This window comes from Flavobacterium sp. GSP27, assembly GCF_003970395.1.
In the GTDB taxonomy this organism is placed as follows: domain Bacteria; phylum Bacteroidota; class Bacteroidia; order Flavobacteriales; family Flavobacteriaceae; genus Flavobacterium.
In genome coordinates this window covers 1-115343 of the sequence record NZ_RYDP01000003.1, presented here as the reverse complement: position 1 = coordinate 115343, position 115343 = coordinate 1, and the positions used below count along the sequence as shown (strand labels likewise).

104 protein-coding genes, 1 rRNA gene and 3 pseudogenes (1 of these 108 running past the window's edge) are annotated in these 115343 nt (G+C 34.5%); 53 read left to right on the top strand and 55 right to left on the bottom strand.

All coding sequences use genetic code 11. The features are described from left to right. The 3 genes from EKM05_RS04045 to EKM05_RS04035 form a co-directional block, all read left to right on the top strand. A protein-coding gene (locus tag EKM05_RS04045; RefSeq protein ID WP_126553639.1) for an ion transporter crosses the window boundary here: on the top strand, nt 1-657 show its 3' portion. It extends 174 nt beyond the left edge of the window; 657 of the gene's 831 nt are visible here — the last part of the coding sequence; the start codon falls outside the window, past its left edge; it ends in the stop codon at nt 655-657. A gap of 158 nt (nt 658-815) precedes the next feature. Then, nucleotides 816-1733: a tRNA (adenosine(37)-N6)-dimethylallyltransferase MiaA gene (gene miaA / locus EKM05_RS04040; protein WP_126462916.1), complete on the top strand. Its 918-nt coding sequence runs from the start codon at nt 816-818 to the stop codon at nt 1731-1733. Between the two features lie 191 nt (nt 1734-1924). Beyond that, nucleotides 1925-2665, top strand: coding sequence for an acyl-[acyl-carrier-protein] thioesterase (locus tag EKM05_RS04035; RefSeq protein WP_126462918.1), 741 nt, complete (start codon nt 1925-1927; stop codon nt 2663-2665). 48 nt (nt 2666-2713) lie between these two features. Here the strand turns inward: EKM05_RS04035 and EKM05_RS04030 are convergent, their stop codons facing one another. The 12 genes from EKM05_RS04030 to EKM05_RS03975 all read right to left on the bottom strand — a co-directional run bounded on the left by EKM05_RS04030 (nt 2714) and on the right by EKM05_RS03975 (nt 14697). Next, a complete protein-coding gene (locus tag EKM05_RS04030) occupies nt 2714-3430 on the bottom strand; it encodes a response regulator transcription factor (RefSeq protein ID WP_126452426.1) in 717 nt (238 codons plus the stop codon). A gap of 3 nt (nt 3431-3433) precedes the next feature. Further along, entirely contained in the window at nt 3434-5017 is a 1584-nt protein-coding gene (locus EKM05_RS04025) for a sensor histidine kinase KdpD (protein WP_126553637.1), read from the bottom strand. A gap of 71 nt (nt 5018-5088) precedes the next feature. Then, entirely contained in the window at nt 5089-5673 is a 585-nt protein-coding gene (coaE, locus tag EKM05_RS04020) for a dephospho-CoA kinase (protein WP_126553635.1), read from the bottom strand. A 1-nt stretch (nt 5674) separates the two neighbouring features. Next, a complete protein-coding gene (locus EKM05_RS04015; RefSeq protein ID WP_126452432.1) occupies nt 5675-6676 on the bottom strand; it encodes a glycosyltransferase family 2 protein in 1002 nt (333 codons plus the stop codon). A gap of 128 nt (nt 6677-6804) precedes the next feature. Next, the gene (gene fabV / locus EKM05_RS04010) at nt 6805-7995 is read right to left on the bottom strand and encodes an enoyl-ACP reductase FabV (RefSeq protein WP_126515037.1); all 1191 of its coding nucleotides are present in this window, start codon (nt 7993-7995) and stop codon (nt 6805-6807) included. Between the two features lie 109 nt (nt 7996-8104). Next, nucleotides 8105-9757 (bottom strand): DNA repair protein RecN, encoded by a 1653-nt coding sequence (gene recN, locus EKM05_RS04005; RefSeq protein WP_126553633.1) that lies wholly within the window; start codon nt 9755-9757, stop codon nt 8105-8107. 51 nt (nt 9758-9808) lie between these two features. Continuing rightward, nucleotides 9809-10693 (bottom strand): DUF4835 family protein, encoded by an 885-nt coding sequence (locus tag EKM05_RS04000; RefSeq protein WP_126452438.1) that lies wholly within the window; start codon nt 10691-10693, stop codon nt 9809-9811. A 69-nt stretch (nt 10694-10762) separates the two neighbouring features. After that, on the bottom strand, nt 10763-11980 hold the full coding sequence (gene coaBC / locus EKM05_RS03995) for a bifunctional phosphopantothenoylcysteine decarboxylase/phosphopantothenate--cysteine ligase CoaBC (RefSeq protein ID WP_126452440.1): 1218 nt from the start codon (nt 11978-11980) through the stop codon (nt 10763-10765). 8 nt (nt 11981-11988) lie between these two features. Beyond that, nucleotides 11989-12306: a DNA-directed RNA polymerase subunit omega gene (locus tag EKM05_RS03990; protein WP_026709525.1), complete on the bottom strand. Its 318-nt coding sequence runs from the start codon at nt 12304-12306 to the stop codon at nt 11989-11991. Nucleotides 12307-12314: 8 nt separating this feature from the next. After that, nucleotides 12315-13115, bottom strand: coding sequence for an outer membrane protein assembly factor BamD (locus tag EKM05_RS03985; protein WP_126553631.1), 801 nt, complete (start codon nt 13113-13115; stop codon nt 12315-12317). 175 nt (nt 13116-13290) lie between these two features. Beyond that, on the bottom strand, nt 13291-14172 hold the full coding sequence (gene dapA, locus EKM05_RS03980; protein WP_126462933.1) for a 4-hydroxy-tetrahydrodipicolinate synthase: 882 nt from the start codon (nt 14170-14172) through the stop codon (nt 13291-13293). A gap of 6 nt (nt 14173-14178) precedes the next feature. Beyond that, entirely contained in the window at nt 14179-14697 is a 519-nt protein-coding gene (locus EKM05_RS03975; RefSeq protein ID WP_126452446.1) for a hypothetical protein, read from the bottom strand. A 47-nt stretch (nt 14698-14744) separates the two neighbouring features. Between EKM05_RS03975 and EKM05_RS03970 the strand changes: the two genes are divergently transcribed. After that, entirely contained in the window at nt 14745-15554 is an 810-nt protein-coding gene (locus EKM05_RS03970) for a 5'-nucleotidase C-terminal domain-containing protein (protein ID WP_126553629.1), read from the top strand. Nucleotides 15555-15693: 139 nt separating this feature from the next. After that, a complete protein-coding gene (locus tag EKM05_RS03965) occupies nt 15694-16605 on the top strand; it encodes a bifunctional UDP-sugar hydrolase/5'-nucleotidase (RefSeq protein WP_126553627.1) in 912 nt (303 codons plus the stop codon). 268 nt (nt 16606-16873) lie between these two features. Here EKM05_RS03965 and ligA read toward each other — a convergent pair whose 3' ends face one another. The 6 genes from ligA to rpsF all read right to left on the bottom strand — a co-directional run bounded on the left by ligA (nt 16874) and on the right by rpsF (nt 23963). Next, nucleotides 16874-18892, bottom strand: a complete 2019-nt coding sequence (gene ligA, locus EKM05_RS03960) for an NAD-dependent DNA ligase LigA (RefSeq protein WP_126553814.1) — start codon at nt 18890-18892, stop codon at nt 16874-16876. Between the two features lie 73 nt (nt 18893-18965). Continuing rightward, the gene (locus EKM05_RS03955; RefSeq protein WP_126553625.1) at nt 18966-19439 is read right to left on the bottom strand and encodes a DUF6495 family protein; all 474 of its coding nucleotides are present in this window, start codon (nt 19437-19439) and stop codon (nt 18966-18968) included. A gap of 110 nt (nt 19440-19549) precedes the next feature. Further along, a complete protein-coding gene (locus EKM05_RS03950) occupies nt 19550-22714 on the bottom strand; it encodes a TonB-dependent receptor domain-containing protein (RefSeq protein ID WP_126553623.1) in 3165 nt (1054 codons plus the stop codon). Between the two features lie 95 nt (nt 22715-22809). Continuing rightward, nucleotides 22810-23253, bottom strand: coding sequence for a 50S ribosomal protein L9 (rplI, locus tag EKM05_RS03945; RefSeq protein ID WP_126462941.1), 444 nt, complete (start codon nt 23251-23253; stop codon nt 22810-22812). Nucleotides 23254-23319: 66 nt separating this feature from the next. Further along, nucleotides 23320-23616, bottom strand: a complete 297-nt coding sequence (rpsR, locus tag EKM05_RS03940; protein ID WP_007138295.1) for a 30S ribosomal protein S18 — start codon at nt 23614-23616, stop codon at nt 23320-23322. 5 nt (nt 23617-23621) lie between these two features. Continuing rightward, entirely contained in the window at nt 23622-23963 is a 342-nt protein-coding gene (gene rpsF / locus EKM05_RS03935) for a 30S ribosomal protein S6 (RefSeq protein ID WP_035671622.1), read from the bottom strand. Nucleotides 23964-24129: 166 nt separating this feature from the next. Here rpsF and EKM05_RS03930 point away from each other — a divergent pair, with 166 nt between their 5' ends. After that, entirely contained in the window at nt 24130-24825 is a 696-nt protein-coding gene (locus EKM05_RS03930) for a LytTR family DNA-binding domain-containing protein (RefSeq protein ID WP_126553621.1), read from the top strand. Nucleotides 24826-24835: 10 nt separating this feature from the next. Here EKM05_RS03930 and priA read toward each other — a convergent pair whose 3' ends face one another. The 4 genes from priA to nadC form a co-directional block, all read right to left on the bottom strand. Beyond that, a complete protein-coding gene (priA, locus tag EKM05_RS03925) occupies nt 24836-27316 on the bottom strand; it encodes a primosomal protein N' (RefSeq protein ID WP_126553619.1) in 2481 nt (826 codons plus the stop codon). Nucleotides 27317-27393: 77 nt separating this feature from the next. Next, complete coding sequence (locus EKM05_RS03920) at nt 27394-27822, bottom strand: DUF2147 domain-containing protein (RefSeq protein ID WP_126553617.1); 429 nt, start codon at nt 27820-27822, stop codon at nt 27394-27396. A gap of 101 nt (nt 27823-27923) precedes the next feature. After that, on the bottom strand, nt 27924-28832 hold the full coding sequence (locus EKM05_RS03915; RefSeq protein WP_126462949.1) for a YihY/virulence factor BrkB family protein: 909 nt from the start codon (nt 28830-28832) through the stop codon (nt 27924-27926). After that, nucleotides 28829-29686 (bottom strand): carboxylating nicotinate-nucleotide diphosphorylase, encoded by an 858-nt coding sequence (nadC, locus tag EKM05_RS03910; RefSeq protein WP_126553615.1) that lies wholly within the window; start codon nt 29684-29686, stop codon nt 28829-28831. Before nadC ends, EKM05_RS03915 begins: the two co-directional genes overlap by 4 nt. Before the next feature lie 286 nt (nt 29687-29972). Here nadC and EKM05_RS03905 point away from each other — a divergent pair, with 286 nt between their 5' ends. From EKM05_RS03905 to rlmH, 3 genes and pseudogenes are all read left to right on the top strand, one after another. Continuing rightward, nucleotides 29973-30407 (top strand): hypothetical protein, encoded by a 435-nt coding sequence (locus EKM05_RS03905; protein WP_126553613.1) that lies wholly within the window; start codon nt 29973-29975, stop codon nt 30405-30407. Between the two features lie 108 nt (nt 30408-30515). Further along, nucleotides 30516-30938 (top strand): annotated as a pseudogene (locus EKM05_RS03900) (CIA30 family protein). 211 nt (nt 30939-31149) lie between these two features. Then, nucleotides 31150-31623: a 23S rRNA (pseudouridine(1915)-N(3))-methyltransferase RlmH gene (gene rlmH, locus EKM05_RS03895; protein ID WP_126462955.1), complete on the top strand. Its 474-nt coding sequence runs from the start codon at nt 31150-31152 to the stop codon at nt 31621-31623. Nucleotides 31624-32278: 655 nt separating this feature from the next. On the opposite strand, the gene folP is transcribed toward rlmH, so the two are convergent. Continuing rightward, a complete protein-coding gene (gene folP, locus EKM05_RS03885) occupies nt 32279-33103 on the bottom strand; it encodes a dihydropteroate synthase (RefSeq protein WP_126553611.1) in 825 nt (274 codons plus the stop codon). Nucleotides 33104-33212: 109 nt separating this feature from the next. Between folP and EKM05_RS03880 the strand changes: the two genes are divergently transcribed. The 5 genes and pseudogenes from EKM05_RS03880 (at nt 33213) to tpiA (ending at nt 37246) form a co-directional block, all read left to right on the top strand. Next, nucleotides 33213-33758, top strand: coding sequence for a DUF1599 domain-containing protein (locus EKM05_RS03880; RefSeq protein ID WP_126553609.1), 546 nt, complete (start codon nt 33213-33215; stop codon nt 33756-33758). A gap of 104 nt (nt 33759-33862) precedes the next feature. Continuing rightward, nucleotides 33863-34963, top strand: a complete 1101-nt coding sequence (locus EKM05_RS03875) for a BT_3928 family protein (protein ID WP_126553607.1) — start codon at nt 33863-33865, stop codon at nt 34961-34963. A gap of 72 nt (nt 34964-35035) precedes the next feature. Next, nucleotides 35036-35647: pseudogene (locus tag EKM05_RS03870) on the top strand (ABC transporter permease); the annotation flags it as partial. A gap of 264 nt (nt 35648-35911) precedes the next feature. Beyond that, on the top strand, nt 35912-36406 hold the full coding sequence (locus EKM05_RS03865; protein WP_126553605.1) for a TlpA disulfide reductase family protein: 495 nt from the start codon (nt 35912-35914) through the stop codon (nt 36404-36406). Between the two features lie 87 nt (nt 36407-36493). Continuing rightward, complete coding sequence (gene tpiA, locus EKM05_RS03860; protein WP_126462964.1) at nt 36494-37246, top strand: triose-phosphate isomerase; 753 nt, start codon at nt 36494-36496, stop codon at nt 37244-37246. A 51-nt stretch (nt 37247-37297) separates the two neighbouring features. Here tpiA and EKM05_RS03855 read toward each other — a convergent pair whose 3' ends face one another. Then, nucleotides 37298-38521, bottom strand: coding sequence for a porin (locus EKM05_RS03855; protein ID WP_126553603.1), 1224 nt, complete (start codon nt 38519-38521; stop codon nt 37298-37300). A gap of 95 nt (nt 38522-38616) precedes the next feature. Between EKM05_RS03855 and prmA the strand changes: the two genes are divergently transcribed. The 4 genes from prmA to EKM05_RS03835 all read left to right on the top strand — a co-directional run bounded on the left by prmA (nt 38617) and on the right by EKM05_RS03835 (nt 41814). Beyond that, entirely contained in the window at nt 38617-39450 is an 834-nt protein-coding gene (prmA, locus tag EKM05_RS03850) for a 50S ribosomal protein L11 methyltransferase (protein ID WP_126462968.1), read from the top strand. Nucleotides 39451-39495: 45 nt separating this feature from the next. Then, entirely contained in the window at nt 39496-39771 is a 276-nt protein-coding gene (locus tag EKM05_RS03845; protein ID WP_126553601.1) for an ATP-dependent Clp protease adaptor ClpS, read from the top strand. A 92-nt stretch (nt 39772-39863) separates the two neighbouring features. Further along, the gene (locus EKM05_RS03840; protein ID WP_126553599.1) at nt 39864-41135 is read left to right on the top strand and encodes a sterol desaturase family protein; all 1272 of its coding nucleotides are present in this window, start codon (nt 39864-39866) and stop codon (nt 41133-41135) included. A gap of 7 nt (nt 41136-41142) precedes the next feature. Beyond that, nucleotides 41143-41814 (top strand): lysoplasmalogenase, encoded by a 672-nt coding sequence (locus tag EKM05_RS03835; RefSeq protein WP_126553597.1) that lies wholly within the window; start codon nt 41143-41145, stop codon nt 41812-41814. 44 nt (nt 41815-41858) lie between these two features. Here EKM05_RS03835 and EKM05_RS03830 read toward each other — a convergent pair whose 3' ends face one another. After that, the gene (locus EKM05_RS03830) at nt 41859-42275 is read right to left on the bottom strand and encodes a DUF6691 family protein (protein WP_126553595.1); all 417 of its coding nucleotides are present in this window, start codon (nt 42273-42275) and stop codon (nt 41859-41861) included. Nucleotides 42276-42312: 37 nt separating this feature from the next. Further along, entirely contained in the window at nt 42313-42873 is a 561-nt protein-coding gene (locus tag EKM05_RS03825) for a YeeE/YedE family protein (protein ID WP_126452492.1), read from the bottom strand. Between the two features lie 192 nt (nt 42874-43065). Here EKM05_RS03825 and EKM05_RS03820 point away from each other — a divergent pair, with 192 nt between their 5' ends. From EKM05_RS03820 to EKM05_RS03805, 4 genes are all read left to right on the top strand, one after another. Next, nucleotides 43066-43518, top strand: a complete 453-nt coding sequence (locus EKM05_RS03820) for a 2-dehydro-3-deoxyphosphooctonate aldolase (protein ID WP_126553593.1) — start codon at nt 43066-43068, stop codon at nt 43516-43518. 196 nt (nt 43519-43714) lie between these two features. Then, entirely contained in the window at nt 43715-44533 is an 819-nt protein-coding gene (kdsA, locus tag EKM05_RS03815) for a 3-deoxy-8-phosphooctulonate synthase (RefSeq protein WP_126462979.1), read from the top strand. Between the two features lie 18 nt (nt 44534-44551). After that, nucleotides 44552-45394: a hypothetical protein gene (locus tag EKM05_RS03810; RefSeq protein WP_126553591.1), complete on the top strand. Its 843-nt coding sequence runs from the start codon at nt 44552-44554 to the stop codon at nt 45392-45394. A gap of 863 nt (nt 45395-46257) precedes the next feature. Next, nucleotides 46258-47349, top strand: coding sequence for a PAS domain-containing sensor histidine kinase (locus tag EKM05_RS03805; RefSeq protein ID WP_126462983.1), 1092 nt, complete (start codon nt 46258-46260; stop codon nt 47347-47349). A 28-nt stretch (nt 47350-47377) separates the two neighbouring features. On the opposite strand, the gene EKM05_RS03800 is transcribed toward EKM05_RS03805, so the two are convergent. The 10 genes from EKM05_RS03800 to corA all read right to left on the bottom strand — a co-directional run bounded on the left by EKM05_RS03800 (nt 47378) and on the right by corA (nt 64978). After that, a complete protein-coding gene (locus EKM05_RS03800) occupies nt 47378-48757 on the bottom strand; it encodes a M28 family peptidase (protein ID WP_126553589.1) in 1380 nt (459 codons plus the stop codon). A gap of 140 nt (nt 48758-48897) precedes the next feature. After that, entirely contained in the window at nt 48898-50994 is a 2097-nt protein-coding gene (locus EKM05_RS03795; RefSeq protein ID WP_126553587.1) for a glycoside hydrolase family 97 protein, read from the bottom strand. Between the two features lie 142 nt (nt 50995-51136). Continuing rightward, nucleotides 51137-53437 (bottom strand): beta-glucosidase BglX, encoded by a 2301-nt coding sequence (gene bglX / locus EKM05_RS03790; protein ID WP_126553585.1) that lies wholly within the window; start codon nt 53435-53437, stop codon nt 51137-51139. After that, nucleotides 53427-53687, bottom strand: a complete 261-nt coding sequence (locus EKM05_RS14565) for a hypothetical protein (RefSeq protein ID WP_233579310.1) — start codon at nt 53685-53687, stop codon at nt 53427-53429. The genes bglX and EKM05_RS14565 overlap by 11 nt, the downstream gene beginning before the upstream one ends. Nucleotides 53688-53690: 3 nt before the next feature. Beyond that, nucleotides 53691-55079, bottom strand: a complete 1389-nt coding sequence (locus EKM05_RS03780) for a glucoamylase family protein (protein ID WP_126462991.1) — start codon at nt 55077-55079, stop codon at nt 53691-53693. Nucleotides 55080-55152: 73 nt separating this feature from the next. Continuing rightward, on the bottom strand, nt 55153-56055 hold the full coding sequence (locus EKM05_RS03775; protein ID WP_126462993.1) for a LamG-like jellyroll fold domain-containing protein: 903 nt from the start codon (nt 56053-56055) through the stop codon (nt 55153-55155). Between the two features lie 17 nt (nt 56056-56072). Further along, complete coding sequence (locus EKM05_RS03770) at nt 56073-57527, bottom strand: RagB/SusD family nutrient uptake outer membrane protein (RefSeq protein WP_126553583.1); 1455 nt, start codon at nt 57525-57527, stop codon at nt 56073-56075. A gap of 4 nt (nt 57528-57531) precedes the next feature. Next, nucleotides 57532-60540, bottom strand: a complete 3009-nt coding sequence (locus EKM05_RS03765; RefSeq protein WP_126553581.1) for a SusC/RagA family TonB-linked outer membrane protein — start codon at nt 60538-60540, stop codon at nt 57532-57534. A 239-nt stretch (nt 60541-60779) separates the two neighbouring features. Then, nucleotides 60780-63524, bottom strand: coding sequence for a histidine kinase (locus EKM05_RS03760; RefSeq protein WP_126553579.1), 2745 nt, complete (start codon nt 63522-63524; stop codon nt 60780-60782). A gap of 383 nt (nt 63525-63907) precedes the next feature. Further along, nucleotides 63908-64978, bottom strand: coding sequence for a magnesium/cobalt transporter CorA (corA, locus tag EKM05_RS03755; RefSeq protein ID WP_126553577.1), 1071 nt, complete (start codon nt 64976-64978; stop codon nt 63908-63910). Nucleotides 64979-65308: 330 nt separating this feature from the next. Here corA and EKM05_RS03750 point away from each other — a divergent pair, with 330 nt between their 5' ends. Next, a complete protein-coding gene (locus EKM05_RS03750; protein WP_197037198.1) occupies nt 65309-67870 on the top strand; it encodes a zinc-dependent metalloprotease in 2562 nt (853 codons plus the stop codon). 172 nt (nt 67871-68042) lie between these two features. On the opposite strand, the pseudogene EKM05_RS03745 reads toward EKM05_RS03750, so the two are convergent. Next, nucleotides 68043-68245, bottom strand: a pseudogene (locus tag EKM05_RS03745) (rhodopsin); the annotation flags it as partial. Between the two features lie 160 nt (nt 68246-68405). Here EKM05_RS03745 and EKM05_RS14790 point away from each other — a divergent pair. Next, nucleotides 68406-68828, top strand: a complete 423-nt coding sequence (locus tag EKM05_RS14790; RefSeq protein ID WP_126463003.1) for a Brp/Blh family beta-carotene 15,15'-dioxygenase — start codon at nt 68406-68408, stop codon at nt 68826-68828. Nucleotides 68829-68872: 44 nt separating this feature from the next. Here the strand turns inward: EKM05_RS14790 and dnaK are convergent, their stop codons facing one another. Next, a complete protein-coding gene (dnaK, locus tag EKM05_RS03735) occupies nt 68873-70759 on the bottom strand; it encodes a molecular chaperone DnaK (RefSeq protein WP_126452530.1) in 1887 nt (628 codons plus the stop codon). Between the two features lie 381 nt (nt 70760-71140). Between dnaK and EKM05_RS03730 the strand changes: the two genes are divergently transcribed. From EKM05_RS03730 to EKM05_RS03715, 4 genes are all read left to right on the top strand, one after another. Next, nucleotides 71141-71317, top strand: coding sequence for a histone H1 (locus tag EKM05_RS03730; protein ID WP_126452532.1), 177 nt, complete (start codon nt 71141-71143; stop codon nt 71315-71317). Between the two features lie 239 nt (nt 71318-71556). Further along, the gene (locus EKM05_RS03725; RefSeq protein WP_126463004.1) at nt 71557-71994 is read left to right on the top strand and encodes a thioesterase family protein; all 438 of its coding nucleotides are present in this window, start codon (nt 71557-71559) and stop codon (nt 71992-71994) included. Between the two features lie 181 nt (nt 71995-72175). Further along, the gene (locus EKM05_RS03720) at nt 72176-72754 is read left to right on the top strand and encodes a cytochrome b/b6 domain-containing protein (protein WP_126553575.1); all 579 of its coding nucleotides are present in this window, start codon (nt 72176-72178) and stop codon (nt 72752-72754) included. Nucleotides 72755-72975: 221 nt separating this feature from the next. Next, the gene (locus tag EKM05_RS03715) at nt 72976-73656 is read left to right on the top strand and encodes a haloacid dehalogenase type II (protein ID WP_126553573.1); all 681 of its coding nucleotides are present in this window, start codon (nt 72976-72978) and stop codon (nt 73654-73656) included. A gap of 127 nt (nt 73657-73783) precedes the next feature. Here the strand turns inward: EKM05_RS03715 and EKM05_RS03710 are convergent, their stop codons facing one another. From EKM05_RS03710 to EKM05_RS03700, 3 genes are all read right to left on the bottom strand, one after another. After that, a complete protein-coding gene (locus EKM05_RS03710; RefSeq protein WP_126553571.1) occupies nt 73784-74269 on the bottom strand; it encodes a hypothetical protein in 486 nt (161 codons plus the stop codon). 245 nt (nt 74270-74514) lie between these two features. After that, nucleotides 74515-76095 carry an NADP-dependent glyceraldehyde-3-phosphate dehydrogenase gene (locus EKM05_RS03705; RefSeq protein ID WP_126553569.1) on the bottom strand — a complete coding sequence of 527 codons (1581 nt, stop codon included), beginning with the start codon at nt 76093-76095 and terminating at the stop codon, nt 74515-74517. 233 nt (nt 76096-76328) lie between these two features. Next, nucleotides 76329-76640: a rhodanese-like domain-containing protein gene (locus EKM05_RS03700; protein ID WP_126463014.1), complete on the bottom strand. Its 312-nt coding sequence runs from the start codon at nt 76638-76640 to the stop codon at nt 76329-76331. Between the two features lie 272 nt (nt 76641-76912). Here EKM05_RS03700 and EKM05_RS03695 point away from each other — a divergent pair, with 272 nt between their 5' ends. The 15 genes from EKM05_RS03695 to trpA all read left to right on the top strand — a co-directional run bounded on the left by EKM05_RS03695 (nt 76913) and on the right by trpA (nt 90467). Then, nucleotides 76913-77539: a Crp/Fnr family transcriptional regulator gene (locus EKM05_RS03695; protein WP_126463016.1), complete on the top strand. Its 627-nt coding sequence runs from the start codon at nt 76913-76915 to the stop codon at nt 77537-77539. Nucleotides 77540-77607: 68 nt separating this feature from the next. Continuing rightward, a complete protein-coding gene (locus tag EKM05_RS03690) occupies nt 77608-78396 on the top strand; it encodes a sulfite exporter TauE/SafE family protein (RefSeq protein ID WP_126463018.1) in 789 nt (262 codons plus the stop codon). Between the two features lie 80 nt (nt 78397-78476). Then, nucleotides 78477-79892: a rhodanese-like domain-containing protein gene (locus EKM05_RS03685; protein ID WP_126553567.1), complete on the top strand. Its 1416-nt coding sequence runs from the start codon at nt 78477-78479 to the stop codon at nt 79890-79892. 59 nt (nt 79893-79951) lie between these two features. Continuing rightward, nucleotides 79952-80788, top strand: coding sequence for a methyltransferase domain-containing protein (locus EKM05_RS03680; RefSeq protein WP_126553565.1), 837 nt, complete (start codon nt 79952-79954; stop codon nt 80786-80788). Nucleotides 80789-81001: 213 nt separating this feature from the next. After that, nucleotides 81002-81457 carry a MarR family winged helix-turn-helix transcriptional regulator gene (locus EKM05_RS03675; RefSeq protein ID WP_126463024.1) on the top strand — a complete coding sequence of 152 codons (456 nt, stop codon included), beginning with the start codon at nt 81002-81004 and terminating at the stop codon, nt 81455-81457. 14 nt (nt 81458-81471) lie between these two features. Next, nucleotides 81472-82104 carry an NAD(P)H-dependent oxidoreductase gene (locus EKM05_RS03670; protein ID WP_126553562.1) on the top strand — a complete coding sequence of 211 codons (633 nt, stop codon included), beginning with the start codon at nt 81472-81474 and terminating at the stop codon, nt 82102-82104. 35 nt (nt 82105-82139) lie between these two features. Further along, complete coding sequence (locus EKM05_RS03665; protein ID WP_126553561.1) at nt 82140-82709, top strand: YceI family protein; 570 nt, start codon at nt 82140-82142, stop codon at nt 82707-82709. 348 nt (nt 82710-83057) lie between these two features. After that, entirely contained in the window at nt 83058-84458 is a 1401-nt protein-coding gene (locus EKM05_RS03660) for an anthranilate synthase component I family protein (protein WP_126463030.1), read from the top strand. Nucleotides 84459-84613: 155 nt separating this feature from the next. Then, a complete protein-coding gene (locus tag EKM05_RS03655) occupies nt 84614-85180 on the top strand; it encodes an aminodeoxychorismate/anthranilate synthase component II (protein ID WP_126553559.1) in 567 nt (188 codons plus the stop codon). A gap of 81 nt (nt 85181-85261) precedes the next feature. Then, the gene (trpD, locus tag EKM05_RS03650; RefSeq protein WP_126553557.1) at nt 85262-86254 is read left to right on the top strand and encodes an anthranilate phosphoribosyltransferase; all 993 of its coding nucleotides are present in this window, start codon (nt 85262-85264) and stop codon (nt 86252-86254) included. Nucleotides 86255-86341: 87 nt separating this feature from the next. Then, nucleotides 86342-87121, top strand: coding sequence for an indole-3-glycerol phosphate synthase TrpC (gene trpC, locus EKM05_RS03645; RefSeq protein ID WP_126553555.1), 780 nt, complete (start codon nt 86342-86344; stop codon nt 87119-87121). Nucleotides 87122-87178: 57 nt separating this feature from the next. Then, nucleotides 87179-87880 (top strand): phosphoribosylanthranilate isomerase, encoded by a 702-nt coding sequence (locus EKM05_RS03640; protein WP_370275724.1) that lies wholly within the window; start codon nt 87179-87181, stop codon nt 87878-87880. 4 nt (nt 87881-87884) lie between these two features. After that, complete coding sequence (gene trpB / locus EKM05_RS03635; protein ID WP_126463038.1) at nt 87885-89066, top strand: tryptophan synthase subunit beta; 1182 nt, start codon at nt 87885-87887, stop codon at nt 89064-89066. A 258-nt stretch (nt 89067-89324) separates the two neighbouring features. Next, nucleotides 89325-89645, top strand: coding sequence for a gamma-glutamylcyclotransferase family protein (locus EKM05_RS03630; RefSeq protein ID WP_126463040.1), 321 nt, complete (start codon nt 89325-89327; stop codon nt 89643-89645). A 60-nt stretch (nt 89646-89705) separates the two neighbouring features. Further along, nucleotides 89706-90467 carry a tryptophan synthase subunit alpha gene (gene trpA, locus EKM05_RS03625; RefSeq protein WP_126553553.1) on the top strand — a complete coding sequence of 254 codons (762 nt, stop codon included), beginning with the start codon at nt 89706-89708 and terminating at the stop codon, nt 90465-90467. Between the two features lie 563 nt (nt 90468-91030). Here trpA and EKM05_RS03620 read toward each other — a convergent pair. Continuing rightward, entirely contained in the window at nt 91031-93679 is a 2649-nt protein-coding gene (locus EKM05_RS03620) for a TonB-dependent receptor (RefSeq protein ID WP_126553551.1), read from the bottom strand. Nucleotides 93680-93976: 297 nt separating this feature from the next. On the opposite strand from EKM05_RS03620, the gene ychF reads away from it, so the two are divergent. From ychF to EKM05_RS03585, 7 genes are all read left to right on the top strand, one after another. After that, a complete protein-coding gene (gene ychF, locus EKM05_RS03615) occupies nt 93977-95071 on the top strand; it encodes a redox-regulated ATPase YchF (protein WP_126463046.1) in 1095 nt (364 codons plus the stop codon). Between the two features lie 370 nt (nt 95072-95441). After that, nucleotides 95442-95963 carry an NADPH-dependent FMN reductase gene (locus EKM05_RS03610; protein ID WP_126553549.1) on the top strand — a complete coding sequence of 174 codons (522 nt, stop codon included), beginning with the start codon at nt 95442-95444 and terminating at the stop codon, nt 95961-95963. 156 nt (nt 95964-96119) lie between these two features. Further along, nucleotides 96120-97982, top strand: coding sequence for a DNA topoisomerase IV subunit B (locus EKM05_RS03605; RefSeq protein ID WP_126463051.1), 1863 nt, complete (start codon nt 96120-96122; stop codon nt 97980-97982). A gap of 11 nt (nt 97983-97993) precedes the next feature. Continuing rightward, entirely contained in the window at nt 97994-98179 is a 186-nt protein-coding gene (locus EKM05_RS03600) for a hypothetical protein (protein WP_126553547.1), read from the top strand. A 50-nt stretch (nt 98180-98229) separates the two neighbouring features. Continuing rightward, nucleotides 98230-98679 (top strand): DUF1016 N-terminal domain-containing protein, encoded by a 450-nt coding sequence (locus EKM05_RS03595; protein ID WP_126553545.1) that lies wholly within the window; start codon nt 98230-98232, stop codon nt 98677-98679. 77 nt (nt 98680-98756) lie between these two features. Continuing rightward, a complete protein-coding gene (locus tag EKM05_RS14560) occupies nt 98757-98897 on the top strand; it encodes a PDDEXK nuclease domain-containing protein (RefSeq protein WP_231507362.1) in 141 nt (46 codons plus the stop codon). A 32-nt stretch (nt 98898-98929) separates the two neighbouring features. Further along, nucleotides 98930-101620, top strand: coding sequence for a DNA gyrase/topoisomerase IV subunit A (locus EKM05_RS03585; RefSeq protein WP_126463056.1), 2691 nt, complete (start codon nt 98930-98932; stop codon nt 101618-101620). 40 nt (nt 101621-101660) lie between these two features. Here EKM05_RS03585 and EKM05_RS03580 read toward each other — a convergent pair whose 3' ends face one another. From EKM05_RS03580 to EKM05_RS03550, 7 genes are all read right to left on the bottom strand, one after another. After that, nucleotides 101661-102431, bottom strand: coding sequence for a TerC family protein (locus EKM05_RS03580; RefSeq protein ID WP_126463058.1), 771 nt, complete (start codon nt 102429-102431; stop codon nt 101661-101663). A 33-nt stretch (nt 102432-102464) separates the two neighbouring features. After that, a complete protein-coding gene (locus tag EKM05_RS03575; protein ID WP_126553543.1) occupies nt 102465-102839 on the bottom strand; it encodes a DNA topoisomerase IV in 375 nt (124 codons plus the stop codon). A gap of 171 nt (nt 102840-103010) precedes the next feature. Then, nucleotides 103011-103583: a pentapeptide repeat-containing protein gene (locus EKM05_RS03570; protein WP_126553541.1), complete on the bottom strand. Its 573-nt coding sequence runs from the start codon at nt 103581-103583 to the stop codon at nt 103011-103013. Beyond that, complete coding sequence (locus EKM05_RS03565) at nt 103583-103804, bottom strand: DUF6095 family protein (protein ID WP_126463064.1); 222 nt, start codon at nt 103802-103804, stop codon at nt 103583-103585. The genes EKM05_RS03570 and EKM05_RS03565 overlap by 1 nt, the downstream gene beginning before the upstream one ends. Nucleotides 103805-103860: 56 nt before the next feature. Beyond that, entirely contained in the window at nt 103861-104673 is an 813-nt protein-coding gene (gene murQ / locus EKM05_RS03560) for an N-acetylmuramic acid 6-phosphate etherase (protein ID WP_126553539.1), read from the bottom strand. A 155-nt stretch (nt 104674-104828) separates the two neighbouring features. Then, nucleotides 104829-105497: a ZIP family metal transporter gene (locus EKM05_RS03555; RefSeq protein WP_126463068.1), complete on the bottom strand. Its 669-nt coding sequence runs from the start codon at nt 105495-105497 to the stop codon at nt 104829-104831. Nucleotides 105498-105585: 88 nt separating this feature from the next. After that, a complete protein-coding gene (locus EKM05_RS03550) occupies nt 105586-106350 on the bottom strand; it encodes a class I SAM-dependent methyltransferase (RefSeq protein ID WP_126463070.1) in 765 nt (254 codons plus the stop codon). 95 nt (nt 106351-106445) lie between these two features. On the opposite strand from EKM05_RS03550, the gene EKM05_RS03545 reads away from it, so the two are divergent. Together EKM05_RS03545 and EKM05_RS03540 are read left to right on the top strand one after the other, a co-directional pair. Next, nucleotides 106446-107621 carry a class I SAM-dependent RNA methyltransferase gene (locus EKM05_RS03545; RefSeq protein ID WP_126553537.1) on the top strand — a complete coding sequence of 392 codons (1176 nt, stop codon included), beginning with the start codon at nt 106446-106448 and terminating at the stop codon, nt 107619-107621. A gap of 56 nt (nt 107622-107677) precedes the next feature. Continuing rightward, entirely contained in the window at nt 107678-107914 is a 237-nt protein-coding gene (locus EKM05_RS03540; RefSeq protein WP_126452597.1) for a hypothetical protein, read from the top strand. Nucleotides 107915-108011: 97 nt separating this feature from the next. On the opposite strand, the gene EKM05_RS03535 is transcribed toward EKM05_RS03540, so the two are convergent. The 4 genes from EKM05_RS03535 to EKM05_RS03520 form a co-directional block, all read right to left on the bottom strand. Further along, on the bottom strand, nt 108012-108833 hold the full coding sequence (locus EKM05_RS03535) for a DUF6048 family protein (RefSeq protein WP_126553535.1): 822 nt from the start codon (nt 108831-108833) through the stop codon (nt 108012-108014). Continuing rightward, on the bottom strand, nt 108805-109326 hold the full coding sequence (locus EKM05_RS03530) for a DUF6452 family protein (protein ID WP_126463076.1): 522 nt from the start codon (nt 109324-109326) through the stop codon (nt 108805-108807). The genes EKM05_RS03535 and EKM05_RS03530 overlap by 29 nt, the downstream gene beginning before the upstream one ends. A gap of 81 nt (nt 109327-109407) precedes the next feature. After that, complete coding sequence (gene rlmD / locus EKM05_RS03525; protein WP_126553533.1) at nt 109408-110823, bottom strand: 23S rRNA (uracil(1939)-C(5))-methyltransferase RlmD; 1416 nt, start codon at nt 110821-110823, stop codon at nt 109408-109410. Between the two features lie 614 nt (nt 110824-111437). After that, the gene (locus EKM05_RS03520; protein WP_126553531.1) at nt 111438-113597 is read right to left on the bottom strand and encodes a TonB-dependent receptor; all 2160 of its coding nucleotides are present in this window, start codon (nt 113595-113597) and stop codon (nt 111438-111440) included. A gap of 532 nt (nt 113598-114129) precedes the next feature. Here EKM05_RS03520 and EKM05_RS03515 point away from each other — a divergent pair. Further along, a complete protein-coding gene (locus EKM05_RS03515) occupies nt 114130-114480 on the top strand; it encodes a hypothetical protein (RefSeq protein WP_126553528.1) in 351 nt (116 codons plus the stop codon). Between the two features lie 54 nt (nt 114481-114534). Here the strand turns inward: EKM05_RS03515 and EKM05_RS14555 are convergent, their stop codons facing one another. Next, complete coding sequence (locus EKM05_RS14555; protein WP_231507363.1) at nt 114535-114630, bottom strand: DUF4372 domain-containing protein; 96 nt, start codon at nt 114628-114630, stop codon at nt 114535-114537. A gap of 392 nt (nt 114631-115022) precedes the next feature. Next, a 5S ribosomal RNA gene (gene rrf / locus EKM05_RS03505) occupies nt 115023-115132 on the bottom strand. Nucleotides 115133-115343: the final 211 nt, after the last annotated feature.

Here is a 115343-nt window from a genome sequence, read left to right as displayed (position 1 = left end):
CAAGAACTCATTATCCTAGAGTGGGTCATTACGATTTTCTTTACCTTAGAATACATTCTTCGAATTATATCTATAAAAAAACCTGTCAAATACGTTCTCAGTTTCTATGGAATCATTGATTTGATTGCCACTTTACCTATGTATTTGTCCTTGTTTTATTTTGGAACAAGCGTTTTAACTGTGGTAAGGGCTTTGAGATTACTGCGATTGTTCAAAATATTGAAACATCCAAAATTCTCCAGTCAATCCACTCACCTAAAAGAAGCGCTAATTGCCAGTAGAGGAAAAATATTAATTTTTATCTATTTCATGTTGATCAGCAGCATCCTGATAGGCTCCGTTATGTATGTGGTAGAGGGTAAAGAAAGCGGCTTTACCAGCATTCCCACCAGCATTTATTGGACCATTGTAACACTCACAACCGTTGGCTACGGTGACATATCGCCCATCACACCATTAGGCCAAGCTATAGCATCAGTAGTAATGATCATGGGATATGGAATAATAGCCGTTCCTACGGGTATCGTTTCAGCTGAATTTGCAAACAGCAACCGTAAAAAACCAAGAGCCGAAAGAATTAATCCATGCACCGTTTGCGGAACTGACGGTCATGAATATAATGCAAAATACTGCTACCATTGTGGCACCGAATTATAATTTATTAATTTGAAGCAATTCCAGCTGTACACTGCAACTCCTCGTTATTCCAGTTGTTTTTCTAAGGCTTAAAAGGAGCTTCCTCCGGTCGCTCTTTTACACCAAGAAAAAAAACTGCAATACCTCTGGGGTTTCCGTTTCCATCTGGGCTAAAAACTATGAAATACCTAATCACCATTATCGGACCCACAGCGATAGGAAAAACTTCCTTGAGCATCATTTTGGCTAATTATTTTAAATGCGATATCCTGTCATGTGACAGCCGACAGTTTTTCAAGGAAATGACCATCGGAACCGCAGTTCCAAACCAAGCCGAGCTAGCAACAGCTACCCATCATTTCATCCAAAACAAATCCATATTCGAGAATTATACCGTAGGTGATTTCGAGAAAGAAGCCATTGCAAAACTGGACGAATTATTTCTGACCAATGATTATGCTATACTAGTTGGTGGTTCGGGATTATATGTAGACGCAATCCTAAAAGGTTTTGATGAATTTCCAGAAATAGACCCTACAGTTCGCTCAGCAATAACACTGAATTATGAAAAACTGGGAATTGGGTATTTGCAACAAAAACTCGAAGTTTTAGATCCTAATTATTACAAAACTTTGACTGTCGAGAATTCTCAAACCTTACAAAATCCACAACGTATGATGCGTTTCGTAGAAGTATGTATTGGTGCCGGAAAACCATATTCTTCTTTTTTAAATCAAAAGCAAAACAGTCGCAACTTCACTCCTATTTTAATTGGTTTAGAAGCCGACAGAAAGGGTATCTATAACCGAATTAATCAACGTGTAGATGCCATGATGAACGAGGGTTTATTAGCGGAAGCAAAAACGTTATTCCAGAATAAAGAATTGAACGCCTTGCAAACAGTGGGTTACAGAGAACTATTCCGTTATTTTGACAGGGAAATTTCATTAGAATTTGCCATTGAAGAAATAAAGAAAAATACCCGCCGATTCTCAAAACGTCAACTCACTTGGTTCAAAAAAAATGAAAACACCAAATGGTTTGATTTTGAAACTCCTTATGAAACGATTGTGAAGTACATCAATTCAAAAAAATAAAAATATCATTATTTGACGACGATCAAAAAAATTTAACCACTAATTCGCTAATAAAAAACCTATACTTCGAATATAATTAGCGGTCATTATTATTATTTATAAAATGTTTTGTTTTAACAATCCCTATAAACAAAAGAAGTACAACAAAAAAGCCTTTTTAAACCCATTACTAATAATTACAATCTATAAATATGCCCATTTCACCTAACTTCACATCTATTCTTAGCAAAGACTGGGAAATCAATTTTACACAATGTGCTCCAAACGGGTTTTTAAAATACACTGATTTGTGTTCTATATTACAATTAACAGCAGCTGCACATTCAGAAATTGGTGGAATCAGTTTTACGGACATGCAGGAATTTAATCAAGCGTGGGTTTTGAGCAGAATGCGTGTTGAAGTTACTAAATTACCTAAATCCGGAGATGTCGTAACGGTAAAAACCTGGATCAATTCCTTAGAGAATTCCCGTTCAGTACGGGCGCTGGAAATGCATGTAAATGGAGAAAAAATTGTGGGCTCAGAGACTTTCTGGGCTGTATTCAATACTAAAAAAAGACGGCCGGAAGCATTGGCGTTGCCGTTCGAGCATTTTGAAGTATATCCAGAAAAAAAAGCTACTCATGAAGGTTTTTCTAAAATTAATTTCAATCAGGAGAAAGAAATAGTTTTTGAAAAAACCATTTTCTTATCGGATTTAGACATTGTAAATCATGTTAATAATGTCAAATATCTGGAATGGTGTTTGGATCTGGTTGATGAAAAACTAATCCTGAATCAGGAAATTATTAGTTTCGAAATGAATTTCCTAAAAGAATTATCTCTAAAGGATAACGTAATTATTCATGAAACTATTTCTAAAAATGAAACTATTTTTAGTATTACAAAAGAAGAAAAAACCAATTTCGCTTTGCAATTAAACTGGAAATAAATATTTTTAAAATAAAAAAAGCCTCAATTTCTTGAGGCTTATAGCTACTTATTCTGCTACTTTATTTTTTACAACTAATCTAAATCCTTCTCCGTGGATATTCAAAATTTCAACATCTTCATCCAGTTTAAGGTATTTCCTCAGTTTTGCTATATAAACATCCATACTTCTGGATGTAAAGTAATTATCATCTCTCCATATTTTTGTCAAGGCTAATTCTCTTGGCATCAAATCATTTTCATGAAGAATCAACATCTTCAACAAATCATTTTCTTTTGGAGATAATTTAATTGGCTCTTCAGTATTAAAAGTTAAAAAACGAAGTTTTGAATTTAAATAAAACTTCCCAATATTAAATTCAAATTGTACTTGTTCTGCTCTGGTATCTGATGATTTTCTTTGAATTATCGCTTTGATTTTCATCAACAATACTTCTGAATCAAAAGGTTTATTTAAGTAATCATCCGCACCCGCTTTGTAGCCTTTCAACACATCCTCTTTCATCGATTTTGCAGTTAAAAAGATAATTGGAACTTCGTTGTTTTTTTCTCTGATTTCTTTTGCTAAAGTATAACCATCTTTGTAAGGCATCATTACATCCAGAATACACAAATCATAAGTATCTTTTTTAAATTTTTCGAAACCTTCCATTCCATTTTTGGCTAAAGTGACGTCAAAATCATTTAGCATTAAATAATCTTTCAAAACCGCACCAAAATTCAGGTCATCTTCCACTAAAAGTATTTTCTTATTTACATTTTCCATATTCTAATTTATTAATGGTAATTTTATTATGAAGGTACTCCCTTTTCCCTTTTCACTTTCTACATATACTTGACCGTTGTGGTCATCTACAATTCTTTTTACATACGCTAAACCTAATCCATGCCCTTTGACATTATGAATGTCGCCGGTATGTTCTCTATAAAATTTTTCAAAAATTCTTTTTTGAGCTATTTTACTCATTCCTAAACCGTTATCTTTAACTTTGATAATAACCATATCTTTTACATTTTCAGTAAAAATGTCTATTTCTGGCACATTAGGTGAATATTTTATAGCATTTTCTAAAATATTGACAATCACATTGGTAAAATGAACATCGTTGAGTAATACGGTAGTTCTTAAAGCGCCAAAGTGACTTCTAATGGTTCCTTCTCTATCTTCTAAAATTAGATTTACATGTTCAATAGCATCATTTATAATGTCATGTACATTGAGCGTCTCTTTGATAATGTCCAGTTCTTTTTTTTCTAGTTTAGAAATTCTTAATACATTCTCTACCTGGGCGTGCATGCGTTTATTCTCGTCTTTAATCATCTGAAGGTATCGTAAAACCTTCTCCTTATCATCTATTATTTTTGGATTTCGTATCGCATCTAATGCTAAATTAATTGTGGCTATTGGAGTTTTAAACTCGTGCGTCATGTTATTAATAAAATCATTTTTAATTTCAGAAATTTGACGTTGCCGGATCAATTGATTCAATGCACTTGAATACGCAATCAAAATAATTAGAGTAAAAACAATTGAAAGTACGGTAATACTTACGAGTTCCGACAATAAAAATTTCTTTTTAAGCGGAAATGTAACCAACAAATCATACTTACTGCTTCCTTCATTATCAATAAATACCGGAATAGAATAGGTAGCATCTTTATCATATTTAAACTCGCTTGATTTGATTTTAGTGGCTAAATTATTGCTGTAAATACCAAATTCAAATTTTGTTTCAATACCGTGTTCTTCTAATTCTTTCTTGATTAATTTTTGTAAAACACTGCTCGAAACACGTTCCTCAAGCGGCATTGCTGACAATACATCTTTTGCTGAAATTTTAAAAAGAGCATTGTCTAAAATATCTAAATTTCCTTCTTTTTCAATTCTAATATCTGGAATCAAACTTTGATTCCCACCTAATTTGTCAATAGAATTATTGTTATACACTTCTGTAACGCGTTTAGAACTAAAATTCTTGAATTTTTCACTATCAAATTTCTTATCAAAGAACGTAGGAGAAATATTGTAATTCTCAGAAATTATACTGTTTGAGTATATAATAGTTTCGTTTGTTCTTGGATTTTTCTGAACGTAATAAAACTCTAATATATCGTCCTTTTCAGGAACTTTTCCGGTACTATCCTTGTAATGATTTATTTTGTCATAAAAATTATACTCTTCTTGTTTTTGAAGATTATTCGCCACATTACCAATAACTTGCTTAACATGAAACTTAAATTGCTCATCATTATTTTTAAACGAGGTATTGAACCAATATACCTGAACTAAAATTATCCCTATTAAGGACAAGCTCATTAATAAAACAAGTAATCTAAAAAAAAGTTTATTCATCAAAACAAATTTAGTATTTTAACAATATATTAAATAATAGATTAACCAAACATTAACAACTATGCTTGTTTTTATACAATCTTTAATATTTTAAGAATTTCATTTGCCTCCTGCTTTGCTGTTTCAAGAGAAACATTATGAATAACAAAATCACTTTTGTCAATTCTCTGTTTATCAGTCCATTGTGAATTTATTCGTTTCAAAACAAGATCTCGGTTTGATTTATCTCTGGCAATTACCCTTTGAATTCTCAATTCTAACGGTACTGTAACCGTTATAATAAAATCACATTCTTTATCACGCCCACTTTCAAATAAAATAGCCGCTTCATAGATAATAAACGGCGCCGTCTCTTGTTGTAAAATCCATTGATCAAAATGTTTTTTTACTGCCGGATGAATAATAGCATTGAGTTTTTCTAATTTTTCAGGTTCCTCAAATACGATTTTAGCTAATTTTTCTCTATTTAACAGGTTAATTTCAAAAACAGAACTCCCAAATTCGTTTTTTATGGCTTTTAAAATCACAGCAGATTCCATCATTTTTCTGGCCTCCGCATCCGCAATATAAACGGGAATCCCAAATGATTCAAAATATTTTGCAAGGGTAGTTTTGCCACTTCCTATGCCTCCGGTTAAACCAATGATTTTTGTCATCTTACACTTTAAAAAATAATTCTGGAAAAGCCTCTTGTGGTTTTTGCCTTAAAATAATAACTTTATAATAGGATTTTATGAAACCTAAACCGTAACCATAAAACTGTTTCCAAACCGCTATTAATGATAAATAACCTATTTTAAGGCTCTTATTCTGGTAAGAAGAGACCAAGAACAATACCAAAAAGTAAATAAAATACAACTGAAGCAGATAATCAAAATTAAAAATTAACAACAATACAATTGAAAAGAAAAATCCAATGATGAAAACCGAAGGAAAGAAAAAAGTAAGCTTATTGTATTTTGGATACCAACTGTTAAGAATTGGTCGTGCTTTTCCAAATTTATTTACCTGAGTTGAAAACTTATCCCAGTCGATTCTTCGTTTGTGATATACAAATGCTTGTGGGAAAAGTGTGGTTTCAAAACCTAAGTTCCACAAACGAATTGACAAATCAGGATCTTCTCCTGGATGAATATTTCCAAAACCTTTGGATGCTTCAAAAGCTTTGCGAGACAGCCCCATGTTAAAACTTCGGGGCTGAAATTTATCGATTTTTTCAGAACCTCCTCTAATTCCTCCTGTGGTTAAAAAAGAAGTCATTGCAAAATTAATTGCTTTTTGGATGTCTGAAAAACTATCTAAAGCCTTGTCCGGTCCTCCAAAACAGTCTACATAATTTTGCTTTAAAGCCGTATCAACTTCAGACAAGTACTGCTCAGGTATAATACAATCCGAATCAAAAATAATAAAGTAATCCCCTCTGGCTTTTTTCATTCCATAATTTCTGGAATCGCCAGGTCCTGAATTCTCTTTGTAATAATAGGAAATATCAAGTCTGTCTCCATATTTTTGAGCAACATCCTGACACACTAAAGCAGAACCGTCTTCTACGATTACAATTTCAAATATCTCTTTATAGGTTGTATGAGACAAACTTTCTAAAAGTTCATCTACTTCGTCCGGGCGATTGTAAACTGGGATTATTAAGGAAAATAACATAAATCAAAATGAGGTATTAGTAGTCTGTTTTTAGGTCTTTAAAATTTTAACAAATATAATGGTTATCCATAAAAAAACCATCAACTATTAATTGATGGTTTTATAAATACTATTTTAAGGTACAATAATTAAGAAATACTTTTAATGTTTATCACTTCGTTTGTATCCGCTTTGTAATCTACACCATCCACGTCAAAACCAAATAAATTATAAAAATCTTTTCTGTATCCTACTAAATCTCCTATTTCGGATAAATTTTCAGTTACAGCCTCCATCCACAATTTAGCTACTTTTTCCTGAACATCAGGACGCATCTCTAAATCATCAATCCTAATTCTTCCTTTTTCGTCAACAGGAACTTCATTGCCGGTAAACAATCGTTCTTGATACAAACGCTGAATTTGCTCAATACATCCTTCGTGTATACCTTCTTCCTTCATTATTTGATATAATAAAGAAATATACAATGGAATAACCGGAATTGCAGAACTTGCTTGTGTAACCAATGCCTTATTTACAGAAACAAATGCTTTTCCATCAATAGCTGCTAAACTGTCCGTGATTGCAAATGCAGTCGATTCAAGATGATCTTTGGCACGACCAATTGTACCTTTTCTATACACTGCCTCAGTCAATGATGGCCCAATATAGGAATAAGCAACAGTTGTAGCGCCTTGAGCTAATAGATTTTGAGCTTTTAGAGCATCAATCCACATCTCCCAATCTTCCCCGCCCATAACGGCGACTGTGTTTTCTATATCATCACCAGTGCAAGGCTCAATTGAAATTTCAGAAACTTTACCAGAATGAAAATCAACTGTTTTATTGGTAAAAGTACCACCAATTGGTTTCAAAACAGAACGATGCAATATTCCTGTTACAGGATGCATACGAACGGGAGAAGCTAAACTGTAGATTATTAAGTCCACTTGACCTAAATCAGCTTTTATAAGATCTAATGTTTGTTGCTTTACTTGATTCGAAAAAGCATCTCCATTGATACTTTTTGCATACAAACCTGCTTTATGCGCTTCATTTTCAAAAGCTGCAGAATTGTACCAACCTGGTGAAGCTGTTTTTCCTTCAGAAGGAGCTTTTTCAAAAAATACACCAATAGTTGCTGCATTAGAACCAAAAGCACTTGTAATTCTGGAAGCCAAACCAAAACCGGTTGAAGCACCAATTACTAATACATTTTTAGCACCGTCAATTGCGCCTTTTGATTGTATGTATTCTATTTGATTTTTTACATTTTGCTCGCATCCTTTTGGGTGTGATGTCGTACAAATAAATCCTCTCATTCTAGGTTCTATAATCATAATTCTATTGTTTATTTGGTTAAACGTTTAATCGGTAATAGATTAAACACATAACTAAGTTTATCTTTATTTATTTATCTTTTTAAGTTGACAAATATAAGGCATTTCTTTAGTTCAACAAGGCTTTGGCATGATTTAAGGCTGAGTCGGAAACGATTGTTCCAGATAACATTTGCGCGATTTCAACCACTCTTTCTTCTCTACTTAATAATTTCAATTCAGATTGCGTATCCTCGCCAACAGTCGATTTAAATACTTTGAAATGAGCATTCCCTTTTGCCGCAATTTGGGGTAAATGCGTGATAGCAAAAATTTGCATTTGCTGACTCATTTCCTTCATAATTTCCCCCATTCTTATGGCTATTTCTCCGGAAACACCAGTGTCAATTTCATCAAAAATTAATGTTGGTAATTTTGAATAGTGTGCCAATATCGCCTTAACAGCAAGCATAATCCTTGACATTTCTCCACCAGAAGCTACTTTTTTTAACAAACCAAAATCCGTCCCTTTATTGGCCGAAAATAAAAACTGAAGCTCATCTTTTCCGTTTTGAAAATAGGTTTCAGTTGATTTTACATCCATTTTAAAGCGCACATTAGGCATCCCTAAAGTTTCTAAAATCGCAATCAACTTTTGGGATAAAACTGGAATCGAATTCAATCTATTCGTATGAATTGTAGTTGAAAAAACATCTAATTCAACGGTTTTTTGCTTTAGAGAAAGCGTCAGTGCAGCGATCTCTTCTTCCATATTTCCTAATTCTAATACTGAATTTTCAATATTCATCTGAATTTGAAGTAGTTCATCCACAGATGACACCTGATGTTTCTTTTGCAAGGTAAAAATTACCTGAAGCTTTTGACTAATTAAATCCAATTGTTCCGGATCATTAATCAATTTTTCAGAACAACGATTCATTTCTTCCAAAACATCCTCAAATTCAATCGTTACGCTTGTAATTCTTTCTAAGAAAGATTGGTAATCCGATGAAAAAACAGCAATTTTTTGTAATGAAACCTTAATTTCATTCAAATTATACATCACACCCATTTGTTCTTCATTGGCTATAGCCAAAGATTTATCAATAGATTCCTTGATAATTTCAACATTATTTAATTTTTCAAAATTAGCCTCAAGAGATTCTTGTTCACCTGATTTTAATTGCGCTGCTACCAATTCTTCCAATAAAAAAGTATTGTATTCCTGCTCTTTCTTAGATTCGCTTTGTCTTTTCAGTAACGAATTTAATTTGGATCTATCCGATTTATATTTTTTTAAAAGCGACTGATACTCCAGAATTATATTTTTATTTGTGGCAATAGCATCTATAATTTCAAACTGTACATTTTCATCCGAAAGTTCTTGAGTTTGTTGTTGCGAATGAATATCAATCAAGAATAAGCTCAATTCCTGCAATTCCTGAAGATTTACGGGGCTGTCATTAACAAACGCTCTTGATTTTCCTGAAGGCAGGATTTCGCGTCTAATTATAGTGTCATTTTCATAGTCTAAATCATTTATTTCAAAAAAAGGAAGCAAATTATACTTAGAAATTTCAAAATGAGCCTCAATAATACACTTTTCTTCTTTGTTTTTTAGAGAAGTCAAATCGGCTCTTTTTCCTAAAACCAGCCCCAATGCACCTAAAATTATTGATTTTCCTGCACCAGTTTCTCCAGTGATTGTTGAGAAACCTTTTGAAAAATCGATTGTCAATTTTTCTATTAAAGCATAGTTTTTTATCGAAAGTGACGTTATCATTTATTTGTTTTTTTATTGGAACCGGGGATTAAATTAAAATCTGGCCGCTAATTAATAGTGTATCAGTGCCCATTTGCTAGAATTCAAAGGAGAAATTTTATTTAGATTATCAACTAAATCTGAAATTGTGATACTAGGACCACCTGAAAATACAGCTACAATTTCATCTGATTTAGCATCAAAAAAGACACGGGTTAAAAACGCATTAGGTCTTGAAGCATTTAACTTAGCTAAATCAATTAAAGATCCTTTTATTTTTTCTTTAGCCTCTTTTAAATCCTGATTCATCAAATCTAATCCGGAATGGTACTCAAACATCGTTTGTCGAACTTGTTTGAATGCCGGGGATAAAATATCATTTATCAAAAAATAACGGTTTTGATTTCCATCGGCCTGACTCCATCCTTTTGATCCTCCTTGTTGTGCTACATTCAAAATATTCTGAGCAGTTTCAAAATAAGGATTTCCGGATTCCATCACAAAAGTATCCGCATCCATTCCTAAAATGACATAACTGTAAAAAGAAAGAACCGAAACTAAATTAGAATCAAAACTGGTAGGGTTAAAAATTAAATTTTCAAACTCAGTATACCGAAAACTAAAATCTTTGTCGTTATAATTTAAAACTGGTGAAGTGTACGATGAATTAAAAACCGGACGGGATGATTGTACCTGGATGGTGGCTATAAATTGATCGGAATTATTAGCAGAAACAGTAATATAAATTGAGCAATTAATTTTTTCATTTTGCTTCACTGTTTGACCGGTCCAATCTGTTTTGTTTACAAACTCACTGATCGAGGTTTGCAAGGTTTTAAAAACTTGTTGATTGGTAACACTCAATCGCTGTGCATCAACCGTTACAGTACAATTCAGTTGTTGTGCTTGGACACCTCCAAAAATAAAAAGCAGCAAAAAAGTAAATATTTTATTCATCTGTAGATTTCTGTTTTTTTATCTGTCACCATAAATCACAACCGTTATTACCTCATAGAGTGTCATGTACTACCTTAGTTTTTCAAAATGCGCTATTACTTTATTTAGTATATCATCCGCAACAGCCTCTTTCGATTTTAATTCCATTGGTTCAAGATTAAAAAACTGGTCTATAAAAGTAACTTTATTCGTTGGTTTTCCAAAACCGGCACCCTGATCTTGAAGGGAATTCAAAACGATCAAATCTAAGTTTTTTTTCTGAATTTTCAGCTTTGCATTTTCGATTTCATTTTCTGTTTCTAAAGCAAAACCAATCAGAAACTGATTTTTCTTCAGCGTTCCCAAAGAAGCTAAAATATCCTTGGTTTTCTCGAGTTCAATTACAAAATTATCAGCTGCCTTTTTAATTTTTTGTTTAGCTACATTCTTGGGCTTATAATCCGCAACTGCTGCTGCTGCAATGGCGACATCTACATCACCGTACCTCTGGTGGCAGGCTAGATACATCTCTTCGGCAGAGACTACATTAATAACTTCAATCAAGGGATTTGAAACTGTAAAAAGCGTTGGTCCACTTACTAAAAATACTGAAGCACCTAGATTAGCAGCGCTAATTGCTATATCAAAACCCATTTTACCTGAAGAATGATTTCCTATAAAACGCACGGGATCGATTGCTTCATAAGTAGGACCAGCAGTAATTAATATTTTTTTTCCTTTAAGAGGTAATTTATTGTTTAAATCCGCCTCAATAAAAGCCACTATATTCTCTGGTTCCGCCATTCTGCCTTCTCCGGACAATCCACTTGCCAATTCGCCTGTTTCGGCAGGAATTATTGTATTACCAAATTGTGTCAAAGAGGAAAAATTAGCAATAGTTGAAGGATGTTTGTACATATCTAAATCCATTGCAGGAGCAAAATACACGGGACATTTTGCGGATAAATAGGCTGCAATCAATAGATTATCACAAATACCATTTGTCATTTTAGACAATGTATTTGCTGTAGCTGGCGCAATAATCATCAAATCAGCCCAAAGTGCCAATTCAACATGATTGTTCCATTTTTCATCTTCATTGTCTTGGTTATAAAAACTAGAATAAACCGGATTTTTGGATAACGTAGATAATGTAAGAGGGGTTACAAAATCCTTAGAAGCAGGTGTCATTATCACTTGGACATGTGCACCTGCTTTTATGAAAAGTCGTACTAATGAAGCGGTTTTATAGGCTGCAATTCCACCAGAAATTCCTAGTAAAATTTTCTTACCGTTTAAAACTGACATAGCATTTATTATTTATTAGAGTCTCTGTGGTAAATTTTACCATCTAACCATTCTTGAACTGCTAAAGCGTGTGGTTTAGGCAGTTTTTCGTAAAATTTTGAAACCTCAATTTGTTCTTTGTTTTCAAAAACTTCTTCAAGACTGTCATTATATGTTGCAAACTCTTCTAATTTCTCTGTCAATTCTTTTTTAATTTCTGAATTGATTTGGTTTGCTCTTTTAGCCATAATGGTTATTGCTTCATACACATTACCAGTAGGTTCTTCAATAACAGTTTTATTATATGTTATTGTATTTACTGGAGCATTCGTCTTTTTTAAATCCATGACTTTATTTATTTAGTAAATTTTTGTAAATCTTTTTCTATTTGAGCTAACATTTGGTTCGCTACTTTTATATATTTCGTTTCAGCATTAAATTTTATCAAATTTGCTTGCGCTGTTTTTGCAACATTCAAACGTTCTTCCATTTTTGCAGGAACACTATTTATTGCCAGTTGGTAAGCTGAATCTAATTTAAAAAACAATGCGTCCTCTTTTAGTGGTGTTCCTGGATAATCTGCAACAAAATTATCTAAAGCAATTATCGCTGATTTAAAATCAGAAATCGTATGGTATCCTTTAGCATTTTCAAAGACTTTTTTTTGTATTTTCTCGCTAAGCATTTTAACGGAAGCATTGGCATCAGCCAGATATTCTGAGTTTGGATAACTATCAATAAACAGTTGTAATTTATCCAATGCTTTGTTCGTGTCCGTTTGATCTAGACTATAAGAAGGAGAAAGCATCGAGTAACTTTTTGCCCCTAAATAAGCTGCTTCTTGTATTTTTTCACTTTTAGGATATCCTGAAACAAAGCTTTCAAATTGATATCCTGCTAAATAATATTGCTTTGTCTTGTAATAGGATTGCGCAAACATATAAAACAATTTTTCTGCTTGAGGCTTTCCTCTGTATGCTGGGCCAATCTGCTCAAAAATACGAATTGCTTTAGAAAATTTTCCTGTATCGTATAATTTAGTCGCCATTTCAAACTTGACAGCTACATCTTCGGTTTTTAGTGCTCTTTGGTATTCGTTACAAGAACTAAAAAAAACTACAAGAAGCAATAGAGATATTATTTTTTTACTCAACATTTAATATTGTTTTTTAGATTTCGTGAATCTTTGATTTCATTTTTTTACTTTTTTCATGATTCCTTTGGCTGAAACAACCTAGCAAATCATACCGAAGTTTCGGTGGCAAATTTAGTTATTAATTTAGCGACTTCAAAATATATTTTTTGTTTAAAAAAATGCTACTTTTTCATCCTTATTTATTCATTTTTTTTACAAACTGATCAATTCTATTTGCTAGTGAATCATCTACTTTTACCAGTGGCAAACGCACTGTATTTTCAGAAATCCCTAGTGACAGAAAGACTTGTTTAATTCCTGCTGGATTTCCCTGCTCAAAAATCATGTCAATACAATCTGATAAAAGATACTGTGTTTTGAACGCTTCATCTGTCTTTCTGTTTAAGCCCAATCGAATCATTTCAGAAAATTCTTTAGGGAAACCTTGACCAATAACTGATATCACACCTGCTCCACCTGCTAAAACCATTGGTAAAGCTATCATATCATCACCAGAAATTACAAGAAAATCTTTTGGTTTGTTTTTCAATAATTGCATTGCCTGAACAAGATCTCCTGCTGCTTCCTTTATGGCTACGATATTTTCGAAATCATTTGCCAAACGCAAAACAGTCGAAGGCAACATATTACTTGCCGTTCTTCCCGGAACATTATATAAAATCACTGGAATGGGAGAGGCTTCAGCAACAGCCTTGAAATGCTGGTAAATCCCTTCCTGAGTAGGTTTGTTATAGTACGGAGAAACGGAAAGTATTGCCGTAAACGCAGTTAAATCTCTTGTTTTTAACTCTTCAACAACTTTTAAGGTATTATTACCTCCTACTCCAAGCACTAAGGGCAAAGTGCCATTATTAGCTTCGATTACAGTACGGATGACCAATTCTTTTTCCTCTGGAGACAAAGTTGCATTTTCTGCAGTGGTACCCAATACTACCAAATATTCAATTCCTCCATCGATAGAAAAATGTACAATTCTTTTTAAAGCTTCGGTATCTATTGAAAAATCTTGTTTAAAAGGAGTTACAAGAGCAACACCTGTTCCTATTAATAATTGCATATTATTTTATATTTTGTTTAATAATTTTAAATATTTGAATAACTCACTTGAAAAAATACGGTAACTATTAACCTCTGTTTTAATCATGAAATGATTTAATCTTTGGTCTATGGATGAAAAACCAACCTTGAATTGTGCTTTTGAATTATGGGTAACTTGCAATAAAATTGCTTTTTCTATATCGTAATAGCTTATTAATAAATCGAATTTTTCATTGCTAAAAGCATTAACCTCCGTGGATGCAATTTGTCCTTTCCAATTGAGATCTCGAGCACTAAATATAGGATATTTTTTTTCGCTAATTTGTTTTAATTTATCGTTATAAACAATAATTTTGATGTTTTCAGGCAAAATTCCATAGGATAAAATTTCCTTTACCAGCAATTCAGTCTCAGCAAAACCAGTAGTATCAACGACTAAACCAATTGTTTGCACACCAGCCACAGATCCATTACTTTTTAAATTCTGAAAGCTGTTTTTTAATGTTTTTTTTACAAAAAAATTCTTTATATAATTTAAAAACATAGTACTTTTACTTGATTACAAAATTAATTAATTAAGTTGCATTTAAAATGGTAAATCTAAAAAAGTATAACGACGTTTCTAAACTTTTTGTTATATTCTTAACATTTTTATTTGTTGCTTCGTGCAGCAAACAAAATTACTATGTTACTAAAATTGAAGGAAAACGAATTCCTGTCACTGAAAAAGAAAATCAAGTCTCTACTACAGACCCCATAGGAAAACAAGCCCTGCAAATTGAAAATTTCATCAAACCGTATCGGGAACACATCAATAAAGATTTAGATAGTGTCCTTGCGTATTGTCCGGAAACATTAGACAAGAGTTCTGGAAAATGGCAAACTACAATTGGTAATCTGATGGCCGATGTCACGTTAAAACGAGGTAATGTTGTGTTTCAAGCTAGAGAAAAAAAGAATATCGACATTTGTTTGCTGAATAGCGGAGGGATTCGCTCTATACTTCCAAAAGGGAATGTCACCGCCCGAACGGCTTTTGAAATTATGCCTTTTGAAAACAGTCTGGTCGTTATTGCGCTAAAAGGAGAACAAATCCTTGAAATCGTTTCCTATCTTATTGCTGAAAAAAAACCGCATCCATTAGCTGGATTAACCTTTACTATTGACAAAAACAATCTTCCAAAAAATATATTGGTTCAAGGAAACCCTGTTCAGCAAGAAACTATTTATTATGTAGGAACCAATGATTATTTATCAAATGGTGGTGACAATATGAATTTCTTTAAAAAAGGAGTTCAAAAATTTGATTTAGAGTACAAACTACGAAATATACTGATTGATTATTTTAAAGAAGTGGATACTATTCCTGTGATAAATGATGTTCGGATTACGGTTGAATAAAAAAGGGTAATAAACAATCCAAAGTAATTTTGAAAACATAAAGCATAGCCCCGATTAAAGTGAAAATCCTTTTTTATCGTTTTTTAACGATAAAAAAGATTGCAACGAAAAGCGGGAAATAGCTCCAAAAAAATATAAAATGAAAAGAAGAGAATTTATTGAGAAAACAGCTGCTGGATCAGCTTTATTAGGTTTAGGTGTATCCTTGAGCAGTTTTGAGTGGTCTAAAACCAAACAACTAACAATTTTACACACCAATGATGTACACAGTTATATTGATCCTTTCCCAGCAGATCATCCCAGAAATGCTAATATGGGTGGTGTGGCCCGAAGAGCCGCTTTGATTGAAACGATTCGGAAAGAAAATCCAAATGTATTATTGCTGGATGCAGGCGATATTTTTCAGGGAACCCCTTATTTTAATTATTACGGAGGTGAATTAGAATTCAAATTGATGAGCATGATGGAATACGACGCTTCTGCAATAGGGAATCATGATTTTGACAATGGTGTAGAAGGTTTGCATGCGCAAATGCCACACGCTAAATTTGAGTTCCTATCTGCCAATTATGATTTTAAAAACACAGTGATGGATGGTTTTGTAAAACCCTATAAAATATTCAACAAAAACGGAATAAAAGTAGGTGTTTTTGGACTCGGGATAGAGCTTGCTGGCTTAGTAGACAAGGCAATGTATAAGGAAACGGTGTACAATGATCCGATTGAAACGGCTCAAGATATGGTTCGGATTTTAAAGAAAGAACAGCAATGTGATATCATAATTTGTTTGTCTCATTTAGGGTATAAATACAGAGACGAACCTGGCAAAATATCTGATTTAAAATTGGCCGAGCTGACTCAGGATATAGATTTGATTATTGGTGGACATACCCATACTTTTCTGGACAAACCAACGGTTATAAAAAATCTTGTAGGCAAAGACGTTTTAGTAAACCAGGTAGGTTGCTACGGTATAAATTTGGGACGAATTGATTTTTATTTGGATAACAATAAAGCAAAAGCTTTTGAAGGAAAATCGATCATAGTGTAACTGTAATCGATTTTTTCGATGAAATTAAACCATTTTATACCAATTATTTTTTTAACAAAACCAACCGTTATTCTGTTCATTGTTTATTTTTAAGTCCGGATTTAAACTTTGGGCATTAATTCCAAATTTATAAAAACAGATTAGCGTGCTATAAATAAGACCAATTGTTTAATAACATAGAACATTACTATGTAAAAACACCTTTACAAGAATTTCAAACAATACATCAAAAAACAGACAATTAATATTCTGGCAAAAAAATATATTTTTAATCAGTCTCTGCAGTAGAACTATGAATTAAATTGATAAAATCATCTTCGGAAATTATTGGGACATTTAGTTTATTGGCTTTATCTAATTTAGCAGGCCCCATATTGTCTCCAGCTACAACATAATCCGTTTTTGCTGAAATAGAATTCCCTATTTTGCCTCCATTATCTTCAATTGCTTTTTTCAAATCGTCTCTGGAAAATTTCTCAAAAACTCCTGAAACTACAAAAGTCTTTCCTGAAAGTTTATCCGTGGCATTTGGATTTATTTTTTCAAAAATTTCAAATTGTACGCCATGTTTTTTTAATCTCTCAATGATACTTCTATTTTCTTGATTTTCGAAAAAATCAATTACGCTTTGTGCAATTCGGTCTCCAATTTCATCCACTAAAATCAAATCCATCAAAGTCGCCTGACCCAAGGTATCAATGTTTTTATAATGTTTAGCCAATTTCTTCGCTACTGTTTCTCCTACAAAGCGAATTCCAAGTGCGAACAAAACGCGTTCGAAAGGAATATTTTTCGAATTAGCAACACCATTCACTAAATTTTCAGCCGATTTTTGTGCCATTCGCTCCAATGGTAAAATCTGATCTACCGTCAATTCATACAAATCGGCATAATTATGCACTAATCCATTATTAAAAAGTAAAGCTATCGTTTCTCCGCCAAGACCTTCAATATCCATGGCTTTTCTAGAAATAAAATGCTGAATTCTTCCAATGATCTGCGGTGGGCAACCATAAAAATTTGGACAATAATGATTGGCTTCACCTTCACTTCTCACTAATTTTGTATTGCATTCCGGGCAATGCGTGATGTATTTTGTAGGCTCCGAGACATCGGATCGTTTTGTTAAATCGACTGCTATAATTTTGGGAATAATCTCTCCTCCTTTTTCTACAAAAACAGTATCTCCTTCACGAATATCTAGCTTTTCTATTTGATCTGCATTGTGTAAAGAAGCCCTTTTTACAATGGTTCCAGCTAATTGAACGGGTTCAAGGTTAGCCACGGGAGTTATAGAACCAGTGCGTCCTACCTGATACGAAATAGAATTTAATTTTGTTGAAACTTGTTCTGATTTGAATTTATAAGCGATGGCCCAACGAGGCGATTTAGCAGTAAAACCCAGTTCCTCTTGATAATGAAAAGAATTTATTTTAACTACTACGCCATCCGTTTCATAAGGAAGAGTATGTCTATGAGTGTCCCAATGATTAATGAATTCAAAAACTTCTTCTAGATTATGAGCTAATTTTGCTTCTTTGGGTGCTTTAAAACCCCAATTTCTTGCCGTTTCTAATCCTTCAAATTGCGATTTAAAAGGCAAATTATTGCCAATTAAAAAATACAACAAACAATCCAAAGGTCGTTTTGCCACTTCAGCACTATCTTGCAATTTTAGACTTCCTGAAGCCGTATTTCGAGGATTTGAATAGGGAGTTTCTCCAATTTCTATTAGTTCCTGATTCATTTTTTCGAAACCGGCAAAGGGCAAAATGATTTCACCGCGAATATCAAATGTCGCAGGGAAATTTCCTTTCAACTTAAGCGGAATTGATTTTATGGTTTTAATATTATTAGTCACATCGTCCCCTTGAAAACCATCGCCACGCGTAACAGCACGTTTTAATTTTCCGTTTTCATACGTAATACTGATAGAAGCTCCATCGTATTTTAGTTCACAAGTATATTCTAATGGAACATCTCCTAAAACCTTCTGAACACGTTTTTCCCAATCGATTAATTCTTCTTTGGAATAGGAATTATCCAAAGAATACATTCTATATTCATGCGGAACGGTTTGGAAGTTTTTTGTTATTGTTCCCCCAACTCGTTGCGAAGGTGAATTCTCATCAAAATATTCCGGATACTGGCCTTCAAGTTCTTGTAGTTTTTTTAATTTCAAATCAAAGTCATAATCAGAAATTATTGCATTATCTAACACATAATAATTATAGTTGTGCTGATTTAATTCCTCCCTTAATTTTTGAATTGTATTCTGAATATCCATAGAAAATAAATTGGCCATTTTAGTTTTGAAAAAGTGTACTAAAATAACCAATTAAAAATAAATAGCAATACAATTACGATGCTATAATAGTATTTATTTGTTGGTACAATAGACCATCACTCAAAAACGAACCTTGCTGTATTAATTCAAAAATTGAAGAATTTCGTTCTTCTGTAAACTCTTTTTTACCCACTTTCATTTCAATAGTATCCGTAAACATATTATCGCTAAGCCATTGCAATCCTTGTTTGGTCAAGAAATCAGTTTCTGGAACTAAAGATTTCAAGACAATTGATTGCACATGAGTATCAAAACAATGAAAAAGGAAAATATGATTTTTAGAAAAATGTTCTAAGTAGGTTGCTTTTGAAAGTACTCCTTCCCAAACCAAATCAGAAAACACATCTAATTCTTGTTCGGCAACTTCCGGTTTTTCTGCTTTTATTTTATCCCACTCGGCTTTATCGATAGTCTGCGTTGCTAAAAAAGTACTGAATTCCTGATTCAATTTCTCAAATTGTTCTTTTGTTAATCTTGAGTATTTCATTATTGCGTTTTAATATTTAACTTTTGTTTTTTAGCTGTTTTTTGAATTTATAAAACAAAAAAAGCCCTCTCAAACGAGAGGGCAAATTTAATCTATATTTTTATCTTTTTTTAGAAAATATATCTAATTCCAAACTGTGCCTGCCATCTTGATAATAAACTTGCATCATAGTTGAAGGTTTTGGTTTGAGTACCGTTAAAAGTATAGGTTGGTATTTTTGTAGTTTTATCAACAGATACTCCAATTGGCTGTACACTTGTTGGTACTTGAACCAATCCCCAATCCGAATTAATCAAATTACCCAAGTTCAGTACATCAATACTAAATTGAATGGTATTCGTTTTATTAGAAGCTGAAGAAATTTTAAAATTATAATCTTGCATTATTTTAAAATCCCATTTTCCTCTCCATGGAGACAGCGCACCATAACGCGCTGCGTACTGACCTCTTCTATCACTCAAATAGTTATCCTGCTTGATAAAGGCATCAAATGCGGCACCTTGACTAACTCCTCCTGTAAATAGCATAGTACTTATTTCGGCTGAAGTTGGTATATAAATTAAATCATTTCCAGTTGCCCCATCATTGTTAATATCTCCACCATACGTATAATTAAAACGGCCTCCTTGTGCGTATTCAAAGAAAGTCGATACAGTAGTGGCCCATTTGTCATTAGTACCATACTTCCATTTTTTTGAAGCTACGCCTATAAAACGGTGCGTATCGCCATACTTAGAATCAGATAAAACTGCATCATTCACATTTCCTAATGCTGGATTAAATCTAAAAGCATCACCCGTAATTTCTGCTTCAATAGAATTAACATCCTGTGACTTCAAATAGTTGTAAGCTAAACTTGCGAACAATCCATTGTCAAAAGTCTTTTGTACTTTGACAGAAGAGTTGAATGCACTTCCTTTATTGGTATTCGTCAATACATATCCATTAGTTCTCGCCGGAAAACCATAATCTGTCCAAGTACCATAATCCGCACTACCGTATATTGCTCTATTATCAACACCTGTCAATTGACTTGTTGGTCTTTTTAATCCCCAATTTTGTATATGAACCCCATTTAAATCTTTATTATAAGACATGTCTATGGTTACAATATAATCATTTTCGAATTTGTGATCAAATCCTAAACTCGTTCTCCAAACCTGTGGAAATTTAAAATCTTCGTCTACTACTTGATAGAAAAATGGGTCTATACCACCTACTTGATTTCCAATCCATACAAAAGGAAGCTTACCGGTAAAGATTCCAGTACCACCGCGTAACTGTTGTTTTTTATCTCCATTAATATCCCAATTGAAGCCAACTCTTGGCGACCAAAGTAAATTATTATTAGGTAATTTAGTTGAATCAAAATTCTTTACACTTCCATCAGCTGGGTTGTAATAATCAATATTTGGCAAATATCCTTCTGAATTATCTGTGTCAATAAATTTTTGAGCTAATTCAGATGTATTGAAATACAATGGTTTATCAGCTCTTAATCCATAGATTAATTTAAAATTATCACTGATATTCCATTCATCCTGAACGTAAAAAGCTAATTGTCCTACTGTCGTTTCAGCTAAATTCCAACCCCCATCAACACCGTCTTTCAATGCATTTTTTGTATCAAAAGTTGTTTGTGCGTTTTTTATTGCAGTGCTGTAATAACCATTTGCAATATTCGCATCAAAACCTGCCATATTTGTACTTCCAAAAACATCAAAACCATACCCTTTTAGGTTAAATGAATTTTTGAAAATGAACTTTTCGAATGAGAAGCCTACTGTATAGGTATGATTTCCTCTGACAATATTTAAATTATCAGTAATTTGAATTACTTTTTGATCTAATTTATTATTGATAGAGAAAGGCTCATGACCTGCTATAATGTAAGGCGAACCATCTTTAGTAATTGTAATTACAGGCGCAGGAGTAGAAAAAGGATTTCTAAAATCATTAAAATGAGTATAACCTGCTTGTAATTTATTAGAAACCGTCTCACTAAATTTAGAATTTAATTCTACTAAAAAAGAGCTAATTTGGTTGTTAATTTGATACCCTGAATTTTCAAATTGTAACGTATTTACATCAATTCCTCTACGAATAATAGCGGTAGGATGTGCAGGCTTATCTTTTGAAGCATCTAAAAAATTATAAATAACAGCTAGTTTATGGTTGTCATTAATATTCCAATCCAACTTTACAATTCCTTTACTTGAATTAGAATTATGTGTAAATCCTTGATAAGCTCCCGTATTATAACCTAGCTTTCCTAACTCAGTAGATACATGCATTAAATCAGTTTCTAATACTCTGGATTCATTCACTCCAGTAGTTCCATTTCCATCATTAGCAACAAAATTTGATCCTGAATCGCTTCTTTTATCAATTTCAAAATTGGTAAAGAAAAACAATTTGTTTTTAACAATTGGACCACCAAGACTAAAACCGGTTTGTGTTTGCTCTAATGAGGGCACAAATATTTTTTCTCCTTTAATTTTATTACCTGTCATATCCTGATTTCTATAAAAACTATAGGCGGTACCATGGAATTCATTTGACCCTGATTTAGTGACTGCATTTACAGAAGCTCCAGTAAAACCAGATAATGTAACATCATAAGGAGCAGTGGCAACTTGAATTTGTTCGATTGCATCCAATGAAATAGGCTGAGAGCCAGTTTGTCCACCCGGAGTTGCTGCATCTAATCCAAAAGGATTATTAAAAACTGCACCATTAAGCGAGTAACTATTGTATTGATCGTTTCTACCTCCAAAAGAGCCTCCACTTGCTGTTGGTTCTAAACGGGTAAAATCATCAGCTGATCTAGAAATTGAAGGCAGCGCTGATAATTCTCTTCTACCGATAGTGGTTTCTGCACCAGTTCTTCCACTTTGAAAAACTCTATTTTTAGAACTAACTACTTTTACTTCCGCTAATTTCTGACTTTCATCTTTCAAGACAACATCTAAACTGAATACTTTACCTAAATCAAGGTAAACATCATTATATTCTTCACTTCTATATCCTACATAGGATACGACAATTTTGTAAGGACCACCAATTCTCATATTCAACATACTGATTCTTCCATCCGCATTAGATAACGCAGAATACTTAGAACCTGTTGGAATATGTATTGCCTGAACCGTCGCTCCAGGAAGCGTCTCATTGCCTGAACCTCGCACAATCCCTTTGATGCTAGAAGTTGTAGTTTGCCCAATGACAGCACTGAAACTACATAAAATTAATAATAAAGTAATGATTTTTTTCATTTGTGTAAATGTGTTATTTTGGGTGCAAAAATAAACAAAAAAAAAATCACTCCTAAGAGTGATTTTAATAATTTATTAACAATATGTTAACAAATTTATGCTTTTTCAGCAACAATTTCATAATCCAATTCAACTATTACATCTCTGTGCAAACGAACGTTGGCAGTATATTTACCAGTACGTTTAACAATTCCGCTTGTGATGAATTTTCTATCAATTTGTTGTCCACCTTTAGCTAAAGCTTCAGCGATATCAATATTCGTGATTGAACCGAATAATTTTTCACCACCTGCTTTTGCAAAGATTTTAATTTCGATAGCTTTCAATGCTTCAGCCAATGTTTTTGCATCATTAACTACTTTAGCTTCTTTATGAGCTCTTTGTTTTAGGTTTTCAGCTAATACTTTCTTTGCAGAAGATGTTGCTAAATGAGCGTGTCCTTGTGGAATTAGAAAATTACGTCCGTATCCGTTTTTTACAGAAACGATATCATCTTTAAATCCTAAATTTTGAACGTCTTGTCTTAAAATAAGTTCCATGTTGTTGTCCTTTTATATAGAAGTTAGGTTTCGTATTTCAGAAAACCAACAACTGTTAATTTTTTATTATTTTAGTAAATCAGCCACATATGGCATTAATGCTAAGTGACGTGCTCTTTTTACAGCAACAGACACTTTTCTTTGGTACTTCAATGAAGTTCCTGTTAAACGACGAGGAAGTATTTTTCCTTGCTCATTAACAAATTTCAATAAGAAATCAGCATCTTTATAATCAATATATTTGATACCTGATTTTTTGAAACGACAATACTTTTTAGTTTTGTTTGTTTCTATATTTAAAGGCGTAAGATATCTGATATCTCCGTCTTTTTTTCCTGAAGCCGATTGTTGTAGTGTAGCCATAATAATTAAGCTTTTGTAGATTTTAATTTAGTTCTTCTTCTTTCAGCCCAAGAAATAGCGTGTTTGTCAAGACTTACAGTCAAGAAACGCATTACTCTTTCATCACGTCTAAATTCAGTTTCAAAAGCAATAAGGACTTCTCCTGCTACTTTGAATTCGAATAAATGGTAAAAACCACTTTTTTTGTTTTGAATTTCGTACGCCATTTTTTTAAGGCCCCAGTCTTCTTTCGACACCATTTCTGCTCCTCTACTAGTAAGAAAATCTTCAAATTTGCTTACTGTTTCCTTTACCTGAACTTCAGATAAAACGGGATTTAAAATGAAAACAGTTTCATAATGATTCATAAATATATATTTATTTGTTATTTGGGTGCAAAAGTAATCAATATTTCTTATCTCACAAACCTTATTTCGTTTTTTTGCTCTAAATTTAAAAAAATCGATGATATTATTTTTATTTCTAAATAAAAAAGTAGTAAATTTACTTAACCATATCTAATACTGAAATTTTATGAAACTAAACTGTGTTGTAGTTGATGATAGTTCTATCCAGAGGATAATTATTGCAAAGTTAGTTAATAATAATCAAAATTTACACCTAATAGGGGATTTTTCTAACGCTATAGAAGCAAAAAGTTGCATGGCTATTCACAATGTAGACTTAATATTTCTAGACATAGAAATGCCTGTCATCAGTGGTTTTGATTTTCTAGATGGCTTAAAAGTAAAACCCCAAATTATTTTCATTACTTCCAAGGCAGAATACGCCATGAAAGCGTTTGATTATGACGCAACAGACTACCTTCAAAAACCAATCGCAATTGATCGATTTAACGCCTCTGTAAAAAGAGCTATTGATTTTCATTTACTTAAAAAAGAAAATAAAGAAAATGAAGGCGAGCATATTTTCATTAAAAGTAATTTGAAAAAATTGAAAATTTTCACTTCTAAAATAAAATGGATTGAAGCCTTTGGAGATTATGTCAGAGTCGTTACTGAAGAGGACACTAATCTGGTACTCTCTACAATGAAATCTTTTGAAAATGATCTGTCAAAAGATAAATTTATCAGAGTTCATAAGTCCTATATTATTAATATCGATAAAGTAGAGCGCTTCAATAGCAAATATGCCGAAATTGGGATGACAAAAATTCCTTTAAGCCGACACAAAAAAGAAGATTTAGTACGAGCCCTTTCCTTTTCTTAATTTCCATTTATCAATAAAAATCTACATTTGAAGTTACTTTTATAGCTCTGAACTGAGCAACAGCCTCAAAACTATTTAGCATTTTCTGAATCGTTTTTTTTGTGTTCCCAATAGACACATTTTGAGGTATTTTGATAATAATCATACGAATGTATTCGTTTCTAATCCTGCTGATAGCTGGTTCTTCCGGACCCAATACTGGCATATTTAAGTTTTGACTTATCACTTGATACAGCCACATAGCACCTTCCTTTAACTTATCAAAATCACGTTGTTTTAGCGTTAGTTTTATAAGCCTGAAATACGGTGGATATTTATAAATTTGTCGGTCATACAATTGTTCGTTATACATTCCAAAATAATCGTTCTTAGTCACTTGTTGTATTGTATTGTGATTGGGATTGTAGGTTTGTATGATCACTTTCCCTTGTTTTTGAGAACGTCCTGCTCTACCGGCAACTTGAGTCATCATCTGAAAACTTCTCTCAAAAGCTCTAAAATCAGGATGATATAACATATTATCCGCATTCATTATTCCTACTAAACTCACGTTGTCAAAATCCAACCCTTTGGCCAGCATTTGGGTTCCTACTAATATGTCCATTTCTCTGTTCTTAAAACTATCAATGATTTTTTCGAAACCAAATTTTCCTCGGGTCGTATCCTGATCCATTCTCCCTATTTTTGAATTTGGAAAAATAGACAGTAATTCTTGTTCAATTTGTTCGGTTCCAAAGCCTTTTGTAGTCAAATCAACACTAGAACATTCGTGACAATGTGTAGGTTTAGCCATGGTGTATCCACAATAATGACAACGCAACTGGTTTTTATGCTTGTGATAAGTCAAACTTACGTCGCACTGTTGGCATTGAGGTACATGACCGCAAGTGATACATTCAATTACAGGAGAATATCCTCTGCGGTTTTGAAACAAAATCACTTGCTCTCCTAAAGACAACGCGTTTGTAATTTCTTCAATTAAAACGTCACTAAAATGTCCTGTCATTTTTTTTCGAAAGTATTTGTCTTTCAAATCCACCAATTCAATATTGGGCATCCTGACATTCCCGAAACGTTCCGAAATTTCGACCAGACCAAATTTATCTGATTTGGCATTAAAATACGTTTCTATACTTGGCGTAGCCGAACCCAAAAGCACTTTTGCCTTGTGGGAATGTGCTAAAACTATAGCCGCATCCCGGGCGTGATACCGCGGAGCCGGATCTGCCTGCTTGAAGGTTTGCTCGTGTTCTTCATCTACAATTATGAACCCTAAATTATGAAAAGGCAAAAACAAAGCGGACCTCGCTCCAATTACCACTTGCGCTTTCTCAGAATTTTGCAAAACTTGATTCCACACCTCAATCCGTTCATTATTGCTGTATTTCGAATGAAACACCGCTACTTTATTTCCAAAATAACTTCTTAATCGACCTACTAATTGAGTCGTCAAGGCAATTTCAGGCAGTAAATACAGGATTTGTTTTCCCGTTGCCAAATATTCTTCGATGAGTTTGATGTAAATTTCCGTTTTTCCACTGGATGTTACTCCGTGTAATAAACAGACTTCTTTTAGAATAAAACGATCTTTAATTTCTTCGAAAGCAGCTTGTTGTGCCTGACTCAACTGTAATTCTTCGTCACGAATTTTTCCGTTGAAATGTACTCTGTCTTCCTGCAAAAAATAATCTTCGAATATTTCTTTCTCGATTAAAGCTTTAACAATTGCCGAAGAAGAATTAGCTTGCTCCACTAATTTTTTTACGGTAATGGGTTTAGCTCCGTTCCTTTCAGCCTCGCCTTGGGACTTTTGCGTTGCGCTCAATTGAAAATAGTGCATTACAACTTCCTTTTGTTTGTTGGCATTTTTCAGCGTCTCAAGTAATTCGCTTAAGCCTTGATTGGATTCGTATTTAGGGTGCAGCCGCACGTAGCGAACTAATTTAGGTTTGTAGCTTTCCTGTATTTCTTCCTGAAGCACCAAGATGTTCTTATCAACTAGTTTTTGAATAACAGGAAAGATATTTTTCTTGTTTAAAATAGCAATAATATCTTGAATTTTTAGCGAATTCTGCTGTTGCAAAGCTTCGTAAACCAGGAACTCATCATCCGAAAGAAGATTGGTATCCACAAATAAATTCGTTTTTTGAGAAATCAGGGTTTCGCTTTCCAGCAAAAGAGCACTTGGCATGGCACCACGATACACATCTCCAATGGCACACATATAATAGGAAGCGATCCACTGCCAATGTGCAATCTGGATTTCAGTTACGATGGGCTTTTCATCCAGAATTTGATGGATTTCCTTCGCATCATACAACTCTGGTTTGTTTTGATGAGTTTCAATAACTAAAGCCGTAAAAATTTTACTTTTCCCAAAAGGAACAGCTACCCGCATTCCTTTTTTGATGTATAAAAACTCCGTTTCGGAAACGCTATACGTGAATGTTTTAGCTAAGGAAAGAGGTAAAATTACTTCTGCAAAATACATTTATAATCAATTATGAGTTATCAATTTGAGTGATGTGTTGAATTTTTACTTTGAACCCATAACTCCTAATTTCACACTTATTTTACTCTGTTCCAAGTTTGTGTTCTTCCAAATAAGGCCACACCAATATATCCTCGAACGTTCAGTTTATCAGTACCATTCAAAACCAAAGAACATTTGTAGAGCTTCCCCGTAGTTGGATCCAAAATTTTTCCTGAATTGTATTCTTTACCATCTTTAGTAAGGCCTTTGATAATCACAAGCCCCATAATAGGCTTATTTTTTTCATCACCGGAACATGCTGTACATACACTTTTTTTCTTTTCGGTATCTAATATGTCAACGATTTTTCCGTAAATTTTACCGGAACGTTCGTAGATTTCGACTATTGATTTGGCTTTGCCTGTTTCGTCATCAATGGTTTTCCATTTTCCGATAACGCTATGCGTTTGTCCATAAAACGCCATCGAAATAAATAATACCAGAATTGTAATTGTATTTTTCATCTTTTTCTTTTTAGAGCCCTGATAGCCTTGAAAATCCTGTCATGGCAAGAAACTAATAGCAGGAAATAACCCTTGATTTTGAGACTATTTTGGTTTAAAAATTATATTTTTTTTGCTTTCAGTTTATTTACTGTGGCATTCAATTCAAAACCCAACAGTAATATCATGCAGTTGATCCAAATATAAAACATCAAAACCAATAATGTTCCTATTGAGCCATATAATTCATTGTATTGTGAAAATTTTGTGACCCAAATTCCAAAACCGTATGAATCCAGCAGAATCAATATTGTTGTAAATACAGAGCCAATAGAGATAAAAGCTCTGTTTTTATAATACTTAGTTCCAAACTTAAAAAGTATAGAAGTAGTAGCTAAAATCATCAAAATCACGAATGCATAGCGTCCTAAAATAATTAGTTGCAGCTGATCGCTAAATACTGTTTTCTGTATAAATACCTCAAAAACAACAATTATTGCAACCGTTACAATTAAAAGTAAAGACAGCAATAATGACATTCCTAATGCGACTAAATACTGACGGATAAACCCTCGTTTGATCAGGACGTGTCGGGAAGATTCAAAACCTCCCAGAATTCCATTTAATCCATTTGCCATTAATAAAATGGAGAGCAAAAACCCATAGGAAACTAATCCTGAGTGGCTGTTATTAAGAATATCATTGATGATTTTATAAATAGCATCATAGGTATTGGGCGGAACTCCATCCTTTACAAATTGAAGAAAATCATTCTGAAAACCTTCAATAGGTATGTAAGGAATAAGATTTAAGATGAACAGCGCAAAAGGAAATAAGGCCATGAAAAAACTAAATGCAATTGCACTGGCATGATAGGTTACCGCACTCTCCACAATCCCAAGTCCGTAAAGTTCTAACAAATCGTATAAGGACAAGCCTTCTAGCCAAGGAAGCTTGATCTTTTTTAGCACATGAACCAGATTGCGAATTATCGGGATTTTTTCGAGCTTAACCTCTATCTCTTTACTCATATTGCTTTTAAACTCAAATCCATGTTGTAAACGGAATGCGTCAAGGAACCTGACGAAATATAATCTACTCCACATTCTGCATACTTGCGAATGGTATTTTCATTTATATTTCCGGAAGATTCAGTCCGGCATTTATCCCCAATCAAAGCTACTGCTTTTATCGTATCCTCATAATTAAAATTATCAATCAAAATCCGGGATATTCCTTCACTTTCGAGAATTTCTTTTATTTCAGCTAAACTTCTGGCTTCGACAATGATTTTAAGATCCAGATTATTTTCCTTGAGGTAGGCTTTGGTTTTGGCAATGGCCAAGGTAATTCCGCCCGCAAAATCAATATGATTGTCCTTGAGCATTATCATATCGTACAAAGCATACCGGTGGTTTTCGCCGCCGCCAATTTTGACCGCCCATTTCTCACAGGCCCTGAATCCCGGTGTTGTTTTGCGGGTATCGAGAATTTTTGTATTTAGCCCTGCTACTAAACGAACGTATTCTTTGGTTTTAGTTGCTATAGCTGACATTCTTTGCATTGAATTCAAAACTACACGTTCTGATTTTAAAATAGATTGTGAACTTCCCGAAACATGAAAAACAACATCTCCCTTTTTTACTGAAGTTCCGTCCTTAATAAAAGTCTCTATTTGTAAATTAGGGTCTACATACTCAAAAATCATTTTGGCAAAAGCCACGCCTGCAATAATACCGTCTTCTTTTACCAATAATTTTGCTTTTCCTGTGGCCGATGCCGGAATACAAGCCAAAGAGCTATAATCTCCAGGGCCCACATCCTCCCTAATGGCGTTTTGTATTAGTATTTGTAACTCGTTATTGAATTGTGCTTCGCTAATCATTTTATAGAAAATTTATGGAATGCTAAAGTAGCATATATTTTGTGGATTTGAAAATTTGAGAGTTGGCTTCTTTGGATAAAGAAACAAATGAATCCATTTTATCAAGAAAAAAAACTAGACATATTAAAGATCTAATTGTAGAAAACAACACAGTTACCATACGCAATTACAGCTTTACACATTGACTTTAGGCGCTCTAGCTATTTAAACCCATAAATCAATTGTTTATTTAGGGCAGTACTATTTAAAATCCTATATTTGGATTTAGTAACTAAATCACTATTTTATGAAATCTTATTTTAGCCTGCTTTTTGTATCGTCACTACTTTTTATTTCTTGTAAAAAGGAAGTAGACATACAAAATACTACTCCGACAAATATCGTTCCTTTTACTGAAGTTGGCAGACAAATGCAGAACCAATCGCAAACTACCACTCAGCAACAACAAAATACGGATCCTACTGCTGTTGCCACTGGCGCAAATCCAGCTCATGGTCAACCTGGTCACCGATGTGATATAGCCGTTGGTGCTCCTTTGAACTCCCCGGCTGCTACAAATGCTTCTGCTACGCCACAACAAAACGCGCCTGTTCAGGCTAATACAGTCTCAACTGCAACAACGCAAGACCAGGGAACTCCTACGGCTGAAGGAATGAATCCGCCACACGGACAAACCAATCACCGCTGTGATATTGCTGTGGGTGCTCCGTTGCCTAAATAGGAATTTGAATGCTCCTCAAAAATAAAAAATGGGCGCAAATCCCCAAGTGTTTAGGCCCGTTTTAGTTTTTGAATCCTACCGCGTGATAGTAATTTGTTCAGCGAAAAGATGTTACAATACCAACCAACAATGACACCTGTACTAATTTTTGATTTTAATTTAAATAGCGATCTAAGCAATTGGAAAATTGTAAATGATGCTGTGATGGGAGGAATATCCAAAAGTACATCTTATTTAGAACTCAAATGGAAAGGGAACCTTTGAAGGTACTGTTTCATTAGAAAACAATGGCGGATTTTGTGCTGTGAAATATGTTTTTGAACCAATGTATCTAAAACCTGCTAAACATATTGCATCCACATTAAAGGAGACGGCAAACAATACCAATTTAGAGTGAAGATAAATCGTACAGACCCACATTCGTGTGTATTCCCTTTTCAAACTACCACTGATTGGCAAACAATTGAAATTCCATTCACCCAGTTGTATCCAGCTTTCAGAGGACGAAAATTAGATCAGCCTAATCATTGACGGTTCTAAATTAGAGGAAAATGCTTTCCTGATAGGCAATAAGAAAGAAGAGTCATTTCAATTGCTAATTGATCGCATTGAGGTAAAATAAATAGCATCTTAGCTTTCGTAATTTTATAAATTTAAAAATCAGATTATTAATTTCCATTAAAGAGAATGTAATTTAAAACTGCTAATTTTTCTATCTTTGCATCTCTGAAATCTAACAAAAATGAACATCAAATTGATTGCTATCGGTAAAACTGATAACAAAGCGCTACAATCCTTGATCGACGATTACACCAAGCGTTTGTCTTTTTACATTAAATTCGATTTAGATATTATTCCTGATATCAAGAACGTAAAAAACTTATCGGAAAGTCAACAAAAAGAGAAGGAAGGCGAATTAATTTTAGCAAAAATCACACCAACGGACCAACTTATTTTGTTGGATGAAAACGGGAAAAATTTTTCCAGCGTTGGCTTCTCAGAAGAATTACAAAAGAAAATGAATTCCGGAGTAAAGACTTTAGTTTTTGTTATTGGCGGTCCTTATGGGTTTTCGGATACGGTTTATGCTAAAGCACAAGGAAAAATATCGTTGTCTTTAATGACTTTTTCGCATCAGATGGTTCGGTTGTTCTTTATCGAACAATTGTATCGTGGATTCACGATCTTGAAAAACGAACCGTATCATCATCAGTAATTATTTCGTTTGAAGTGTTCTTTTTTTAAAGTTTAGTAAATAAATTCTTGATTACTTTTCATTTGTACTTTTAAACTTTCAATAAAAATTTTGTTTTGTATATAACTTCCAAAGCTTAAATTTTCATCAAACCTAAATAAAAAAGTAGTTGCAACGTCTTTGGGTAAAACAGTATTAATTAAATCTTGAAGCTTTTCTTTTTTGAAAACTTGATTCTCAATTAAAATCTCATTATTCTTATTGAAAATATGATGGTTCCAATTGGTTTTTCCAATTTATAAAACACATTGGTAAAAGGTATAAAAACTAAATTTTTTCCGATTGTATTAGCATAAGAATAATAATTTTCGGTCTTTTCATTCTTGTGTGCTTTTTCTTAGCGCTTCTTTTGTTGCAACCTCATAATATCCGGAATAGCAAGTCGTAACGGTTAACGTTTGTCTACATTGAGAATCCAATTGGTCTAAATAATACTGTTTTTACGGTTTACTTCAGCCAGCGTATCCAAGCCTTTTGTTCTAAAAAAAAAAATAGATTGGCGAAAGATCCTCTACCACTTTGACAATTGAAATATTTGATTTTGGCAATAAAACCGCTTCTTTATTTCCACAGGAAAAAAGAGTAAAAAGAACAATCAACATAAAATATTTCATCGTTATAAATTGATTTTATTGAATAATGTAACGCATTCCACAGCTTCTTTTACATCGTGAACACGAAGGATTTTTGCGCCTTTGGTCAATGCCAAAGTATTTAAAACTGTAGTTCCATTTAATGCATTTTCGATTGAAGTATCTAGGGTTTTATAAATCATGGATTTTCTGGAAACTCCCACAAGAAGTGGTAATTTCAAGATGTTAAACAAGTCCATTTTTTGAAAAACTTCATAATTTTGTGCTATTGTTTTGGCAAAGCCAAAGCCCGGATCAATAATTAAATCATTGATTCCAAAACTTCTGGCCATAGCTACTTTTTCAGAAAAATAGAACACCATTTCTTTTACAATATCATCGTAATCCGTAAGTGTTTGCATCGTTTGCGGATTGCCTCGCATGTGCATCATAATATACGGAACATTGTATTTTGCAATTATCTCCAGCATTTTGTCGTCTAGATTTCCGGCTGCAATATCATTGATGATAGACGCACCATTTTCAATCGATGCCTTTGCTACTTCGCTTCTAAAGGTATCAATAGAGATTATTGTTTCTGGAAACTGCTTTAGAATCAAATCAATAACAGGAATAATTCTGGAAATTTCATCTTGTTCCGAAACGAATTCTGCATTTGGTTTGCTCGAATAAGTACCTACATCTATAAAAGTTGCGCCATCAAGCAGCATTTTTTCAGTATGAGAAAGGATTTCGGTTTCATTCTTATACTTTCCTCCATCAAAAAAAGAGTTGGGTGTCACATTCAAAATTCCCATTACTTTGGGAGTTGATAGATCAATGAGTATTCCTTTACAATTAATTGTCATTCTTTTTTAGTTTTAAGACTACTACTTTCAACATTATTTACCCTTCATTCTGCATTCAAAAAAATTATTCTTATTTTTGAAAAAATTTGAATACAAATATACACCAATAATGAAGAATACTTCAAAGGAATATGATGCTGTGATTGCGACTTGTCGGGCACTGTATATCAACAAAATGAAAGATTACGGATGTGCTTGGCGCATTTTGAGACTGCCTTCATTAACGGATCAAATCTATATTAAGGCCCAAAGAATCCGAAGTTTACAAGAAAATGAAATCCGCAAAATTGATGAAGATGAAACGGGTGAATTCATTGGGATCATAAATTATGCTCTCATGGCGTTGATTCAATTGGAATTAGGCGTTGCAGATCAGCCTGATTTAAGTGTGGAAAAGGCAACCAAATTATACGATGCCAAAATCAAACTAACCAAGGAATTAATGGAAGACAAAAATCATGATTACGGGGAAGCTTGGCGCGAAATGCGTGTGAGTTCACTAACAGATTTAATTTTGCAAAAATTACTTCGTGTCAAACAAATTGAAGACAACAAAGGAAAAACATTAGTTTCTGAAGGAATCGATGCTAATTATCAGGACATGATAAATTATTCGGTTTTTGCCTTGATTCTAATGGGTTTTGGAAATAAATAATAAAAAGCAATAACTAAACATGAAATCACTGGGATTCCAAAATCACAAACTGTAATCCAGAATGGCGATACCGTATTCCATTAAAAAACAAATATTATCTTCATATGAAAAATATAATTACTCAATTTTCTAGAATTTTCGTGGGAATCCTATTCATAATCTCCGGATTAATCAAACTGAATGACCCTGTTGGTTTTTCTTATAAATTGGCAGAGTATTTCAGTGAACCCGTATTCAACATGCCCTTTTTTGTTCCGTTTGCACTGGGAATCGCCCTGTTTTTAGTGATTCTTGAAGTGGTTTTGGGGATTATGTTACTCATTGGATACAAGACTAAAGTCACGGTTTGGAGTTTATTGGTTTTGATTGTAATGTTTACCTTCCTAACTTTTTATTCCGCTTATTTCAATGTAGTAAAAGATTGTGGCTGTTTTGGCGATGCGCTAAAACTAACACCATGGCAATCGTTTACAAAGGATATTGTGTTGTTGTTCTTTATTCTGGTATTGTTCTTTAACAAAAAATTAATCCAACCCTTATTTAGAACTACCGTTCAAAACATAATTATTTATGCCAGTATCGTTTTATCAGCCTTTATGGGCGTTATCGTTTTAAACCATTTGCCATTAATAGATTTTAGACCATTCAAGGTAGGAAATAATATTCAACAAGGAATGCAAATCCCTGACGGCGCTGATAAATCAGTGGTAGAAATGGTGTTTATATACAAAGTGAATGGTGTAGACAAAGAATTTACCGAAAAAGACCTAATGTCGATTCCTGAAGGCGCCGTATTTGTAGACCGAAAAGACAAAGTCATCACAGAAGGATATGTTCCTCCTATTCATGACTTCACGATGGAAAAAGACGGTTCGGATTATAAAGATCAGTTCTTGCGAGAGCCAAAATTGATGTTGATTGTAGCCTATAATTTAGTGAATGCCGATAAAGCGGGAATGGGCAAAATGGAAAAACTGTATTTAGATGCAAAAACAAAAGGATATAAGGTAATTGGAATGACATCTTCCTTACCGGAAGAGATAGCTGCAGCAAAAAAACAATATGGATTGACATTTGACTTTTATTTTTGTGATGCAATCACATTAAAAACAATTGAAAGAGCCAATCCAAGTATTGTATTGCTCGAGAAAGGAACAATCACACAAAAACTTCATCATAACGACGTCAAAGACTTAAGATTATAAGAATAGGACGGTTCTGATTTACGGTATTACAGAACTTTAACCGCTAATTATTTTTACCCATTAAAAGCATTTATGTTAAAATGTTTTCTTAGTAAAATTGGATCTGCACTGCTTACTCTTTTTGGAGTGTTTACAGTGATATTATTTTTGTTTACTGTTTTGCCTGGGGATCTTGCACGCATGATGCTGGATCAAAATGAAAATTCAGAACAACTGGCCATTGTAAAAAAGAAATATGGTTTTGATAAACCTATTGCTACTCAATACTTGTATTATCTGAATGACCTGTTGCCTATTTCTTTGCACAGTGATACCCAATCCGATTATACTTTTCTGAGCGAGGGAAAATACAATGCGGTACCCCTTTTTGGAATTGGTACAAATGAATTGGTTTTGAAAACCCCCTATTTAAGAGAAAGTTTTCAAAAAAGCGGAAAAAAAGTTTCTCAAATTATTGGACATACATTGCCAAGCACAGCCGTATTAGCCATATTTGCCATAGGTATCGCTATTGTTTTTGGTATTATTTCTGCCTTATACAAAGATACCTGGATCGATCGCCTAATTGCTTTAATCAGTACTTTAGGGATGAGCATTCCTTCCTTTTTCAGTGCAATCCTATTTGCCAGGCTCTTTGGATTTGTATTACAAAAACAAACGCAGTTTAATATGCCCGGAAGCCTATAAGAAGTACATAATTTCGATGAAGGAAGTTATATTCAATGGATTTTGTATATGCATATTTAGATCCCAAAATAAGACTGGGATAATCACTGTATTTTGACAAGAAACAGCATTTCCAAAGTAACAACAGGTTTGATGTTGTCTAAATCTCATCAACTATAACGATATTGCTTAAGCATTTTTGAATTCTGCTTTCAAAATATGGTATTCTGCACAACTCAATCCAATTGTTTGTTTTAACTTTGTTTAAAAAACAACTCTATAATGAAACAAATACTATTACTTCTAATATCTATTGTAACCTTTTCTTGCGCAAAAGAGGGAAAAACTGAATTTTCTAAAACGGCTTTGTCTGAAACCCTACTAGCCACTGACGGAAGTCAGGTTGCTTTTCAGGATGTTTTAAAAAAACACGAAGGCAAAACCATAGTAATTGAAGTTTGGGCTTCTTGGTGTGGGGATTGTGTCAAAGCAATGCCAAAAATCAAAGAATTACAAGTGAACAATCCTGATGTTGCTTATTTATTTATTTCAATGGACAAAACTGCCGATAAATGGAAAGTTGGAATTGAAAAACACGAATTGAAAGGAGATCATTTCATGGCAAATGACCAAATGGGAGGTGTATTTGCAAAAGCCATTGACCTAGATTGGATTCCAAGATATATCATTGTGGACAAAACCGGAAAAATTGCTTTATACCGCGCTATTGAAACTGATTTTGACACGATTAACGAGACTTTAGAAAATTTAAAATAAAGCATTCAAACACCATTTGAGATGCAGTTCTTATCATTTGAAAAACTTCAAAAAAACGAAACCAAAAACTAAATATAACACGACAAAATGAGAAAGAAGATTGTTGCAGGAAACTGGAAAATGCATAAAAATGCAGAGCAAACAGAAGATTTATTAAATGAATTAATAGCAAAAATCCCTACAGATACTGCTGTGCAAATAATTGTAGCGCCAACATTTGTAAACCTGGCTTCTGCTGTAGATCATTTAGAATTTACCAATATAGATGTTGCTGCACAAAACGTTCATCAAGCAGAAAGCGGTGCTTTCACGGGTGAAATTTCGGCAGATATGTTAAAAAGTGTAGGTGTAGACATTGTCATTTTAGGACACTCCGAACGCAGAGCCATTTTTCAGGAAACAGATGCTTTAATTGCGAATAAAGTAAATACGGCTTTGGAACATGACATAAGAGTTATTTTTTGTTTTGGTGAAGAATTAAAAGACCGCCAATCAAAAAATCATTTTAATGTAGTTGAAAACCAATTGCGAGATGGTTTATTTCATATTGAGGCTAAAGACTGGGACAGTATCGTTTTAGCCTATGAGCCAGTTTGGGCAATAGGAACAGGAGAAACAGCTTCTCCGGAGCAAGCACAGGAAATGCATGAATTTATAAGAGAAACCGTTCGTAAAGCTTTTGGAAGCGATATTGCTGAAAACGTATCTATCCTATATGGAGGAAGCGTGAAACCGGATAATGCTAAAGAAATTTTCTCAAAACCAGATGTAGATGGAGGCCTCATTGGGGGTGCCGCACTAAAAGCTGATGATTTTGTAGCAATTGTAAAGGCTATCTAAATTTCAATTTTAAACGTCATAAAAAAGCGGTGATTCATTTTACCGTTTTTTTTATATTCCTATTTCAACCTGAAAACGCAGGTGCCAGTTGTTCTTTGTATTACCGTCAAAATAATGTAGGGTATCAAAAGTCAATTCCGTTTGCAATTTAAAAGTGTGTTCCCAAATATATTTCGTCAAACCAATGGTATACTGTTTTGTGTTTGGTGCTAAAAGCTTAATGTCCTCGCCCACTTTTTGAGTAGAATACCGTCCGATAATCTCATAATTTGATAACAAATTATAACTCAATTGATGATCAAATCCGTTACCAACGTAAGCAAAATTAGATTGTGAAATATCATCCGGATTTATTGTAACTGCATTTCTTGGAGTAATTCTGGACATATAACTTGACATAGCGGCCCATCCGTTGTATTTAATCAAAACATCAAGCATCACTGATTTCATAGTGCGAGCTTCAAATAAATCATTTCCTAATTGACCTTGGGTTCTTTTGGCATGATTATTTTGCTGAAAAGCACCCGAAAGCATTAATTTCGGCTTTTTTTCTCTTACAATATCCCCTTCAAAATAGGTTCCGTCTCTTGAAAATACCCCAAATGGTAACAACTCTACCTTCCCTGTTAAGGCAACACCTTCATCTGTATTCCCCGTGATATTTCGACCTTCTCCTGTTGAAATAGCTGTTTTGAAATTATAGGAAAATTTATCCCGAAATTCATTCATATTGTGAACTTGAAAACCAAAATCCCTGTCAATTGTAAATCTGGCATTGTTAATCGACCGGTCCGTTAACTGTAATCCGCCTGAAGAATTCACACGTTGGCGATTTCCTGGTAATTTTGTTTGTCCAAAACTGATATTCCAGTGTCGATTAGGTCTGTAAAAAACAACTGCATCTCTGATAATATTTATGTTCTCACCTTCTCTAATTTCACCAACATCGCCCGGAGCAAATGACAATTGAACTGCATATAAAAATTTTGGATTTCCCACATATCCGTCAAATCGCAAACGTAATCTTCGGATTTGTCCGTCATATCCCCTTTTTTCATCTTCATTTTCAATATAAGTCACCCTATTTTGCATTCGGAACCGAATATTAAATTGGTATAAACTATCCGGAGAAGTGATTCCAATTCCTTTACCAAAACTATAGTACGGAAGCGCCGATAATCTTAAGTCATTATCTTGTTTGCTTTGCTTGATATTAACCTGCGCATTGCTGGAAATGCAACTTACAAAGATCCAAAATAAAATTATTTTTTTCATGGTGTACTACTGTGTTTTGGGTACAAATGTAAAATAAAATTTGATTTACAAATACTCTTTAATATGCGATTGTTACCTTTGCAAAAAAAACAAGCATGTCAAATATTTATATCGCGTACCATTTTACTATTGAACCTAAAGAATTGGGGTCTGAAATCTTAATCGCGGAATTGGGAGAAAGAGCTTTTGAGAGTTTTACAGAAACTGAAACCGGGATTTCAGCTTTTGTGCAAAAGGATTTATGGAATGAAACCATCTTAGCGGATATCCATATTTTACAATCCGAAGAATTTACGATTGATTATACATTTGAAGAAATCGAACAAGTCAACTGGAATGAGGAATGGGAAAAGAATTTTGAAGCCATTGATGTCGACGGAAACTGTCATGTACGAGCACCATTCCATCCAAAAACAGATGCCGAATTTGATATTATAATTGAACCAAAAATGAGTTTTGGAACAGGGCACCATGAGACCACTCACATGATGATTCAACATTTATTAGAAATAGATGTAACCGGGATGAAAACACTCGATATGGGATGTGGAACCGCAATATTAGCAATTCTTGCCGAAATGAAAGGAGCGCAACCAATTGACGCTATTGATATTGACAATTGGTGTTACTTGAATTCTATAGAAAATGCAGCACGTAATAACTGCAAACACATTACCGTTTATGAAGGGGAAGCCTCTTTATTAGAAGGTAAAAAATACGATTTGATTATAGCCAACATCAATAGGAATATTTTGTTGAACGATATGCAGAGTTACATAGACAGTTTAAACCCTAATGGAACGCTACTTTTAAGCGGTTTCTATCATGAAGATATACCATTTATAGATGCCTCTTGTACCGAAAAAGGACTGATTTATGTTAAAAAACTTGAAAGAAACAATTGGGTATCTTTAAAATATGTAAATTAGTAGTATTATTTTTTTATTAATTACGAAAGTACAAAAACCTATAAAATGAGTACTAAAGAAAAAGTAAGAGAAAGAGTCCATGTCAAAGAAGCAACCCAGCTGGACAACGAAATCATCGTTTATAATGATGATGTAAATACATTTGACCATGTCATTGACACCTTAATTCGCGTATGCAATCACACACCGGAACAAGCAGAACAATGTTCATTAATCGTACATTATAACGGAAAATGTACTGTAAAAACAGGGCCTTACGACAAATTAAAACCACAATGCACGCAATTATTAGAAGCAGGATTAAATGCAGAAATAATTTAAGAATAATAAAAATTCCCTTTGACAAATAAATTACTGTGAATAATTAAAAAACATTCTCTTTTATTCTATATTTGAATAAAAAAAGTGTTCTTATGGAAGAATATGGTAAAATTTTAGTTTTTGTAATGCCCATTTTTTTGATATTAATTAGCATCGAAAAAATTTATGGGCATTACAAAGGGGAAGATACCGCACCTAATATGGATGCTGTTTCAAGCGTGAGCTCTGGAATGGTCAACTCCCTAAAAGATGTTTTAGGACTTAGTATCACACTGGTTTCTTACGATTGGATCGTATCTAAAATAGCTTTATTCAATCTTGAAGCTACCTTTTTAACCTATTTTATTGGATTTATAGCTATTGATTTTTATGGCTATTGGAGTCATCGTTTGTCGCATCAAATTAACTTTTTATGGAACAAACATGCGATACATCATAGCAGTGAAGAATTCAATTTGGCCTGTGCCCTACGCCAGCCCGTTTCCAGTTTTGTCAATCTGTTTACCTTTTTATTGATTCCAGCCGCACTTTTAGGAGTTCCCTCCAAAGTGATTGCGATAACCTTACCAATTCATTTATTCCTTCAATTTTGGTACCATACTAAGCACATCAAGAAAATTGGTTTTCTGGAAAGGATATTGGTTTCACCATCCCATCATAGGGTGCATCATGCCATCAATCCAGAATACATGGACAAGAACCATTCGCAAATATTCATCATTTGGGATAAATTGTTTGGTACTTTTCAAGCGGAATTAGAAAGCGTTCCACCTGTTTTTGGAATCACAAGACCAGCCAGAACCTGGAATCCGATCCGGATAAATTTTCAGCATTTATGGCTATTGATTACAGACGCTTGGCGCGCCGAAAACTGGAAAGATAAGTTTATCATTTGGTTTAAACCAACAGGCTGGCGTCCAGAAAATTTTGAAGAAAAATATCCCGTTGTCAAAATTACCAATGTTTATGATTTTGAAAAATACGGCGTTCAATATTCTAAAAAACTAATGTACTGGTCCTTATTTCAAGCAATTATAACGTTGTTACTTATCAGTTATATGTATAATTCTATCGCGGTGATAGGGTTGCCAAATGTATTTATTTACGGCGCATTCATCTTCCTGACCGTTTACAGTTACACGGAATTAATGGATACCCGCAAAATTTCCATCTTCTGGGAAAGTATCCGTTTTGTTTTTGGAATTGGACTAATTTTCTATTTTGGCGATTGGTTTGGAATGAATCAACTTTTTCCTTTTGCAAGTTATATTATTGGTGGTTATCTCCTTTTATCCTTGGCTGTAACGGTATATTTTGTCAGTATTAATTTTGAAAAAGATGTCATGATTACCGTTCAATCTTAAAAAAAATATGAAACACAACATAAAAGTAAAGAGTTTTATTGGGTTTAGTCTTGTTTATCTATTGCTAATTCTTTTTGGTTGGGAAACTATAGCTTGGTTTTTGAAACCATTTTTATTGCCGTTTTTAATTCTGACAGTTTATTTACACGAAAGATTTAGTACTAAAAAAGTTCTTATAACTGCTTTGACTTTGTCGTGGATAGGGGACATTATTTTGATGTTTGCTGACAAAGGAGAGTTGTATTTTATTGCAGGGCTGATTGCCTTTCTACTTTCGCACATTTCGTATATCATACTATTTAACAAACAATTGAAAATTTATTTAAAGAATAGTAAAATTATTTTCTGGGTAGGAGTTACAGTAATCGTAGTTTATTTAATCGTAATGATGTTGCTTTTATTGCCAAGTTTAGGGGACTTAAAAATTCCTGTTCTATTATATGCCCTTACTATTTCAATTATGTTGTTATTTGCGCTCAAGGGTTTTTTAAACTGGCAAAAACCTGCCAACAGCTATATATTAATTGGCGCTACTGTTTTTGTAGCTTCAGATAGTCTTTTGGCCTTTGATAAATTCTATGCGCCATTGCAATACAGCTCCTTTCTGATTATGGCAACCTATTTACTTGCGCAATATTTGATTGTTTCCGGCATTTTAAAATTAAACAAAAAAAAATAGCATTCCCACAAGAGAATGCTATTTTGATGTCAAGTGTTTTTCGATTAATGAGGTAATTTATTTTTCAATAGTCCATATAGATAGGTCCCGAAAAGAGACCCGAAAAGCACTATCAAAATGGTCCAAAAACCAGCCCCAAGCAAGATGAATATTGGTCCCGGACAAGAACCTACCAATGCCCAACCCAATCCAAAAAACAATCCGCCAATCCAGTATCTGGCAGAGCCTTTTTCTTTATCCGGAATTTCTATAGATTCTCCCTTGATGTCTTTTATATTGTTTCGTTTAATGATTTGAATGCCAATAATTCCCGTCAAGATAGCCACCGAAATAATTCCGTACATGTGAAACGACTGAAATTGAAACATTTCATAAATGCGATACCAGGAAACGGCTTCAGATTTAGTCAAAACAATTCCGAAAACAAATCCAACCAATAGATATTTTAGTATATTTTTCATTCTTTTTATTTTATATTATGAGTCAATGATTGCTTATCTACTTTACAATTAATGGCAATAAAAAATGCGCCATTATCAATCCACCAATGAAGAATCCAATTACGGCTTTCAACGAAGGAATTTGTAAATTACTCAAGCCTGAAATGGCATGTCCGGAAGTACAACCTCCTGCATAACGAGAGCCAAAACCTACCAAAACACCACCAATAAGCAGTATAAAAATATGCTTTGGGGATTCTAAAATGGAGATTCCAAAAAGCGCATCCGGCATTAATTTTCCGTTTGGGGCATCGATACCAAGTTGTGCTAATTGTTCAATTGTTTTGGGATTAATAGTTACATTTGAAGCATCACTCATAAAATGAACGGCAACAAAACCACCTAACATTGCGCCAAGAACAACCACTAAATTCCAGCGTTGTGCTTTCCAGTCAAAATCAAAAAAAGAAACTCGTTTTCCTAAACCAGCCATCGAACAAAGCGAACGCAAATTAGAAGACATTCCAAAAGACTTTCCGAAATAAATAAGTGCCAGCATAATCAAGCCGATCAAAAAACCGGAAACAGACCAAGACCAGGTTTTAAAAATAATATCCATATTGTTTTTTTGTACAAAGATAAGAAGCATTTTACGAGATTTTAAGACAAATGTTATATTCCACAATAGACACTTGTAAATTATTCAGGGAACTCGCAATAAGGTCTGAAGTTCTGGTTATATTTGTGTCGAAGTACTTCCTTGCAATTAAAAGTGCCGTTTAAATTTTGACATTATAAATCTACCTTAAATATGAAAAAATCGATCCTTTTTATTGCTTTGCTAATAGGTACTACTTCTTGTATAAGTACACAATCTACTTTGAAAAATACGGACGATAATGCTCCCGATTTATTGCTCTCACAATACTATACTTTTGTGATTACTCAGTACAGTACAAACAAAAAATATGGATATGATAAGGATTATCCCATCAATATATTCTTTAATAACACTAAAAACGCAACGATCAACCAAGAACGGTTTTTGAACGCATTAGCTGGGCCTAATGGTGAAAAAATAACGTATACCAAACAAGAAAGTTGCTGTCCGTTTCCAACTAAAAGAAGTGACATGGGTGCTGGATTTCTGGACATTTATGAATTAAAATGGAACGGTCAGAAAGAACCGCTACTACTCTACCTGAACATCTATGAAAAAGGAATATTGATGGTTCCGGTGGGACTTACATTGAAAAAAAAATAGTTTTTAAAATCCCAAAAGTCCCTATAAACCAAATCCTTAGCCCTGATGGCAGTGAAAATCCTCCCGTTTTTCAGGGAGATTGCAACGTACAGCAGGAAAAAGCTCCCAAAAAAAAGTTAATGCGATAAATTAATTGGAAAACGTAAATTGGAAATCGCAAATCATAACTACCTTTGCACCTTTAAAAAATCATACTATGAACTTACAACATATTCCACAAATAAAATATACAGACAGTGGTAATTTCTTTCTACTTGCTGGTCCTTGTGCTATTGAGGGAGAAGAAATGGCGATGCGAATTGCCGAAAAACTAGTTGGTATTACTGATAATTTACAAATTCCTTTCGTTTTCAAAGGTTCCTTCAAGAAAGCAAACCGCTCTAGAATTGACAGTTTTTCAGGAATCGGTGACGAGAAAGCATTGAAAATCCTCAGAAAAGTTTCGGAAACATTTAAAGTTCCTACCGTTACGGATATTCATACAAATGAAGATGCGGATATGGCTTCTCAATATGTTGATGTATTGCAAATTCCAGCTTTTTTAGTGCGTCAAACGGATTTAGTAATGGCTGCTGCCAATACCGGAAAAGTAGTCAACTTGAAAAAAGGACAATTCATGAGTCCGGAAAGCATGAAACATGCGGTTCAAAAAGTATTGGATTGTAACAATGAAAAAGTGATGATTACCGATAGAGGTACGATGTTTGGCTACCAGGACATGATTGTTGATTTTAGAGGAATTCCTACAATGCAACAATATGCTACAACTGTTCTTGATGTGACGCACTCACTGCAGCAACCCAACCAAACGGTTGGTGTAACTGGTGGAAGACCTGATATGATTGAAACCATTGCCAAAGCTGGTATTGCTGTAGGCGTAGATGGAATCTTTATAGAAACCCATTTTGATCCTGCCAATGCAAAAAGCGATGGTGCTAATATGTTGCATTTGGATTATTTTGAATCCTTAATGACCAAGTTAGTTGCCATCAGAAAAACAATACACACATTTTAAATTTAGGCACCATATATATTGAAATATCTTTTATATTACGCATCCCTTATTATTTTATTTACCAATAGTATAATTGCACAGGAAATTACAGAAATTCAAACTAAATATACAACTCATAACAAAGGAAAATTTTTCATCTCATGGGGAGGAAACAGAGATACTTACTCCAAGTCGGACATAACCTTTCGAGGTAAAGATTACAATTTTACCTTAGAAAATGTCCAAGCGCAGGACAAACCAAAAGGGTGGCATGTAGATTATATCAATCCAGCAAAAATGACTATTCCTCAAACTAATTTCAGAATGGGGTATTTCATAAGTGACCACTACAGCGTTGCTATAGGTGTAGATCACATGAAATATGTAATGCTACAAGACAAGGCGGTAACGATCAATGGGCATTATCCCAATCCGGGATCTTATGATGAGCTATTAGCCAATAATCAAGTTCTTTTGACAGCAAAATTTCTCAAATATGAACATACCGATGGTTTAAATTATGTGAATACTGAGTTTTCTCGACATGATGATATCTCGTCATTATTCAAAATTAGAAATACGGATAAAATTCAAGTTAATTTAACCGAGGGAGTTGGTTTTGGTCTCTTATATCCAAAAACTAACACCACTTTATTAGGAAAAGATCGTCATGATGATTTTCATGTTTCAGGGTATGGAACTTCTTTGAAAGCAGGATTGAATGTTACTTTTTTTAAACATTTTTATATCCAAGGAGAACTCAAAGGAGGGTATATTAACATGCAAGACATTCGAACTACACAAAGCACCGAAGACAGTGCTTCACAAGATTTTTTCTTTTTTCAGAGAATTATTGCTGTAGGAGGAATATTCAAAATATAAATACTTTACACACAATAAAAAAACGAGGCTGTCTGGATATGACAGCCTTCTTTTGTTTACCAAAATTTTATTTGAATGATCGTGATGTGTTTTGATTTAATTGAAATTGTTTAGCGTATTTCTTTAATTATAAGCCGTTGGGTGCAATTATTCAAAACGTCAGTTCGAGTGTTTTTTGTGTAGTAAAACGGAACAAAACTTCTCAATACGCTTCGCACTCGAAGTGACGTGTATCGAGAACCGTTTTTAATACTAATTTTCTAGTTCTCGATATAATCCCGCCCAAAAGCGGGATCACTCGAACTGACAAAAATTATCATCAAAAATTAATTGCACCCAACGGGTTAATTATAACATATTATTAGCTAAATGTGGTGTACTATTTTCTTCCATAATAATAAAAATTTTATCTATCCAAAACTTGAATGGTAAATACCCTTCAAACTTAATTAAAATCACGTAAAAACACCTATAGCCAGACGAATTACTATTTCTAAATTTGCATGTATAACCTAATTTACATTAAATGAAAAATTCAGCACTAAATTCAGAGGAAAACACTAACCATTTTAATTTTAAAACTATTTTAAAAAAAATTGGATTTTATTTGTTAATTGTGCTTGTTTTTTTACACTTTAAGTTTTAATTATTTTCTTTTATGATGCTAAGTCGAGACCAGGAGACACCACAACCAATTGTTTCAAAAAATTATTATGCTGCTTTATCAGAAGAAATTCTATCAACTGCAAAATTAGGCAATATATGACTTTTCTTATAATATAATTTTTTATATCAGACAACAAAAATCAAAAAGAGTCTGGACACTGATGCTTTAAAAAAAACTTTTTAGATTAATAAATATAATGAATGTAACAAAGATGAATACTGATTCACATGGGGCATATAACTTTGATAATTTTTTTAATATATCTGCTGATTTTATATGTATTGCGGGATTTGACGGCTATTTTAGAAGAATAAATCCGGCTGTTTCAAAATTATTAGGATTTTCAGAAGAGGAATTGTATGCTAGACCCATCAGTAGTTTTGTGTATGCATCTGACCTTAAAATTACTATTGAAACCAGAGAAAAAGTATATAAAAACAAGCCTCTTTTGAATTTTGAAAATCGGTATTTAACAAAAACCGGGGAAATTATATGGCTGTCCTGGACATCGATGCCTGTCGAGTCCGAAAGATTAGTGTATGCGATTGCCAAAAACATTACCCATAAAAAAAGAATCGAAGAAGAACGCAATTTACTTCTTGCCAATCTTACCCAAATTAATAAGGAGCTCACGGTTTTGTCACATAAAACATCCCATGATTTAAAGTCTCCCATTAACAATATGCTTTCGGTCTTCAGTTTGATAGACAGCACTAAAATTCATGATCCGGAAACACTGGAATTGATCAGCACTCTTAAATTGACCAGTGAAAATTTAAAACAAACTTTAAACGATTCGATTGATGAATTAATTGATAATGAAAACATCAACACTCAAATAGAAAAAATAAACCTAAATGAAGCACTCAACGAAGTCTTGATCTCGATAAATTCTTTAGTCCAAGATTCAAAAGCAGAAATTAATATCGACTTTTCAGCTTTTGAAAATGTAACTTTTAACAAAGCGTACATCAAAAGTATTTTTTTAAATTTATTGACTAATTCGATTAAATATGCAAAACCGGATGCCCCTCCAATTATTACTATACAATCTAAAAAGGTAAATGGAATCAATCAATTAATTTTTTCTGATAATGGGCTGGGTTTTGATTTAGACAAAGTAAAAAACAGGATTTTTGGATTGTATGAAAAATTTCACAGCAACAACGACAGCAACGGTATAGGGCTGTATTTAGTGTACAACTACATCACAAGCTTAGGCGGGCGAATTGCGGTTGAGAGTAAAATAAATGAGGGTGCTACATTCACTATTTCTTTCAAATATTGAATGTAGCACCTTCTAAGATTTTGGTTTTTTAATTGACAATCCCTTGCTGATCCACCAGATAAAGTAAGGAAGCCATAGCCGCTGCTCCTAGTTCCAACTCTCTTTTATTGACAGCATCAAATGTGTCATTAGCGGCATGATGGTAATCAAAATAACGTTGCGAATCCGGTTGCAATCCCACCTTTACGATATGATTGGATTGCAGTGGACCAATATCAACACCGGAATGTCCTTTTACAAATTTGTGGATTAGGTATGGTTCAAATAACGTTGCCCAACTACTGATTTTGTTAAAATTTGCTTCATCAGCATCAATTGAAAATCCTCTTGGGGAAAATCCTCCCGAATCGCTTTCTAAAGCAAAAATATGGTTTTCATTATTTTTATTGGACTGTACTTCATATTCTTTGCCGCCTCGAACTCCGTTTTCTTCGTTCATAAACAATACCACACGCAACGTATTTTTAGGTTTATACCCAATGTTTTTGAAGATATTTAATACCTCCATACTTTGAACACATCCAGCACCATCATCATGAGATCCGTCTCCTAAATCCCAGGAATCAAGGTGGCCGCCAACGACCATTATCCTTTCAGGATGCTCAGAACCCGTTATTTCACCAACCACATTGTAGGATAAAACATCATCAAATGTTTCACAAGATTGTTTGAAATAGAATAGCGAATTTGGATTTTGTTTTAAACTTTTGCTCAACAGTTCGGCTCCATTTGTACTAATGGCAGCAGCTGGAATTCGTTGTTCTTTGGAAATTTCTCCATAATTAGTTGCACCGGTATGCGGTAAATCATCCAATCGCAAATTCATGGATCTTACAATTACAGCTAAAGCACCAAGTTTTCCAGCTTCTCTGGCTCCTGATGATCTTTGGTCAACACAACTCCCATAGGCTTTGAAAGTTTCGATAAATTCAGGATTCATCGCTCTGTTGAAGAAAATGATTTTCCCTTTTACTTTTGCTTCCCCTAATGCGGTTAATTCTTCCAAACTGTTTACTTCAATTATAGTTGCTTGTACTCCTTTTTTTGGAGTGGCCACTGAACCTCCCAGCGCGCAAATGGGGAAATTAATTTTTTGTTTTCCTACTTGTAAATATGCGATTTCTTTTTCGCCACGAACCCATTTTGGCACCATTACTTCCTGGAGATAGACTTTATCTAAACTCAGGGTTTCTAATTGTGCTTTGGTATACAAAACTGCTTTTTCAGCTCCTATAGAACCTGATAATCGGGATCCAATGGTATTGGATAAATGGTCCAGCCAAGGATAACATTTGGCATTGGTTAAGGATAATTTGTAAATTTCTTTTAACATTTGTTCCTCCTTAGCTTGCGCAAAAGCAGTAATTCCACCAAAGAAAAGTGCGGCTAAAACAATTGATTTTTTCATAATAAATTTGGGCTTTTTTGGGTATTCTTCTTTATAATTTTGGTTATGGTTGCCGTCGCAATTTCGTAATTCTTACTGAATATTTTATGCTAGATTCAAAAAAAATCCTGCAAGTTATATTTTCTTGCAGGATATCCTATTTATTTTATTGGTTCAAAACTGATTGCCGTTCCACCTCCGGGAGCTAAATTCAATTTGATTTTTGATTTGCTGGTTACTGTTATCGTTCTTATTTTATAAGCGATAGGATTCTTTTTCCAATCGGCATCTTTAGCATCTTCATAAATGATGGCTTTGTATTTCATTCCTTTGGTCAGGAAATCTAATTTAATTTCTGATTTTCTGGCATTCTCATCTGTTATTGCACCCAAAAACCAGGTTTCCTTTCCTTTTGTTTTTCGAGCAACCGTAACGTAATCGCCTGGTTCAGCTTCTAAATACTTACTTTCATCCCAATCCGTTTCAACGTCTTTGACAAACTGAAAAGCATCCGGATATTTCTCGTAATTTTCTAATAAATCGGCCGCCATTTGCAACGGAGAATACATCGTTACATACAAAGCCAGTTGCTTGGCTAAAGTCGTGTGTACCTGCTCCGTTTTATTTTTATCATAATAACTCATTTTAATTTCAAATATGCCCGGTGTATAATCCATAGGTCCGCCCAGTTGTCTGGTAAACGGCAAAATAGTTTCATGCATAGGTGGATTTCCTACGCTCCAAGCATTGAATTCATTCCCGCGAGCCGCTTCGGCAGCGATATAATTAGGATATGTTCTTCCGTAACCGGTAGGTCTTGATGATTCGTGGGAATTAATCATAATCTTGTAATCCGCGGCACGTCTAACAACAAAATTGAAATGATTCACCATAGATTGCCCGTCATGAAATTCACCACGCGGAATAATTTTACCCACATAACCGGTTTTTACCGCCGGATATTCGTGTTTTTTCATCAAATCAAAAGCACGATCCAAGTGTCTTTCATAATTACTGACAGAACCCGATGTTTCATGATGCATGATCATCTGTACATTTTTTGCTTTGGCATAAGCCGAAATTGCAGCAATATCAAAATCCGGATACGGAGTGGTAAAATCAAAAACTTCCTCTTTCCAGTTTCCGTTCCAATCTTCCCAACCTACATTCCAACCTTCAACAAGTACCCCACCGAAACCATTTTTTGCGGCAAAATCAATGTATCTTTTCGTGTTTTCCGTGGTAGCGCCATGTTTTCCTGAAGCTTTTGGGGCATCTGCAAAATTAGTGGCATTTTGAGAACCGGCATAATCCCAAGTTGATTTCCCAACATGCATTTCCCACCAAATTCCAACATATTTCATGGGTTTGATCCAAGACGTATCGTCTAATTTTGACGGTTCATTGAGGTTCAAAATCATTTTAGAAGCCACAATATCTCTGGCATCATCACTAATCATGATTGTTCTCCAAGGTGACACACAGGGTGTTTGCAAATACGCTTTGTCACCAATAGCGTTAGGAACTAATTCGGCTTTTAATTTGTAATTTGTCACATCAGCATTCAGGTGCATGACCGGATAATTGACAACCGCAGCTTCAAAAATATTGAGATACAAACCTGATGGTGCTTTCATCATCAAAGGTGTTTGAACCATATATTTTCCCGGAATAGATTTTACTCCAATTCCATTATTCATATTGATTTTGCTGTTATCAATTTCAGAAAACTTAGTTTCATTGTATTCGTATTCATTACTGTCAAAATCTCCTGGAATCCAGAATACTTTATTATTTTCGGTCAAATTGAATTGCGTAACCTCATCCGAAATGATAAAATAATTCAACTCCGCTTGTCTTGGAAAATCGTATCTGAAAGCTACACCTTCATCAAAAACTCTAAAAATAATGTTAATTTTCACCTTAGTTTCCTTGTTAATCAGCGAAACATTAAGCTCATTATACTGATTTTGAATACTAGTTTGTTCCCCTAAAACGGGTTTCCAAGATTCGCTGAAACTTGAAGTTTTTGAAGTCAGAATTTCAAAATTAGTGTCGAGATCCGGTTTTTCCTTTAATTTTATGCCTAAAAGACTTTCTAAAACAACTGCTTTATTTTTGTAATTTACAGAATATGCCGGTTGACCATTTCCTGCTAATTTAAAATTTAGGGCTATAGTGCCAGATGGAGACTGAACGGTTTGAGCATGTCCAAAACTGAACATAAAGAGTAGAAAAAGAGAAAGTAAACATTTCATTTTTAATGATTTTTTTGAATTGATAAAAGTAAATAAAATAGTCGTGTATCACAGCCTCACATGTACCAAATACCATTGTTTTGTTTAAAAAAACCCTTCAGTACAAATACTGAAGGGCCGATCATAAATAAATAAACCAAATCTATTTAATCAACTCAAAACTAACTTTCCGGTCCGTGTTCGAATCTGTTCCTACAAAAACTTGAAAAGTTCCCGGTTCTGCAATAAACTTCAAATCCGAATTATAAAATTTCAATTCTTCTAGGGAAATTTCGAAAGTAACTGTTTGCTTTTCTCCTTTTTTAATTGCTATTTTTTGGAATCCTTTCAATTCTTTTAGCGGTCTTGTAACTGAACCTACTAAATCTCTTATATATAATTGAACGACTTCCTTACCATCAAAATTTCCGGTATTGGTGACATCAACAGTCACATTTAATTTCTCGATGAAACTCATTTTATCTGCTGATATCCTCAAATTCGAATACTCAAAAGTGGTGTAACTCAATCCAAATCCAAAAGGATATAAAGGTTCATTTCTTTCGTCGATATAATTCGATCTGAATTTTTCGAACTTCCCTTCTTTGTTCCCTAAAGGTCTTCCTGTATTTTTTTGGTTGTAATAAATAGGTACCTGCCCTACACTTCTAGGGAAAGTAGCAGTCAATTTTCCCGAAGGATTTTCATCGCCAAACAAAACATCAGCAATTGCACTGCCTGCTTCACTACCGGCAAACCAAGTATTCAAAATAGCAGGAACGGTTTCGTTTTCCTGAACCAAAACCAATGGACGGCCAGTAAATAAAACCAAAACCACCGGTTTTCCCGTTTTCAATAAGGCTTGTAATAAGTCTTTTTGCGCTTGTGGAATTTCTAAGTTCGTTCTGCTACTGCTTTCTCCGGACATTTCTGCTGATTCTCCAAGTGCGGCAACAATTACATCCGATTGATTCGCAATTTTCAAGGCTTCCTCCAATAATTCTTCGGTAGTTCTGTCATCGCGATGTAAGGTTTTGCCAAACATAGTTGCTTTTTCCTCGAAAGCGGCATCATAATCCAGATTGCTTCCTTTGGCGTAAAGCACTTTGGTCGAATTCCCAACCACTTCTTTGATTCCTGCCAAAAGTGAAATGGATTTATCCTGATTTGTGGCTACACTCCAGGTTCCTGCCATATTTTCTTTGGCATCAGCCAAGGGTCCGATTAAGGCAATCGTCCCAGACTTTTTCAAAGGAAGCAACTGATTTTGATTTTTTAATAAAACTAAAGATTGAGCAGCTGTTTTTCTGGCTTCGGCTCTGTTGCTTGCTGTAAAAATTTCCTTTTTTGCTCTTTTAGCATCTGTGTAACGATACGGATCATCAAACAATCCCAGATCATATTTGGCATTCAAAATAAGACGCACGGCGTTATCGATTTGTTCGACGCTAACTTTTCCTTCCTCCACTGATTTCTTTAGAGTCGTAAGGAAGCCTTCACCCACCATATCCATTTCAATCCCAGCATTTAATGCCAAGGCTGAAACCGTTTGCAAATCCCCCATTCCATGATCTATCATTTCCGGAATTCCTGTAAAATCAGTTACTACAAATCCTTTGAAACCCCATTGCTTACGCAACACATCAGTCATTAACCATTTGTTTCCGGTTGCAGGAATCCCGTCTACTTCGTTGAAAGAAGCCATTACAGAACCTACACCCGCATCAACAGCGGCTTTGTAAGGTGGAAAATAATCATTGTACATCCTGATTCGACTCATGTCAACCGTATTGTAATCACGTCCTGCTTCGGGCGCGCCGTATAAAGCAAAATGTTTCACACAGGCTAAAATGGTATTATTCTTTGATAAATCATTTTGTTGGTACCCATTGACCATCGCTTTTGCAACTAGGCTTCCCAAAAAAGGATCTTCACCAGAACCTTCCGAAACCCTACCCCAACGTGGATCACGGGAAATATCAACCATTGGGGAGAAAGTCCAGTTGATTCCATCAGCACTGGCTTCTTGTGCCGCAATTTGAGCACTTCTTTCTATCAGTTTCATATCCCATGTACAAGACAATCCAAGCGGAATAGGAAAGGTCGTTTCATACCCGTGAATTACGTCCATTCCAAAAAGCAACGGAATTTTCAATCGGCTTTTTTCGACAGCGATCTTTTGAACTTCATATATTTTTTGAACTGATTTGATGTTGAATAAACCACCCACTTTACCTTCTTCGATATTCTTCGCGACATTGGAACTGTTGGCCTGACCCGTGGTAATATCTCCCGAAGTAGGTAAATTTAATTGCCCTATTTTTTCTTCCAAAGTCATTTTAGAAAGTAACTCTGAAACGAATTCTGTTTTCGGTTTAATTTTAACGTTCTTTTTAGTTGTCTTTTTTTGGCTGTAGCCAAAAAGAGAAATTCCAAAAAGTAATATAATAAGTTTAATTTTCATTTTGTCTGTTTTTTGTTTGTTGGAACATCCAATCATAAATTTCTTGGTTGTCATACACGCGCGACCAACTGTCGTGGTTTGCATTATCAAAAATGGTTAATTCCACATTGGAGTTCTTTGGAATGTGCAAAACGTAATTTAGTTCGTAATTTTTAACGACTTCCGTTTTAATTTTCCCCCTCCTCTCAGTTTGAGAAAAAGAATTCCATGACATTAAAAAGGCGAGTATTAAAATTAGACATTTCATCATTCTTTAAAAATTATATTTTGTAGAATTAAAGCCCAATTTTGTCAAACCTGGTTTAATTTCCGGAGCGTTCATAAATAATTTCCATAATAAACCGGAACGGTGATTTTCAATCATAGGTGCAATTGTACCTTGATCAATGGCTAAATATCTTGGCGTTACCCAGTTATAATGCGGGGAAAAAGCATCATAAGGCCCTGCTATTCCAACATATTCTGTTCTTTTTTCATCGTATAAATAATGAAGAAACTTCATGGACTCTACTGGTGTAAAAGGAAACGAAGACAGGGCAGCCGTAGGCGTAATTACCCCTAAATCATTGTTAGGCTGGTGTGCTGAATATCCTGTAGAACCATCACTGTTACGGGAATAACTAGCCGTTAATCCCCAACATTTATCTGAATAACCTTTCCATTGACGTGGATTAGCAATGCAATATTGATTGATGATTTTAGAATGATTTTGGGTCAATGCCCAATAATCGGCATATTGATCCTTCAATGTAGTGGGATCTAATCCTAAATAAGAATATTGCGCCCAGAACAAAGGACCTACATTTCCTGAAGCTCCGTTATAATTGAAAATCACAGGAATTCCATATTGTGATCCTCCATTTGTAATGCCTCCATTTCTGGCCCAAGCCTGATGATAGGCCTGTTCCGAAATAGGATGCGTAGGAGAAGCAGCACCCAAAACATAGGTAATCAAACATTCGTTGTATCCTTCTAATTTAAAATTCATTTCCCAACCGTATTGCGGAGACCAATGCCAGTAAAGGGCGTTTTCTCCTTTGGTATACCAATCCCATTCTACTCCTTTCCAAAGTGCATCGGCTTTTGCAGCTAATTCTTTTTCTGAGGCAGAACCATTTTTAAAATATTCTCTGATGCTTAATAATCCTTGACAAAGGAAAGATGTCTCTACTAAATCACCTCCATTATCTTTTGTTCCAAATGGAATTACTTTTCCGGTTGAACCATCCATCCAATGGGGCCAAGCACCGTGAAAACGTTCTGCTTTTTCGAGAAAATTCATAGCAGTTGTAAGACGTGAAACTGCTTCTGACCGATTTACAAAACCGCGTTCAATACCTACTATTATTGACATTAACCCAAAACCGGAACCTCCCGTGGTGACAATATTAGCTTCAAAACCAGGATCATTGGTATAATACCGTTCTCTTGCCAGTTTAGAATTAGGCTCTGCATACTCCCAAAAATACTTGATGGCATCTTTTTGAACCTGATCCATAACCTCAATATCCGTCAAAGGAACTGTTGGAGTAACAGGAGTTGTTGGCAATGGAGTTCCAGTACCTCCGTTACTCTCCGGAGTTGAGGAAGAGCAGGAAATAAAAAAACTAATACAAAATAGTAAACTCAGGGAAATCTTCATTTTAATAAAAATAATAGGATTAATAGTTTTAAAATAAACCCCTAGTTTTAGAAATCTAGGGGTTAATAGTCTTTTATCTGTTGTCTTTTTCTAATTTATATAAAGCGACAACTTCATTGTCAGAAAGAGCTGCGTTATAAATTCTAAACTCATCCATTAAACCGGTGTAATTCAACATCCAACCATCTGGAGCGTTCCATGGAGCACCTAAATGTTGCTGGAATCCACCAATAATGAACTTTGAAACATTCGAACTGGCAAGATCACCATAGCCAACACCCCCGCTAAGAGGATCACTTGCATATCGCTTGGCAATTGAAGCAGGTAAATTCAGTTTTTGTCCATCAATGTACATACTGTAAGTAGAACTAACTCCACTGTAAGCCCATACAACATGTTTCCATGTTCCAAACATATTTGTTAGAACATTAGCACCACCATGCTCTATAAACTGCCCAGACCATGCAATACTGGGTGTCACATCTTTTTGAAGATGATTTTTCATTAACATAGTAGTTGCCGGACCAGTACCTTCTATTAATGAGAAAATGTTCCCCCAAAAATCTGTTGTTTTTGGCAACATAAATAATGATTGTGCTCCTCCGGAGTGTGGATTTGTATTGATCCACATAGAAACAGTAATACTTTTTAAATCCACCAAAGAACTTGCCACTGCGCTGTAAGCAATAAAAGAATTTGAAGATCCTTGATATGCCTTTCCTTTGATTCCGTTTCCATAGGTCACATTTTTCCCTACCCCGCCTGTTATTCCATTTTTTGAATCTGTAATACTGTTCTCAAAACTAAATTTGGTAACTAAATTAGCGGCAGCAACGTTATCTGAATTTTCATATCCACCAATTGCCTCGTAAGCAATTGGTGTATTGACTTTATCTATACTATCCTCGTTACAGCTCACAAAAAATTGTGAAGCCAAAACAGAAGCAAATAAGAAAATATATTTATTTTTTTTCATTTTACAGTTCTTTAAAATTAATACCCTGGGTTTTGTGTTGACAATCCGCCTGATTGTATAATAAAAGCTTGTGGCAATGGAAACAATTCATGTTTACCTGCAACGAATGTTTTTCCATGAATAGCAAATGCGGTTACTGCTTGTCCCGTACGCACTAAATCAAAAAATCTATCGTGTTCAAATGCCATTTCAACTCTTCTTTCTTTCCAAATTGCAGTTCTCACATCACTTTGAGATAGAGCAATTGTGTTGCTTAATCCAGCTCTTGCTCTAATTTGGTTCAACAAAGAAATCGCTGCAAGAGTTTGATTCAATTCATTTAGCGCTTCGGCTTTCATTAATATAACTTCGGCATATCTCAAATATTTAATATTCACATCGGTTTCCCAACCATCTGTGAAAGCAGATGAATACGCTTTGTAGTTGTATCTTTCATTTTCAACAGTAACTGGTACAACTCTACCATCATATAAAGTGGTACCTCTAAAAATGATTGTTGCATTTTTTCTACTATCGCCTGTTTCATAAGCATTTACTAAACTTTGGGATGGTGTATTGAAGCCCCAACCCCATCCACCATTACCACGAGCTCCTTGCGTATTGGAATATCCTGAGATTCCTTTGGCAGGAACTGAACCTGTGCCTTGAATTTCAAAAATAGATTCAGCATCATTTTCTCCAGCTAATCTAAACATAGAAGCATAATTTGGAACAATAGCATATCCTGTAATCAAATTACAGTTGTCCACTACTTTCTGCCAGTTTTTTTGGTACAAATTTATTTTTGCCAATAAAGCGTAAGCAGCTCCTTTTGAAGCTCTTCCTTTTTCAGCAGCCGCATATTCGGATTTGTTTGGCAATGCCACAATAGCATCATTCAAATCACTTTCAATATAAGCATACACTTCTGCTCTAGATTTTCGTGTTAATTGCATAATTCTATCTTCATCAGAAGAAGGGTTTGGCAAATGATCAATAATTGGAACACCTCCATAGGTTTTCACTAAAGTGAAATACATAAAGGCTCTCAAAAACTTTGCTTCTCCCATTAATCTGGTACGTAAAGCAGGATTAGCTTTGTCTAATTGAGGAATAATACTTAATGCTTGATTGCATCTGTTAATTCCTTCATAATTAGCTGCAAAAACCTCACTTGTTGATGGCGTTGAGGCATTATAGGTTAAGGCATCCATTAAATCTTTATCGGTACCAGTATCTCCTGGAGACGATCCTTTGTCAGCATCATCAGAGGCAATACTTGACAACCCAATCCAAGAAAAGGAAGTCATGTTCCAATCTAAAAACTTACTGTAGATGGCAGTTACAAAAGTGGCAGCTCCTGCATCATTATTGAATAATTCTATGTCTTTTGTAGAAATAGATTCTGTTTGATCTACCTCTAAATAGTCGTTTGAACATCCCGAGAAAAAGTATGCGGATAGCGCAAAAATTGATATATATATCTTTTTCATTGTATTAAAATTTTAAATTAGCACCAATAACTACTGATCTTAATGTTGGATATGCATCCAACTCAATACCTTGCGTTCCATAAGGATCTCCATTACCATTTAATTCAGGGGAGAAACCTGAGAATTTTTGAGTAATAAGTGGATTTATTGCATTTACATATACTCTACAAGAAGTTAAAAATTCTCCTTTCAAAGGAATTTTGTATCCTAGAGTAATATTATTGATTCTAAAGAAATCCCCCGATTCTAAATAATAAGTTGACGCTACCGGAACTTGATTAAACGGTCCAGGATTTGAGGCAGTAGTATTGTTTACTGTCCAAAAATCTGTTGCCAGTGAATCTTCGATATTTTCTCCTGTAAAACGTTGTGCTTTTTTACCGTTATACACTTTTGCTCCAGAGGTACCGTATCCGTCCACTGAGAAATCAAAGTTTTTATAGTTCATCCCTAAAGTAACTCCGTATGTTGAATTAGGTAAAATAGAACCAACGTACTTTTTATCTGCATTAGCATTTAAAGCATCTTGAGTCACTTTGGCTCCTGCTGCAGTGTAGTATAACATTTTACCATTTGTAGCATCAAAACCCGCATATTCATAAATATAAAAACTACCCAATGGTTTTCCTACAGAAGTATTGTCTAATAGTTTTGTCCATTGTCCATTTCCTAAATCTCCACCTGTAATTGGGGCAAGTGTAGCATCTTTTAAACCTGTCAATTCATTTTTGTTGTTAGAAAAATTTCCTCCAACCCAGTAACTCAAATTATCCGTTAGTTTATCATCCCAACGCAAAGCAATCTCATATCCTTTATTAGAAACTTCTCCCACATGTGCCGGTGAAGAATTGCTGATTCCAGAAGTAATATAAGGTCTTGTGTTTAAAATTACATTTGTAGTCGTTTTATCGTACACATCAAATGATCCTTTCAATCTGTTAGTCAATAATTCAAAATCTAATCCTGCAGAAGTTTCTTCGGTGATTTCCCATGATAAACTTGGATCTACTTGTGAATTGATAGTAGTTCCTTCATTCAATAGGGAACCTCCTAAATAATAAGTAAGACCAGAACTATATGCTTGGTTGTTAAGAGGAACATTTTGGTTTCCTAATTTACCCCAACCACCTCTTAATTTCAATAAGTCTATTCCTGTTGCATTGGCCATAAATTCCTCTTTGGTAATAACCCATCCTAAACCAAAGGCTGGAAAGGTTCCCCAACGGTAATCTTTACCAAAATTTGATGAACCATCCCGTCTGATTGTACCTGAAAATAGGTATTTATCCATTAATTTGTATTGAAAACGACCAAAATAAGAAGCTATTTTATTTTCATTAAAAACCTCATCTCTGTAATTAACAACTGTTCCTACATAATCAACACCCGCTAGTGACCAGTAATTTGAATTTGCATTTACATTTTTTCTGGCAACAGTCAATTGCTCTCTAGCACCTCTAACCGAGGTCTCGATACCTGCTGTTAGTTCAACATCATGAATTTCTGCAAAAACTTTATTGTAAGTCAGGTAGTTAGACAGATTCCAATTGAAATATTGATTTCTACCTTTAGTCAATAAATTAATATTTTTATCCGCTGGATAAGTAATACTGCTTAATTGTCCCGGATTATTATTGGATTGCCAAATTGTTTTAGTGTCTTCGAAATTGTAATTTTTCCAAGAATAATATTCCCCGTTAAATTGAGAAGTAAATTTTAATGATTTCAAAATATCATAATCTAATTTCAAACCCCCTTGTAAGGTTATGCTTCTTTGCTCTTCATCAAAATAGTTTAATTGTGCTACAGGATTTCCTACGTTATTAAAAGAAGAACCGGCAGTCCCGGCAAAGCCGTTAGTACCAACATAAGAAACTCCATATTGACCATTTGAAAAACGAACTGGAACGATTGGTGATTGTTTGTAAGCGTTAGTAAAAGCGCTTAATGGTTTTGGAGTAGAATTTGCTGAACCAAAACTGAAATTTTGATTTAAAGTTACTTTTTTAGAAATTTTAATTTCATTATTGTTTCTAAAAGTGGTCCGACTGTAATCCAATCCGTTAAGAATTGCTTTTTCCTGATAATTTCCTAAACTGAAGAAGTATTTAATATTCTCCGTTGCACCAGAAACCGAAACGTTATTTTGAGTATATGAACCTGTTCTGGTAATCGCATCAAACCAATCGGTGTTAATGGGTTGATCTTGTGAAAAAGTAGTGGTTTGCAAAGCAGAATTCGAAAAATGAGAGTACTTATTACTTCCTGCCATTTTTACTTTTTTCAAAGGCTCTCTAAAACCTGTGAAGCTTTCAAATTCTACTGTAACTTTGTCTCCTTTGCCTTTTTTGGTTGTAATAATGATTACACCGTTTGCAGCTCTAGTTCCATAAATTGCTAATGCAGAAGCATCTTTTAAAATTTCGTATGAGGTAATGTCATTCGTATTAATGTTATTGATATTCTCCGTAGGCATACCATCTACAAGATATAAAGGAGTACGTCCGCCTAATGCAGTACCCAAACCCCTAATAATTACGGAAGGAGTGCTTCCCGGTAAATCAGAAGAAATTACCTGAACACCCGCTGCTTTACCTTGAATTGCTTGTGAAGCATTGAGTACTTTAGTTTTAGAAATTTCTTCTGCTTTCAGCGAAATTATTGAGGAAGTATTATCAATAATTTTTCGAGTTCCGTACCCTATAACAACGACTTCATCTAATTGTGTATCCTGATCTTCTTGAAGTACAATACGCATCAGGTTTGATGTAGCTACAGTAGAAGTTGGTTCAAAACCTAACATAGAAATTTGTAAAATTTCACCTATTACAGCTCTAATTTCAAAATTCCCATCAAAATCAGTAATTGCATTCGTTTTAGAATCAACTGCAACTATAATACCACCTGGAATTCCGATGCCATTTTTATCTGCTACTTTTCCCTTAATTACTTGTCCAGACATGTATGCCGGTAGTAAAATAAGTGCTAAAAAGCTAAAAATAATATTTCTCATATATTAATAATTTGTTAAAGTTAGTTGAGCCAAATTAGATAATTACAACGTTATAGTTAGTACAACAGAGTTACTACATAAATACATCAAAAAATAAAAGTAGCGAAACAAATCAATGATTGAAAGCTGTTAATAAGGAAAACGGGTATTGCAATAGATGTATATGATGTAGTAATGATGTATTGTGGTTTCTAAAAAAACAATACATTAAATATAGTATCTATAAAAATAGAAGGTATTTATATGTTTAACAAAAATTTAGAAAGGTTTTCTTCCTGATTAAGATTTAATTTTTTTCTTAGGCGATACCGTTGCAACTCAACTCCTCTAAATGAAATGTTCATCATTGGAGCAATTTCTTTAGAAGAAAGATTCATTTTTAAGTAAATACAAAGTTTAATATCCTTAGAGGTAAGGTTGGGATATTTCTTTGCTAGCTTGACAATAAATTCATTGTGAATCTGATTTAGGTTGTTCTCAAAAGTCTCCCATTCATGTTTATTCAAGGCATTTATTTTTATCACTTTTTTGATGTCACTTTTTAGTTTATTAAAGTCCGATTCAGAGTCTAAAATACCTTGAATCCGTTCTATCATTTCACTTTGCTTTGCTATAGAAAGAGACTTACCGGCAACCTCAGATGACTTTGTTTGCAATTCAAGTTCCAAAATGTGCTTTTCATATTCTTGAATATTCAACTTGTTTTGAGCTTTTAATTCCATTTCCAGAATTTTATTTTGATGTTTTAACTCCTCATCACGAAACTCTAATTTTTGAACATATCGTATTTTATTCCACTTATAATATAGATATAATATTGTGCTTATCACAATAAGATACAACGAGATCATCCAAAAAGAAAAATACCAAGGCTTAGCCACAATGAATTGAAAATTAGAAATTGTAGTATAATTCAGTCCATCATTCCCGTAAATAGTAACACTATGGTCGCCACTACTAAGGTTATTCAAAACAATCAATCCCTCCTTGATAGGTATAAAACGAGACGTGTTAGTGGTTTTATAAAATAAATTTGGCTTTGCCGCTCCAAATTTTCCAGATATTACATGTATCTTCAACTCTGAATTATAATTTATCCGCGATTTATTGTGAATCAAACTATCTTCACTAAAAGCTTCTATTTTTATATTCGTATTTTGTTTTTTTTCTTGTTTTAACTGAAGTGAAATAAAACCATCGTCAAGATTTAATAAATAACTTTCTTTATTTTTAAAAATTTTCAAATTGTCATTGATAATCTTTCCTGAGTAATATTTTTCCTGAATAACATTCCAGACAAATTTATTTGCATTGGCATAAATATGATACAAAAGACCACTCTGAAGTACTATAAAATGATTTTCGTCAATAGTGGCAATATTAGAAATATTTTTGAAATTAGAATTGAATAATTTATCTTTCTCGAGTTGATTCGTGATTGAATTATAGGTATACCAAGACTTATTTATCAGAAAAAGAATTTCGTTTCGGAATTCAAATATTTTCACGCCAAAATCATTACTAATTTTGCTGCGTTGGGTAACATTTTCAATCGCAGTAGTTTCATAGGCATCATTATACAGAATGCGGTACAAACCTCTGTTGTTATCGGCTGCCCATATTTCATTTTTCCTATTTTGAGCTACATATTTAATTGGTTTTACTAATCCTTTTATACTTTTCTTTTGATTCAAATCATCAATATCATTATAAATAATTACGCCGCTATATGTTGCTTGCAAATACGAATTATTGATACTGCTTTTTGCTACATTCCACCCCCCGTGTACAGCACTTAATTTATAGAACAATCCTTTCTCGTAAACAAAAGTGCCTTCGTTGTGACCAATCAGGTATTTGTTATTAATTTTACTGATATTCCATGCCTGCCCCTCAGTATTGGGAACTATAGAAAATTGATTACCTTCTAATTTAAAAATACCATGATTGGACGCCATCAGATAACCTTTGTCAATAGTAGCGACAGAATATACAGAGCCTAAAACGCCCGAGTTATCATAGAAAATAGATATTGGCGAATTGACCTCAACATGGGCAATTCCATTATCCAAGCCAAGCCATAAATCATTTTCTTTGTCCAACCCCATACTCAAAATCGAGTTGTTCATCAGGACATTATTTCTATTAATGTTTTTATAAGAATTGGTTTTTAAATCAAACAGATAAACCCCTTTACTGGCAGTTCCAATAACTAATTTATTGTTTTTTATAAACGCAGCTGCATTGATATTAGCCGTTTTCAAAATAGTGTTTAAAGGGTTTTTCCAAGTACTCAAAACGCCTTTATCATCAATGTAAACCCCATTTTTTTTAGTAAAAATATAGGTTTTGTTTTGGAACTTTCCTATAGCATGAATCACATTATTTTCTAATATAGACCATCTTTGAATTTTTTCAAAAGTGGAATTATTCATTTTATAGATTCCGTTTTCTACTGAAGCAACGAGCAACTGATCGTCTACTACGAAACAATAAGAAATCAAAAAAGAGAACTTTTCCTTCTTGATTACTTTTCCATCATACAGAAAAATCCCATTAAATGATTGAAAATAAATTTTTCCTTTGAACTTAAATATCTTCCAAATTTCTTCATTATCACTATCTTCGAAAACCTTCGTTTTATCAGAAAGTGAGACATACAACATCTTCCCTTTTTTTCTGTACCAATACCCAAATTCTTTATAAGAACCCGAATAAATCCTGTCACCATCTACCAGTATCGAACGGATAATCGTTTTGTTGGGCAGTGTGTATTTCTCCCATTTCACACCATCATATCGCAACAAATAATAATTATTAGCAAAGTACATTGCGTCATCATTTCCTTGGGCTACATTCCAAATCTGGTTGTCGCCTTTATAATCTGATTTGTTATAATTTTCCACAAAAGGAAGTAGCTCCTGAGCAAAAAGTTGGGATGAAATTAAAGATAAAAGGATTATTATTGTAATTTTTACTTTCAAAACGCGGCATTTTTATCTCCAAATATAGATAGATTTCTTAAATAAAAGGCATAAAAAAAGCGTCTGAATACAGACACTTTTTTGTGAACGGCGAATTTTCTTAATTCTTCAATAATTCAAATACCTGATTGGCCAATAACTGTTTCTATGTGATTGTCAATCCACCTTCTTAGAAATCCTCAACAATGGCCTGAAATAACCCCCTTTTGCAGTTTTACCAATCAATATGCTCATCAAGCCCAAAGTTATAATTTACTTCCCGCTATTTTGTTCCGTTGTTGCAATATAAATGGCTTTACTCATTTTTTGATATTTGTATTAATTCCAAAACAAATTGGAGGTCATATTGTTATTTAATATTTTTTTGTAATACCCTTTTTATATTAAAACCACTGGCGTTTTTTAAAATATATAATCATCCCTATTACGATCAAAAACATAGCTCCCATAACGGTATGATAGCCATATTGGTATTTAAGTTCCGGTAAATTTTCAAAATTCATTCCATACACACCTACAATAAATGTAAGCGGAATAAAGATTGCTGAAACAATAGTCAGTGTTTTCATAATCTCATTCATCTTATGTGTTTGTGCCGAGAAAAAAAAATTAGAGGCACTTTCTAATGACCCCATATCCGATTCTATTTGTTCTAAAAGTTCCAGGCTCTTTTGATGCAATCGTGCAAAAAAGCTAAAATTCTCTTTTTCTATCGCATTAAATACATTATCATCTTTGATGCTCTTTATATTGTACAAAGAATCTCGAAGCGGAACTATAGAGCGCTTCAAAAAATTGAAATTATCCCTGTGTTTTTCAATTTTTTCTAAGATAATTGGGTTGGTACTTTGTTTTGAAAGGTTGATGAGTTCCTCTACTTTATCTTCTTCGTTTTCTATGGTGATGTAAAAATTTTCCATAATGGCATCTAAAAGAATGCACAACAAGTAATCCGTTCTTTTGCTTCTTACAATGCCGGAATGCGTCCGAAGACGTTCGCGAATATGCGTAAAAAAGTCACTACGCTTTTCCTGAAAGGAAATTAAGATCCCATCTTTGATCAAAAAACTAATCTGCTCTACACTTATATTATCAGAATTTCCTGTCGGAAGTAATGATTTTATATTAAAAAACAAAACATCTGACAATTCTTCAACTTTAGTTCTTCGTGTAGTATTTAAAATATCAGCTAAAATGAAGGTATCTATTTTGAAATAATTCCCAATAGATTTTATGTATTCAATATTACTTAGACCGTGTAGATTAAGCCAATTATTTTTTTGCAGATCAATATATTTATCAAAATCCGAAACTTTAAAATCATCATACTCTGACAGCATTAAATCATCAAAAACAAACAATTGTATTTCCGATTTATAGTCCTTATGAATCCCGGTATATTCTAAATTGTTGGGTTGTAGTTTTCTACTTTTCTTATATTTAATTTTTCTCATACAGCGTCATTTGTATCGTAATATTACGAAAATATTTTAAAAAAAAATCACTCCTCACTACTTTTACAGCTGCTGAAAAGGAAAAAAATATTTTTGATTTATTCATTATAAAACAAAGATAAGGCGAAAAAACACATCCATTCATGAGAAAAAACATATTGTGATATTAAAAAATCTTATTATTTAATAAATGTTAATTATTCGATTTTTGTACATTATTGGTCTGTTTTTAAAAATATATCAATAGATTTGGATTTCGATTGTAAAAAAGAAAAAAAAACTACTTATTTACAAAAGCTAATCCTTAACCTTTATAAAACATTTAACTAAATGCTAAAAAAAAAACTAACCCTAATTATTGTATGTCTGCTGTTTTTTTCCGTCCAGGGAACATTTGCCCAAAGTAAGAAAAAGAAAAAAGCAGATAAAAATGCCGTTACAGCAGTTGACACCAAAGTAGCTGATGCCAAAAAAGAACCTAAACCCTATAAAAAAGTAATTGATACTAGTGCCGTTACTCAAAAAGGATTAATTGATGTTCATAAAATAGACAATAAGTATCTTTTTGAAATTCCTGATTCTCTATTAGGGAGTGAAATGATGACCATAACCCGATATTCTAAGACTCCTGCCGGAGGAGGAATTTTTGGCGGAGAAGAAATCAACAGACAAGTCGTTCGTTGGGAAAAAGGACTGAACAACAATATATTGTTGAGATCAATCACTTATGTCATTATGTCTCCAGATGAAGACAAACCAATGGCTAAAGCAGTTAAAAACTCCACTTCGGATCCAATTATTGGTAATTATGATGTACTTGCATACAAAAAAGATGATTCCGGAAAAATAACGGGCTATGTTGTCGATTTATCTACAACATTCGATGCTGATGTTCAAACTTTTTCATTAGATCCAATTAAGAAACAATTATTAAACATTCAAACATTTCAAAAAGACAAATCATTTATTTCAAAAATAAGTAGTTTTCCTATCAATACTGAAATAAGAAGTGTAAAAACATTTACCACTACACCACCAAAAATCAATACAACACCAACGCCAAAAATTGGAGTTGATTTACCTTCGGCTCTAGATGCTGGTGTACTCACTGTGGAAATAAATACATCCATGATTTTATTGCCAAAAACTCCCATGCGCAAAAGAGAATTTGATGCACGTGTAGGATATTTTGCCAATCAATACGGTGTTTTTGAGGAAGAATCCCAAAAGTCCGACACCAAAGTATTTGCTGTCAGATGGCGTTTAGAACCTAAATCTGCCGAAGATGCTCAAAAACAAAAAAATGGAGAATTGATAGAGCCTTTGAAACCTATTGTATATTACATTGACCCGGCTACACCAGAAAAATGGAAAAAATTCATCAAACAAGGAATTGATGATTGGCAAATTGCCTTTGAAAATGCAGGTTGGAAAAATGCCATTCGTGGAGAATATTGGCCAGAGAACGATCCAACTATGAGTTTAGAAGATGCTCGTTTTTCTGTATTGAGATATTTCGCTGCTGAAATTCAAAACGCGTATGGACCAAATGTTCATGATCCAAGAAGTGGTGAGATTCTGGAGAGCCACATTGGTTGGTACCACAATATCATGAGTCTTTTGAGAAATTGGTATTTGATTCAAACTGCGGCTGTAGATCCGGCGGCTAGAGCTAAGAAATTTGACGATAAATTAATGGGAGAACTCATTCGTTTCGTGTCTTCGCATGAAGTAGGACATACATTAGGCTTGCGCCACAATATGGGAGCCAGCTCTGCCACTCCTGTTGAAAAACTAAGAGATAAAGACTACCAAGAGCAAAACGGACATACTTCATCTATAATGGATTATGCGCGTTTTAATTATGTTGCACAACCAGAAGATGGTGTGACTAGTTTATTTCCTAGAATTGGAGACTATGACAAATGGGCTATTAAGTGGGGATACTCTTACTTTGAAGACACGAAAACGGAAGCAGAAGAGAAAGCTTTTTTGAATGAAATGACTAAGGAAGCCTACAAGAACCGTCGTTTATGGTTTGGGTCTGAAACCAGTCCCTATGATCCAAGATATCAAACGGAAGATATTGGTGACAATGCTATGAGAGCCTCTGAATATGGTATTAAAAATCTAAAAAGAATTTTACCCAATTTACTAGAATGGTCTAAAGAAGATGGTGAAAGTTATACTGAACTGGACGAACTTTATGGCGCACTTACCGGTCAGTTTAGAAGGTATATGGGTCATGTAACTAAAAATGTAGGTGGAATATATGATAGTCCAAAAACGTATGACATGACTGGCAATCAATTTGAAGTAGTACCAAAAAGCATCCAGAAAGATGCTGTAGCATTCTTGAATACCCAGTTATTCACCACGCCAAAATGGTTGTTGAATCAAGATATTCTTTCAAAAATTAACCCGGAAAATGGTGTCGAAGCAATCAAAGGAATGCAGGATGCCACCTTAAACAGCTTATTAGCCGGAGACCGAATGGTACGCCTTTTAGAAACCTCCTCGGTGAGTAAAGACAACTATTCTGTAGATGAATTAATAACCGATTTGAACAAAGGAATTTTCTCTGAACTGAAAAATAAAAATTCTATTGACATCTACCGCAGAAACATCCAAAAATTGTATGTAGACAAGATGATTGAATTACTAAAACCAGGTACGGCAAGCGTTAGATCTGTTCCGGTAGGAGTTACTTATGGTTTCACCACCAGAAAAGTCAATCTGGCGCAAACGGATTTACCATCTATTGCTAGAGGTCAACTGAATAGTTTAAAAAATGAATTGAAATTATCTACTTCTAGAATGTCAGATCGAATGAGCAAATACCATGTTCTCGATTTAATTTCCAGAATAGGAGAAGCTTTAGATCCTAAATAATAAATTAAAAAGGGAAAATGTTCAAACAACATTTTCCCTTTTTTTGTTAAATGTGACTTTAATGTAATGTATCTTGTAGAAACGCACGGCAGTACGTCTATACGTGATAAATAACAATAATGATAGAATTAAATACCCGACTTATTTAAAAAATAGGTCGGGTTTTTTGTTTCATGTATCCTAATGGATATATTGACCAGCCTACAAGTACAAACCAGCACAATATTCTGTGTGCTTTTTGAATTTCTCCACCTGTAGCAACAGCTAATTTTGAAGCTTTTCCTAACCTGATTTCATACACAATTCAAAATAAGCAAGTCCGAAAATGAAGTCCCATAGCGCTACACAATCGGTAAATACAACCTCGCCAAAGTACTATTCCAATTCTCTTATGGATTCTTTATTTTAGTGTTGCTGTTTACTTTTCACTCTGAGGAGGTACAAAACATTATATTAAACATCACAAAAATCAGTATTCCTATTCTATACATTTGGCTATCCTTACAGATTTCAGGTGCCTTATTTATAGCTATCAGTGTTTATTTGTATTGGAAATCAAAAAAAACGCCTAGAACTCTTTTATTTAGTACTATTTGCTATCCTTTTTAAATTCTCGAGTCTGATCTGGGGTTTTGCCATTTATTTTGTCTTGTGGCACAGTATTCCTTCTATAATTAACCAAATAAAGTTTTCAAATGGTTCTTGTTTCGTAAGCAATTTTATTGCATATTGCCCTGTAGCAGGCGTTTATTGGTTGGTTTCACTAGTAGAAATGGCACTTTTGTATTTTACATTTAAAGAAGAACAACTATTCAATACTTTATTTTTTTCTTTTTTGGCTGCCATAACATTTCCTCATACTTTAGTTATTACAAGAATATTTCGTGGTAAAAAGGAGAATAAAATTAAAATCAATGTCCATAAAAAAACCGTTCACCAAAGGCGAACGGTTTTCTAAATCAATAATAGAGACGCAATAAATCGCGTCTCTACGAGAAATAATTATTTTACTTCTTCAAATTCAACGTCTTCAACATTGTCACCTTGAGCTGCTTCACCTTCTGGTTTAGATGCTGCTTGACCTTGTTCTCCTTCAGCATACATTGCTTCAGTTGCTTTTTTCCATGCCGCATTGATGTTGTCAAGAGCCGTTTGAATTGCAGGAATATCTTGAGATTGGTGCGCCATTCTCAATTCAGTCAATGCGTATTCTACAGCTACTTTATTATCATCAGATAATTTAGCACCAAGTTCTTTCAATTGCGTTTCAGTTTGAAAAATCATTCCATCTGCTTCGTTCAATTTTTCAGCTCTTGATCTAGCGATTTTGTCAGATTCTGCGTTAGCTTCAGCATCTTGTTTCATTCTTTCGATTTCTTCAGATGTTAATCCAGAAGAAGCTTCGATACGAATATCGTGAGATTTTCCTGTTCCTTTGTCCGTTGCAGAAACTTTGATGATACCATTAGCATCAATATCAAAAGTCACTTCAATTTGTGGAACCCCTCTCGGTGCTGGTGGAATACCGTCTAAGTTAAAACGACCAATTGTTTTGTTATCAGCAGCCATAGCTCTTGCCCCTTGAAGAACGTGTAGTTCAACTGTTGGTTGAGAATCTGCTGCTGTAGAGAAAACTTGAGATTTTTTAGTTGGGATAGTTGTATTAGACTCAATAAGAGTTGTCATAACACCACCCATAGTTTCGATACCTAAAGACAAAGGTGTAACGTCAAGTAACAATACATCTTTTACATCTCCAGAAAGAACTCCACCTTGAATAGCTGCTCCAATGGCAACAACTTCATCAGGGTTAACTCCTTTAGACGCTTTTTTACCAAAGAATTTTTCAACCTCTTCAGCAATTCTTGGCATACGAGTAGAACCTCCTACAAGAATCACTTCGTCAATATCAGAAACAGATAAACCTGCATCTTTTAGCGCTTTAGCCACTGGTGCCATAGAACGTTTTACTAATGAATCAGTCAATTGCTCAAATTTAGCTCTTGTCAATTTTTTCACTAAGTGTTTTGGTCCTGAAGCTGTAGCGGTTACGTAAGGCAAGTTGATTTCAGTTTCAGCAGAAGAAGACAATTCAATTTTTGCTTTCTCCGCAGCTTCTTTCAAACGTTGTAATGACATTGGGTCAAGACGTAAGTCAATCCCTTCTTCCGTTAAGAAATCAGCAGCTAACCAGTCAATAATTTCGTGGTCAAAATCGTCTCCACCTAAGTGAGTATCTCCATTTGTAGACAATACTTCAAAAACTCCGTCTCCTAATTCAAGAACCGAAATATCAAAAGTACCACCACCTAAATCGTAAACAGCAATTTTTTGATCTTTACCTTTTTTATCCAAACCGTAAGCAAGAGCTGCAGCTGTAGGTTCGTTGATGATACGCATTACTTTAAGACCTGCAATTTCACCCGCTTCTTTCGTAGCTTGACGTTGTGCATCATTAAAGTAAGCAGGAACAGTAATAACTGCTTCAGTAACAGTTTGACCTAAATAGTCTTCTGCTGTTTTTTTCATTTTTTGAAGTGTCATTGCTGACAATTCTTGTGCAGAGTATAAACGGCCATCAATATCCACACGTGGTGTATTGTTGTCTCCTTTTACTACTTTGTACGAAACTCTTTTTGCTTCAGCTGTAATTTCGCCGAAAGAATGTCCCATGAAACGTTTGATAGAAGCAATAGTCTTAGTTGGATTAGTTACCGCTTGTCTTTTAGCAGGATCTCCTACTTTAATCTCTCCACCTTCAACAAAAGCGATGATAGATGGTGTTGTTCTTTTTCCTTCTGCATTAGGAATAACAACAGCTTCATTACCTTCCATTACAGAAACACAAGAGTTGGTCGTACCTAAATCAATTCCGATTATTTTACCCATTTTAAATATATTTAATTTTATTGTATACTAGTTTTAATGACTCGAAGTCGATAAGTCAATCTTTGTGCCAATACAAAATGGACTAATGAATTGTCAGTTTATGTTAAAATTGGCGTAAAAAAATCTGACAATATGACATCACAGAGAAGTTGTCATTATAACCGAAGTTGTCATTCTTGATCTCAGGAATACTGAGATCTCACTTCTTATTTATTGAATAATTAAAAAAAGCGAACGTAATTTTATTCAGTATTTATAAAAAAGGATATTTCTGACACATACAATAAAATAATGGTTTTCTAATGTTAATTTAAAACTCAAAACATCCCAATCTAAAAATCAAAATTCTATTTTAGCGCCTTAATTTAATACAGTACTATTATGAAAGATTTAGTTGCAAAAATCAACGCTGAATTCGAAACATTCAAAACAGAATCTGAGTCACTAACTGAGAAAGGTGTCAAAGCTGCTGGACCAAGAGCTCGTAAATCAACTTTGGAACTAGAAAAACTATTAAAAGAGTTTAGAAAAGTTTCTGTAGAAGAATCAAAAAAATAAATTACGCAGCAAGCATCAGCCCTTTGGATTTTCTGAAGGGCTTTTTTATTTAATAGAATTCTTTATAAATTAGGCTTCGCTATTCAATATTTTTAGTAGTGCTAAAAATATACTCCAACAAATGGATCTAATTTATAATTTCATTAGCTTCCTACTTGCTTTTTGTCGTACTTTTGAGTTTCAAAAAAACACAGTACTTCCTTGGTATCAAATCTTGGAAACATCTATAAAAAAAAACAATGACTTCATTTAGTAAAGAATTATCTTTTCGCTGGTCAGATCTTGACCCTAATTTTCATGTACGGCACAGTGCCTATTATGACTTTGGCGCACAACATCGTATCGAAATTCTGGAAAGTCTTGGTTTGACCATTAAGGTGATGCAGTTGCAAGGCTTTGGCCCTATTCTTTTTAGGGAAGAATGTGTTTTTAGAAAAGAAATAAAGCTTTCTGACAAAATTTTTTTGCGCACCAAAACTTCAAAAGTAAATGCGGATGCTTCCCGTTGGTCCATTGTGCATGAGTTTATAAATGAGGACAACAAATTATGTGCAACTATAACAGTTGATGGCGCTTGGATGGATCTCAAACTTCGCAAACTAGCCTCTCCTACTCCAGAAATTGCGATTGAAGCCTTGAGTATTTTTCCTAAAAGTGATCATTTTACAGCACTTTAAAGAAAGAACGATTTATTGGCTGGTAAAAATAGGATAGTATCGTTGCTGTTTTTCTAAAACCATTCTTCATCGCCTTTCATTATATCCGTGTACTCTGAATTAATTTAAACTAAATTCTTTCTGAAATTGTATCGCAATTAAAACTGACTCCTAAACCATAACAACCCAATTCTGATAAATCATGAAATCCAGAAATTACTCCACCATTTACCGAATCATGCACTGGTCAATAGCCATTTGCATGACGCTAATGCTTATTACTATATTTCTTAGAATGACCTGGATGAACAAAAATAATGTCGCACTGATCATGCAAGACTATCTTTCAACCACAGATCAATCCCTATCCCAGGATCAGCTTATTTTGCTTGCTAAAAAAATAAGAAAACCCATGTGGGATTGGCACATATATATTGGTTATGCGTTAGTAGGGCTGTACAGCATCCGATTGGCGCTTCCCTTTTTTGGACAGATGAAATTCTCCAATCCCTTTTCCAAAGGATTAGCATTTAAAGAAAAAATTCACTATTGGACGTATTTAGTTTTTTATGCTTGCGTGGCAATTTCACTAATCACCGGTTTAATCATTGTTTTGGGTCCAGAAAACAGAAAGGAATCAATGGAAGATATACATGTCCTATCCATTTATTATTTATTGACCTTCATCGTAATTCACTTGGCGAGTATTTTCTTTTCTGAATTCACGAACCAACAAGGATTGATTTCTAGAATCATAAGTGGTTCAAAAAAGAAGAACTAAAACAAAAGATCTCTCAAAGAAATACTTAAAAATAGTATTTTAAAATCAATTTGTTACTTCCTTTTGTCTAATTTTAAAACATGCCATTACACAATGATTGTTACTTACTATTGATCAGATAGAACCCGACAAAAAAATATAATTTCGATTAAAAAGTGATCCATTTGGTTTCTTTTATTATCGAACAAAATGAAAGCCCATATAAAACTAAATTAAAAATTATGACAGCACCAAAAGTAGTATTCTTTGATGTAAATGAAACCTTATTGGATTTAGGAGCCATAAAAAAAAGTATTGGTCAAGCCTTAGGAAATCGAGAAGATTTAACTGCCCTTTGGTTTACTACCATGTTGCACTATTCTTTAGTAACAACAGTTGGTGGTCAGTATACAGATTTTGGTACTATTGGAGCTGCTACTTTAAGAATGGTAGCTGCGAATCAAGGTATTCTTTTAACAGAAGCGGAAGCTAAAGTAGCCGTAAGCAGTATAACCTCTTTACCACCTCATCCCGAAGTAAAAGAAGCGTTAGCAGCATTAAGAAATGCTGGTTATACATTAGTTGCCTTAACAAATTCATCAACCAAAGGCGTTGAAACTCAATTTAAAAATGCGGGCTTAACGGCATTTTTTGATCAAATTTTAAGTGTTGAAGAAGTAGGCAAATACAAACCAGATACTGCTGTGTATAATTGGGCAGCGCAAAAAATGGGAGTTAAACCCAACGAATGTTTGATGGTTGCAGCTCATGGTTGGGATATTGCAGGTGCAATTTGGGCAGGTTGGAGAGGTGCCTTTACGGCACGTCCCGGACAACAATTGTATCCTTTGGCACCATTACCTGAAATAAACGAAACAGATCTTCTAAAAATTGCCGAAAAACTTATATCCTTACAAAAATAACATAACATAACATAACATAAGTATCTCTTTACCACTTTGATTAAGAGATACTTATATTATTTAAATCTTGTTTGCAGGAATTGCCCTTTTGATATTTTAAGAAATACTTTTTAGGCTGTTGAATTAATTATTTTTCACCAACACAATCAACACTTATAAATTTATATTTCACATTATCAAAATCTATAGGTACTCCTTTCACAAAATAAGAAGCTCCTAAATAAGTTTCGATTTTTCCATTACCTAAAATGAGTTCGTTCCCTTTCTTTAACATTGCCAATGGATTTTTATACGTTATTTTATCATAAGTTCCTTGAATAAACGAGTAGTCAGCAAATAATGTATCGCCTCGGAATTCGCCGTTGATTTTTCCAGTTTTTTTGGGCATGTTAAAAATCTTCATCACCATGTTTCCTGTAATTTTTCCGTTTTGCAAAGTGCTGATTTCTAAATCAATGGTATCTTTTTCAAACAAAGCTTTATAACACTGAACGTTTATTGGCTTTTCAGCTTGGGTTCGGGCAGCATCTGTAGCGTTCAGATTTTGATTTTTTTTACAACTTTTGAACCCAAAGCAAGCTAACAGTAAACAAAAAAGGATTAGATTTTTCATGTAAGTAAATATTTAGTTAATAATTACACCTCGACAAGAGTATAAAGATAAAGTTTCTTTTTAAACTTTTTAGATAATTTCACCTAAATAAGGATTTGTCCATCGGGTATTAATTCTATAGACTCTACTATTTTATGGCGCTATTAGCACGCGATGTTTTGAAATATGTCGTTTAAAATTCTAAAATATATTTCAAAGAGGAATGTTAAGTCCAAAAAAAAACGGCTTTTTTTGATTATAAAAGATTATAAAATATAATCGGTATTAATAAAATTAGATTCTTTACTGCTCAATAATTCCTGTAAAATAGCATTGTTATAGGCATTGTCTTTAGATGCTACAAAGGTTCTAATTGAGAACGAGCGCAGCGCATCATGAATACTCAATGTTCCTACTGCTGAATCTTTTCGTCCTGTAAACGGGAGAACATCCGGACCTCTTTGGCAAGAACTATTCAGGTTTACTCTGCACACTAAATTCACCAAAGCATCAATAAGTGGTGCAATAGTTTTAATGTCTTTTCCAAACAAACTTACTTGTTGCCCATAATTCGATTCGGCCATATCATTCAAAGGTTCCTGAATGTCTTTGAAAGAAATAATAGGCACCACAGGACCAAATTGCTCTTCGTGATACACACGCATTTCTTTATTTACTGGAAATAAAACCGCTGGAAAGATGTAATTAGAATAATGTTGTCCTCCCTTTTCATTAATTATAGCAGCTCCTTTACTAGTAGCATCATCAATCAATTCCTGAATATAAGCTGGTTTTTCTTTTTCTGGTAAAGGCGTCAGAAACACAGAGGCATCCCACGGATTTCCAAAAACTAAGGCATCCACTTTGGCAGCAAAACGCGTATTGAACTCCTCAACAATAGACTCATGCACATACAATACTTTCAAAGCCGTACAACGCTGTCCATTGAACGATAAAGAACCGGCAATACACTCTTGGATGGCCAAGTCTAAATCAGCATCCGGAAGAACTATCGCAGGGTTTTTCGCCTCTAAACCTAGGATCAAACGCAATCTGTTTTTATTAGGATGCTGGTCTTGTAATGCAATCGCTGAGGTACTGTTTCCTATCAAAGCCAAAATAGCTACTTTACCGGATTTCATTATTGGCGAAGCCACTTCACGTCCGCGACCGTATACAATATTGATGGCTCCTTTTGGGAAACTGCTTCTAAAAGCTTCTAATAAAGGGGAGATCAACAGCACACCATGTTTTGCCGGTTTAAAAATTACCGGGTTCCCCATAATCAATGCCGGAATGAGTAACGAAAAAGTCTCATTCAACGGATAATTATAAGGCCCAAGGCATAAAACAACTCCAAGCGGTCCTCTACGAACCATAGCGTTTACTCCCTGAACTTTAGAAAAATGAGCACTACGGCTGTTCAATTCTTTTAAACTGTCAATAGTATCATATATATATTCTACAGTTCTGTCAAATTCTTTTTCAGAATCACTCAATGATTTTCCTATTTCCCACATCAATAGTTTAACTACTTCTTTATGGGTCGTTTTCATTTGAGTAACAAAGTTTTCCATACACTTTATCCGATCCGCCACTTTCATCGTAGGCCATAATCCTTGACCGTTATTATACGCTGCATTGGCTGCATTTACCGCTTCTAGAGCTTCCGTTTCCCCCATAGACGGGATAGAGCCTAAAATAGTTGGACCATATTCATCCGTAGACGAAATTGTTGAAAAAACAGGAGTTGTCTGACCGTTCCATTTTTTTAATTCTCCATCAATTAAGTACGTATCTTGATTTAATAAAGTGCTAATTTGAAATTCTTCTGGTATTACATTCATAAAAATAGATATTATATTTATAATTTGGCTCTGCCACGAAATCGGTATGCATTGCACTCTATACTGATTTGCAAAATAAAGACTTAATAATACCAGCATTAAAACATTACGTTAATTAAGCTTAATGGCAAAAAAGGGATTCCCTAAATAGTGTGATTTCTAATTAAACCCACACAAAAAGTAGTAAAACCTGTAATTTAAATACTAAAAAGAGGTGTTACCCTCTTTGCGTTTTATGGAGCTACTACTTCTCCATCCCATTCTATAATTCCGCCTATTAAGTTGTAGGCGTTTTCAAAACCAAGCTGATTCATTATTTCGCATGCTTTTGCACTTCGCATTCCGGATCGACAATACACATAATACTTTTTGTTTTTGTCCAAAGCTTCTATTTCAGTTACAAAATCCTGGCCGCTGTGAATGTCAATATTGATGGCATTGGCAATATAGCCTTCGCTAAATTCATCTTCGGTTCTCACGTCTAGAATTACTGCATTTTCATCCGCTTCAAATTGAGAAATCCAATCTTCTTGTGTTAAATTCATAATGATGTTTTTTGTAAAAATACAACGTTTTTACCAAACAATAAACGTAACAATTGTTAATTAGATATTTTTATTGAAAAATCGTTTTCGCAAAACATTAAACATCAATAAACTAAAACCAAGGCTTGAATTCTTATTAAAAATAGTCTATTAAATCCATAGACAACAAGCCATAAATCAAAGATTTGTACACTGTTATAGTCTGAAAAACGGTCTGTTTTTTGAGTTATTTACACTACTTTTACAAGGCAGAATATAGAAAAAAAATAAAAATGCTTGATTCCATAAAAAAAATATTTCCTTCCTTTTCTACTGAACTAGTCAAAGATGTGGATGCAAATGCTGCGATCCAATCCTTCAAAACTGGTGATGTCATCATGCGCACCGGACAGTACATAAAAAATACTGTATTGGTAATCCGTGGAAAAATTAAGGTCTATCGCGAAGATGAAAATGGAGGAGAGTTTTTCATGTATTATTTGCAACCCGGTCAGGCTTGTGCCATTTCCATGATATGTGCCACCAAAAATGAAAAAAGCCAAATCATGGCTAAAGTCGTTGAAGATGTCGAACTAATCCTCTTGCCCTTACTCTTGATGGACAAGTGGATGATGCAACACCGCAGCTGGTATGAATTTGTAATTGATACCTACAGAAGTCGTTTTGAGGAGATTCTCGAAGTCATTGACAGCATTGCTTTCCGGGCGATGGATGAGCGATTGGAATTTTATCTAAAACGCCATGCCGATGTGTGTGGTTGTAAAGAATTGAAACTCTCCCATCAGGAAATCGCATCAGAGCTCAATACCTCAAGAGAAGTAATTTCGCGTTTGTTAAAAAAAATGGAGCAACGCGGCATTGTGGCCTTACACCGCAATAACATTGAACTGTTAAAATAAAATTTACGCCCTGAAGAGGTGCTTTTGTGCAACTATTTTTAAAATCAGAGCTTCAAAAAAATGTTACGATGGAATATTTAGGCTATTTTGCTTCTATTATTATTGGTCTTTCTTTGGGTTTAATTGGCGGTGGCGGATCCATACTTGCCGTTCCCATACTGGTATATCTCTTTAATATCAATCCGGAACTAGCCACCAGTTATTCGTTATTTATAGTCGGAATAACAGCTATGATTGGGAGCTACAGCCAGTACAAACTTGGTAATTTAAAAATAAAACCAGCACTTGCCTTTGCGATTCCTTCTCTCCTCTCTTTACTTTTTGTACGAGAAATTGTGTTACCAAAAATTCCGTCCGTTATTTTTACACTACACCATTTTGAAGTGTCAAAAAATCTTTTGATTCTCATTGTGTTTGCGTGTCTTATGATAGCCACATCCGTATCGATGATCAAAAAGGCAATACCAAAAAAAACTCTTCAAAAAGACAATTTCAGCAAGATAGCCCTCATTGGACTATTAGTAGGTTTTCTCACTGGTTTTCTAGGTGCCGGTGGTGGTTTTTTGATCATTCCAGCATTGCTTTTCTTTGCAAATTTACCTATGAAACAAGCTATTGGCACCTCTTTATTGATTATCTTTATTACTTCGTTAATTGGTTTTGGCGGCGATGTGTTAAACGGTATCAGCATCAATTTCAGACTACTTTTTACCATTTCGGCAATTGCCATCCTGGGACTGTTCATTGGCACCTATTTATCTAAAAAAATCGATGGCGCAAAACTAAAACCGGCTTTTGGTTGGTTTGTGTTAGCTATGGGAATGTATATTATTATCAAAGAATTTCTCCTGAATTAAAAAAACAGAATGTAGCAATTGTTACCGTTTATCCTAAAAAACAGAAGTACATTTATACCATAAATTAAAAAAACGCAATCATGCAAATCGAACAAATATATACCGGATGTTTAGCACAAGGCGCATATTATATCACATCAAATGGAGAAGCAGCCATTATTGACCCGTTACGGGAAACCCAGCCCTATCTGGATCGATTAGAACGAGATGGTGTGCAATTAAAATACATTTTTGAAACTCATTTTCACGCTGATTTTGTTTCCGGTCACATAGATTTAAGCCGTCAAACTGGTGCTCCTATTGTTTATGGCCCAAATGCAACATGTGAATTTGAATGCATTTCTGCAAATGACGGACAGGAATTCAGCATTGGAAACATCAAAATAAAAGTACTACACACGCCGGGACATACCATGGAAAGCACCACTTTTTTATTGATAAACGAAAACGGAAAAAACCATGCCATTTTCTCCGGTGACACCTTGTTCATTGGTGATGTGGGAAGACCGGATTTAGCCCAAAAAGCGGCACACATGACCCAGGAACAGCTGGCCACAACTTTATTTCATTCTTTACGAACAAAGATTATGACCTTGGCAGACGACGTCATCGTATATCCTGCTCACGGTGCAGGAAGTGCCTGTGGAAAAAACATGAGCAAGGAAACCGTTTCGACCATTGGCGACCAAAAAGCGACCAATTATGCGTTGCGTGCGAATATGACGGAAGCTGAATTTGTTCATGAAGTCACGGAAGGTTTATTGCCTCCGCCAGCTTATTTTGGTATGAATGTGGCAATGAACAAAAAAGGATATGAAAGTTTTGAAAACGTTTTGAATCTGGGAATGCGTGCGCTTTCCCCTTCTGAATTTGAAGTAGCCGCTGAAGAAACCGGAGCTTTATTATTGGACACTCGGAAAAATGGGGAATTTGCCAAAGGATTTATTCCGCAATCCATAAACATTGGTATCGATGGTGATTTTGCTCCTTGGGTAGGCACTTTAATTGCCAATGTGCAACAACCCATCCTGATTGTTTGTGAACCGGGACAAGAGGAAGAAACCGTTACGCGTTTGAGCCGTGTGGGTTTTGACAACTTAATGGGGCATCTGGCTGGTGGTTTTGATACCTGGGCAAAAGCAGGAAAAGAAATGGATACCGTACATAGAATTACTGCAGAACAATTTGCCAAGGAAGTAAAAATTGGCCAAAGCAAAGTAATCGACATTCGGAAAGAAAGTGAATACTCCGCAGAGCATGTTGAGGAGTCCTACAGCAAGCCATTAGCAGCTATTAATGAATGGATCAAAGACATAAATCCTAAAGCCCATTTTTACCTGCATTGTGCCGGTGGATACCGCAGTATGATTGCGGCTTCAATACTGGAAGCGCGGGGTTTTAGAAATTTTACTGAAATTGAAGGCGATTTTAATGCTATTGCAAAAACGACTGCTCCTAAAACAGATTTCGTTTGCCAAAGCAAAATTTTGAAATAAAAATAATTTCAATGACAACGGCTGTTTCAAAGTAATGGCTATTTCAAAAAAAAAAAATTATGGAGCATCTAAAATGTTGTGTCATTTCTAACAACGAACCGCTGGACCAAGCCTATTGGGAAACACAATACAAAACCAAAACAACCGGTTGGGATTTAGGCCAAGTATCTCCGCCCTTACAAAGGTATATCAATACTATAACTACTAAAAACAGTCGTGTTTTGATTCCCGGTTGTGGCAACAGCTACGAAGCGGAATATCTTCTGGAGCATGGATTTACAAATGTTACCGTTATTGATATTGCTCCAACACCTGTTAGAGCTTTAAAAGAAAAATTTAAAAACAACCCTTCTATTAAGATTGTTTTAGGCGATTTCTTTGCATATCAGGGAAAGTATGATTTGATTATTGAGCAAACTTTTTTCTGCGCTTTGCCTCCTACAATGCGCCAGAAATACGTTTGGAAAATGCATCAACTCTTGGCTGAAGAAGGAATTCTGGCGGGATTATTATTCAATAGAACGTTTGAATCCGGACCTCCTTTTGGCGGAAACAAAGAAGAATATGAACTGATTTTCAAAGGTGCTTTTGACTTTTTGAAAATAGATGTGTCTAAAGATTCAATTGCACCAAGAGCAAATTCAGAGTTGTTTATCGAATTAAAAAAAAACAGTCAGGTTGTTGTGAATTTATATGAGCTGGAAGGCATTACAGATAGCGACTGTATGGAAAAACTTATAGAAAAACTACTGGCAATTAATGGTGTTTTAAATGTAAGCATCAGCAGTAATTTTGCCGATGTACTACTTGTGAGTAAAAAGGAAATTACAACCGAAACGTTACAGGAAGTGACTGCTTATGACGAAAAGTACGCTATCAAAAAAATAAAGAACTAAATTCAGATTCCTTTTTTAGAGACAAAAAATGAAAACATTATTTACAAATTGGCATATTATGCGCTGGGTGCGGCTAGTGTTTGCCTTATTTTTATTTGCACAAACCAGTATCCTGTATAGCACTTAAAAAATAATTAACAAAAAAAATCAACATTTGTATATACAACTATAAAAAGTGTTACATTTGTACCAACAAATTACATATATACAAATATGAAAATTGAAGAAATTTTAAAAACAACTATACCAATGGATAATTCAAAAAAAATTATCCTTAATGTGTTGTACACACAAAATGTAATTACAGAAAACTTTAATGAATTATTAAAACCTCACGAAATATCAGGAGAACAATACAATGTACTTCGAATATTAAGAGGGCAAAAAGGAAATCCTGCAAATATGTGGGCTATTCAGGAGCGAATGTTAGCCAAGACCAGCAACACCACCCGATTAGTTGACAAACTACTATTGAAAGAGTTTGTCACTCGAAAAGTGTGTCCTGAAAACAGACGTAAAATAGAAGTTCTGATTACACAAAAAGGATTAGATGTTCTAGCAGTATTAGATCCTAAAGTTATAGCGCACGAACGGTTTTTCTCAAAAAATTTGAGTGCAGAGGAAATCATTCAATTAAATCAATTATTAGAAAAATACAGAAACCAATAAATAGTATATACAATATGAACACCTTTTTAGATCACCAAAATTGGAGATACGCCACCAAAAAATTTGACGCCACCAAGAAAATATCCAATGAAGATTTAAACATTCTAAAAGAAGCAATCCGTTTAAGTTCTTCTTCCTACGGATTGCAACCTTACAAAGTCATAATTGTTGAAAATCCTGAATTAAGAGCTAAAATTAGACCATCGGCCTGGGGACAATCACAAATTGTAGAGGCATCACACTTAATTATCTTTGCTAATGAAATTAACTTTGGCACAACTGGAATCGATAATTATTTTAAAAACACCAGTGAAACCAGACAAATTCCTTTAGAAAGTATGAAGGGATATCAAGAGCTGGTAATCAAAAACATTACGTCTCTTTCCGAAGAAATGCGAAATATCTGGACGGCAAAACAAACGTATTTAGCTTTAGGAAATTTATTGAACGCCGCTGCTGAACTTAAAATTGATGCTACACCTATGGAAGGTTTTGTTCCCGCCGAGGTTAATGAAATATTAGGTCTGGACAAATTAGGATTAAATGCCACTTTAATAGCAACTATTGGCTACAGACACGAGGAAGATGCAACACAACACAACAAAAAAGTTAGAAAATCAAACGAAGAATTATTTATCACATTATAATTATTAATCAAATTCAAATTTAAACACTCAAACACATGAAAAAATTCAAATCAATCGCATTAGCATTAGTAGTAGTTTTATCTGCGGTATCTGTAACAGCCCAAACTAAAAAAGTTGATGTTGCAAAAAGCACCATCAACTGGACAGGAAAAAAAGTAACGGGACAACATGAAGGAACAATCAACCTGAAAGATGGCGCATTAGTTTTTAAAAGAAAAAAATTAGTTGGCGGTACCTTCAACGTAGACATGACCTCACTTTTGGCAACAGATTTAAAAGCAGGTCAAGGCAAAGAAAAATTAGAAGGCCACTTGAAATCAGAAGATTTTTTTGGAACTGAAAAATTTGCAACAGCAACTCTAGTATTCAAAAAACTAGTAACTAAAGCGCCTAATGTGTATACAGTAACTGGGGATTTAACAATTAAAGGAATTACGAAACCAGTTACTTTTGATTTAACCACAACCGCAAATACAGCTTCAAGTACTGTAATAATTGATAGAACAAAATATGATATCAAATACGGTTCCGGAAGTTTCTTTGACAACCTTGGAGACAAAGCAATCTCAGACGAATTTACTTTAGCTGTTGCTTTGAAATTCTAAATTTCAGTACATTTTGTTTTCAAACCCCAACAAGCAATTGTTGGGGTTTTATTTTTAATAATTCTAGCCTGCATATTTATTTAACAAAAAAACTTTACCTTTCAACTTATTTAACGCCTAATGTTTTTGAAAAATCAAATTTCATTTCTATCTTTGTAACATGAAAACAATTTTAAACAATACTTGGTGGTGGAACAATTTACGTCAGTCGTCGTGAACTAAGCTCCTATAGTATTATTAAAACTATAAATATAAAAGGCTTGTCATCACGACAGGCCTTTTTTTGTTTCAAATTATAAATTAGAACGCACAGGATACATCCTGTTGCTATCAAATAATAAAAACATAATGAAAACTTTGATATTAAATACCAAATACAAACAAATCCTGGCAGATACGATAACTCCTGTCAGCGTATATCTCAAAATTCGTGATAAATTCCCAAATAGTTTACTACTGGAAAGCAGCGACTATCATGGTAATGACAACAGTTTCTCCTATATTTGTTGTAATCCGATTGCTTCCATAAAAATAGAAAATGAAATCATCTACAAAACATTTCCTGATGGGAGTTTTGAGAAAATTGAAATTGATGCCAACACCAATATCCCGCAAGTAATTCAAGAATTTTCAGGTCAATTCAAATCCGAGAAAAACGATTTTAAATTCATCAATAATGGACTTTTTGGATATATTTCGTACGATGCTGTTCGTTACTTTGAAAAAGTGTCTATTGCCAAAAAAGAAAATAGCAATACCATTCCTGATGTGTATTATGCCGTGTACCAAAACATAATTGCTATTAATCATTTCAAGAATGAGGCCTATATTTTTTGTCATAGTTTAGATGGTAAAAACAACATTTCAGAAATTGAACAATTATTACAATCCCGAAATATTGCTTCTTATAAATTTTCGAAACAAGGAGAAGGATTTTCAAATTTAACCGACGAAGAATTCAAACATAATGTGGCTTTAGCCAAAAAACATTGCTTTAGAGGTGATGTGTTCCAATTGGTTTTGTCCAGACGATTTACACAAGGGTTCAAGGGCGATGAATTCAATGTATATAGAGCATTGAGAAGCATTAATCCTTCGCCTTATTTATTCTTTTTTGATTACGGTGATTTCAAAATATTTGGTTCTTCGCCAGAAGCCCAAATTATTGTTAAAGACCGTAAAGCTGAAATTCATCCTATTGCAGGAACTTTTAAAAGAACGGGAGATGATGAAAAAGATGCCATTCTTGCCAAAGAGCTATCCATTGATAAAAAAGAAAATAGTGAACATGTGATGTTGGTGGATTTAGCCCGAAATGATTTGAGCCGCAACGGTCATAATGTGAATGTAGAGAAATACAGGGAGGTGCAGTTTTTCTCACATGTCATTCACTTAGTTTCAAAAGTAACCGGACATTTACATGAAAAAGCTTCTACAATGCAGGTTGTAGCCGATACTTTTCCAGCTGGAACATTGAGTGGCGCTCCCAAACACAGAGCCATGCAACTGATTGAGGAGTATGAAAAAACAAATCGTAATTTTTATGGTGGTGCTATAGGTTTTATGGATTTTGAAGGTAATTTTAATCATGCGATTATGATTCGGACTTTCCTTAGTAAAAACCATCAATTGCATTCTCAAGCCGGCGCCGGAATTGTAGCCAGTTCAGATGAAGAAAGCGAAATGCAGGAAGTATATAATAAATTGAGGGCCTTAAATGCCGCTTTGGATTTAGCAGAAACAATATAAATCCCCTCCCCAACCCTCCCCGAAGGGAAGGGAAGGAAAGGGAGCCAAATGTAAAAAAATTAGCAACTTATGAAGTTGTAAATAAAAATAACAATTAAAAAACCTATTTACCCCAATAGGTACTCCCCTCCTTCGGAAGGGGTTGGGGGAGGAAAATGAAAAAAATACTAGTTATAGATAATTACGATAGTTTCACTTACAATTTAGTGCATTATCTGGAAGATTTAGATTGCGAAGTAACCGTTTATAGAAACGATGAATTTGATATTGATGAAATTGCCGTTTTCGATAAAATTCTTCTTTCGCCGGGACCCGGAATTCCGGATGAAGCGGGGTTACTCAAAGCAGTGATTCAAAAATATGGCCCTACAAAAAGTATTTTTGGGGTATGTTTAGGCCAACAAGCAATAGGTGAAGTCTACGGTGGGTCACTTTCTAATTTAGAAAAAGTCTACCACGGTGTGGCCACTAATGTAAAAACTGTTGTTGATGATGAGCTTTTATTTGAAGGGTTAGGAAAGGAATTTGAAGTAGGGCGGTACCATTCCTGGGTAGTTAATGCCAATTTACCGGATATTCTAGAGGCAACTTCCTTTGATGAAAACGGGCAGGTAATGTCATTGCGCCACAAAACATACGATGTCCGTGGTGTACAATTTCATCCCGAAAGTGTGTTGACTCCAAATGGGAAAAAGATATTGGAGAATTGGGTTAAAAATTAGTCATAAAGTCAAATATCACAAAGTCGAAAGACTTTAAGACTTTAAGACTTTAAGACTTTCAACTTTAAGACATATATAAAAATGAAAAATATATTAAACCGATTAATCAACCACGAAATGCTTTCGAAAGAAGAAGCAAAAAACGTATTAGTTAATATCTCCTACGGAAGTTACAACACCAGTCAGATAGCTGCTTTCCTTACCGTGTATATGATGCGAAGCATCAGCATTGAAGAGTTAGCCGGTTTTCGTGAAGCATTATTAGAACTGTGCATTCGTGTGGATTTATCCGCCTACAATACCATTGATTTATGTGGCACTGGTGGTGACGGGAAAGACACATTCAATATTTCAACTCTGGCTTCTTTTGTAGTTGCCGGAGCCGGAATAAGAGTAGCTAAACATGGTAATTACGGAGTATCCTCTATTTCTGGCTCGAGTAATGTAATGGAGAAACTAGGAATCAAATTCAGCAACGATTCTGATTTCTTAGAAAAAAGTATTGATAAAGCGGGAATTTGTATTCTACATGCTCCATTATTTCATCCAGCGATGAAAAACGTAGGACCTATTCGAAAAGAACTGGCGGTTAAAACATTCTTCAACATGCTGGGTCCCATGGTAAATCCATCATTTCCTAAAAATCAATTAGTAGGAGTGTTTAATTTAGAAATGGCCAGAATGTATGCGTATTTATATCAAAATACTGATGTGAACTTTACCATCCTGCATTCGCTTGACGGCTATGATGAAGTGTCCTTGACGGGACCTACAAAAACGATTACCAGCTCCATGGAAGGCATGATAAATCCGGAAGATTTTGGTGTTCGCCTTTTGCTGCAAAGCGAAATCGAAGGAGGGAAAACTATAGAGCAATCTGCTCAAATGTTTACTGATATCATTTCCGGAAAAGGAACTGAAGCACAAAATAATGTGATTTGTGCCAATGCGGCCATGGCAATTGCGACTGTTACAAAATGTTCTCCTTTAGAAGGATTTCAAATAGCGAAAGAAAGTTTATTATCCGGTAAAGGACTTGTAGCTTTGAAGAAATTGAAAGATTTAAGTAAATAAAAATAGTTTGAAGTTCAAGGTTTAAAGTTGTTTGCATTTCGAACAACTTTAAACCTTGAACAAAGAAAACTTTAAACAAAAAAATAAATGAATATTTTAGATAAAATCATAGTTGACAAAAAAAGAGAAGTCATTCTCAAGAAATCTATCATACCTGTTTCACAATTGGAAGCTTCCGTTTTCTTTGAAAAAAAAACTATTTCTTTGAGTGATAATTTACGAAACAGTACATCCGGAATTATTGCGGAGCACAAACGCCGTTCGCCTTCCAAAGCAGCAATAAATTATAGTTTTACTGTTGAAGAAGTAACCAAAGGCTATGAAAATGCTGGGGCTTGCGGAATTTCAGTATTGACAGATGGAAAATATTTTGGTGGTTCTTTAGACGATTTACTTTTGGCAAGAGCCACAGTAAATATACCATTATTGAGAAAAGAATTCATTGTTGATAACTATCAAATATTGGAAGCCAAAGCATACGGAGCCGATTTAATTCTACTTATCGCAGCAATTTTAACCAGAGAAGAAATCAAATCCTTGTCTGAATTTGCCAAAAGTTTAGGACTAGAAGTTTTACTGGAGGTACACAATCAAGAGGAACTGGAAAAATCGATTATGCCTACCTTAGATATGATTGGTGTAAACAATCGCAATCTAAAAACATTCGAAGTGAGTTTGGATTTCAGCAAGCAATTAGCAGCACAAATCCCAAATGATTTTGTAAAAATTTCCGAAAGTGGGATTTCATCAGTTGAAGCGATTAAGGAATTAAAACCATTCGGATATAAAGGATTCCTGATTGGAGAAAACTTTATGAAAACTGATAATGCAGGTAAAGCTGCAACCGAATTTATCAGCCAACTATAAAACAACCCTGTTAAGGTTCAAAACTCTAAAAGGATTGAATTAAAAAAAAAACTGGAAATGAAAAAACAAACAGACCATCAAGACGCTTCGGCTCCCTCCCCTTCGAGGTGGGCTGGGGTGGGGATAAAAATTTGCGGCATGAAATATCCCGATAATATAATCGAAATAGGGTCGTTCCTACCCGATTATATGGGATTTATATTCTGGGAGAAATCGGCTCGATATTTTGATGGTGTGATTCCAAATTTACCAAAATCAATTAAAAAAGTAGGAGTTTTTGTCAATGAAAGATCCGAAGTTATTTTGGCGAAAACCAATAAACACGATTTGCAGGCCATTCAATTGCACGGTCACGAATCCGTTGCCTTTTGCCAGGAATTAAAAAATAAAATTGATCGTAAAATTGATATTATAAAAGTATTCTCTGTTGATGATTCTTTTGATTTTGAGGAACTAAAACCGTTTGAAACCGTTTGTGATTATTTTCTTTTTGATACCAAAGGAAAATTACCCGGAGGCAACGGAGCCACATTCAATTGGAAAGTATTAGAAAAGTATCCCTCAAGCAAACCGTTTTTCTTGAGTGGTGGAATCGGAATTGATGAAATGGGCGCTATAAATGAAATTTCGAAAACCAATTTACCGCTTTACGCCATTGATGTAAACAGTAAATTTGAGATAAAACCCGGTTTAAAAAACATACAATTGTGTAAAGACGCACTGCAGTACGTCTCTACAGATAATAAAATAAAAAAATAAAACTATGTCATACAACGTTAACGAAAAAGGCTATTACGGAGAATTTGGAGGCGCCTTCATTCCTGAAATGTTATATCCAAATGTGGAAGAATTACGTCAAAATTATTTAAAAATTACAGCTGAGCCTGAATTTCAGGCTGAATTTGATGCCTTGCTTAAAGAGTATGTTGGTCGCCCTACGCCTCTTTATTTTGCAAAACGGTTATCAGAACAATACAACACTAAAATCTACCTAAAAAGAGAAGATTTATGTCATACTGGCGCGCATAAAGTGAACAACACCATTGGACAAATTTTATTAGCCAAACGTTTGGGTAAAAAACGTATCATTGCCGAAACCGGTGCCGGGCAACATGGCGTAGCAACAGCAACTGTTTGTGCGTTAATGGGACTGGAATGCATCGTGTATATGGGTGAAATTGACATCAAACGTCAAGCGCCAAATGTAGCTCGTATGAAAATGTTGGGTGCCGAAGTGCGTCCGGCGCTTTCAGGATCAAAAACCTTAAAAGATGCCACAAACGAAGCCATTCGCGACTGGATTAACAATCCTGTAGACACCTATTATATCATTGGATCCGTCGTAGGACCACACCCTTATCCGGATATGGTGGCGCGTTTCCAAAGTGTTATTTCTAAGGAAATTAAAGAACAATTATTGGAAAAAGAAGGTCGTGAAAACCCTGACTATGTGATTGCCTGTGTAGGTGGTGGTAGCAATGCTGCCGGAGCCTATTATCATTTTCTGGATAATGAAGACGTGACTATTATTGCGGTCGAAGCAGCAGGATTAGGAGTCGATTCAGGCGAAAGTGCTGCTACATCGGCATTAGGGAAAGTAGGCGTTATTCACGGTAGTAAAACCTTGTTGATGCAAACTCCTGATGGTCAAATCACCGAGCCATATTCCATCTCGGCAGGATTGGATTATCCAGGCGTAGGTCCTATGCACGCTAATTTATTCGCTACTGGCAGAGCACAATTCATCTCCATAACGGATGATCAAGCCATGCAATGGGGGTTAAAATTATCCCAAATGGAAGGACTGATCCCCGCTATCGAAAGTGCGCATGCCTTTGCCGTTCTCGACCAAATGAAATTCAAAGCAGATGATATTGTTGTCATCAATCTTTCCGGTCGTGGCGATAAGGATTTGAATACTTATATTGATTATTTTAAATTATAGTTGATTTGACCCTCATTTTTTTAGGGTTTATCCCGAAATTATTTCGGGGCGTTCCCTCGCTTCCACTAACGTTACTGCGAGGTCAGGATTTTCGTTGCACTCTTTTTTATCTCGTTAAAAAACGAGACGAAAAAGGATTTTCACTGCAAACGAAGTTCACTGAACTTCAATAAAAAATAAGAGTTTAGTGAAGTAATCCTTAACGCAAACCCAACAACATAAAAATGACGTTCAATTCACATTTTAAAAATAGAAACTATGGAAAAATTATTCGCTTACAGCAGCTTACAAAATGTGGACATACAAAAAGATCTTTTTGGGCGTATTCTTGAGGGAACTCCTCAAACACTAATTGGTTACATCATAAAAGAAATCCAAATTGAAGAAGAATTTGGATTAGTGCACTACCCCATTATTACCGAAACCCAAAAACCGGAAGACACCATCAACGGAATGGTGTATTCCGTTTCTTCACAAGAACTTCGCCAAACGGATTTGTACGAAGGATTGCATTACAAACGTGTTGAAGTGCATTTGCAATCCGACCAAAAAGCTTGGGCGTACAGCGCCGCTATCTAAACATTCCAATTAAAACTCCAAGGTAAAAAAGATCCTAAAATAGAATAAAAAAATACGACAATGAACCGAATAAATCAAAAACTACAAGACACTAAGAAGATCCTTTCCATCTATTTCTCGGCAGGATATCCCAACCTTAACGATACCGTACAAATCATCCAGGATTTAGAAAAAAGCGGGGTGGATATGATTGAAATAGGATTGCCGTTCAGTGATCCATTGGCTGATGGACCAACGATTCAAGCCAGTTCCACACAAGCATTGCACAACGGAATGACGACACAAGTTTTGTTTGACCAATTAAAAGACATTCGTAAAACAGTATCTATTCCTTTAGTGATTATGGGATATTTCAACCCAATGTTGCAATACGGAATCGAGAATTTCTGCCAGAAATGTGCGGAGATTGGCATTGACGGGTTAATCATTCCCGATCTTCCCGTTGACGTATATGCAGATGAATATAAATTAACTTTCGAGAAATACGGATTGAAAAATATATTCTTAATTACACCACAAACTTCTGACGAGCGCATCAACTTTATTGACAGTGTATCTGATGCATTTATTTACATGGTAAGTTCCGCGAGCGTTACAGGATCACAATCCGGTTTTGGAAGCGTTCAAGAAGACTATTTCAAACGCATTGCCAAGATGAATCTGAAAAACCCTCAAGTAATAGGTTTTGGCATCAATAACAAGGAAACCTTTAATCAAGCCACTCAATTTGCCAAAGGAGCAATTATAGGAAGCGCTTTCATTCAGCATTTAACTGAAAATGGTACCGGTAAAATCGAGGAATATATAAACGCAATTCGATAACTAATCTCTTTTATATAAAATCAAACGGCGTTTACAGTTCCTTTAAACGCCGTTTTTTTAGGATCATTTAGTTAAGTACATGACAAAAAGTAAAACAGATTGTTTTCTAAAAACTTAAATCCTGTTAAAATAAATTTTGACAAGTAATCAAATCCATATTTAAAAACGTTTACTACTCTTCTTCCATGTTTTTTTATTATTATTTGGATGTTTTCATCTAAATAGTCACCAATTTTATAACACCATACAAAAGCAATGATTGTCAAAGAAAATAGTTTCTCTAATCTTTCTAAATCGGATACATGAGTAGCCTTTTTTGTTTATATTTCAAAAAGGAGAACCCTGTGGAACTACCTCTTTTTAAGGAGCAGACAAAAAAATATTTTTCACTTGATGAAAGGCCCTAAAATTGATTTTTTTGAGCTATCGTGCAACTACATAAACGTGAATTAAATACCTAAAAATCAATTTAATAAAACAAAAATAATCCTTTGTTCTATTAATTATTAGTACCAAAAAGGGCTGTCGATTGACAGCCCTTTATAATTAATTAAATACTTAAATTAGAATTTATAGTTTAATGATAAATTAAACATTGTTCCTAATTGGCTAAAGTGGTATCCATCATACGTCATTTGAGAGTAACGTTGGTTGAAAGTAACCAAATTAGACTGATTTTTTACTTGAGCTGGATCGTTTAAAATAGCTCTTCCTGCAGCGTTTTCTGCTTTGAAATTCCATTCAGGAAGCACGTTTAATAAGTTATTCACGTTTAAAGATAAAGTTAATTTATCAGTCGCTGTGAAATTAATACCTAAATCAGTAACGATTTTTGGAGTAAATTCAGTTCTTAAGTTAGCGTCCATACCATCTTGTTTGAAAATAGATTTCCCAAAGTAAGTGTTATTAAGGGAGAAACCAAATTTTCCAACTTCGTAATTCGCTCCTAAGATCCATTTTGTATTTGGTCTTGAAGTAAACGTTAATGCATCTAACGTTGCTCCAAAGTTATTACTAGCAACTGGAGAAATTCGCTCATTTTGAAAAGTTACGTTTCCAGATAAATTGAATCCAAGTTTACCAGATCCTAATATAATGTTATTGTAATTAGAAACTACATCTAAACCTGAAGTTCTAGAGTCAAATGAATTCTCAAACCAAGCTACATTACCAAATTCAGTATCCTGTCTGTCTCCTAAAACAATTCTATCTTCTACTTTAATGTTATAGTAATCTAATGTGAAATTAAAATTTTTCGTTGGTTTTGCTCCAATTCCGATAGTGATATTTGTTGATTTCTCAGCATCTAGCGGATCAATTCCTAATTTACGTGCTTGTGGTGAAACGTTATTTATAATTCCACTAACTTGAATTCCTTGTCCCGCAACGAATGAGTATTGTGATTTTTGCGTGTAAATTTGGTGTAATGTAGGTGCTCTAAATCCAGTAGAAATAGACCCTCTTAATGTAATTTTGTCATCTAAAAATTTATATCTAGAACTTAATTTCCAAACTGTTGCACCACCGAAATCGCTATAATCTTCATAACGAACAGTACCATTGATTAAGAAATCTTTGGTCACATCATAAGCAAGGTCAAAATAAGCTCCTAAATTATAACGATTCCATGATCCTGAATTTTCAGGTCGATTACCTGCAAATGAGTCAGCTCCAATTCCGTCCCAAGATGCTTTATCCCCTTCAATTACTTCGAAAGTTTCTGTTCTCATCTCAGATCCAAAACCAATACTAACTTTGTCAGATAATATTTTAGAGACATCTAAGTTTCCTACAATATGATTGAAAGCAGTCCCTCCTGGTTTGAATGATATTGGGCTGTTTTCTCTGTAAACTTGAGCACCATTTCCATCTACAATGTTAGATCTATTCTGTGAGTTGTTTACAGAATATGATTGGGTGTTACCACCTACAGTAATACTCGCGTCAGTATTCCAGTCATTTTTAGTTGATTTGTAACCTAATGTTCCGTTATAGTCATTTAAATCCCCTTCAAAAGTAGGAACATATCCTTGGTAAGAAGCTGCAGTACCGTCACCAAATAAGTCTTTCAAATAAGGTGCAGATGCTAATGTTCTCCAATATGGAGTTCTGTAGTTAGCAAATGAATTTACTTTTTTGTAAACATAAGCGGCATTGTAATACAATTGAGATGTTTCGCTTAATTCACTTCCACCATTTACTAAGAATTTTGCAGCAGCAGTTTCAGGTGAACCATTAATATTCCCTGCATCTGGTTTTTTAGCTAAAAATGCCTGAACGTCTGATAGAGAAGCCCCAAAATCTGCTGCTTCACCAGCGGCATCTACAGTCCCTGGTCTGTTAGATAAATTAACTTTCGAAAAATCAATAGTATAATTTATAAATCCTTTTTCTCCTACCGTTGTTCCATTATTTAAACTTACACCTAGCATTTCGCCGTCACCAGCAGAAGTCATTCCACTTCTTACTGTTACTGATCCGTCACGTGTTCCTTTTTTTAAGATAATATTCATTACCCCAGCAATTGCATCAGAACCGTATTGAGCCGATGCACCATCACGAAGTATTTCCACTCTTTCGATTGCATCAGTAGGAATAGCAGAGATGTCAGCACCTGTTTCACCACGTCCCGGAGAGGTTTGTACATAAAGTAAAGAACTTAAATTTTTACGTTTCCCGTTGATAAGGATTAACGTTCTACTCGGTCCCATGTTTCTAATCTCATAAGGATCTAATAATGAAGTTGCATCATTTACCGGAGTCTGAACGGTGTTGAACGATGGAATCTTGTATTGTAAAGCTTTGTCAAAAGAAGCTTGCCCTGTTGAGGCTAAATCCTTTGCAGAAATAACATCAATAGGTAATGCTGATGTGGTATTACTTCTTGGCGCAGTTCTGCTTCCAGTAACTACAACTTCATTTAGATTTTGTCCGCCTTCTTCTGATAAGACAACATTCAGCACAGCACTTGTAACTGCTTTTTCTAATTTAGCAAAACCTACATAGCTAAAAACTAAAGTAGCCCCGTCTTTAACTTTTATCTTGTATGCTCCATTCATATCAGTAGAAACCCCATTTTGAGTTCCCTTTTCAACAATGTTTACACCAGGCAAAGCATTCCCGGTGTTTTCTTTTACAACACCCGAGACTTCTTTTTGTGCAAAAAGAAACGAGATGTTTAATAGAAATAATAATAATGCAAATTTTCTCATAATAAGTTTTGTTTGATTTTTGGTTTGGTTTTAAATCGATCGCAATATAATTTTTTTTAACAAAATATTAGTAAATTTTTCGTTTTTTTATAAAAAATATTTCAGATACGTTTAATCTGAAATTTTACTTATTTAAACATTTTTAAAATCTTATCTTTGCATACTTTTAGCGGTAGCTACTAAATTTTACGTTTAGCGTGTCATTCAAAAAAAGCATTACAAAATCGTGATGAAATCTGTTCAAAAACAGCAAAAATGACGATACTATACTCCATTAAAAATAAATATTATCTACATATGAAAGCAGGAATTGTAGGATTACCAAATGTTGGAAAATCAACATTATTCAATTGTTTATCCAATGCAAAAGCGCAAAGTGCCAACTTTCCTTTTTGCACCATCGAACCCAATATAGGTGTTGTAAATGTTCCGGATTCCAGAATGGAAAAACTGGAAGAATTAGTAAAACCAGAACGCGTGCAAATGGCAACTGTCGATATCGTTGATATTGCAGGATTAGTAAAAGGAGCTAGTAAAGGGGAAGGTTTAGGAAATCAATTCCTTGGAAACATTAGAGAATGTAATGCGATCATCCATGTTTTGCGTTGTTTTGATAACGATAACATTGTTCACGTTGACGGAAATGTAAATCCTATCCGCGACAAAGAAACCATAGACATCGAGCTGCAATTGAAGGATTTGGAGAATGTTGAAAAACGCTTAGAAAAAGTAAATCGTGCCGCTAAAACGGGAAATAAAGAAGCACAAACCGAAAAAGCTCTTTTAGACCGAATCAGAGAAACATTGCTTCAGGCAAAATCAGCAAGAATAGTAATTCCTCAAAACAATGATGAAGAGGTTTTGATGGAAGCGTTTCAGTTAATTACAGCAAAACCAGTTTTATACGTCTGTAATGTTGATGAAAACTCAGCAGTAAATGGAAACAAATATGTGGATCAGGTTCGGGAATTGGTCAAAGATGAAGATGCGGAAGTAATTATTCTTTCGGTTGGTGCTGAAGCTGATATTACCGAATTAGAAAGCTACGAAGAGCGTCAGGTTTTTCTGGAAGATATGGGTTTAAGCGAACCCGGAGCCTCAGTCTTGATACGTGCAGCTTATAAATTATTGAAGCAACAAACTTATTTTACCGCAGGCGTTAAGGAAGTTCGGGCTTGGACTATAGATGTTGGGGCAACTGCGCCACAAGCTGCAGGAGTAATTCACACTGATTTCGAAAAAGGATTTATCCGCGCCGAAGTGATTGCATACGAGGATTTTGTACATTACGGTTCCGAAGCTAAATGTAAAGAAGCCGGGAAATTCAAAGTAGAAGGAAAAGAATACATCGTAAAAGATGGTGATGTGATGCATTTTAGATTCAACGTGTAAATAAGTCATAATGTCCAAAGTCATAAAGTCGAAAGTTAGTATTAGCTTTCGACTTTTTTGTACCCAATCCAGCTTTCCACTTCAAACGAAGTTCACTGAACTCCAATTAAAATAAAAGTTTAATGAAGTAATATTTCTCCAACAATCTCTTTTTTCTAAGACAAAAAAAGGAGCTTCCGCTGGTTACTCTTTTTGTCAAGAAAAAAATGAGATTGATCAGAAAAATGCTTTCCATTTCACTCTGGGGTAAAATTGATTTTGCAAATATCATATTTCATAGTTTCATCTTTGTTTTCAAAATGGGTCAATCTGTGGCTAATTATTTTGGAGCTGAACCAATTTTTAGTACTTTTAGTCAAAATAAAGTATCATGAAAATAATCGCTTTTGGCGCAAGCCCCAGCAAAAACTCGATCAACAAAAAATTAGCGACTTACGCAGCGAATCTTTTTGAAAATGCAGTAGTTGAGGTGCTGGATTTAAATGATTTCCAAATGCCGATATTTACCGTCGATATAGAAAAAGAAATTGGTCAGCATGAATTAGCAAAATCATTTCTGGCTAAAATTGCCACTGCTGATATTCTAGTGGTATCCATGGCGGAAAATAACGGAAATTATTCTGCCGCTTTCAAAAATGTTTTTGACTGGTGTACCAGAATAAATGCGAAGGTTTTTCAGGAAAAACCCATGTTATTGATGGCTACTTCTCCCGGAGCCAGAGGCGGAGCAAGCGTTTTGGGAATTGCAAATAACGCTTTCCCCTTTTATGGCGGAAACATAAAAGCGACTTTTTCATTGCCTAGTTTTGAGGCTAATTTTGATGTGATAAATAATAAGATTTCTAATGCTGAATTAGACAATCAGTTGAAAGAGATTATCAAGATTTTTTAAATTCGAATATCAAAAATCAATTTCAATTTGAAATCTGCAATCTAAAATCGTTAATTCTAAATCGGTTGTCAATATCATTCTTAATAACTTTGATGACTTCCTGTTTTAAATTTTATCGAATTACACTACATTAGCACCAAATCCACAAAACCTACAATGTCCGATCAAAATCAATATACCGAAGACAACATTCGGTCACTCGACTGGAAAGAACATATTCGCATGCGTCCCGGAATGTACATCGGAAAATTAGGCGACGGCTCCTCTTCAGATGACGGAATTTATATTCTGCTGAAAGAAGTACTCGATAACTGTATCGATGAATTTGTTATGGGTGCTGGAAAAACAATCGAGGTCACTATCAAAGATAAAACCGTTACGGTCAGGGATTATGGACGTGGAATTCCTTTGGGAAAAGTGATTGATGTAGTTTCCAAAATGAATACCGGCGGAAAATATGATTCACTTGCGTTTAAAAAATCAGTTGGTCTGAACGGAGTAGGGACAAAAGCAGTCAATGCGTTGTCCAATTATTTTAGAGTAGAATCCGTTAGGGATGAAAAACAAAAAGCAGCAGAATTCTCAGCAGGAAACCTTGTCCTTGAAGAAGATATTATCGAAACCACCAAGCGAAAAGGAACCAAAGTTACTTTTATTCCAGATGAAGCAATTTTCAAAAATTACAAATATCGGTATGAATATGTAATCAAAATGCTCAAAAATTATTGTTACTTAAACAATGGTTTGACAATTCTTTTCAACGGTGAAAAATATTTTTCAGAAAATGGTCTGAAAGATTTATTAGAAGAAACTATTCATGCTGAGGATTTAGAATATCCTATCATTCACTTGAAGGGTGAGGATATCGAAATTGCTTTGACGCACAGCAAAACCCAATACAGCGAAGAATACCATTCGTTTGTAAACGGACAAAACACGACTCAAGGCGGAACACATTTAGCAGCCTACCGGGAAGCAATTGTTAAAACCATCAGGGAGTTTTACAACAAGAGTTTTGAAGCTTCTGATGTTCGAAAATCAATCGTTACAGCGATCAGCATCAAAGTAATGGAGCCGGTTTTTGAGTCGCAAACCAAAACTAAATTGGGTTCAACTGACATGGGATCCGAACCGGGAATGCCTTCCGTGCGTACTTTTGTAAACGATTTTGTGAAAACCAAATTGGACAATTACTTGCATAAAAATCCACCAACCGCAGAAGCATTATTACGAAAAATTATTCAAGCCGAAAGAGAGCGCAAAGAATTGTCCGGAATACGAAAATTAGCGACAGATCGTGCCAAAAAAGCAAATCTGCACAATAAAAAATTAAGAGATTGTAGGGCGCATCTCCCAGATACTAAAAACCCTAAAAATCTGGAAAGCACGCTTTTTATTACCGAAGGAGATTCTGCATCCGGATCCATTACTAAATCGCGCAATGTAAATACGCAAGCCGTTTTTAGTTTGCGTGGTAAGCCTTTGAATTCCTATGGAATGAGCAAGAAAATTGTATATGAAAATGAAGAGTTCAATTTGCTGCAAGCGGCACTGGATATTGAAGATGGCTTAGAAAAATTGCGGTATAACAACATCGTAATTGCTACAGATGCGGATGTTGATGGAATGCATATTCGCTTGTTATTGATTACTTTTTTCCTGCAGTTTTTCCCTGAATTGATAAAAGAAGGGCATTTATACATTTTGCAAACGCCACTTTTCAGGGTTAGAAACAAGAAAGAAACCATTTATTGTTACTCTGATGAGGAACGAAGAAATGCTATTGAAAAATTAAAACCAAAACCAGAAATTACCCGATTCAAAGGACTAGGTGAAATTTCACCGGATGAGTTCAAAAATTTCATAGGCGAAAGCATTCGTTTAGAACCCATTATGATGGATAAAAACACTTCGATTGAGCAATTATTGTCGTTCTATATGGGCAAGAATACGCCGGACAGACAGGAATTTATCATCAAGAATTTGAAGGTGGAATTAGATGTGATTGAGAAAATTTAAATAATTATAAAATGCCTACAAAAAGAATACTTATTCTTATTGCCCTACTATTTGTGATCAGTTTTTCAGCTACTTTTTTTATTATAAAGAGCAATGATCACAAGGAATGTGAAACAGTTGTAAAAAAAGAGTTGGATAAAAATGGAAATAGTGTCACAAAAGAAGAGCATATTTGTAAAGAAAAATATTCGTTTTAGCATTTTAAGACAAAAAATATAATTAACTACTATTCAATAGAATATATTTAATGAAAGACGAAGAAAATACAATTCCAAATAATTCTCAAAATAAAATTTTATTTTCTCAAGTGGTCACGCTGTTGCAAAATACCCGTCAACAGGTTTTACGTACCGTAAATTCAACAATGGTTTACACCTATTTTGAAATGGGAAGAATGATTGTTGAAGAAGAGCAAAGCGGAAAAGAACGAGCTGAATGCGGAAAGCAACTACTAAAAGGACTTTCTGAACAGTTGACTATTCAGTTTGGAAAAGGGTTTTCGATTCGGAATTTAGAACAAATAAAACAATTTTACATAACTTATTCAAAATCCGATTCATTGACCCGGATTTTAGAAATTCGAAATTCGCAATCACTGACTGCGGAATTCAAATCTCAAAAAGCGCAGACAGTGTCTGTAGATTTAAATAAATTAAATTATCAAAAAATTTCAGGATTCTTAAATGTTTTATACTGATTGATTTAAAAATAGGAGAATTAAAACACCAAGATTTGTGACAAATGCAAATGTATGTCAATTAAGATGACCGAGAAATGCGTTTTGAAGATGAAAATAAAACCATAGGAATTGTACTGTGCCAAAACAAAAGTGATTTGGTTTTAGAATATACTTTACCTGAAAAGAATGAGCAAATTTTTGCTAGCAAATACAAAACAATTCTGCTAAGCAGATAAGATTTAATACAATTAATTTCGGAATCAAGATAATGAAAGACGAAGAAGACGATAACATATTACCAGAAGGTCAGGAAGAAGATAATTCGATTAATGAAAATCAATCTGAAGAAAAAACCTCGAAAGGCCAGCATTTTTACGACAATCAAGAAGACGGCAACGATACCATTACCAAAGTTACGGGAATGTATAAGGACTGGTTTCTGGATTATGCCTCGTATGTAATATTAGAGCGTGCCGTACCGGCTATTGAAGATGGTTTTAAACCGGTGCAACGCCGTATCATGCACTCTTTGAAGGAGCTGGATGATGGTCGTTACAATAAAGTGGCCAATGTTGTTGGGCACACCATGCAATATCATCCTCACGGAGATCAGAGTATCGGTGATGCGATGGTGCAAATAGGGCAAAAAGAATTACTGATTGATTGTCAAGGTAACTGGGGAAATATTCTGACAGGTGATGGTGCTGCGGCTTCGCGTTACATTGAAGCACGTTTGTCTAAATTTGCTTTAGAAGTGTTGTACTCTCCAAAAATTACCGATTGGGGTGTGTCCTATGACGGAAGACGGGCAGAACCCAATAACCTGCCAGTTAAATTCCCATTATTATTAGCTTCCGGAGCCGAGGGAATCGCAGTAGGTCTTTCTACGAAAGTATTGCCTCATAATTTTAATGAATTAATCGATTCATCGATAAAAATATTAAAGGGAAAACCGTTTACTTTATATCCTGATTTCTTGACACAGGGAATTGCAGATGTATCCAATTATAACGATGGATTGCGTGGTGGACGTATCCGTGTGCGAGCCAGAATTAGTCAGCTAGATAAAAATACTTTGGTAATTACCCAGATTCCGTTTTCGACCAATACGACGACTTTGATTGACAGTATTTTGAAAGCCAATGAAAAAGGGAAAATCAAAATCAAGAAAATTGAAGATAACACCGCTGCTGAGGTCGAAATATTAATTCATCTTTTTCCGGGTGTTTCTCCTGATAAAACCATTGATGCATTGTTTGCCTTTACGGCCTGTGAAACTTCGGTGGCACCATTAGGCTGTGTGATTGAAGACAACAAACCGCTGTTTATTGGAGTCTCTGCGATGTTGAAAATTTCGACCAACAGAACGGTCCAATTACTGAAAAGCGAACTCGAAATCCAGTTGAGTGAATTAGAGGAGCAATGGCATTTTCTTTCTTTGGAACGTATATTTATCGAAAATAAAATTTATCGTGATATTGAAGAACAGACCACTAAGGAAGGCGTCATTAAAGCGGTAGATGATGGACTGAAACCCTACATTAAACACCTGAAGCGCGCCGTTACCGAAGACGATATTCTGCGTTTATTGGACATCCGAATCATGCGTATTTCTAAATTTGACAGCAACAAGGCTCAAGATAAAATTCAAGCGCTGGAAGGAGATATTGAACAAGTGAAACACGATTTAGAACATCTGATTGATTTTGCTATAGCCTATTTCACACGATTAAAAGAGAAATATGGTAAAGGGAGAGAACGCCAAACTGAGCTTCGTGTTTTTGATGATATCGAAGCCACGAAGGTAGTCCTTAGAAATACTAAATTGTACGTAAACAGAGAAGAAGGTTTTGTAGGAACGAGTTTAAAAAAAGACGAATATGTTACAGACTGTTCTGATATTGACGATGTAATTGTTTTTCTGCGTGACGGAAAAATGATAATTACCAAGGTAGATGCGAAAACCTTTGTGGGAAAAGATATCATTCATATTGCCATTTTTGACAAAAGTGATAAACGGACCATTTACAATACGATTTACCGTGACGGAAAATCAGGACCTTCTTATATAAAACGATTCAATGTTTCAGGTGTGACTAGAGACAAAGCGTATGATCTGACGAATGAAAGTACAGGATCACAAGTGGTGTATTTCTCCTGTAATCCAAACGGAGAGGCAGAAGTAATTACCATTATGTTGCGTCAGGTGGGAACTGTCAAAAAACTAAAATTCGACATTGATTTTGCGAGTTTAGCTATAAAAGGAAGAGGTTCGAAAGGAAATTTAGTCACTAAATATCCAATCAAGAAAATTGAATTAAAAGAAAAAGGAATTTCAACATTATTGCCTCGAAAAGTATGGTTTGATGAAACCGTACAAAGACTTAATGTGGATGGAAGAGGAGAACTGTTAGGCGAATTTAGACCTAATGATAAAATTTTGATCCTTTCGCAATCCGGAAAAGTAAAGGTAATTACACCAGAATTATCTACACATTTCGATGAAGATATGATCGTTTTAGAAAAATGGATTCCAAAAAAACCAATTTCAGCCATTTATTATGATGGTGAAAAAGAACGTTACTACATCAAACGCTTTTTGGTGGAAACCGAAAACAAAGAGGAAAGTTTTATTACAGAACATGCTAATTCACATCTTGAAATTGTATCAACAGAGTATCGTCCAGTAGCTGAATTAGTTTTCACAAAAGTGAAAGGCGTTCAAAAAGAAAATATAACTGTAGATATAGAGTCGTTTATTGCACTCAAAGGATTTAAAGCACTAGGGAATCAATTAACCGCTGATAAGTTAAAACAAGTAAACCTGCTGGACTCTTTGCCTTATGAAGCACCGGAGGAAATTATTGCGGAAGAATTGGAAGTAAAAGGGGAAACTAATGCTGACGATTCAGGCATACAGCGCGATGATGACGGTCAGATAATATTAAGTTTAGAATAAAAAAAATGCTCCGATTTGGAGCATTTTTTTTTATAAATAATTATTTTTTCTTTCTCATTTTCATGTTTAGAAACTCGACAGCCAATGAAAAGGCAATTGCAAAATACAAATAAGCTTTAGGAACCACTCCTACAGATTGGCCTACCAATACTGCTTCGGATAAGTGCATACTCTCCGTGATCAGCATAAAACCAATCAGAATTAAAAATGCCAAACCTAAAATCTGTATAGATGGATTGTTGTTTACAAACGTTCCAACCGGCACCGCAAACAGCATCATAACCCCAACAGAAATTAAAACAGCCGTAATCATAATATACAATGCACCTTCCAGTCCGTTAGTCATGCCTACAGCAGTCAAAATACTGTCTACGGAGAAAATAAGGTCAATCAACAAAATCTGGACAATAACGTTAGCAAATGATTTTGCCGCCGAAGTTTTTAAATTTTTTTCTTCTTCTCCTTTATGGTCTACTTTTTCGTGAATTTCCTTGGTACTTTTGTAAATCAGAAATATACCACCGGCCAATAATATCATCGCTTGCCCGTTAAAATGAGCAGAGAACCAACCCCAATCCACACTAAACCACGGTTCTTTCATTGCAATAAGAAGTGTAATCCCAAATAACAGCGCAATTCGCATGAACATGGCTAGAAACAAACCAATTTGCGTCGCTTTTTTTCGTTTTTCAACGGGTAATTTTCCTGTAACAATCGAGATAAAGATGATATTATCAATACCCAGTATGATTTCTAGAAACGTCAATGTTAACAGTGCTACCCAAGCATCAGGATTTAAAAATACTTCCATTTTATGTAGTTATAATTGTTTGATTTAAAATATTTAATCCGAAATCTTTGTTACTGTTCCTCTTTGTTTGGCATCAGAACCAACCATTCCAAACTCAAAGGTATACGATTTTTTTGATGTAGTCAAAATTTTCATACCAATAGCTTTTTCTTCAGCCATGTTTTTAGGATGCAGTTTTTGCAGTACATATTCGCAATCACTGATCCAACGAATGGAAGCTGTATCCGTTTTTCCTTCAAAAGTCTCAATTTCAATACTGTCGTTGCGCTCAAAAAAAGCCGTTTTCGTAACACCGTCTACGTCATATTCAAATTTGAATTTTCCGGTTTTGAAATCTTTACAGTTGCGCTCTTTATCATAACAAGACAAAAGCAATAGCATTGGAAGAAGGAATATTATTTTTTTCATTTTAAAATTATTTAATTTTTTTAGTACCTAATCCAGCTGTGCGTTGCAACTCCTAAGTCTAAAATCTTTTTTTCTATTGACAAAAAAGGAGCTTCCTTTAGTCGCTCTTTTTATCCATGAAAAAGTAGCTTTAAGCCTTTCGGGGTTTCCACTTCCATCTGGGGTAGTAGATTATTGTATTTTAATATCGTATTTATCCAAAAGACCAATAATCCCTTGTGTCGAAAATTTTGCTTTTTTCATCGGATTGAATTCGGGATCAATTTTAAAATCAGTTGCTTTTGAAAAATCGGCTCCAGCTAATTGCGTATTATTAAAAACAGCACCATCCAGATTGCTATTGTCAAAAACGGAACTCGTAAGATTGGTCCCAACAAAACCTACTTCTCTTAACGAACAGGAAATGAATTTTGTCTTTGGCATTTTTTTATTGGCAAACGAAGAATAATCCAAAACACATTCCTGAAAACTGACATTAAACAAGAAATCATCACATTCTTCAAATTGAATTCCAAGTAATTTACAGTTTTTGAATTGTATCCCTTTTAAGCTTGCTCCGGATAATTTAGTCATAGCCAGATTACAATCAATAAACTCGCAATCCATGAAACTGCTATAAGAAAAATCACTATTGGATAAATCGCAGTTTCTAAAAACGCAATCCTCAAATTCTCTGTTATTCACTTTTTTATCGACGTAAATAACTTTTTCGAATGTTTTTTGAACGTGAATTAGGTTTTCCATTAGTCATTAAATAAACTTTTCATAATTGTTTTTAGTCCCAAATACATCAAATACATTGCACTGATGCAGGTAATGATACCTATTGCTAAAACTAAATAGTGCCAAACATTGTGTTGATTCATAAAAGCATTAGTAATGACAATTGGACCAATAAACAGCAAAGGCAAAGCACCTGCCAAATATTTAATTCCTTTAGATAAAAGTTCTTTGTTGGTTGCCATTTTTCTTGTTTATAGGTTTACTCTTCAAAGGTAATCGATATGTTGAAAAACAAGTGTTACTTTTTGTAATTATCAACTGCTTTTCGCACACTTCCGTGTTTTTTTAATAATTCGGCAGCTTCTTTATAGGAAACAGAAATTTCTCCCAGTATCATTTTTATGCCACGATCTATGAGTTTGCTGTTGCTCAGTTGCATGTCGACCATTTTGTTGCCTTTTACTTTTCCCAGCTGAATCATAGTGGCTGTTGAGATCATGTTGAGTACCAGTTTCTGTGCCGTACCTGCTTTCATACGGGAACTTCCAGTTACAAATTCGGGCCCAACAACTACTTCTATAGGGAATTTTGCGGTTTGCGAAAGCGGACTTCCTGCATTGCAAGAAATACTTCCTGTAGTAATATTATTTTCGTTGCAAGTTTGCAATCCTCCAATAACATAAGGTGTTGTTCCGGAAGCTGCTATTCCTATAACTACATCATCTTCATTTAGCTCGAAAGCTTTTAAGTCTATCCAAGCCTGAGTTGTGTTGTCTTCGGCATTTTCTACGGCTTTGCGGATTGCGGTATCTCCACCAGCAATAATCCCGATTACTAAATTGAAAGGAACTCCAAAAGTTGGTGGACATTCCGATGCATCAAGAATCCCGATACGACCGGATGTTCCTGCGCCAATGTAGAATAATCGTCCGCCGAGTTTCATTTTGGTAACAATTTCAGTCACTAAAGTTTCTATTTGTGGCAAGGCTTTTTCTACGGCAAGCGGAACGGTTTTGTCTTCCTGATTGATATTAGAAAGCAATTCCTGAACCGACATTTTTTCTAAATGATCGTATTTTGAGGATTGCTCGGTGGTTTTTTTGAATTCCATATTTATTTTTTTTGAAGGGACAACTCGCGAGGTGCCCGTACATTTATTTCTTGCGTGAGGGATAGAAGTGGAAATCCTTTTTTATGTAGCGACAGCGGAATAAAAAAGATTGCAACATATAGCCCGACCCTTGCGGTCACGCCCAAATTGTAAAATTATATAAAATACGCCAGCGCAATTCCTATCACGATCATGGAAACTTTGGCGATGTTAAACTTGTGTCCTTCACTACTTTCAAAAATAATGGTGGAAGAGATATGGAATAATATCCCAATTACAATGGCTGTGATTTCAGTATAATAATCGTTTAATATGGGCAAATAATCCGACAGAACAGTTCCCAACGGCGTCATGACTGCAAAAGTGATCATGAAGAAAAAGATAGCCTTTTTATTCAGGTTTGAATTGATGAAAAAAGTAGTCAAAATAATGGCTATAGGCAAATGATGAATGGCAATTCCTACCGCTAAATCATGATGATGGCTTACCGGGAATCCTTCCAGAAAGGCATGAATGCAAAGACTGATAAACAATAACCACGGGATTTGGGTCATGGTTTCATATCCGTGTACGTGTCCGTGCTCAGCACCTTTTGAGAAAAATTCCAATATAATTTGGAACAATATTCCAAGCATAATAAAGAGTCCGATAGTTGGATTTACACTTTCATAAACTTCTGGCAACAAATGCATTACGGTCAAGGAAAGCAGAAACGAACCACTAAAGGCCAATAGTAATTTTAGATTGGTTTTATTTTTTGGTTTTAAAACCAAGGCGATACTATATCCTATAAGTACGGAAAGTAAAGGTAAAAGGTAATTCATATTCTTTGTTGAATCGTTTATTTGTTGATTTTCTTCCGGTTTATTTTTTTGATTAACCTTATAAACGATTAACCAATTAACCCAACAACTATTTAAAAATCATGATTAGTCGTTCACTATCTGTTTTATGGAATTTTTTTAATTTGTAATCGCCAAAAATATCTAACAAATAAATACCGGCTTCTTCCATTAACATCTCAAAATCTTTTAGGTTTAATGCTTTAACTTTTTCGGTAAAGTGAAACTTTTGTCCTTTGTCTTCAAATTTAATTTCTTTATACAGATATCCTTCTTTCAGATAACGGTTCATGTGAAAATCGATTCCTTCGACCGTTTTAGTTTCTTCGGGAACCAGTGTTTCGATAACTTGGGTGACGTTCATAAAGTCAATCACAGCAAATCCATATTCCGATAGGCTTTCTTTGATTGCGATTAGCGTAGTCAGGTTATCTTGGTCATTTTCGAAATAACCAAAACTGGTAAATAAATTAAAAATGGCATCGTATTTTTCATCAAAAGGTTCCCGCATATCATGTACTTTGAAATGAAGGGTTTCATTTGCATTTTTAGTAGCTTCGGCAATGCTGTTTTCTGATAAATCCGCACCCAAAACCGTAAAACCTAATTGATTCAAATAAATAGAGTGTCTGCCTTTGCCACAGGCTAAATCCAATACATTAGCTTTTTCAGGCAAGTTGAGATAATGCGTCAAATTATCCATGAAAATCTGTGCTTCTCTATAGTTTCGGTCTTTGTACAGGATGTGATAATACGGAGTGTCAAACCAGGAAGTATACCAGTTTTCAGTTGATTTCAGTTGGTTTTCAGTTGGCGGATTTTGTGCTGCAGACATTTATTCTTTTTCAATTAATTCGATTGATGCAAATTTAGTGTATTTTTGCCGAATATAACGATAACAATTTCCCCTTTGAGGGGTAAAGGGCGCAAATGGAAAATAATTATAAAATGATTGCCAAAACCTTTTTTGGTTTTGAAGAGATATTAGCAAAAGAATTGCAAATCCTTGGTGCACAAAACGTAGAGCAAGGTGTGAGAATGGTAAGTTTTAAAGGCGATAAAGGGTTCATGTACAAAGCGAATTTATCTTTGCGCACGGCTTTGAAAATCCTAAAGCCAATTTATTTTTTCAAGGCTAATAATGAACAGGCTTTATACAAAGGAATTTCGGGAGTCAATTGGTCTAAATTGATTGGTGCTAATCAGACTTTTGTGATTGATACCACCGTGCATTCAGAATATTTTAATCACACGGAATTTGTTTCTCAAAAATGTAAAGATGCAATTGTGGATCAGTTCAGAGAGAGAACTGGGCAACGACCTAGCATTGATAAAGTACATCCTGATTTGAGAATCAATATTCATATTGATAAAGACCAGGTTTCAGTAGCACTGGATACATCAGGTAATCCGTTGAACCAACGTGGATATAGAACTGCTACCAATATTGCTCCTATAAACGAGGTTTTGGCCGCAGGAATTTTACTGCTTTCTGGTTGGGACGGTCAAACGGATTTTTTAGATCCAATGTGTGGTTCCGGAACATTTCTGGCTGAAGCAGCAATGATTGCCTGTAATATTCCTGCAAATATCAACCGTAAGGAATTTGCTTTCGAAAAATGGAACGATTGGGACAATGATTTGTTTGATAGTATTTCAGACAGTTTACTAAAACGCGTTAGGGAGTTTCATTACACCATAAAAGGCTATGATAAAGCACCAAGTGCCGTTCAAAAAGCCAAAGACAATATCAAGAATACCAATCTGGAGGAGTATATTTCTATCGAGGAACAAAACTTTTTTGATACCGAGAAGTCTTCCGAAGGGAAACTTCATATTGTTTTCAACCCGCCGTATGATGAGCGATTGGATATTCACATGGAAGAATTCTATAAAAACATTGGCGATACTTTAAAGAAAAACTATCCTGGCACGAATGCCTGGATGATTACAGCAAACTTGGAAGCTTTGAAATATGTAGGGCTAAAACCTTCCAGAAAAATTAAACTTTTCAATGCCGGCTTAGAAGCCCGTTTGGTAAAATACGAAATGTATGAAGGCAGTAAAAGAACAAAGTTTCAGGTAACAACTGATACTGCTGAATAAACTAGTATTCTGTTTTTACTTTCGACCTTTGAATTAAAAATTTTAAAACTTAAAAAATGACTAAATTACAAATACGAGCATTCTTATATCAATTGGGATGTTTTGCAATCTTATTTATTTCCGCTAGATATGTAGTAGAACATTACACGAATTTAACCGGATTCTGGATTCCGTTAACCGCATTTGTCATAGGAACACTTTTATCACCAAAATTCCATGCGATAAAAACCAAAGACGGAGAGAAATTATTCATGAAGTGGATTTTGATGAAAGGAATTAAGGAAATAGGATAGTTTAGAAATCCTAAGACATTCTATTTTTAAAATAGTGACCGCTAAATCTCTAATTCTTATAAAACTAATAATTAGCAAATTGGCGGTTATATTTTATCTACTTTTTTGGGACTGCAAAAGGTGCTACTTTTTTCTTATAAATAGGGACAAAATACGTCACCGTATAATTGAATCCTACTCCAAAACTGCCATCATAAGTTCTGTTGAATCCAGGAATATATAAGTTGGAAAAATTTTCCGGTTGTTTATTGGTTACTAATCGGTTCAATCGAAGGCTGAATCCCATAAATACGTTGTCAAATACTTTAGCTTTTATTCCAGCCACCACTTCAATCCAGCTGGCGGATAGTCCATTGAACTTTTTGCCGGATACAATTTCCGGGACTTCACCAAAATAAGGGTTTGCATTGTAGATGCGATAGCTGTTTAATTCCTGATTAAATGTGCTAAAACCGTAGCGCATTCCTATAGAAATCACATTTTCCATATCCAGCCAGTTTTCATAAGCATTATAATCAAAACCGGCTTTTATGTAGGAGCCTTTGGTGGTAAAATTGACGCGATCATCAGCTGTAGTTTTATTTTCATTACCAATTTCGGCCGCTAAAAAATATTTTTTAGTCAACCTATAGTCGGCTACAAATTCAATTCCCTTATAATTTTGGTCGTATAAAGCTCGCGTCAGTTTGAATAAATCAACTCCTACACGTATCCCATAGCGATCTGTTTTTATGGGAATCGAATCGTTATTTTTTGGTTCCGTATTGATTCCAACCCGCTGCAATGGAGTTTCGGGAATGATTTCATCTGTTTGGGTAGTTTTCGTGCTATCTTTCACAGGTGTTTTCTCTTGCGCTTGCATCAAAGTCAACGACAACAGGAGACCAAAACTAAAAAAAGATCTTAATGTGTATTTCATTTTCATTTTCGATGTTACTTCTTTCAACCGATATAAATTGTATCCATTTTTGATTTGCCGTTGTTGCATCAGTATGTGTATATGGATTTGTTGGATCCAATGTGAATATTGTTTTGTAGCCACAGGCTCTGGAGACAAAAAGTTCCTGTGTAGTATACTTAAATTGTATATTATCTTCATCAACCAATGCCGAATTAGGATTTCCAGAGTTCAGCGTAAAACTATAACTGGTGCTAGTTTTGGCTGTTTTCAATGGAATCGAAATCTTATTTGCACTTGTAGTTTGGAGACCATTAAAAACAATTCCATCCGTCATTCCTTCACCAACTACTTTTAGATTTGTTACATTTTTTAGAACAGAAGGATTTGAAAAATCATAAAACTCTATCACTAATCTTGGAGTAGTTTGGGTATTTGCATCACAAATATCATCTTTCTCACAACTGGAGAAAGCGAAAACGAAAAACAATAACAATAAAAATGTTTTTTTCATATAATACTATTCAGTGTTCAGTGTGCCGTTTTTAGTGTTCCGTAATTTAAGTTCTGAATACTAAAAACTGCAAACTGACCACTATTTTCTTCTTTCTAAAAGTACAACATTCTCTACATGATGTGTTTGCGGAAACATATCCACAGGACGTACCCGGGTCACTTTGTATTTCTCATCCATCAACGCCAAATCACGCGCTTGTGTTGCCGAATTACAACTGACATAAACTACTTTATCAGGCGCAATCTTCATGATTTGTTCAATTACGTCTTTATGCATTCCGTCTCTTGGCGGATCAGTAATAATCACATCAGGATGTCCATTTTGTGCTATAAAACTATCGTTGAAAACCACTTTCATATCACCTACAAAGAACTCACAATTAGTAATTTCATTGCGTTCCGCATTTAATTTAGCATCTTTAATGGCTTCAGGAACACTTTCAACTCCAATAACTTTTTTGGCATTCTTAGATACAAACTGTGCAATTGTTCCAGTTCCGGTGTATAAATCGTACACGATTTCGTTTCCGGTAAGTCCGGCAAAATCGCGCGTTATTTTATACAATTCGTACGCTTGATCAGAATTAGTTTGATAAAAAGATTTGGCGTTAATACTGAATTTCAATCCTTCCATTTCTTCCAAGATGTAATCTCTTCCTTTGTATAATTTTATATCCGTATCGTATAAAGTATCGTTGGCTTTATTATTGATAACGTATTGCAGCGAAGTGATTTGCGGGAATTTCTCGTAAAGATGATCCAGAAGTAATTCTCTGTTGGTTCTATCGTTTTCGAAAAACTGGATTAAAACCATGATTTCACCTGTAGAAGCGGTTCGCAACATCAGCGTTCTAAGCAAACCTTCATGTGCTCTTGGATTAAAAAAAGTCAGTCCATGCGCATTGGCAAAGTCTCTTACTTCGTTTCTAATGGCATTCGATGGATCTTCTTGCAAATGACATTTGTTGATGTCCAGAATTTTATCCCACATTTTCGGAATATGAAAACCAAGTGCGTTTCTATTTCCTAGATCTTCGGTGCTGCCAATTTCCGCTTCGGTCAACCAACGGCTGTTCGAAAATGAAAATTCCATTTTGTTTCTGTAGAAAAACTGTTTTTCCGAACCAAGAATTGACTCAAATTCAGGAAGTTCTATTTTTCCAATGCGTTGCAAATGATTTTTTACTTCGTTTTGTTTGTAATGCAATTGTTGGCTGTATTTCATATTCTGCCATTTACAACCGCCACAAACACCAAAATGCTCGCAAATAGGTGCAACACGATGCTCCGAATATTCATGAAAATGAACTGCTTTTCCCTCGTAATACGCCTTGCGCTTCTTAAAAGTTTGCACATCAACCACGTCACCCGGAACCACATTCGGGATAAAAACTACTTTACCATCGGGAGCCTTTGCTACCGATACGCCTTTTGCACCAGCATCAAGGACTTTTATTTGATGAAAGACAACTTTGTCTGTATTTTTCTTTGCCATAGCGCAAAAATAAGCGTTTGATTGGTTTTATAAATTCAAATTAGCAACTATTTTTAATAAGAAGTGTTTTTTATTGGCGTAACATTCTGTTTTAGACAATAACTTCAATTTTTTGGCACTTATTACTGTTGATTAAGATAAATTTTGGGTTCTCTTTTTCAACATAAATGTACTTATTTAGGTGGGTAGTAAAAATTGATTTTGTAGATTTTTTTCAAAATAACCCTCCGTTAGTTTTGCAAAAAGTTACTATTCAAAAAATACACGATGTTGATTTTAATGCTCTTTCCTAAAAAACCAACTTACGCATCTTTAATTATTAATCCATCAAGCTAAAATATTCAATCCAGCAACTCGAAGAAGATGACAAACAAACCATCTTTAAACTCATTGAAAAGATGCTCATCAATAAAAAATTCAAAGACTTTTTTGCTAAAAATGTATCAACGCTATAAAAACCAAAAGCCATTCCGTAATGAAGTGGCTTTTTTATTTTACTTGATTCAGTTTTCGGGCACAGATTGCAAATCTCCGCTATCGTTACCGACATATCAGAGTCATCAGGGGTAATATCCAGACGGTTCGTGTGATTAATTTTGTTTTCATTTGGTTTTTTACAGCTTAATTTTTATTCCACCGTTTAAAATAAATCCGTCTGTTGGCGTGTAAACTTCCCTAAATTGTGGGTTTTGAATTGTCCCAGAATACATGTTTTCATTTCTCGATTGTCGACTGTCCAAAAAGTTCTCAAGGTTCAAAAATAAACTAAAATACTTGAATTTGTATTCTCCTGAAACTCCCATAACCCAATAATCCCTAACTTTTTCGTTGTTTGTCAAATACTGATTTCCAACATAAAAAACCTCGTAAGCAATTCGCAATTTTTCTTCCCATTCATACATTACGTTTGCGTTTATTCGATGTTTTGCCGTTAATGGATTTATGGTTGAATTATTATCAAAATTTTTCTGAGCGTCAATGTAAGTGTAGCCAATGTAACAAGAAATATCCTCAAAACGAAGCTTTACGTTTGTTTCAAAACCTTTGGTTTCTATATTTCCGTTGGCATTTTCAAAGGCATAATTTACCGTCAGGGGAACTGGATTAAGAACCAACGGATTTTTGATAATGGTGTAAAAAAACATTTGATTAATGGCAAAACTTACTTCGTCAAAAATGGTAGTTTTGTAATTAATATCAGCATTTAATCCATACGATTTTTCAGGATTTACTTTTGAAAAGTCAAGTGAATTTATATTTTGAAATGATTTTTCTTCGGTTTCTTCCGAGAAAATGGTAGGTGATTTGTAACCTAAACCACCGCCAAATCGTGAAGATAATTTTTCGTTGATTTTATATAATAATGACAGACGAGGCAAAACAAAAACATTGATTCTGTTTGTAATGTCTAAACGCAATCCGCTTTCCAAAATGAATTTTTCGGTTATGTTCAGATTGTTTTGAGCAAAAACACCAAAGGCAGCATTGTAATAATCTAACTTGTCAGCCACTAAATTCATTTGTTTAAAATTATCCGAAACTAAATTCGCTCCCAAATTCCATTCTGATTTTTCGTTAGGGATTAAATAATTGGCTTCTGTAAAAGTAGCTACTTGTTGCCCTTCAAAATTATAAGTTTGTTTATCTATTTTTCGGTTAAAATATCCAACGCTATTTTTAATTGTCAATATATTTTTATTGTCAAATGTTTTTTCAAATTTTACTTGTGTCGAATATCGATTACTGTTATTTCGCTCAAAGAACGTATGCGTAACATCTGATTTGTTATCAATCACTTGCATATCTCCTCCAATTCGTTTTTCAAATCCTGCATTTACACCTAAACTAAATGTTGTTTTTTCGTTTGGATAATAGAAAAATTTTGGACTTATGGTATATCTGTCAAATTTTGGAATATCTGAAAATCCGTCATGATTCACATCATAAGCATTTTGAGAATTGCTCGAAACATACATTGTAAGTCCTGATTTTTTGTATTTATCAGCATAAAAACCGCTTAAATCTAACGCTTGTGTTTGATTTACGTTCGCCAAAAATGAAATTTCTCTTTTATCAGTAGGCTCTTTTGTAATCAGGTTTATTAATCCCGCAATTGCTCCACCCCCGTAAAGGGTCGATGTTGAACCCTTGATAACTTCTACACGCTTTAAATTGAGTGGCGGAATCTGTAAAATACTCAAGCCACTTGCAAAACCCGAGTACAAAGGAAATCCGTCTTGTAAAAGTTGCGTATATTTTCCGTCTAATCCTTGAATGCGAATACTTGCACTTCCCGAGACTTGGGAAGTTTGTTGGGTTTGAATTCCTGTACTTTCGGTAAGTAACATTTTGATATTTCCGGGTTGCATTGAAGATTTTTCTTCTAATTCGCCCGCTGCGATCGCTTCGATTCGAGTCGGAGTATTTTTTATTGTTCGGCTACTTCTTGTTGAGGTAACTTTAACTTCTTCTAATTCTTCCGATGTTGGTTCAAGAAATATTTCAATGGTTTCATTTTGAGGAAATAAAATATTTCTTTCAATTTTTCGGTAACCAAAAGAACTGAACACAATGGTTTGTTTACCGTTGGGGATGTTTTCAAGGACTACAAATCCTTTTTCGTCAGAAGTTGAGCCGTTTTGAGTTCCATTTAGGAATACAGAAACGCTATCAAGGGCTTCTTTTGTTTTTTCATCTTTGAGGATGGCTTTAAAAGTGTTTTGGGCTGTTGCTAAAAATGGAAATAGCAAAAGAATGAATATTATTTTTTTCATTTTTGATTTAAATAGAATTGTTCTGAAATAGTAAAACTGGCAACTGCGTAGCAATTGCCCAAAAAAGTCAAATCAAAAAATCATCAAATCAAGTAAGAAGAATATAGGATAAAAAGCCTATCCGGTTTTGAAAAGAAAGGGCTTTTGTAGAATGAATTGCATTTTGATGCAGGTAGAATTACACTTAAATAGCATTGAATTAGCGCATCATAATTAATGTCGCAATTTGGAATACTTTGCGTTACGCTGTTTACAAGGGTTATGTTACTAAATTGTTGAATATAGGCGTGACTTTCATTTTCAAAATTAGCCTTCTCCTCGGTATCCGAAAATTCAAATACGGTGTTGATATAGCAACACGATATCAGAATTAGAAGTACTATTTTAATGTATCCTTTCATCGTTGCAAATGTACAAACAATAATTTTGTTTTTTTGGGATTGATGTACTCTTTTGTCGGTTTATCTATTTTTTATACGGTTTCGAATCATTTCACACAACTAATATATAAACGTCATATATTTGCAAAGCAATGAAATTTTCAACACTCATATTAGCAACAATAATTTTATTCCTCCCTATTAAGCCAGCAATAGATCTGATTTCATTGCAAAATAACAATGAACAAACTTGTTGTGACGGACAATCCAAACCGATTGCTGAAAACGAAAAATCATCCAGCCAACAAAAACAAAAAGACGACCGTTCGGGAAAATCTTGTAATCCTTTTCAAGTTTACAGTTCTTGTGTGTTGCAATGTTCTACAAATCAACTTGCTGAAATATCTAAACCTGAAATTTCAACTAACCAAAATTTTACTTACCAATCAGTTTTTACTTCTCAATTCGCAGCTGACTTCTGGCAACCTCCTAAAATTGTTTAACAATATTAAATTAAACTTTTGCTCCGACAACTTCACTCAAAGAATTACACTTTTCTAAACAACAAAAACCATACTAAACAAATGATCCTTCCATTTGAAATGCTTGACATACCTATCGGAATCATGCTTTTTAACAGCTTTCTGAATCATTGAATCATCTATTAAAGAAATCAACTGTCCGAAAACAGATTTAGTCGAAAAATACTTATTTTTACCCATCGTTATTTGATTTTTGCAACTCAAAATTACGATGATTTTTAAGAAGCCATTAATTTGGCTTCTTTTTTATCGGACAACAATGAAACAAAAAAAAAACATAATTTTTTAAAACAAAAACCCCCTATTCCGATCGGAATAGGGGTTTTCAAAGAAAGGCTACGAACCGAGCCCGCAGGGCGAACACGTGGTATCTATAAACAAAAGAACCCCAGTCTTTTCAGACTGGGGTTCAAATAAAGAAAGGCGACGAACCGAGGGATTTCCCCGAACACGTCGTACCTATAAACAAAAAACCCTTTCATTTTCATGAAAGGGTTTCAAAAGAAAGGCGACGACATACTCTCCCACATAACTGCAGTACCATCTGCGCAGGCGGGCTTAACTACTCTGTTCGGGATGGGAAGAGGTGAGCCCCGCCGCAATAACCACCTTAAGAGGTTATAATTGCTTTGGGCAATTATTGTAATGTTGTTTATATCTTATAAACATCAGTTACATAATTTCTTAACATACTGAGATAAAGAAAATAAAAAGTATTAGAAAGTTTCTTCCTGCCGATTGCTCGGCAGGAAAAGCGTACATAAGCTTACGGGTTATTAGTACTACTCGACTATGACATTACTGCCTTTACATCTATAGCCTAT

What these genes read in the sequence shown, in the direction of transcription:
- ychF (WP_126463046.1), top strand. Translation starts at nt 93,977, where the DNA reads ATGAAAGCAGGAATTGTAGGATTACCAAATGTTGGAAAATCAACATTA.
- EKM05_RS03595 (WP_126553545.1), top strand. Translation starts at nt 98,230, where the DNA reads ATGAAAGACGAAGAAAATACAATTCCAAATAATTCTCAAAATAAAATT.
- EKM05_RS03840 (WP_126553599.1), top strand. Translation starts at nt 39,864, where the DNA reads ATGGAAGAATATGGTAAAATTTTAGTTTTTGTAATGCCCATTTTTTTG.
- miaA (WP_126462916.1), top strand. Translation starts at nt 816, where the DNA reads ATGAAATACCTAATCACCATTATCGGACCCACAGCGATAGGAAAAACT.
- EKM05_RS04000 (WP_126452438.1), bottom strand. Translation starts at nt 10,693, where the DNA reads ATGAATAAAATATTTACTTTTTTGCTGCTTTTTATTTTTGGAGGTGTC.
- EKM05_RS03700 (WP_126463014.1), bottom strand. Translation starts at nt 76,640, where the DNA reads ATGAATTTAACACAAGAAGATTGGATTTCTCAATTTGAAGCGGATGAA.
- EKM05_RS03655 (WP_126553559.1), top strand. Translation starts at nt 84,614, where the DNA reads ATGAAAAAAATACTAGTTATAGATAATTACGATAGTTTCACTTACAAT.
- EKM05_RS04025 (WP_126553637.1), bottom strand. Translation starts at nt 5,017, where the DNA reads ATGAATAAACTTTTTTTTAGATTACTTGTTTTATTAATGAGCTTGTCC.
- EKM05_RS03515 (WP_126553528.1), top strand. Translation starts at nt 114,130, where the DNA reads ATGAAATTTTCAACACTCATATTAGCAACAATAATTTTATTCCTCCCT.
- corA (WP_126553577.1), bottom strand. Translation starts at nt 64,978, where the DNA reads ATGAGAAAAATTAAATATAAGAAAAGTAGAAAACTACAACCCAACAAT.
- rpsR (WP_007138295.1), bottom strand. Translation starts at nt 23,616, where the DNA reads ATGGCTACACTACAACAATCGGCTTCAGGAAAAAAAGACGGAGATATC.
- EKM05_RS03520 (WP_126553531.1), bottom strand. Translation starts at nt 113,597, where the DNA reads ATGAAAAAAATAATATTCATTCTTTTGCTATTTCCATTTTTAGCAACA.
- EKM05_RS03750 (WP_197037198.1), top strand. Translation starts at nt 65,309, where the DNA reads ATGCTAAAAAAAAAACTAACCCTAATTATTGTATGTCTGCTGTTTTTT.
- EKM05_RS03955 (WP_126553625.1), bottom strand. Translation starts at nt 19,439, where the DNA reads ATGAAATACTCAAGATTAACAAAAGAACAATTTGAGAAATTGAATCAG.
- EKM05_RS04035 (WP_126462918.1), top strand. Translation starts at nt 1,925, where the DNA reads ATGCCCATTTCACCTAACTTCACATCTATTCTTAGCAAAGACTGGGAA.
- EKM05_RS03845 (WP_126553601.1), top strand. Translation starts at nt 39,496, where the DNA reads ATGAGTACTAAAGAAAAAGTAAGAGAAAGAGTCCATGTCAAAGAAGCA.
- nadC (WP_126553615.1), bottom strand. Translation starts at nt 29,686, where the DNA reads ATGATTAGCGAAGCACAATTCAATAACGAGTTACAAATACTAATACAA.
- EKM05_RS03565 (WP_126463064.1), bottom strand. Translation starts at nt 103,804, where the DNA reads ATGGCAACCAACAAAGAACTTTTATCTAAAGGAATTAAATATTTGGCA.
- EKM05_RS03880 (WP_126553609.1), top strand. Translation starts at nt 33,213, where the DNA reads ATGAAGAATACTTCAAAGGAATATGATGCTGTGATTGCGACTTGTCGG.
- murQ (WP_126553539.1), bottom strand. Translation starts at nt 104,673, where the DNA reads ATGGAATTCAAAAAAACCACCGAGCAATCCTCAAAATACGATCATTTA.
- coaE (WP_126553635.1), bottom strand. Translation starts at nt 5,673, where the DNA reads ATGACAAAAATCATTGGTTTAACCGGAGGCATAGGAAGTGGCAAAACT.
- trpC (WP_126553555.1), top strand. Translation starts at nt 86,342, where the DNA reads ATGAATATTTTAGATAAAATCATAGTTGACAAAAAAAGAGAAGTCATT.
- EKM05_RS03725 (WP_126463004.1), top strand. Translation starts at nt 71,557, where the DNA reads ATGACTTCATTTAGTAAAGAATTATCTTTTCGCTGGTCAGATCTTGAC.
- trpB (WP_126463038.1), top strand. Translation starts at nt 87,885, where the DNA reads ATGTCATACAACGTTAACGAAAAAGGCTATTACGGAGAATTTGGAGGC.
- EKM05_RS03620 (WP_126553551.1), bottom strand. Translation starts at nt 93,679, where the DNA reads ATGAGAAAATTTGCATTATTATTATTTCTATTAAACATCTCGTTTCTT.
- EKM05_RS04030 (WP_126452426.1), bottom strand. Translation starts at nt 3,430, where the DNA reads ATGGAAAATGTAAATAAGAAAATACTTTTAGTGGAAGATGACCTGAAT.
- EKM05_RS03905 (WP_126553613.1), top strand. Translation starts at nt 29,973, where the DNA reads ATGAAATCTTATTTTAGCCTGCTTTTTGTATCGTCACTACTTTTTATT.
- EKM05_RS03695 (WP_126463016.1), top strand. Translation starts at nt 76,913, where the DNA reads ATGCTTGATTCCATAAAAAAAATATTTCCTTCCTTTTCTACTGAACTA.
- priA (WP_126553619.1), bottom strand. Translation starts at nt 27,316, where the DNA reads ATGTATTTTGCAGAAGTAATTTTACCTCTTTCCTTAGCTAAAACATTC.
- EKM05_RS03820 (WP_126553593.1), top strand. Translation starts at nt 43,066, where the DNA reads ATGAAAAAATCGATCCTTTTTATTGCTTTGCTAATAGGTACTACTTCT.
- EKM05_RS14565 (WP_233579310.1), bottom strand. Translation starts at nt 53,687, where the DNA reads ATGATGAAATGTCTAATTTTAATACTCGCCTTTTTAATGTCATGGAAT.
- EKM05_RS03610 (WP_126553549.1), top strand. Translation starts at nt 95,442, where the DNA reads ATGAAAATAATCGCTTTTGGCGCAAGCCCCAGCAAAAACTCGATCAAC.
- EKM05_RS03535 (WP_126553535.1), bottom strand. Translation starts at nt 108,833, where the DNA reads ATGAAATACACATTAAGATCTTTTTTTAGTTTTGGTCTCCTGTTGTCG.
- EKM05_RS03600 (WP_126553547.1), top strand. Translation starts at nt 97,994, where the DNA reads ATGCCTACAAAAAGAATACTTATTCTTATTGCCCTACTATTTGTGATC.
- EKM05_RS03605 (WP_126463051.1), top strand. Translation starts at nt 96,120, where the DNA reads ATGTCCGATCAAAATCAATATACCGAAGACAACATTCGGTCACTCGAC.
- EKM05_RS03830 (WP_126553595.1), bottom strand. Translation starts at nt 42,275, where the DNA reads ATGAAAAATATACTAAAATATCTATTGGTTGGATTTGTTTTCGGAATT.
- dnaK (WP_126452530.1), bottom strand. Translation starts at nt 70,759, where the DNA reads ATGGGTAAAATAATCGGAATTGATTTAGGTACGACCAACTCTTGTGTT.
- EKM05_RS03550 (WP_126463070.1), bottom strand. Translation starts at nt 106,350, where the DNA reads ATGTCTGCAGCACAAAATCCGCCAACTGAAAACCAACTGAAATCAACT.
- EKM05_RS03805 (WP_126462983.1), top strand. Translation starts at nt 46,258, where the DNA reads ATGAATGTAACAAAGATGAATACTGATTCACATGGGGCATATAACTTT.
- kdsA (WP_126462979.1), top strand. Translation starts at nt 43,715, where the DNA reads ATGAACTTACAACATATTCCACAAATAAAATATACAGACAGTGGTAAT.
- EKM05_RS14555 (WP_231507363.1), bottom strand. Translation starts at nt 114,630, where the DNA reads ATGATTCAGAAAGCTGTTAAAAAGCATGATTCCGATAGGTATGTCAAG.
- prmA (WP_126462968.1), top strand. Translation starts at nt 38,617, where the DNA reads ATGTCAAATATTTATATCGCGTACCATTTTACTATTGAACCTAAAGAA.
- EKM05_RS03545 (WP_126553537.1), top strand. Translation starts at nt 106,446, where the DNA reads ATGGAAAATAATTATAAAATGATTGCCAAAACCTTTTTTGGTTTTGAA.
- EKM05_RS03770 (WP_126553583.1), bottom strand. Translation starts at nt 57,527, where the DNA reads ATGAAAAAGATATATATATCAATTTTTGCGCTATCCGCATACTTTTTC.
- EKM05_RS03950 (WP_126553623.1), bottom strand. Translation starts at nt 22,714, where the DNA reads ATGAAAAAAATCATTACTTTATTATTAATTTTATGTAGTTTCAGTGCT.
- EKM05_RS03985 (WP_126553631.1), bottom strand. Translation starts at nt 13,115, where the DNA reads ATGTTGAGTAAAAAAATAATATCTCTATTGCTTCTTGTAGTTTTTTTT.
- EKM05_RS03970 (WP_126553629.1), top strand. Translation starts at nt 14,745, where the DNA reads ATGGTAAATCTAAAAAAGTATAACGACGTTTCTAAACTTTTTGTTATA.
- EKM05_RS03795 (WP_126553587.1), bottom strand. Translation starts at nt 50,994, where the DNA reads ATGAAATGTTTACTTTCTCTTTTTCTACTCTTTATGTTCAGTTTTGGA.
- EKM05_RS03585 (WP_126463056.1), top strand. Translation starts at nt 98,930, where the DNA reads ATGAAAGACGAAGAAGACGATAACATATTACCAGAAGGTCAGGAAGAA.
- EKM05_RS03670 (WP_126553562.1), top strand. Translation starts at nt 81,472, where the DNA reads ATGAACACCTTTTTAGATCACCAAAATTGGAGATACGCCACCAAAAAA.
- folP (WP_126553611.1), bottom strand. Translation starts at nt 33,103, where the DNA reads ATGACAATTAATTGTAAAGGAATACTCATTGATCTATCAACTCCCAAA.
- EKM05_RS03630 (WP_126463040.1), top strand. Translation starts at nt 89,325, where the DNA reads ATGGAAAAATTATTCGCTTACAGCAGCTTACAAAATGTGGACATACAA.
- bglX (WP_126553585.1), bottom strand. Translation starts at nt 53,437, where the DNA reads ATGAAAATTAAACTTATTATATTACTTTTTGGAATTTCTCTTTTTGGC.
- EKM05_RS03715 (WP_126553573.1), top strand. Translation starts at nt 72,976, where the DNA reads ATGACAGCACCAAAAGTAGTATTCTTTGATGTAAATGAAACCTTATTG.
- EKM05_RS03800 (WP_126553589.1), bottom strand. Translation starts at nt 48,757, where the DNA reads ATGAAAAAATCAATTGTTTTAGCCGCACTTTTCTTTGGTGGAATTACT.
- trpA (WP_126553553.1), top strand. Translation starts at nt 89,706, where the DNA reads ATGAACCGAATAAATCAAAAACTACAAGACACTAAGAAGATCCTTTCC.
- EKM05_RS03660 (WP_126463030.1), top strand. Translation starts at nt 83,058, where the DNA reads ATGAAAACTTTGATATTAAATACCAAATACAAACAAATCCTGGCAGAT.
- EKM05_RS03665 (WP_126553561.1), top strand. Translation starts at nt 82,140, where the DNA reads ATGAAAAAATTCAAATCAATCGCATTAGCATTAGTAGTAGTTTTATCT.
- EKM05_RS03825 (WP_126452492.1), bottom strand. Translation starts at nt 42,873, where the DNA reads ATGGATATTATTTTTAAAACCTGGTCTTGGTCTGTTTCCGGTTTTTTG.
- EKM05_RS03780 (WP_126462991.1), bottom strand. Translation starts at nt 55,079, where the DNA reads ATGAAGATTTCCCTGAGTTTACTATTTTGTATTAGTTTTTTTATTTCC.
- EKM05_RS03915 (WP_126462949.1), bottom strand. Translation starts at nt 28,832, where the DNA reads ATGAGTAAAGAGATAGAGGTTAAGCTCGAAAAAATCCCGATAATTCGC.
- EKM05_RS03720 (WP_126553575.1), top strand. Translation starts at nt 72,176, where the DNA reads ATGAAATCCAGAAATTACTCCACCATTTACCGAATCATGCACTGGTCA.
- EKM05_RS03855 (WP_126553603.1), bottom strand. Translation starts at nt 38,521, where the DNA reads ATGAAAAAAATAATTTTATTTTGGATCTTTGTAAGTTGCATTTCCAGC.
- EKM05_RS03690 (WP_126463018.1), top strand. Translation starts at nt 77,608, where the DNA reads ATGGAATATTTAGGCTATTTTGCTTCTATTATTATTGGTCTTTCTTTG.
- EKM05_RS03675 (WP_126463024.1), top strand. Translation starts at nt 81,002, where the DNA reads ATGAAAATTGAAGAAATTTTAAAAACAACTATACCAATGGATAATTCA.
- EKM05_RS03865 (WP_126553605.1), top strand. Translation starts at nt 35,912, where the DNA reads ATGAAACAAATACTATTACTTCTAATATCTATTGTAACCTTTTCTTGC.
- rplI (WP_126462941.1), bottom strand. Translation starts at nt 23,253, where the DNA reads ATGGAACTTATTTTAAGACAAGACGTTCAAAATTTAGGATTTAAAGAT.
- EKM05_RS03875 (WP_126553607.1), top strand. Translation starts at nt 33,863, where the DNA reads ATGAAAAATATAATTACTCAATTTTCTAGAATTTTCGTGGGAATCCTA.
- tpiA (WP_126462964.1), top strand. Translation starts at nt 36,494, where the DNA reads ATGAGAAAGAAGATTGTTGCAGGAAACTGGAAAATGCATAAAAATGCA.
- EKM05_RS03965 (WP_126553627.1), top strand. Translation starts at nt 15,694, where the DNA reads ATGAAAAGAAGAGAATTTATTGAGAAAACAGCTGCTGGATCAGCTTTA.
- EKM05_RS03835 (WP_126553597.1), top strand. Translation starts at nt 41,143, where the DNA reads ATGAAACACAACATAAAAGTAAAGAGTTTTATTGGGTTTAGTCTTGTT.
- EKM05_RS03640 (WP_370275724.1), top strand. Translation starts at nt 87,179, where the DNA reads ATGAAAAAACAAACAGACCATCAAGACGCTTCGGCTCCCTCCCCTTCG.
- EKM05_RS03775 (WP_126462993.1), bottom strand. Translation starts at nt 56,055, where the DNA reads ATGAAAAAAAATAAATATATTTTCTTATTTGCTTCTGTTTTGGCTTCA.
- fabV (WP_126515037.1), bottom strand. Translation starts at nt 7,995, where the DNA reads ATGATTATAGAACCTAGAATGAGAGGATTTATTTGTACGACATCACAC.
- EKM05_RS03975 (WP_126452446.1), bottom strand. Translation starts at nt 14,697, where the DNA reads ATGTTTTTAAATTATATAAAGAATTTTTTTGTAAAAAAAACATTAAAA.
- EKM05_RS14560 (WP_231507362.1), top strand. Translation starts at nt 98,757, where the DNA reads ATGCGTTTTGAAGATGAAAATAAAACCATAGGAATTGTACTGTGCCAA.
- EKM05_RS03730 (WP_126452532.1), top strand. Translation starts at nt 71,141, where the DNA reads ATGAAAGATTTAGTTGCAAAAATCAACGCTGAATTCGAAACATTCAAA.
- EKM05_RS03570 (WP_126553541.1), bottom strand. Translation starts at nt 103,583, where the DNA reads ATGGAAAACCTAATTCACGTTCAAAAAACATTCGAAAAAGTTATTTAC.
- EKM05_RS03555 (WP_126463068.1), bottom strand. Translation starts at nt 105,497, where the DNA reads ATGAATTACCTTTTACCTTTACTTTCCGTACTTATAGGATATAGTATC.
- EKM05_RS03710 (WP_126553571.1), bottom strand. Translation starts at nt 74,269, where the DNA reads ATGAAAAATCTAATCCTTTTTTGTTTACTGTTAGCTTGCTTTGGGTTC.
- EKM05_RS03705 (WP_126553569.1), bottom strand. Translation starts at nt 76,095, where the DNA reads ATGAATGTAATACCAGAAGAATTTCAAATTAGCACTTTATTAAATCAA.
- EKM05_RS03540 (WP_126452597.1), top strand. Translation starts at nt 107,678, where the DNA reads ATGACTAAATTACAAATACGAGCATTCTTATATCAATTGGGATGTTTT.
- EKM05_RS03530 (WP_126463076.1), bottom strand. Translation starts at nt 109,326, where the DNA reads ATGAAAAAAACATTTTTATTGTTATTGTTTTTCGTTTTCGCTTTCTCC.
- EKM05_RS03930 (WP_126553621.1), top strand. Translation starts at nt 24,130, where the DNA reads ATGAAACTAAACTGTGTTGTAGTTGATGATAGTTCTATCCAGAGGATA.
- EKM05_RS03920 (WP_126553617.1), bottom strand. Translation starts at nt 27,822, where the DNA reads ATGAAAAATACAATTACAATTCTGGTATTATTTATTTCGATGGCGTTT.
- rlmD (WP_126553533.1), bottom strand. Translation starts at nt 110,823, where the DNA reads ATGGCAAAGAAAAATACAGACAAAGTTGTCTTTCATCAAATAAAAGTC.
- trpD (WP_126553557.1), top strand. Translation starts at nt 85,262, where the DNA reads ATGAAAAATATATTAAACCGATTAATCAACCACGAAATGCTTTCGAAA.
- rpsF (WP_035671622.1), bottom strand. Translation starts at nt 23,963, where the DNA reads ATGAATCATTATGAAACTGTTTTCATTTTAAATCCCGTTTTATCTGAA.
- EKM05_RS04015 (WP_126452432.1), bottom strand. Translation starts at nt 6,676, where the DNA reads ATGTTATTTTCCTTAATAATCCCAGTTTACAATCGCCCGGACGAAGTA.
- EKM05_RS03680 (WP_126553565.1), top strand. Translation starts at nt 79,952, where the DNA reads ATGGAGCATCTAAAATGTTGTGTCATTTCTAACAACGAACCGCTGGAC.
- rlmH (WP_126462955.1), top strand. Translation starts at nt 31,150, where the DNA reads ATGAACATCAAATTGATTGCTATCGGTAAAACTGATAACAAAGCGCTA.
- EKM05_RS03685 (WP_126553567.1), top strand. Translation starts at nt 78,477, where the DNA reads ATGCAAATCGAACAAATATATACCGGATGTTTAGCACAAGGCGCATAT.
- EKM05_RS03580 (WP_126463058.1), bottom strand. Translation starts at nt 102,431, where the DNA reads ATGGAAGTATTTTTAAATCCTGATGCTTGGGTAGCACTGTTAACATTG.
- recN (WP_126553633.1), bottom strand. Translation starts at nt 9,757, where the DNA reads ATGATAACGTCACTTTCGATAAAAAACTATGCTTTAATAGAAAAATTG.
- dapA (WP_126462933.1), bottom strand. Translation starts at nt 14,172, where the DNA reads ATGCAATTATTAATAGGAACAGGTGTTGCTCTTGTAACTCCTTTTAAA.
- EKM05_RS03575 (WP_126553543.1), bottom strand. Translation starts at nt 102,839, where the DNA reads ATGAAAAAAATAATATTCCTTCTTCCAATGCTATTGCTTTTGTCTTGT.
- EKM05_RS03765 (WP_126553581.1), bottom strand. Translation starts at nt 60,540, where the DNA reads ATGAGAAATATTATTTTTAGCTTTTTAGCACTTATTTTACTACCGGCA.
- EKM05_RS03990 (WP_026709525.1), bottom strand. Translation starts at nt 12,306, where the DNA reads ATGGATTTAAAAAAGACGAATGCTCCAGTAAATACAATAACATATAAT.
- ligA (WP_126553814.1), bottom strand. Translation starts at nt 18,892, where the DNA reads ATGGATATTCAGAATACAATTCAAAAATTAAGGGAGGAATTAAATCAG.
- coaBC (WP_126452440.1), bottom strand. Translation starts at nt 11,980, where the DNA reads ATGTCAGTTTTAAACGGTAAGAAAATTTTACTAGGAATTTCTGGTGGA.